General features: G+C 39.6%; 112 protein-coding genes and 2 pseudogenes (1 of these 114 running past the window's edge). 36 read left to right on the plus strand and 78 right to left on the minus strand.

The features are described from left to right. Nucleotides 1-266 precede the first annotated feature (266 nt). Nucleotides 267-1,442, plus strand: coding sequence for an MFS transporter (locus MED217_RS14040; protein ID WP_009781201.1), 1,176 nt, complete (start codon nucleotides 267-269; stop codon nucleotides 1,440-1,442). Here the strand turns inward: MED217_RS14040 and MED217_RS14045 are convergent. The 7 genes from MED217_RS14045 to menA form a co-directional block, all read right to left on the minus strand. Then, nucleotides 1,439-2,758: a M24 family metallopeptidase gene (locus MED217_RS14045; protein ID WP_009781202.1), complete on the minus strand. Its 1,320-nt coding sequence runs from the start codon at nucleotides 2,756-2,758 to the stop codon at nucleotides 1,439-1,441. The two genes, MED217_RS14040 and MED217_RS14045, sit on opposite strands and share 4 nt — an antisense overlap. A 77-nt stretch (nucleotides 2,759-2,835) precedes the next feature. Then, nucleotides 2,836-3,297, minus strand: coding sequence for a hypothetical protein (locus MED217_RS18610; RefSeq protein ID WP_009781203.1), 462 nt, complete (start codon nucleotides 3,295-3,297; stop codon nucleotides 2,836-2,838). Nucleotides 3,298-3,378: 81 nt separating this feature from the next. After that, a complete protein-coding gene (locus MED217_RS14055) occupies nucleotides 3,379-4,455 on the minus strand; it encodes an AMP-binding protein (RefSeq protein WP_009781204.1) in 1,077 nt (358 codons plus the stop codon). 10 nt (nucleotides 4,456-4,465) lie between these two features. Next, entirely contained in the window at nucleotides 4,466-5,449 is a 984-nt protein-coding gene (locus MED217_RS14060; RefSeq protein WP_040532892.1) for a CPBP family intramembrane glutamic endopeptidase, read from the minus strand. Nucleotides 5,450-5,452: 3 nt separating this feature from the next. Further along, entirely contained in the window at nucleotides 5,453-6,487 is a 1,035-nt protein-coding gene (locus tag MED217_RS14065; protein ID WP_040532895.1) for an o-succinylbenzoate synthase, read from the minus strand. Nucleotides 6,488-6,498: 11 nt separating this feature from the next. After that, entirely contained in the window at nucleotides 6,499-7,179 is a 681-nt protein-coding gene (locus MED217_RS14070; protein WP_009781207.1) for a metal-dependent hydrolase, read from the minus strand. Between the two features lie 83 nt (nucleotides 7,180-7,262). Continuing rightward, nucleotides 7,263-8,165 (minus strand): 1,4-dihydroxy-2-naphthoate octaprenyltransferase, encoded by a 903-nt coding sequence (gene menA, locus MED217_RS14075; RefSeq protein WP_009781208.1) that lies wholly within the window; start codon nucleotides 8,163-8,165, stop codon nucleotides 7,263-7,265. 207 nt (nucleotides 8,166-8,372) lie between these two features. On the opposite strand from menA, the gene MED217_RS14080 reads away from it, so the two are divergent. From MED217_RS14080 to MED217_RS14090, 3 genes are all read left to right on the plus strand, one after another. Continuing rightward, nucleotides 8,373-10,121, plus strand: coding sequence for a glycoside hydrolase family 13 protein (locus MED217_RS14080; protein WP_009781209.1), 1,749 nt, complete (start codon nucleotides 8,373-8,375; stop codon nucleotides 10,119-10,121). Nucleotides 10,122-10,211: 90 nt separating this feature from the next. Beyond that, on the plus strand, nucleotides 10,212-10,748 hold the full coding sequence (locus tag MED217_RS14085) for a DUF421 domain-containing protein (protein ID WP_009781210.1): 537 nt from the start codon (nucleotides 10,212-10,214) through the stop codon (nucleotides 10,746-10,748). Nucleotides 10,749-10,955: 207 nt separating this feature from the next. Continuing rightward, the gene (locus MED217_RS14090) at nucleotides 10,956-12,179 is read left to right on the plus strand and encodes a DUF4998 domain-containing protein (protein ID WP_009781211.1); all 1,224 of its coding nucleotides are present in this window, start codon (nucleotides 10,956-10,958) and stop codon (nucleotides 12,177-12,179) included. An 84-nt stretch (nucleotides 12,180-12,263) separates the two neighbouring features. On the opposite strand, the gene MED217_RS14095 is transcribed toward MED217_RS14090, so the two are convergent. Genes MED217_RS14095 through MED217_RS14105 form a run of 4 tightly spaced genes read right to left on the minus strand, consistent with a single transcriptional unit; the run spans nucleotide 12,264 to nucleotide 14,441 of the window. After that, nucleotides 12,264-12,962, minus strand: a complete 699-nt coding sequence (locus tag MED217_RS14095; protein WP_009781212.1) for an aldo/keto reductase — start codon at nucleotides 12,960-12,962, stop codon at nucleotides 12,264-12,266. Next, a complete protein-coding gene (locus MED217_RS19265) occupies nucleotides 12,947-13,213 on the minus strand; it encodes an aldo/keto reductase (protein WP_009781213.1) in 267 nt (88 codons plus the stop codon). The genes MED217_RS14095 and MED217_RS19265 overlap by 16 nt, the downstream gene beginning before the upstream one ends. 18 nt (nucleotides 13,214-13,231) lie before the next feature. Beyond that, the gene (locus MED217_RS14100; protein WP_009781214.1) at nucleotides 13,232-14,026 is read right to left on the minus strand and encodes an SDR family NAD(P)-dependent oxidoreductase; all 795 of its coding nucleotides are present in this window, start codon (nucleotides 14,024-14,026) and stop codon (nucleotides 13,232-13,234) included. A 22-nt stretch (nucleotides 14,027-14,048) separates the two neighbouring features. Then, a complete protein-coding gene (locus MED217_RS14105) occupies nucleotides 14,049-14,441 on the minus strand; it encodes a DoxX family membrane protein (RefSeq protein WP_040532897.1) in 393 nt (130 codons plus the stop codon). Nucleotides 14,442-14,594: 153 nt separating this feature from the next. On the opposite strand from MED217_RS14105, the gene MED217_RS14110 reads away from it, so the two are divergent. After that, the gene (locus MED217_RS14110; RefSeq protein WP_009781216.1) at nucleotides 14,595-15,452 is read left to right on the plus strand and encodes an AraC family transcriptional regulator; all 858 of its coding nucleotides are present in this window, start codon (nucleotides 14,595-14,597) and stop codon (nucleotides 15,450-15,452) included. A gap of 245 nt (nucleotides 15,453-15,697) precedes the next feature. Then, nucleotides 15,698-16,288, plus strand: coding sequence for a hypothetical protein (locus MED217_RS14115; RefSeq protein WP_009781217.1), 591 nt, complete (start codon nucleotides 15,698-15,700; stop codon nucleotides 16,286-16,288). A 48-nt stretch (nucleotides 16,289-16,336) separates the two neighbouring features. On the opposite strand, the gene MED217_RS14120 is transcribed toward MED217_RS14115, so the two are convergent. The 7 genes from MED217_RS14120 to MED217_RS14150 all read right to left on the minus strand — a co-directional run bounded on the left by MED217_RS14120 (nucleotide 16,337) and on the right by MED217_RS14150 (nucleotide 24,443). Then, a complete protein-coding gene (locus tag MED217_RS14120; RefSeq protein ID WP_040532898.1) occupies nucleotides 16,337-17,272 on the minus strand; it encodes an NAD(P)H-dependent flavin oxidoreductase in 936 nt (311 codons plus the stop codon). 6 nt (nucleotides 17,273-17,278) lie between these two features. Continuing rightward, complete coding sequence (gene mnmA / locus MED217_RS14125) at nucleotides 17,279-18,478, minus strand: tRNA 2-thiouridine(34) synthase MnmA (RefSeq protein ID WP_009781219.1); 1,200 nt, start codon at nucleotides 18,476-18,478, stop codon at nucleotides 17,279-17,281. A 128-nt stretch (nucleotides 18,479-18,606) separates the two neighbouring features. Continuing rightward, nucleotides 18,607-20,472 carry a membrane protein insertase YidC gene (gene yidC / locus MED217_RS14130; RefSeq protein WP_009781220.1) on the minus strand — a complete coding sequence of 622 codons (1,866 nt, stop codon included), beginning with the start codon at nucleotides 20,470-20,472 and terminating at the stop codon, nucleotides 18,607-18,609. 97 nt (nucleotides 20,473-20,569) lie between these two features. Further along, complete coding sequence (locus MED217_RS14135) at nucleotides 20,570-22,210, minus strand: CTP synthase (protein WP_009781221.1); 1,641 nt, start codon at nucleotides 22,208-22,210, stop codon at nucleotides 20,570-20,572. 108 nt (nucleotides 22,211-22,318) lie between these two features. Continuing rightward, the gene (locus tag MED217_RS14140; RefSeq protein ID WP_009781222.1) at nucleotides 22,319-22,561 is read right to left on the minus strand and encodes a DUF3820 family protein; all 243 of its coding nucleotides are present in this window, start codon (nucleotides 22,559-22,561) and stop codon (nucleotides 22,319-22,321) included. Nucleotides 22,562-22,563: 2 nt separating this feature from the next. Then, nucleotides 22,564-23,130 carry a pentapeptide repeat-containing protein gene (locus MED217_RS14145; RefSeq protein WP_009781223.1) on the minus strand — a complete coding sequence of 189 codons (567 nt, stop codon included), beginning with the start codon at nucleotides 23,128-23,130 and terminating at the stop codon, nucleotides 22,564-22,566. 2 nt (nucleotides 23,131-23,132) lie between these two features. After that, complete coding sequence (locus tag MED217_RS14150) at nucleotides 23,133-24,443, minus strand: MATE family efflux transporter (protein ID WP_050759361.1); 1,311 nt, start codon at nucleotides 24,441-24,443, stop codon at nucleotides 23,133-23,135. 206 nt (nucleotides 24,444-24,649) lie between these two features. On the opposite strand from MED217_RS14150, the gene MED217_RS14155 reads away from it, so the two are divergent. Further along, entirely contained in the window at nucleotides 24,650-25,207 is a 558-nt protein-coding gene (locus MED217_RS14155; protein WP_009781225.1) for a hypothetical protein, read from the plus strand. 15 nt (nucleotides 25,208-25,222) lie between these two features. On the opposite strand, the gene MED217_RS14160 is transcribed toward MED217_RS14155, so the two are convergent. The 11 genes from MED217_RS14160 to MED217_RS14210 form a co-directional block, all read right to left on the minus strand. Beyond that, nucleotides 25,223-25,618, minus strand: a complete 396-nt coding sequence (locus tag MED217_RS14160; RefSeq protein ID WP_009781226.1) for a hypothetical protein — start codon at nucleotides 25,616-25,618, stop codon at nucleotides 25,223-25,225. Nucleotides 25,619-25,764: 146 nt separating this feature from the next. After that, a complete protein-coding gene (locus MED217_RS14165; RefSeq protein ID WP_009781227.1) occupies nucleotides 25,765-27,300 on the minus strand; it encodes a GH3 family acyl-acid amido synthetase in 1,536 nt (511 codons plus the stop codon). A gap of 85 nt (nucleotides 27,301-27,385) precedes the next feature. Further along, entirely contained in the window at nucleotides 27,386-28,777 is a 1,392-nt protein-coding gene (locus MED217_RS14170; RefSeq protein ID WP_009781228.1) for a M20/M25/M40 family metallo-hydrolase, read from the minus strand. A 164-nt stretch (nucleotides 28,778-28,941) separates the two neighbouring features. Beyond that, nucleotides 28,942-29,808, minus strand: coding sequence for a PPK2 family polyphosphate kinase (locus MED217_RS14175; RefSeq protein ID WP_009781229.1), 867 nt, complete (start codon nucleotides 29,806-29,808; stop codon nucleotides 28,942-28,944). A 21-nt stretch (nucleotides 29,809-29,829) separates the two neighbouring features. Continuing rightward, the gene (locus MED217_RS14180; RefSeq protein ID WP_009781230.1) at nucleotides 29,830-30,993 is read right to left on the minus strand and encodes a sigma-54-dependent transcriptional regulator; all 1,164 of its coding nucleotides are present in this window, start codon (nucleotides 30,991-30,993) and stop codon (nucleotides 29,830-29,832) included. A 2-nt stretch (nucleotides 30,994-30,995) separates the two neighbouring features. After that, complete coding sequence (locus MED217_RS14185; RefSeq protein ID WP_009781231.1) at nucleotides 30,996-31,883, minus strand: hypothetical protein; 888 nt, start codon at nucleotides 31,881-31,883, stop codon at nucleotides 30,996-30,998. A gap of 11 nt (nucleotides 31,884-31,894) precedes the next feature. Continuing rightward, nucleotides 31,895-32,812 (minus strand): mechanosensitive ion channel family protein, encoded by a 918-nt coding sequence (locus MED217_RS14190; RefSeq protein ID WP_009781232.1) that lies wholly within the window; start codon nucleotides 32,810-32,812, stop codon nucleotides 31,895-31,897. A gap of 1 nt (nucleotide 32,813) precedes the next feature. Beyond that, nucleotides 32,814-34,103, minus strand: a complete 1,290-nt coding sequence (locus MED217_RS14195; protein ID WP_009781233.1) for an ABC transporter permease — start codon at nucleotides 34,101-34,103, stop codon at nucleotides 32,814-32,816. Beyond that, nucleotides 34,103-35,059 (minus strand): ABC transporter ATP-binding protein, encoded by a 957-nt coding sequence (locus MED217_RS14200; RefSeq protein ID WP_009781234.1) that lies wholly within the window; start codon nucleotides 35,057-35,059, stop codon nucleotides 34,103-34,105. Before MED217_RS14200 ends, MED217_RS14195 begins: the two co-directional genes overlap by 1 nt. A gap of 331 nt (nucleotides 35,060-35,390) precedes the next feature. Next, a complete protein-coding gene (dnaJ, locus tag MED217_RS14205) occupies nucleotides 35,391-36,515 on the minus strand; it encodes a molecular chaperone DnaJ (protein ID WP_009781235.1) in 1,125 nt (374 codons plus the stop codon). A gap of 37 nt (nucleotides 36,516-36,552) precedes the next feature. Continuing rightward, entirely contained in the window at nucleotides 36,553-37,128 is a 576-nt protein-coding gene (locus tag MED217_RS14210; protein WP_009781236.1) for a nucleotide exchange factor GrpE, read from the minus strand. A gap of 154 nt (nucleotides 37,129-37,282) precedes the next feature. Between MED217_RS14210 and MED217_RS14215 the strand changes: the two genes are divergently transcribed. Next, nucleotides 37,283-37,957 (plus strand): YceI family protein, encoded by a 675-nt coding sequence (locus MED217_RS14215; protein ID WP_009781237.1) that lies wholly within the window; start codon nucleotides 37,283-37,285, stop codon nucleotides 37,955-37,957. Between the two features lie 191 nt (nucleotides 37,958-38,148). On the opposite strand, the gene MED217_RS14220 is transcribed toward MED217_RS14215, so the two are convergent. Then, nucleotides 38,149-39,054, minus strand: coding sequence for a TIGR01777 family oxidoreductase (locus tag MED217_RS14220; protein WP_009781239.1), 906 nt, complete (start codon nucleotides 39,052-39,054; stop codon nucleotides 38,149-38,151). Nucleotides 39,055-39,202: 148 nt separating this feature from the next. Here MED217_RS14220 and lnt point away from each other — a divergent pair, with 148 nt between their 5' ends. Continuing rightward, entirely contained in the window at nucleotides 39,203-40,804 is a 1,602-nt protein-coding gene (gene lnt / locus MED217_RS14225) for an apolipoprotein N-acyltransferase (RefSeq protein ID WP_009781240.1), read from the plus strand. Between the two features lies 1 nt (nucleotide 40,805). Here the strand turns inward: lnt and MED217_RS14230 are convergent, their stop codons facing one another. The 22 genes from MED217_RS14230 to MED217_RS14335 form a co-directional block, all read right to left on the minus strand. Continuing rightward, nucleotides 40,806-42,194 (minus strand): sugar transferase, encoded by a 1,389-nt coding sequence (locus tag MED217_RS14230; RefSeq protein ID WP_009781241.1) that lies wholly within the window; start codon nucleotides 42,192-42,194, stop codon nucleotides 40,806-40,808. A gap of 36 nt (nucleotides 42,195-42,230) precedes the next feature. Further along, nucleotides 42,231-43,244, minus strand: coding sequence for a glycosyltransferase family 4 protein (locus MED217_RS14235; protein ID WP_009781242.1), 1,014 nt, complete (start codon nucleotides 43,242-43,244; stop codon nucleotides 42,231-42,233). Continuing rightward, on the minus strand, nucleotides 43,201-44,571 hold the full coding sequence (locus MED217_RS14240) for an O-antigen ligase family protein (RefSeq protein WP_009781243.1): 1,371 nt from the start codon (nucleotides 44,569-44,571) through the stop codon (nucleotides 43,201-43,203). The genes MED217_RS14235 and MED217_RS14240 overlap by 44 nt, the downstream gene beginning before the upstream one ends. Next, nucleotides 44,555-45,625, minus strand: coding sequence for a glycosyltransferase (locus tag MED217_RS14245; protein WP_009781244.1), 1,071 nt, complete (start codon nucleotides 45,623-45,625; stop codon nucleotides 44,555-44,557). The genes MED217_RS14240 and MED217_RS14245 overlap by 17 nt, the downstream gene beginning before the upstream one ends. A 3-nt stretch (nucleotides 45,626-45,628) precedes the next feature. Beyond that, the gene (locus MED217_RS14250; protein ID WP_009781245.1) at nucleotides 45,629-46,741 is read right to left on the minus strand and encodes a glycosyltransferase family 4 protein; all 1,113 of its coding nucleotides are present in this window, start codon (nucleotides 46,739-46,741) and stop codon (nucleotides 45,629-45,631) included. Beyond that, nucleotides 46,738-47,733 (minus strand): glycosyltransferase family 2 protein, encoded by a 996-nt coding sequence (locus MED217_RS14255; RefSeq protein WP_009781246.1) that lies wholly within the window; start codon nucleotides 47,731-47,733, stop codon nucleotides 46,738-46,740. Before MED217_RS14255 ends, MED217_RS14250 begins: the two co-directional genes overlap by 4 nt. A gap of 11 nt (nucleotides 47,734-47,744) precedes the next feature. Further along, nucleotides 47,745-49,253, minus strand: a complete 1,509-nt coding sequence (locus tag MED217_RS14260; protein WP_009781247.1) for a glycosyltransferase family 2 protein — start codon at nucleotides 49,251-49,253, stop codon at nucleotides 47,745-47,747. Further along, complete coding sequence (locus tag MED217_RS14265) at nucleotides 49,250-50,389, minus strand: glycosyltransferase family 4 protein (protein ID WP_009781248.1); 1,140 nt, start codon at nucleotides 50,387-50,389, stop codon at nucleotides 49,250-49,252. Before MED217_RS14265 ends, MED217_RS14260 begins: the two co-directional genes overlap by 4 nt. Beyond that, nucleotides 50,389-51,480 carry a glycosyltransferase family 4 protein gene (locus MED217_RS14270; protein WP_009781249.1) on the minus strand — a complete coding sequence of 364 codons (1,092 nt, stop codon included), beginning with the start codon at nucleotides 51,478-51,480 and terminating at the stop codon, nucleotides 50,389-50,391. Before MED217_RS14270 ends, MED217_RS14265 begins: the two co-directional genes overlap by 1 nt. Then, complete coding sequence (locus MED217_RS14275) at nucleotides 51,477-52,883, minus strand: hypothetical protein (RefSeq protein WP_009781250.1); 1,407 nt, start codon at nucleotides 52,881-52,883, stop codon at nucleotides 51,477-51,479. Before MED217_RS14275 ends, MED217_RS14270 begins: the two co-directional genes overlap by 4 nt. Nucleotides 52,884-52,934: 51 nt before the next feature. After that, complete coding sequence (neuC, locus tag MED217_RS14280; RefSeq protein ID WP_009781251.1) at nucleotides 52,935-54,059, minus strand: UDP-N-acetylglucosamine 2-epimerase; 1,125 nt, start codon at nucleotides 54,057-54,059, stop codon at nucleotides 52,935-52,937. Beyond that, nucleotides 54,056-55,096, minus strand: coding sequence for an N-acetylneuraminate synthase (gene neuB, locus MED217_RS14285; RefSeq protein WP_009781252.1), 1,041 nt, complete (start codon nucleotides 55,094-55,096; stop codon nucleotides 54,056-54,058). The genes neuC and neuB overlap by 4 nt, the downstream gene beginning before the upstream one ends. A gap of 16 nt (nucleotides 55,097-55,112) precedes the next feature. After that, entirely contained in the window at nucleotides 55,113-55,775 is a 663-nt protein-coding gene (locus MED217_RS14290) for an acylneuraminate cytidylyltransferase family protein (protein ID WP_009781253.1), read from the minus strand. A gap of 7 nt (nucleotides 55,776-55,782) precedes the next feature. Next, complete coding sequence (locus MED217_RS18615) at nucleotides 55,783-56,757, minus strand: glycosyltransferase family 2 protein (protein ID WP_009781254.1); 975 nt, start codon at nucleotides 56,755-56,757, stop codon at nucleotides 55,783-55,785. Continuing rightward, a complete protein-coding gene (locus MED217_RS14300; RefSeq protein WP_009781255.1) occupies nucleotides 56,754-57,992 on the minus strand; it encodes a glycosyltransferase family protein in 1,239 nt (412 codons plus the stop codon). Before MED217_RS14300 ends, MED217_RS18615 begins: the two co-directional genes overlap by 4 nt. 3 nt (nucleotides 57,993-57,995) lie before the next feature. Next, complete coding sequence (locus MED217_RS14305; protein WP_009781256.1) at nucleotides 57,996-58,991, minus strand: glycosyltransferase; 996 nt, start codon at nucleotides 58,989-58,991, stop codon at nucleotides 57,996-57,998. Between the two features lie 138 nt (nucleotides 58,992-59,129). Continuing rightward, a complete protein-coding gene (locus MED217_RS14310) occupies nucleotides 59,130-60,047 on the minus strand; it encodes a glycosyltransferase family 2 protein (protein ID WP_195891566.1) in 918 nt (305 codons plus the stop codon). 16 nt (nucleotides 60,048-60,063) lie between these two features. Next, nucleotides 60,064-61,059, minus strand: a complete 996-nt coding sequence (locus tag MED217_RS18620; protein WP_009781258.1) for a glycosyltransferase family 2 protein — start codon at nucleotides 61,057-61,059, stop codon at nucleotides 60,064-60,066. Nucleotides 61,060-61,092: 33 nt separating this feature from the next. Then, on the minus strand, nucleotides 61,093-62,217 hold the full coding sequence (locus MED217_RS14320) for a glycosyltransferase WbsX family protein (protein ID WP_040533660.1): 1,125 nt from the start codon (nucleotides 62,215-62,217) through the stop codon (nucleotides 61,093-61,095). Continuing rightward, nucleotides 62,210-63,052 carry a glycosyltransferase family A protein gene (locus tag MED217_RS14325; RefSeq protein WP_050759333.1) on the minus strand — a complete coding sequence of 281 codons (843 nt, stop codon included), beginning with the start codon at nucleotides 63,050-63,052 and terminating at the stop codon, nucleotides 62,210-62,212. The genes MED217_RS14320 and MED217_RS14325 overlap by 8 nt, the downstream gene beginning before the upstream one ends. Nucleotides 63,053-63,054: 2 nt before the next feature. Further along, entirely contained in the window at nucleotides 63,055-64,020 is a 966-nt protein-coding gene (locus tag MED217_RS18625; RefSeq protein WP_009781261.1) for a glycosyltransferase family 2 protein, read from the minus strand. A gap of 40 nt (nucleotides 64,021-64,060) precedes the next feature. Further along, nucleotides 64,061-64,273: a hypothetical protein gene (locus MED217_RS14335; RefSeq protein ID WP_009781262.1), complete on the minus strand. Its 213-nt coding sequence runs from the start codon at nucleotides 64,271-64,273 to the stop codon at nucleotides 64,061-64,063. 202 nt (nucleotides 64,274-64,475) lie between these two features. Between MED217_RS14335 and MED217_RS14340 the strand changes: the two genes are divergently transcribed. Then, on the plus strand, nucleotides 64,476-65,222 hold the full coding sequence (locus MED217_RS14340; RefSeq protein ID WP_009781263.1) for a hypothetical protein: 747 nt from the start codon (nucleotides 64,476-64,478) through the stop codon (nucleotides 65,220-65,222). A gap of 43 nt (nucleotides 65,223-65,265) precedes the next feature. Here the strand turns inward: MED217_RS14340 and MED217_RS14345 are convergent, their stop codons facing one another. The 7 genes and pseudogenes from MED217_RS14345 to MED217_RS14375 form a co-directional block, all read right to left on the minus strand. Next, nucleotides 65,266-66,009 (minus strand): O-methyltransferase, encoded by a 744-nt coding sequence (locus MED217_RS14345; RefSeq protein WP_083778030.1) that lies wholly within the window; start codon nucleotides 66,007-66,009, stop codon nucleotides 65,266-65,268. Next, the gene (locus tag MED217_RS14350; RefSeq protein ID WP_009781265.1) at nucleotides 65,999-67,279 is read right to left on the minus strand and encodes an ABC transporter ATP-binding protein; all 1,281 of its coding nucleotides are present in this window, start codon (nucleotides 67,277-67,279) and stop codon (nucleotides 65,999-66,001) included. Before MED217_RS14350 ends, MED217_RS14345 begins: the two co-directional genes overlap by 11 nt. A 102-nt stretch (nucleotides 67,280-67,381) precedes the next feature. Next, nucleotides 67,382-67,633, minus strand: a pseudogene (locus tag MED217_RS14355) (four helix bundle protein); the annotation flags it as partial. A 244-nt stretch (nucleotides 67,634-67,877) separates the two neighbouring features. Continuing rightward, nucleotides 67,878-68,741 (minus strand): ABC transporter permease, encoded by an 864-nt coding sequence (locus MED217_RS18940; RefSeq protein ID WP_009781268.1) that lies wholly within the window; start codon nucleotides 68,739-68,741, stop codon nucleotides 67,878-67,880. A gap of 3 nt (nucleotides 68,742-68,744) precedes the next feature. Next, entirely contained in the window at nucleotides 68,745-71,228 is a 2,484-nt protein-coding gene (locus MED217_RS14365) for an exopolysaccharide transport family protein (protein WP_009781269.1), read from the minus strand. After that, nucleotides 71,229-72,119, minus strand: a complete 891-nt coding sequence (locus tag MED217_RS14370) for a polysaccharide biosynthesis/export family protein (protein ID WP_009781270.1) — start codon at nucleotides 72,117-72,119, stop codon at nucleotides 71,229-71,231. 124 nt (nucleotides 72,120-72,243) lie between these two features. Further along, nucleotides 72,244-74,445 (minus strand): RecQ family ATP-dependent DNA helicase, encoded by a 2,202-nt coding sequence (locus MED217_RS14375; RefSeq protein ID WP_009781271.1) that lies wholly within the window; start codon nucleotides 74,443-74,445, stop codon nucleotides 72,244-72,246. Between the two features lie 84 nt (nucleotides 74,446-74,529). Between MED217_RS14375 and MED217_RS14380 the strand changes: the two genes are divergently transcribed. From MED217_RS14380 to lptB, 4 genes are read left to right on the plus strand one after another with little or no spacing between them, the layout of a single operon-like run. Then, the gene (locus MED217_RS14380; protein ID WP_009781272.1) at nucleotides 74,530-75,498 is read left to right on the plus strand and encodes a KpsF/GutQ family sugar-phosphate isomerase; all 969 of its coding nucleotides are present in this window, start codon (nucleotides 74,530-74,532) and stop codon (nucleotides 75,496-75,498) included. Then, complete coding sequence (tatC, locus tag MED217_RS14385; protein WP_009781273.1) at nucleotides 75,498-76,346, plus strand: twin-arginine translocase subunit TatC; 849 nt, start codon at nucleotides 75,498-75,500, stop codon at nucleotides 76,344-76,346. Before MED217_RS14380 ends, tatC begins: the two co-directional genes overlap by 1 nt. 11 nt (nucleotides 76,347-76,357) lie before the next feature. Next, entirely contained in the window at nucleotides 76,358-76,723 is a 366-nt protein-coding gene (locus MED217_RS14390; RefSeq protein ID WP_009781274.1) for a carboxymuconolactone decarboxylase family protein, read from the plus strand. Between the two features lie 54 nt (nucleotides 76,724-76,777). Further along, the gene (lptB, locus tag MED217_RS14395; RefSeq protein ID WP_009781275.1) at nucleotides 76,778-77,518 is read left to right on the plus strand and encodes an LPS export ABC transporter ATP-binding protein; all 741 of its coding nucleotides are present in this window, start codon (nucleotides 76,778-76,780) and stop codon (nucleotides 77,516-77,518) included. 12 nt (nucleotides 77,519-77,530) lie between these two features. Here lptB and MED217_RS18630 read toward each other — a convergent pair whose 3' ends face one another. The 5 genes from MED217_RS18630 to MED217_RS14420 all read right to left on the minus strand — a co-directional run bounded on the left by MED217_RS18630 (nucleotide 77,531) and on the right by MED217_RS14420 (nucleotide 82,243). Beyond that, complete coding sequence (locus MED217_RS18630) at nucleotides 77,531-78,712, minus strand: S41 family peptidase (protein WP_230199277.1); 1,182 nt, start codon at nucleotides 78,710-78,712, stop codon at nucleotides 77,531-77,533. A 161-nt stretch (nucleotides 78,713-78,873) separates the two neighbouring features. Then, the gene (locus MED217_RS14405) at nucleotides 78,874-79,665 is read right to left on the minus strand and encodes a LytTR family DNA-binding domain-containing protein (protein WP_009781277.1); all 792 of its coding nucleotides are present in this window, start codon (nucleotides 79,663-79,665) and stop codon (nucleotides 78,874-78,876) included. A 5-nt stretch (nucleotides 79,666-79,670) separates the two neighbouring features. After that, nucleotides 79,671-80,294 (minus strand): NUDIX hydrolase N-terminal domain-containing protein, encoded by a 624-nt coding sequence (locus MED217_RS14410; RefSeq protein ID WP_009781278.1) that lies wholly within the window; start codon nucleotides 80,292-80,294, stop codon nucleotides 79,671-79,673. A 2-nt stretch (nucleotides 80,295-80,296) separates the two neighbouring features. Further along, on the minus strand, nucleotides 80,297-81,442 hold the full coding sequence (locus MED217_RS14415; protein WP_009781279.1) for a DinB family protein: 1,146 nt from the start codon (nucleotides 81,440-81,442) through the stop codon (nucleotides 80,297-80,299). A gap of 66 nt (nucleotides 81,443-81,508) precedes the next feature. Then, the gene (locus MED217_RS14420) at nucleotides 81,509-82,243 is read right to left on the minus strand and encodes a CDP-alcohol phosphatidyltransferase family protein (RefSeq protein WP_009781280.1); all 735 of its coding nucleotides are present in this window, start codon (nucleotides 82,241-82,243) and stop codon (nucleotides 81,509-81,511) included. Between the two features lie 291 nt (nucleotides 82,244-82,534). Here MED217_RS14420 and MED217_RS14425 point away from each other — a divergent pair, with 291 nt between their 5' ends. Continuing rightward, nucleotides 82,535-83,581, plus strand: a complete 1,047-nt coding sequence (locus MED217_RS14425; RefSeq protein ID WP_009781281.1) for a putative type IX sorting system protein PorV2 — start codon at nucleotides 82,535-82,537, stop codon at nucleotides 83,579-83,581. A 7-nt stretch (nucleotides 83,582-83,588) separates the two neighbouring features. Here the strand turns inward: MED217_RS14425 and mnmD are convergent, their stop codons facing one another. Continuing rightward, complete coding sequence (mnmD, locus tag MED217_RS14430; RefSeq protein ID WP_009781282.1) at nucleotides 83,589-84,272, minus strand: tRNA (5-methylaminomethyl-2-thiouridine)(34)-methyltransferase MnmC2; 684 nt, start codon at nucleotides 84,270-84,272, stop codon at nucleotides 83,589-83,591. Between the two features lies 1 nt (nucleotide 84,273). Beyond that, complete coding sequence (locus MED217_RS14435) at nucleotides 84,274-84,786, minus strand: DUF4920 domain-containing protein (RefSeq protein WP_009781283.1); 513 nt, start codon at nucleotides 84,784-84,786, stop codon at nucleotides 84,274-84,276. A gap of 104 nt (nucleotides 84,787-84,890) precedes the next feature. Between MED217_RS14435 and MED217_RS14440 the strand changes: the two genes are divergently transcribed. The 3 genes and pseudogenes from MED217_RS14440 to MED217_RS19270 form a co-directional block, all read left to right on the plus strand. Continuing rightward, nucleotides 84,891-85,961 carry a branched-chain amino acid aminotransferase gene (locus tag MED217_RS14440; protein ID WP_009781284.1) on the plus strand — a complete coding sequence of 357 codons (1,071 nt, stop codon included), beginning with the start codon at nucleotides 84,891-84,893 and terminating at the stop codon, nucleotides 85,959-85,961. A 152-nt stretch (nucleotides 85,962-86,113) separates the two neighbouring features. After that, the gene (locus MED217_RS14445; protein ID WP_009781285.1) at nucleotides 86,114-87,046 is read left to right on the plus strand and encodes a peptidylprolyl isomerase; all 933 of its coding nucleotides are present in this window, start codon (nucleotides 86,114-86,116) and stop codon (nucleotides 87,044-87,046) included. A 153-nt stretch (nucleotides 87,047-87,199) separates the two neighbouring features. After that, a pseudogene (locus tag MED217_RS19270) lies at nucleotides 87,200-87,280 on the plus strand (30S ribosomal protein THX); the annotation flags it as partial. 117 nt (nucleotides 87,281-87,397) lie between these two features. Here the strand turns inward: MED217_RS19270 and yaaA are convergent. The 6 genes from yaaA to MED217_RS14480 form a co-directional block, all read right to left on the minus strand. Beyond that, nucleotides 87,398-88,162 carry a peroxide stress protein YaaA gene (gene yaaA / locus MED217_RS14455; protein ID WP_009781287.1) on the minus strand — a complete coding sequence of 255 codons (765 nt, stop codon included), beginning with the start codon at nucleotides 88,160-88,162 and terminating at the stop codon, nucleotides 87,398-87,400. A 162-nt stretch (nucleotides 88,163-88,324) separates the two neighbouring features. Continuing rightward, nucleotides 88,325-88,609, minus strand: coding sequence for a hypothetical protein (locus MED217_RS14460; protein WP_009781288.1), 285 nt, complete (start codon nucleotides 88,607-88,609; stop codon nucleotides 88,325-88,327). Nucleotides 88,610-88,672: 63 nt separating this feature from the next. Further along, entirely contained in the window at nucleotides 88,673-89,368 is a 696-nt protein-coding gene (locus MED217_RS14465) for an ABC transporter ATP-binding protein (protein WP_009781289.1), read from the minus strand. Between the two features lie 59 nt (nucleotides 89,369-89,427). Further along, complete coding sequence (locus MED217_RS14470) at nucleotides 89,428-90,198, minus strand: O-methyltransferase (protein ID WP_009781290.1); 771 nt, start codon at nucleotides 90,196-90,198, stop codon at nucleotides 89,428-89,430. A 34-nt stretch (nucleotides 90,199-90,232) separates the two neighbouring features. Then, complete coding sequence (locus MED217_RS14475) at nucleotides 90,233-92,107, minus strand: ABC-F family ATP-binding cassette domain-containing protein (protein WP_040533676.1); 1,875 nt, start codon at nucleotides 92,105-92,107, stop codon at nucleotides 90,233-90,235. Between the two features lie 51 nt (nucleotides 92,108-92,158). Then, on the minus strand, nucleotides 92,159-92,545 hold the full coding sequence (locus MED217_RS14480; protein ID WP_009781292.1) for a pyrophosphohydrolase domain-containing protein: 387 nt from the start codon (nucleotides 92,543-92,545) through the stop codon (nucleotides 92,159-92,161). Nucleotides 92,546-92,593: 48 nt separating this feature from the next. Here MED217_RS14480 and MED217_RS14485 point away from each other — a divergent pair, with 48 nt between their 5' ends. The 3 genes from MED217_RS14485 (at nucleotide 92,594) to MED217_RS14495 (ending at nucleotide 95,435) form a co-directional block, all read left to right on the plus strand. Continuing rightward, on the plus strand, nucleotides 92,594-92,782 hold the full coding sequence (locus MED217_RS14485) for a hypothetical protein (protein WP_009781293.1): 189 nt from the start codon (nucleotides 92,594-92,596) through the stop codon (nucleotides 92,780-92,782). A gap of 83 nt (nucleotides 92,783-92,865) precedes the next feature. After that, the gene (locus MED217_RS14490; protein ID WP_009781294.1) at nucleotides 92,866-93,921 is read left to right on the plus strand and encodes an SRPBCC family protein; all 1,056 of its coding nucleotides are present in this window, start codon (nucleotides 92,866-92,868) and stop codon (nucleotides 93,919-93,921) included. A gap of 305 nt (nucleotides 93,922-94,226) precedes the next feature. Then, on the plus strand, nucleotides 94,227-95,435 hold the full coding sequence (locus MED217_RS14495) for an MDR family MFS transporter (protein WP_009781295.1): 1,209 nt from the start codon (nucleotides 94,227-94,229) through the stop codon (nucleotides 95,433-95,435). Here MED217_RS14495 and MED217_RS14500 read toward each other — a convergent pair. Beyond that, on the minus strand, nucleotides 95,425-96,825 hold the full coding sequence (locus MED217_RS14500) for a hypothetical protein (protein WP_009781296.1): 1,401 nt from the start codon (nucleotides 96,823-96,825) through the stop codon (nucleotides 95,425-95,427). The genes MED217_RS14495 and MED217_RS14500 overlap by 11 nt on opposite strands. Before the next feature lie 104 nt (nucleotides 96,826-96,929). After that, the gene (locus tag MED217_RS14505) at nucleotides 96,930-97,127 is read right to left on the minus strand and encodes a DUF1328 domain-containing protein (RefSeq protein ID WP_009781297.1); all 198 of its coding nucleotides are present in this window, start codon (nucleotides 97,125-97,127) and stop codon (nucleotides 96,930-96,932) included. Between the two features lie 235 nt (nucleotides 97,128-97,362). Between MED217_RS14505 and lipA the strand changes: the two genes are divergently transcribed. From lipA to MED217_RS14520, 3 genes are all read left to right on the plus strand, one after another. Continuing rightward, entirely contained in the window at nucleotides 97,363-98,235 is an 873-nt protein-coding gene (gene lipA / locus MED217_RS14510; protein WP_009781298.1) for a lipoyl synthase, read from the plus strand. Between the two features lie 11 nt (nucleotides 98,236-98,246). After that, nucleotides 98,247-99,242, plus strand: coding sequence for a type I glyceraldehyde-3-phosphate dehydrogenase (gene gap / locus MED217_RS14515; RefSeq protein WP_009781299.1), 996 nt, complete (start codon nucleotides 98,247-98,249; stop codon nucleotides 99,240-99,242). A gap of 66 nt (nucleotides 99,243-99,308) precedes the next feature. After that, entirely contained in the window at nucleotides 99,309-101,519 is a 2,211-nt protein-coding gene (locus MED217_RS14520) for a hybrid sensor histidine kinase/response regulator (protein ID WP_009781300.1), read from the plus strand. Nucleotides 101,520-101,522: 3 nt separating this feature from the next. Here the strand turns inward: MED217_RS14520 and lpxK are convergent, their stop codons facing one another. Continuing rightward, on the minus strand, nucleotides 101,523-102,527 hold the full coding sequence (gene lpxK / locus MED217_RS14525; protein ID WP_040532907.1) for a tetraacyldisaccharide 4'-kinase: 1,005 nt from the start codon (nucleotides 102,525-102,527) through the stop codon (nucleotides 101,523-101,525). A gap of 130 nt (nucleotides 102,528-102,657) precedes the next feature. Between lpxK and MED217_RS14530 the strand changes: the two genes are divergently transcribed. The 12 genes from MED217_RS14530 (at nucleotide 102,658) to MED217_RS14575 (ending at nucleotide 112,155) form a co-directional block, all read left to right on the plus strand. Then, the gene (locus MED217_RS14530; protein ID WP_009781302.1) at nucleotides 102,658-103,752 is read left to right on the plus strand and encodes a Nif3-like dinuclear metal center hexameric protein; all 1,095 of its coding nucleotides are present in this window, start codon (nucleotides 102,658-102,660) and stop codon (nucleotides 103,750-103,752) included. A 1-nt stretch (nucleotide 103,753) separates the two neighbouring features. After that, nucleotides 103,754-104,533: a zinc ribbon domain-containing protein gene (locus MED217_RS14535; RefSeq protein WP_009781303.1), complete on the plus strand. Its 780-nt coding sequence runs from the start codon at nucleotides 103,754-103,756 to the stop codon at nucleotides 104,531-104,533. 326 nt (nucleotides 104,534-104,859) lie between these two features. After that, complete coding sequence (msrA, locus tag MED217_RS14540; RefSeq protein WP_009781304.1) at nucleotides 104,860-105,441, plus strand: peptide-methionine (S)-S-oxide reductase MsrA; 582 nt, start codon at nucleotides 104,860-104,862, stop codon at nucleotides 105,439-105,441. After that, nucleotides 105,438-105,872: a DUF4174 domain-containing protein gene (locus MED217_RS18635; protein ID WP_009781305.1), complete on the plus strand. Its 435-nt coding sequence runs from the start codon at nucleotides 105,438-105,440 to the stop codon at nucleotides 105,870-105,872. Before msrA ends, MED217_RS18635 begins: the two co-directional genes overlap by 4 nt. Nucleotides 105,873-106,009: 137 nt before the next feature. After that, nucleotides 106,010-107,122, plus strand: coding sequence for an alkene reductase (locus tag MED217_RS14550; protein WP_009781306.1), 1,113 nt, complete (start codon nucleotides 106,010-106,012; stop codon nucleotides 107,120-107,122). Nucleotides 107,123-107,214: 92 nt separating this feature from the next. Further along, nucleotides 107,215-107,862 carry a flavin reductase family protein gene (locus MED217_RS14555; RefSeq protein ID WP_009781307.1) on the plus strand — a complete coding sequence of 216 codons (648 nt, stop codon included), beginning with the start codon at nucleotides 107,215-107,217 and terminating at the stop codon, nucleotides 107,860-107,862. Next, the gene (locus MED217_RS18845; protein ID WP_009781308.1) at nucleotides 107,852-107,992 is read left to right on the plus strand and encodes a DUF2256 domain-containing protein; all 141 of its coding nucleotides are present in this window, start codon (nucleotides 107,852-107,854) and stop codon (nucleotides 107,990-107,992) included. Before MED217_RS14555 ends, MED217_RS18845 begins: the two co-directional genes overlap by 11 nt. Beyond that, nucleotides 107,989-109,287, plus strand: a complete 1,299-nt coding sequence (locus MED217_RS14560; protein ID WP_009781309.1) for a DASH family cryptochrome — start codon at nucleotides 107,989-107,991, stop codon at nucleotides 109,285-109,287. The genes MED217_RS18845 and MED217_RS14560 overlap by 4 nt, the downstream gene beginning before the upstream one ends. A gap of 6 nt (nucleotides 109,288-109,293) precedes the next feature. Then, nucleotides 109,294-110,832, plus strand: a complete 1,539-nt coding sequence (locus MED217_RS14565; RefSeq protein ID WP_009781310.1) for a cryptochrome/photolyase family protein — start codon at nucleotides 109,294-109,296, stop codon at nucleotides 110,830-110,832. Between the two features lie 84 nt (nucleotides 110,833-110,916). Then, nucleotides 110,917-111,075, plus strand: a complete 159-nt coding sequence (locus MED217_RS19050) for a lmo0937 family membrane protein (RefSeq protein WP_040532911.1) — start codon at nucleotides 110,917-110,919, stop codon at nucleotides 111,073-111,075. 34 nt (nucleotides 111,076-111,109) lie between these two features. Beyond that, on the plus strand, nucleotides 111,110-111,250 hold the full coding sequence (locus MED217_RS19145; RefSeq protein WP_009781312.1) for a hypothetical protein: 141 nt from the start codon (nucleotides 111,110-111,112) through the stop codon (nucleotides 111,248-111,250). 146 nt (nucleotides 111,251-111,396) lie between these two features. Next, entirely contained in the window at nucleotides 111,397-112,155 is a 759-nt protein-coding gene (locus tag MED217_RS14575; RefSeq protein WP_009781313.1) for an SDR family oxidoreductase, read from the plus strand. Between the two features lie 3 nt (nucleotides 112,156-112,158). Here MED217_RS14575 and MED217_RS14580 read toward each other — a convergent pair whose 3' ends face one another. From MED217_RS14580 to MED217_RS14590, 3 genes are all read right to left on the minus strand, one after another. After that, nucleotides 112,159-113,991 (minus strand): ABC transporter ATP-binding protein, encoded by a 1,833-nt coding sequence (locus MED217_RS14580; RefSeq protein ID WP_009781314.1) that lies wholly within the window; start codon nucleotides 113,989-113,991, stop codon nucleotides 112,159-112,161. A 48-nt stretch (nucleotides 113,992-114,039) separates the two neighbouring features. Beyond that, nucleotides 114,040-114,777 (minus strand): type IX secretion system protein PorG, encoded by a 738-nt coding sequence (gene porG, locus MED217_RS14585; protein ID WP_009781315.1) that lies wholly within the window; start codon nucleotides 114,775-114,777, stop codon nucleotides 114,040-114,042. Between the two features lie 145 nt (nucleotides 114,778-114,922). After that, nucleotides 114,923-115,343 carry the 3' portion of a multidrug effflux MFS transporter gene (locus tag MED217_RS14590; protein ID WP_009781316.1) on the minus strand. It continues 794 nt past the right edge of the window, so the window shows 421 of its 1,215 coding nt (coding positions 795-1,215); its start codon lies beyond the right edge, outside the window — the gene reads right to left on this strand; it ends in the stop codon at nucleotides 114,923-114,925.

Raw genomic sequence — 115,343 nt, forward strand, 5'->3', positions numbered from 1 at the left:
CAAGTAAACTACCTCAGGGCGGGCTCAAGAGGCATTGCTTGGAAACGAATTTTCAATTTCGAGACAAGCCTCGGAGCATTAAACCCTTTGGCGGCGCCAATAAAACAGGTTTACTATAGATAACACCTATAGTAAACCTGTTTTATTTTTACAGTTATACTCGACTAAATCGGTTAAGTCTAAACAGTATTAGCCCAAATAACTATCCTATATTTGCAAAATTGTGACCTGTTGAAATATTTGTCAGGTAAAAAAATACATTTTTTATGTTTAAAAAGAGTCTGATTGCTCTTGCAATAGGTGGTTTTGGTATTGGTATGACCGAGTTTGTGATGATGGGAATCTTGCCGGATGTGGCCAAAGATCTGAATGTAACTATTCCTCAAGCGGGACACTTTATCTCTGCCTATGCCTTAGGTGTTGTTATTGGCGCTCCAATCCTTGTGGCAATTGCCGGTAATTATTCGCCAAAAAAGATTCTTTTATCCTTGATGATCGGGTTTACAGTCTTCAACTCGCTATCGGTTTTTGCTTCGAGTTACGGTTTAATGCTTATTTCTAGATTGCTTTCCGGCTTACCTCATGGTGCGTTTTTTGGCGTAGGTGCTGTAGTTGCAAGCAGACTTGTTGCCAAAGAAAAAGCGGCCAGTGCCGTAGCTATGATGTTTAGTGGTCTAACGGTGGCTAATATTATTGGTATTCCTTTAGGCACCTATGTAGGTCATAATATTTCGTGGCGCTACACCTTTATGATCGTAGTTTTCATAGGCTTACTCACCGTAATTGCCATTCGCTTTTGGCTTCCGAAGATTGAAAAATCAGAACCTATTCCTATTAAACAGGCTTTAAAGATTTTTAAACGTACCGAACTCTGGCTAATTCTGGCCATTACAGCCATCGGAACCGGAGGCTTTTTTGCGTGGTACAGCTATATTACTCCTTTGCTTACCGAAGTTAGTGGTTTTGATAACGATATGGTCATTTTCATTCTTATGCTTGCCGGACTAGGAATGACCTGCGGAAATATTTTAGGAGGAAAACTTGCCGATAGTTTTTCACCTATAAAAGCTACTGCGATCTTGTTAAGCGCGATGACGCTTTGTCTAATCACAATCTCTTTAATTGCTCCTATTCAATGGGCAATGTTACTAATGGTATTTGTCACAGGGGCTTTTGCTTTTTCAACAGCGCCTTCCATTCAAATGTTAATGATCAAATCGGCCAAAGAATCAGAAATGCTCGCTTCTTCGGTAAATCAAGCGGCTTTTAATATCGCCAATGCTGTAGGCGCCTTTTTAGGGGGCCTACCTATCGCAGCGGGATATGGTTACACTTCGCCAGAACTTGTAGGAGCCTGTCTCGCTTTTGGAGGGATTTTATTATCGATTAGCGTTATGGCCTTACGTAAGAAAAGAGCAAAGCAAGCGGCTGCTCAAGCCTAGTCAATAAGGATCAGTTCTTCCTGACGTTTATTGATGTACTTGAAACCCTTTGGTCCCCAAAAACCATCCTCTTCAAGCATAATGCGAATATCTTTCCCCCATTGCGGGATGTTTACGGTCGTGTTTAATTCTATCGCATAAGCGGTATGCTCATAAAGTGGATAGTCGCCCGGACCGGGAACGCCTTCTTGTGCATCCCACATTCCAATTGTAGGTCCCGCAGAATGCCCGTACAACCCAAGTGGATGTGTATATATTGACGGCTGCAAACCAGCTGATTTAGCTTCAGCAAGGGATTTTAATAAAATCTCATTACCGGTTTTTCCGGTAGCAAAGTTTGAAGTAAAAATATCCTGAACTTGATTTCCTTTTTTGAAGGCTTCCTCTAGAAAATCTGGTGCTTTCGTTTCTCCTTCTTTTAAAACATAAGCGTGCTCCTGGCAATCTGTATTCAGTCGTAAATAAGAAATACCAAAATCACAATGCAGCAAATCGCCGGGCTGAATAACCTGTCCTTCGCTATGATTTGTAAAAGCTGTGATATGACTTTCAAGCGGTTCATTAGAACGCTGAATATCTACTGTAGGGTGAAACCACGTATCCAGTCCCATCTCGGTAACCTTTTGTCTAAAAAACCAAACCACATCTTCGGTCGTAGTTTTACCAGGTGTTATGACTTTTGAACTGAAGGCTTCCTGTATAATATCATGCGTAATGCCCACCAACTCTTCAAAAAGTTGCATCTCAAGTGCGCTGCGTGTTTCAATCCAACCTACCGCAAGAGCTTCAGCTGAAACTACCTTGTTTTTATAAGTTTCAGGAAGGGCTTTCATAAACAACTCATAATCTGTTTTGGAAATTCCGTCTGCAATTCCGTAGTTATCAGAATAATTCAATGCAATTTTCTCCGGATCGCGCTCCTCTATGAGTTGCATCAAGGCTTCCCATTGATCAGGTTGTTTTTCTTTATCCCAAGCCGAAGTGATATTCTCACCTATATTGTAGCGGGCCACCGCTAGTTTTTCTAATTTGAATCGATCTTCATCCCAGTAAAACACAAGCATGGTACGTCTTCTTGCATTGAGCCAAGTCGCCGGTAACATGGTACGCACAACAGGATCTTCATTATACTCCCGCGTGATAAGCACCCACATATCAATGCCGGTACGCGACATCACATCGGGCAAAACACGTTTAAAACGCTCTTCAAGTATTTTATCTACCAAAGCCGCACGATCGCGTTCGGGTAAAATTTGAGCGTAAGTAGTAAAAGAAAGAAAGATGGAGAAAACAGTTAGGTAAAGAAATCTATGCATTAGGAGAATTTAAAAGTCGTACCTAAATTACATATTAGGCTCCAATAAAAAAAGGTGCTTAAAGCACCTTTTCTATATTAATTATCTCGTTTCTTTTTTCGCTTTCGCACTGCGGAACTGGAAAAATCCATCGCGATGAGTTTTTCTACTTCTTCTTCGGTCATTATAGATTTCAGATTGGTTTTAAACTCGTTTTGCATACGCTCAAAATCTTTACGCATAGTTTCCTGATCTTTGGTTTGATCTTTTTGCAATGCCATTATATTATTAAAATAATCTTCCAAATAGGTGCGCAGCACTTCGGTTTGAAAAGGGTCAAGTTCAAACTCGGCAACATAATCTGGTAAACGCTCTTCGGCAATTTCTGCAGCTGTAGGAGGTTCTTCGGTAGGGCCTTGAGGTGTTTGACTGGCTCCCATACTGCTCATTCGGCTGCGACCGTAACCGCCATAACCCCCGTAGCCTCTACCATACCCGTACTGAGCATAGATTGACTGCATTGAAAATAAAGTGATTGCGATAATAAAAATATAGCGCATAATATAAATTTTTGCTAAAGATACTAAGTTAAACCTAATTCTAAGAATTCTGTACGGCTTCTAAATTAGCATAAATTGTGCCTAAATTTCTTCGGCTGCAGTAAGGGACTTTAAGGTAGCGCCACGCTTTACTTTTCCGTTATGCGTGCGTACAAACTTAGGTGTACAAAAGATACGTTTTGGAGTTTCATACTTTCCTAAAACCTCAAAATTGAGACGGGAAGCGTCAAAACTATCACATTCTATAACAAGAATTAGGCGTTCTCCTAAAGCATCATCTTGCTCTGCACCAATGATAAACGGAACATCTATTTGATGCGCCAGTTTTTTCTCGATAGATTCTGGATACAATTTGATGCCGCCGCTGTTTACGACATTATCAATACGACCTAACCATTGGAATTTCTTATACGAAATCAAATCCACCAAATCGTTTGTAACTATAGGATCTGTCGCAACTTTTGGCGCTTTGATGACCAGACAACCACGCTCATCTTTACTCACGGTGACTTTGCTAAGCGTTTTAAATGGAGGTTCTGTTTCTCTATTCTTTTTTGAATTTACACGACGTACTGCGATATGGGTTACGGTTTCAGTCATTCCGTAGGTCTCGTAAATTTTGGTCGGGCAATCCTGAACCAGCTCTTTTAAAGTTTGGGAAAATGGCCCACCACCTACAATGAGTTTAGCCAGCAAATGCATTCTTGCAATACTATTATCAAGCTGAAAAGGCGTCATTGCAGAAAAATCATAACGCTTCAACACCTGATCTAACGGATTGGATTTAGGCGGAACAACATCGAGTTTCCAACCTAAAATTACGGCGCGTACAAGCATCAATTTTCCGGCGATAAAACGGGTAGGCAAGCAATGTAGAGCTGTAGTTCCTGCTTCTAACTTAAAGCGCTTTCCTGTAGCTTTAGCGCTATTGATCATATGTTTTTTAAGAAGCTTAATACTTTTAGGCGCTCCTGTAGAACCGGAAGTATTGACTAAAACATAATCTTTATCATTGAGCCAGTCTAGGATAAATTCGCCAAGTTCTTGCTCATAAAGTTCTCCTGTTTTCTGAATCTCCTGAGCAAAATCTCTAAGCCCGGAAGCCTTATAGGAAGTTCCGTTAAGTTGAAATTCTGGGTGTACAGGATATTTAGACATCACTTTAAATTTAATCAGGCACTAAATTATCGTCAAGCTGTAATTCTTTTGGCTTGTCAACCGGACCAAAGAGTTTTTCCTTCCAGCCGGTCCATTTATACTTATAAGCCAAAATCCCTAAAAAGATAGGATAAATTATAAAAACGGGCAATACGTCTACAATTCCGGCAGTAGGATCTGAGATATCTTTAAAAATAGAATAAGTTTGAAATGCGGTCCAATCAGCGGTAACTAATAAGGCTGAAATTAAATTGTTTGCTGCGTGAAAGCCTAGAGCAAGCTCCATTCCTTCATCCATCAAGGTCATAATTCCCAGAAGTAAACCGGTACCAAAATAGAATACCATTACAATGTCACCCATAGCACCGATTTCCGGATTAAAATAATGTAATCCTCCAAAAATAAAGGAAGTCATCACCAAGGGAAACCATCTGTTTTTTGCCAAAATACCAAAACCCTGCATCAGGTATCCTCGAAACACAAATTCTTCCACACTGGTTTGAATGGGCACAAAAAGAATGGCAACCACACACAAAATTAAAAACGGAATCAAATTGAAGGTAACTTCAAATTCTTCCGGAGCCATAAAATAGGAGAGCAATGTAGTTCCTATGGTGTAAATGGTAATCATTATAAAAGCAAACCAAACGCGTCCCCAATCAAATTTCTTTCGAGTGGTAATGATGTCTTTCATCTTCTGTTGATGTAAATATTTTACAGCAAGAAAAACTCCGCCAAGAGCAAAAACAAAAGACAATAGCATAAGGAACAAAGTCAAGTTTTTATCCAATACCCCCATCAACGTAGCTTGATCGAGGCTGCCCATTGCGTCTCCTAATTCTTCAGGATTGCCGTCATTATCCATCCATAGTTTTCCCAGAATGGCAAGTGTAAGTGGTATTTGACCAATTACTGATGCGATAATAATAAGAACCGAGCCCACCAGATACCTCCAAAACTCGTGCAACGCTTTATACGCCTGTGCTATAAACATAAATTAAAATTGAAAACTCCAGCGATTCTCCGGTACGTACCACAATTCACCGTGTTTAATTTCTAAAGGGGAAGATACATTATTTGTATATAACGCGCCAGTACCCAATCCTTGCGGAATTGTGGTTTGTTTTGAATAGGTGTACTGCGCAATGGCATTGAGGCCAATATTACTTTCTAATGCTGAAGTAATCCACCATCCTATGCCCTGCTCTTCTGCAAGTTGAATCCAGGTATCGCATCCGCGGAAGCCACCAACTAAACTGGGTTTCAAAATAATGTATTGTGGCTTTATTTTTTGCAGTAATTCTTTTTTCTTGGCATAACCAAAAACACCGATTAACTCTTCATCCAGCGCAATAGGCAAAGGTGTTTTTGCACACAACTGCGCCATCTCATTTTCCTGATGTTGTTTGATAGGCTGCTCGATAGAATGCAAATCTAATACTGCAAGACGTTCTAATTTCTGTAACGCTTCGTCTGGAGCAAAAGCACCATTGGCATCAACGCGGAGTGTTATTTCCTCTTCTGGAAAACGGTCTCGTATTCCTTGAAGCAATTCAATTTCAGCATCAAAATCTATCGCACCGATTTTCATCTTTATACAATCAAATCCGGCGGTAAGTTTGTCGCTTATTTGCTCCTGCATAAAATCGGGTTCTCCCATCCAGATGAGTCCGTTAATGGCTATTCCTTCTTTTCCCTGAGTAAATGCTGAAGGAAAAAGTTCAAAAGGATTTTGAGCACGAAAAGACCTAAACGCCATTTCTACCCCAAACTGAATGCTCGGGAAATCGGTAAGCCGCTCATAAAGGGTTTCTTCTCCAAGATGAATGTTATCGCAAACCCATTTTAGCGTTTCTTCATAGTCAGGACGGTCGTCAATACTGAGTCCGCGTAGGATTCCACATTCTCCAAAACCAACCTTACCCAGTTCTTCAATTTTGATAAACCAGGTCTCCTTTACATTCATAACGCCCCGCGAAGTCCCGCTGGGGCGTTTAAAATTTAAAACGAATTTTTTATAAGATGCTGTCAAAAATGGTGTGTTTAGAGTTCGTACGAACTACCAATTTCTAAAAGTGTAAGTTGCTTTTCAACTGCATCGAAGGCTTTGATCGCACCTTCGTGATCAATCTCAATGTAGCCAAAGGTATCATAGTGACACCCGATGATATTTTTACATTCGACAAAATCACTTGCTAGAACAGCGTCTTTGATTCCCATAGTAAAGTTGTCACCTATAGGCAAAATCGCAAGGTCAAGATCAAACTCCATCGGGATGAGCTTCATGTCCATTGTAAGGGCGGTATCCCCTGCCATATAAATAGTTTTTCCGTCGATACTGAAAATAAATCCGCCCGGCTGACCACCATAACTTCCGTCGGGAAATGAACTCGTATGAATCGCATTTACATACTTTACTTTTCCGAAAGGAAATGACCAACTCCCGCCGTGATTCATAGGATGCGTTTCGATCCCTTTTTCACCGTAATGATTTGCGATCTCAAAATTGCTCACTATAACAGCATCAGCTTGTTTGGCAATAGCTTCAGCATCTAAGGTATGATCTTGATGCGCATGTGTCAAAAAGATATAATCTGGATTTAAGGTTGAAATGTCAACTTTGTCTTTGGCTAGTTCGTTTCCGGTAATAAACGGATCTGTAAGAATCGTTGCTTTTTCAGTTTCAAAGGCAAAACAATTTTGTCCGTAGTAGGTAATTTTCATAATTGTGAATTTTTGCAACTAAATTTCGTCAAGCAGAAGCACATCAAAAAATCCTTTACTATAAGTTTTCGTTAAAAAAAGATTTAAAACAGAAAACCCAACGTAAACAAGACCGAAAAGAAGAAAGTAGCCAATGCCACTTTTTTGAGTTCAGGATCAAGCAAGGCAGGGTTTTCATTTTTTGAAACATGGATCAAATGCTTCCCTAACGGAATAAAAACCACAAATGCGATTGCAGACCACAAGAATGTGTTTGTGAGATAAAAGAAGAGTAAACTCGCTAAAAAAGCACCCAGGATCAAAGAATAATGATAATACTTGACCTTAGTTGCTCCTAAAAATACGGCGAGCGTATTTTTATTTGCTCGTGTATCGCTAAGACGATCTCTCATATTATTAAGATTGAGCACCGCAATACTTAAAAACCCAATCGTTAATGCGGGTAGAAAAACCGTCCAATCCAGATGTAGCGCGTAGAGGTAATAGCTTCCCACAACTGCGACCAGACCAAAAAATATAAAAACAAACAAATCGCCTAGACCACGATAGCCATAAGCGCCTTTGCCTACGGTATATTTTATTGCAGCCAAAATCGCTAAAACTCCTAAAACAAAGAACAGTGTAGACTCTAAGAAGCGCTCCCAACCAAAGGCCGTGTAAATAAGCGCAATACTTATTAAAAGAGTGAGAGTCGCGGTAAAAATCATTCCGTTTTTTAATTGCTTGGCCGTTAAAAGACCGCTTTGCATCGCCCGCGCCGGACCTATGCGCTCGTGATTATCAGTTCCTTTTACTCCATCGCCATAATCATTTGCAAAATTAGAAAGTACTTGAAACCCTAAAGTCGCCAGCAAAGCCAGAATACAAATATCCCACCTAAAAACTCCCGCGTGGTAAGCAAGCGCGCTACCTACAATTATTCCTGAAACCGAAAGCGGCAGTGTACGCAAGCGGGCTGCTGAAATCCATACTTGAACTGGTGTCATAGTTACATATTTACAACAAAAATAAACTTATAAAAGCGTTTAGGAAACAAACCAATATAATTTACGAGCTGCATAAAAAAAGAAACGAAAGCGTTGTAGTGATCTTTTAAATCGCTATTTTAACCATAAGATTGGGTCATACCCTATTCAAGAACAAATACTTAGAAAAGACCAAATTCTACCTATCACCATATTAACACCAGAACAATGAAAAAAATTTTACTTCTGAGTTTAATCAGTCTGACACTCTACAGCTGTGCCGAAAAGAAAAAAGAGCCAATCCCTACCCGTGAAGAAGAACAGTCTATTGATAAAAAATGGTGGAAAGAAGCCATAGTTTATCAAATCTACCCTAGAAGTTTTCAGGATACAGATGGTGACGGTGTAGGAGATCTACAAGGTATCATCAACCGGCTAGACTATGTAAAAGATCTTGGAGTTACTGCCGTATGGCTCAACCCGATTTACAGTTCGCCCAACGATGATAATGGCTACGATGTGAGCGATTATAGAAATATTATGAGTGATTTTGGCACTATGCAAGATTTTGACACGATGCTTTCTGAGATGCACGCAAGAGATATTAAACTTGTGATGGACATTGTGGTAAATCACAGCAGCGATGAGCACCCGTGGTTTAAAGAAAGTCGTAGTTCAAGAGACAATCCCTATCGTGATTATTACCACTGGTGGCCCGCAGAAAAAGGAGCCCCCCCTTATCGCTATAGCCTTTTTGATGCTGAAGGAAATGCCTGGAAATATGATGAGAAAACCGATGCATATTACCTGCATTATTTCTCTCAAAAACAGCCCGATCTAAACTGGGAGAATCCTAAAGTGCGCCAAGAAGTTTATGATATTATGACCTTTTGGGCTGAGAAAGGCGTTGACGGCTTTAGACTTGATGCATTTCAATTTGCAGCAAAAGACACTACATTTCCTGAGTTTCCCGAGGGTTTTGAGAAAAACTTCATTCAGTATTATGCGATGCAAGATGGCTTGCACGAGTATCTAAAAGAAATGAATGAGCAGGTTCTTAGTAAATATGATGTGATGAGTGTTGCCGAAGGCGCAGGAAGAACGCTGGAAGAGGCGCACGAACTCGTAGATGCTGATCGTAAGGAGATCAATATGGCATACGCCTTTGACGGGGTTGACATTCCTAAAGTAGACGGTTACAAACTTTCAACTTTCAAAGAAACCTTTTCAAAATGGGATAGTGCTTTTGCCGATAAAGGCTGGATCTCTATTTTCTTATCCAATCACGACCAAGCCCGTATGGTGAGCAGGTATGCTAATGATAGTCTGCCCTATCGCGCTCCGTCTGCAAAAATGCTCAACACATTTATCTTGACTATGCGTGGAACACCTTATTGCTATTTTGGAGACGAACTAGGAATGACCAACAACCCAAAACTTCAAAACATTGAAGACTATCAGGATATCGCTGCAATAAACGGATACAAAAAGGCAAAAAGTCAAGATGAAGATATGGAAGCATTTATGCGGAATTTACGCTTTGGCTCCCGTGACCACGGCAGAACACCGATGCAATGGGACGCTTCAGAAAATGCAGGTTTTACCACTGGAAATCCGTGGTTACCGTTAAATCCTAATTATGCTGAAATCAATACTCAGGCTGAAGAAGCCGATGAGAATTCGGTATTAAATCATTTTAAAAAACTGACTGCTTTGAGAAAAAATGCAGACGCTTTGATTTATGGAGATTACGAACTCTTGATTCCAGAGCATCCGCAAGTGTATGCGTACACACGTAGTTTAGGCGACGAGCAGTTTCTAATCGTACTCAACTTTAGCCAAGAGCAAACTTCAGTAGAATTAGAAGGTCTCAGCAGCTTTTCAGAACTAAAAATCAACAATTATTCTAATCTGAAAAAGACTGCCAAAACACTAAGCCTTGCCCCCTATCAAGCGGTGATTTTGGCAAAGTCTTAGCTACACTTTAGTGATTATTTAATAGGTAACAAGACTTTTAAAAAGGTTTGTATATGTAACTTCAAAATCAACCTAACCAAAATACAACCTATGGAAACCTCTTACTTTTTTAAAAATCTAAATATGGTCCCCGAAGTCTTTTTGGGGACTCTTTTTATTTTTCTGCTTGTGGTTATTCTTACCCGCATTTTTGGGTTGAAGAGTTTTAGTAAAATGACCGGTTTTGACTTTGTCATCACAGTGGCCATTGGTAATATTATTGGGATGAGCATCAATTCTAGTAAACCGGCAATTCTTCTGGGCGCCTTCATACTACTTGCGCTTTTTTCCTTAAACTATGCAGTAACCCTATTGCGCTTCAAGTCTAAAAAAGCCGAAGATCTAATAGACAACGATCCTCTATTATTAATGGAAAACGGTGAGGTTCTAGAAGAGAACATGAAAGCCAGTAAAGTCACCCAAGCTGAACTGCAATCTAAATTACGAGAAGCAAATGTGATCAGACTCAATCAGGTAAAAGCGGTTATCTTAGAAACCACAGGAGAAATAAGTGTCCTTCACACCAATGACGCTAATATTACCATTGAAGACTATATTCTAGGTGATGTGGCGAGAAGTCGCTCCTAATCCTTCTAAAACTCAATTATACAGTAAAGGACCGGTCAAACACTCAGTTAAACGTTTTAGCAATCCACTGAAAATCAAACCGCTTCAAGCAGGATAGCACAGGGTAGCTTTTAAAAAATCCTTCCCTAATTTTACAAATATTTAAGATTTTACATGTTTTGCGATATCGATTTCGCTAATTTAAGTTCATTTTAATAATTGTAACATATGAAGTTATCATTACGTTTTAACACTTTGCTGGTTTTCAGTTTCTTTCTAATTACTGCTTTGGGTATACTCTCGTGTGATTCAGATGACACCTTACCGGTAAGACCTGAAGAAACCAGCGTAGCTCAACTGCAGGCATTTTCAGCTAAATCTGGTAAGAACAGAGTACTCATTGAGGGTACCATTCCCGCAAACTCTAATATCACCGAAGTCACCATTTATTGGAATGACAAAGCAGATGCTAAAAGCATTTCTGTAAGCTCTAGCAGTGAAGAGCAACATATCGCTACCTTTATCGAAGACTTAGAAGAAGGCTTTTATACATTTGAAGCGCAAACGATTGATGCCTCAGGCAACGGATCGGTAATTCTAACCGGAGGATCTGAGGTTTACGGCGATCCTTACATAAGCACGCTATTTAACAGACCTGTAGACACCAATTATTTAAGCCGAAATGAACTAGAAATCGTTTATGGAGGAATGGATCTTACCACAGGTGTGATTGGTACCGAAATCATGTATGAGAATACAGACGGTGAGATGGAAACTGTTTATCTACCTATTGAAAATGATCAAGTACGTATAGAAAATTTCAAGAGAAATGCTTCTTACAGCTATCGCAGCCTATTTATTCCTTCTCCTGTATCAATAGATACGTTTTATACAGACTATACCAGTTTTAAACCAGAGCCGCCGTTCCCAACCCTAGTTAATGCAGCAGTACCTTTCCTTGCTTCTTCGGTGCAAGGTAGATGGGGAATTCTACAAGACTGGACTACTACAGAACCTGTACGCGTGCACGCCGGAGGTCACGGTGGATGGGATGAGTGGAATAATAATATTTTCAATATTGAATCAGGATGGGGAGCTCCCGCCATTACCAACGGAAAAATCTATCAAACGGTAGAGGCTAAACCCGGTGAATATGCGTTAGAAGTTTCGGTACGTGACAGTAACCATAGCGAGAGTGACGAAGGAGGATCGTACTTTGTAGTTGCCAAAGGTATGACCTTACCAGATGTAGCCGATGTGACCACGGCTTCAGAAGTTTTGGTTTATGAACGCATTCACACAACCGCCGTAAGCAACCCAGAAACCTATAGACTCGAATTTTCTGTTGATGAAATTTCTGACATAACCATTGGACAAATCACTACACAATGGGGACAAACCCCTGGGCGTTTCTGTAACATTTTCTCTTTTGAAATTGTTGCCAATGAATAATTTATTTATTTGAACTAGCCTTCAAATAGAAAGGGGAACTTTTAATAAAAGTTCCCCTTTCTATTTTTTAACAAGTCATAAAACTTACTTACTCGCCTGATCTAACGCATCAAGATCTTCTTTATCTAAGGTTAATTTGGGCGCTTCAAAAATGGTTTTTAATTGCTTCTCACTCGTTGCGCTTGCAATAGGAGCACCTATATGCGGCTGCGCCATCAACCAAGCCAAAGAAACTGTAGCTTGTGACGTATTATGTTTATTAGAGACTTGATCTAATGCTTTCAACACCGCTAAACCTTTTTGATCTAAATATTTTTTCACACTGTCTCCACGTACACTTTTATTAAGGTCTTCCTCAGAGCGGTATTTCCCGGTCAAAAATCCTGAAGCCAATGACCAATATGGGAAAACCGTGAGCTCATAGTTTTCGGCTAAAGCTGCATAGTTGCTCTCGTAGCCTTCACGTTCAACTAAATTGTAATGCGGTTGTAAGGCTTGATATTTGGGTAAATTATACTTTTCTGAAGCTGCGAAAGAGGCTTCTAAACGTTCTGGTGAAATGTTTGATGCAGCAATATAACGGACTTTTCCTGCTTTTATAATTTCATTATAGGCTTCAAGCGTCTCTTCTACAGGAGTTTTTTCATCATCAAAATGCGTATAATACAAGTCAATATAATCGGTTTGTAAGTGCTTAAGTGATTTATCAACCGCTTCCAGAATGTGTTTTTTACTCGTATCAACAGGATGTTTTCCGGTTTCTCCACCTACTTTAGTCGCCATGATGATTTGATCTCTCTATTTCCGCGAGATTTCATCCATTTTCCTAAAATGGTTTCAGATTGACCACCTTCTTTTCCGTCAACCCAGTACGAGTACATATCTGCGGTATCAATAAAATTGAAGCCGTGATCTACAAAGGAATCAAGAATTTCAAAGGATTCTTTTTCATCTAAGGTCCAACCAAAAACATTTCCACCTAAATTAATAGGTGCCACGTTTAAGTCAGTTGTACCAATTTGTATCTTTTTCATTATCCAGTTATTTTAGCATTATACAATATAGTTTGCCACACCACCATCTACTCGTAATGCTGCTCCGTTTGTTGCTGCCGAAAGCGGACTCGCAACATATACGACCATATTGGCAACTTCCTCAGTTTCTGCAAATCTTTGAATTAAAGAAGTTGGTCTGCGCTCTTCAAAAAACGCTTCAACAACTTTTTCTACCGAAGTATTTTGTTCTTTGGCAGTTTCTTTTAGGTCGTTGGCATTAGCTCTACTCATTGTTGGTCCCGGCAATACGCTGTTTACGGTGACATTGGTTCCCTTACTCAGTCTTGCCAGACCTCTTGAGATCGCAAGCTGTGCGGTTTTACTAAAGCCATAATGCACCATTTCAGTAGGAATATTAAGCGCAGATTCACTCGAGATGAAAATGATGCGTCCTTCATCCTTTTTAAGCATTTTAGGAAAGTAATGTCTGGCTAGACGTACGCCGCTCATCACATTTACTTCAAACATTTCAAACCACTGCTCATCAGTGATATTCTCAAAATCTACTTGATTAAAAATTCCAACGTTATTCACGAGAATATCAACTTCCGGAATTTCTTCAAGCAGATGATCTATGTGCTCCTTCTTAGCAAAGTCGGCAACGATTCCTGTAATCTCCTCGTTGCCTGTCTCCTTCTTCAATTGTTTAATGACCTCTGCGATGTCATCTGCTTTTCTTCCATTTATGATAACGTGTGCGCCTTCTTGCGCAAGTCCTTTTGCAATGGCTTTTCCTATACCGGCTGTTGAACCGGTTACCAATGCAGATTTTCCTTTTAACTTTAAATCCATAGCTTTTGTTAGTTGTTAGTTGTTAGTTGCTTTTGCTAAATAGTCCTTGATTGTATTCTGAAAACAAAAAGAGTATCGCCAGATATAGACCATAAAACAGTTGAATACCAATAGCCGACCAATTCTCTTGAAATGAGCATCCAAAAATGAGAACACAAATGAGTAAAATACCCACAGCAGCCGTCTCTTTTGCTTTAAAACCAATGATTAGCGCGATTCCTAATAGTAATTCTACAAAAGGAAGTATAAGGGCAAAAGGCTTAACGAGTTCAACCGGCAAATAAGTTTCGGCAAAAGAGTTTGTCATGCCCTGAGCAAAAGCGCTTAGTTTAGGAATACGTATAAACCCGTGTCCCAAAAAACTAAAGCCAATGGGTAATCGGGCTAAGGTATATGCTGCGTGTTTATTTTTCATAGCCTTTAAGTGATCCAAGCATATTCAATTTTGAAACAATCGATAGATTATCTAAATATTTAAACAAAAGTTTTTCTTTTTCTACTACGAAATAACAACAGATTAACACACAAGCCCTTGTAAAAACATATCATTAAACTGTAATTTTACATCATGAAACGTTATACTCAGTTTAACAGATTAATCGTTGACGACTTTACCACCGATGTTTGGGAGCATCCATTGCATAACCACAATCATTACGAAGTCATCTTTATCAGGTCGGGCTCTGGTATTCATCATTTAAATAATAGTTTGGTACCCTATCACGCGGGACACTTGTATTTATTAGGCCCTGAAGACGAACACGAATTCATCATTGAGGAGCCTACAAACTTTGTATACTTCAAGTTTACCAAACTCTACTTCGATACGTTTGACGGTGAAAATCCTGCTGTATGGAATCAACATATTGATAAATTGCTCAGTAAAAAATGGAGTCGAAAGCGCAATCTGCTGAAAAACAAAGAAGACATAAACATCGTTGATGATCTCTTTAAACTTATTGTAACTGAATATGAACGAAATGCATTATTGAGCAAAAAATTGGTCAACCATCATTTCAAAGCGATTTTACTAGTACTGAACAGAAACGGCCCCAATTGCGATAAAAAACAAAAACGAAGAGCAGATTCTGACATCACTGAGGCCCTGCTAGAATACATCGAACTCAATATTTACGATCCAAAAAGTGTATCGCAAAAAGAGATCGCTCGGTATTTTCACTATTCTCCAAATTATATCGGTATCCTCTTCAAGAAAAATATTGGCACTTCACTTAAAAAATACATACAAGATTATCGTTATAATCTTTTAAAACAACGACTCAAACACGGTCATCAGAGTACCAAACAACTCAGTCTTGATTTTGGGTTTACAGACGAAAGTCACTTGCACAAATTTGTAAAAACACAGTCAGGAAAAAGTCTTATAAGCTTAAAAAAAGAACTCGTTCCTGAAATGATTTTGTAAAAATTCCCGTAGCTCACCTGAAAAGTAAAGTGCTTTGCTTCAGTTTTAACAGCTCATACTAAAAACGTCGACAATAGATTTCAAAAAAACTAATTATCAAGTATTTAAAATTATAAATTATGTGAATTTTTAGATTTTCAGATTAACATTGCTTAACAGAACCGCTGTTTTTTTAATATTTCTTAAGCAGCGACGTGTAGTTTATAGCCCTAGCTTAGTACTAAACATTTAAAAAATCTAAAAAGATGAAACGTTTATTTATATATACCAGCACAGCACTTTTATCACTAGCATTATTTGCTTGTAATACTAACACGGCTAAGAAAGATTTGGCACAAAATGAAGTCGTAGAGCAACAACTGGAAAAACCCGAGCCACCCAAGGTTGTAGTTCCCGAAGGTTATGATTTATACAAAAGCCCGAACCTTATGAACGGGTGGAAACTAAATTTTCTGCATCCGGAGCACGCATCAGTTGAAGGCAAAGGAAATCAATTGACAATTCGATATACGGGTGAAGACAATTCATTTTACGGTGGACTAACCGACGGATTTATTGTTTCTATGACGATGAGTACTGATGAAGCTTTGGAGCAAAGGATTGAAAATAATACTCCTGAGAAAATGGGTGATTATGAAGTATATTCTTACCGTGCATTGAACAGTATAGGTTCCGCACAAGTAGATCACTATTTAATTCAATTGACTGAAGCCGGAGACTCTCAACCGGTTTATGCCGATTTCTCAATGGCCGTAAAAGGTAATTCTGAAAAGGAGTATAATGCTTTAATTAAAGCCATCTTTGAGTCGATGTCTTGGACAAAGACAACGGTTTAAATACCTATAACTAACTAATTAAAAAGGCGCCGATGGCGCCTTTCTTATTTATAACTGCGGAAGTTTTATCGCTTTAAATTCGGTAATGATTTCGGCGACTACTTCTGCTGCGGGTTTAATTTCGTGAATGAGTCCGGCGATTTGACCTATTTCTAGTTCGCCCTCTTCAAGATCGCCCTCAAACATTCCCTTTTTTGCTCTTCCACGTCCTAATAGCGCGCTCAATTCTTCTTTGGTCGGCGTGCTTTCATAAAGACGCTTTACGTCTGTGTAGAACTTATTCTTCAGTAATCTTACGGGAGCAAGCTCTTTTAAAGTAAGTTCGGTAGCGCCTTCTTTAGCCTCTACTACCAAATCTTTAAAAGCTTGATGACTGCTTGCTTCAGGTGTAGCGACAAATCTGCTACCTATTTGTACACCATCCGCTCCCAAAATCATCGCAGCAAACATTCCCTTTCCTGTTGCAATACCACCTGCGGCAATTAAAGGAATTTCTAGCTGCTCTTTCACCATGGGAATCAACGTAAAAGTCGTCGTCTCCTCGCGACCATTATGGCCTCCTGCTTCAAAACCTTCAGCGACCACAGCATCAACGCTTGCATCCTGGGCTTTCAACGCAAACTTTACACTGCTTACTACGTGCACGACTTTTATACCGTGATCTTTCAAATGCGTCGTCCAGGTTTTAGGATTTCCGGCGCTGGTAAATACAATTTGAACTCCTTCTTCGATAATGATTTGCATCAGTTTATCGATATCCGGATACAGCAATGGTACATTTACGCCAAAAGGCTTTGTAGTTGCTGCTTTACATTTTTGAATATGTTCACGCAGTACTTCGGGATACATAGAACCCGCACCTATAAGTCCCAGACCGCCGGCATTACTCACTGCACTGGCAAGTTTCCAACCGCTGTTCCACACCATTCCGGCTTGAATGAGTGGATATTCAATATCAAAAAGTGCTGTGATTCTATTCAAAATAAAAGTTTATGAGATTACGCCACTACCTAAGCATTCGTCGCCATCATACCAAGCTACAAATTGTCCTTCACTAATCGCAGATTGTGGATTTTCAAAAGAAACAAAAAGCCCATCTTCCACTTTATGCAACCAGGCTTTTTCAAGCGGCTGTCGGTAACGAATGCGTGCTTTAGTTTCTACAACTTCTCCTTCCTGAAGTTTTAGATCTTCTCTGATATAATGTACCTCATCCTCTTGCACAAACAACGCGCTGCGCAACAATCCCGGATGGTTTTTCCCTTGACCGGTATAGATCACATTTTCTTCAACGTCTGTATCTATCACAAAAAGCGGTTCTGGCGTACCCCCTACGGCAAGACCTTTGCGCTGCCCTTTTGTAAAATAATGCGCCCCTTGATGCTTGCCTACAACCTTACCTTCGGCAATGCTGTACTTTGGTTTTTTAGCTAATACAGCAACATCAGTCACGGCGACATCAGAATCATTAGCTTCTTGAAAATCGTTAATTTTTTCCTGAGCGCGTTCCGCAGGAATTTCTACAATCACGCCCTCTTTCGGCTTTAATTTTTGCTGAAGAAAATCAGGTAAGCGTACTTTCCCGATAAAGCATAAACCTTGAGAATCTTTCTTTTCTGCAGTCACCAAATCTTGTGCTTTTGCTATTTTACGCACTTCGCTTTTCTGCAAATGCCCAATAGGAAATAAGGTTTTGGCAAGCTGTTCTTGAGATAACTGACATAAGAAATACGACTGATCTTTATTAGCATCCGCTCCGGCTAGCAATTGATATACAGGCTTCCCATCAATTTCGGTCTCACCTCGCTGACAATAATGTCCTGTAGCCACATAATCTGCTCCGAGATCGAGCGCAATTTTCATAAAAACATCAAACTTGATCTCACGGTTGCACAACACATCAGGATTAGGTGTGCGTCCCATCTCATATTCCCAAAACATATAATCTACAATACGCTCTTTATATTGCTCGCTCAAATCTACCGTTTGAAAGGGAATCCCAAGTTTTTCTGCAACGAGCATGGCATCATTACTATCATCGAGCCAGGGGCATTCATCTGAAATGGTCACCGAATCATCGTGCCAGTTTTTCATAAACAAACCAATCACATTATAACCGGCCTCCTTCAACAAATATGCTGAGACGCTACTATCTACACCACCACTAAGGCCTACTACTACGGTTTTCATACAGTTCAATTTGAATGCTAAGTCGAATACTTTTGTGCAAAATTACGAAAACAAAGAGCGTATTTCTAAAAAACGAAAAGCTTCAGTAAGGTACTGAAGCTTTTCAATTTGTGGTGGGACAAAAAAGATTATTTATTGCGCTGCTGTTTTTCAGCTTGCTCCATCATTTCAGAAAACTTCTGAGAGAATTTGCTCTTCTTTTTTGGCTTTGCCTTAGCTGTAGCGATCTTCGCGTGAATTTTATCTTCATCTAAAATAAAATTCTTGATCACTAGCATAATTCCGATGGTAATCAGGTTTGAAATAAAGTAATACAAACTCAATCCACTCGCATAGTTGTTGAAGAAAAACAACATCATAATTGGTGATAAATACATCAGGAATTTCATATTCGGCATTCCCGGCTGCTGTGTTTGCTGCATACTTTGACCCGTTGTCATCGTCATATAAATAAAGATTGCAATAGATGCCAAAATCGGGAATAAACTCACGTGATCTCCGTAAAACGGAATATGGAACGGCAAGTCTGCAATTTTATCATAGCTCGATAAATCGTCTGCCCAAAGGAAGCTCTTATGTCTTAATGCAAATGCCGAAGGGAAAAAGGTAAACAAGGCATAGAACACAGGAATCTGAAGCAATCCGGGAATACAACCACTCAAGGGGCTGGCACCGGCTTTACTATAAAGCTTCATCGTTTCCTGCTGCTTCTTCATCGGGTTATCTGCATACTTCTCGTTGATCTCATTGATCTCCGGTCTTAAAACCTTCATCTTTCCTTGAGATAAGTACTGCTTGTACTGCACCGGAGAAAGCAATAATTTGATCGAGATCGTCAATAAAATAATGGCAATTCCTGCAGGGAAATAAGCGATCAAGAAATTAAAGAACGGGATGATCAAGTATTTGTTGATCACACCAAAAATCCCCCAACCTAACGGCATCGCTTCGTCAATATCTCGATCGTAGTTGTTTAAGATCTGATAATCGGTTGGACCATAATAGAAGTCCATCGCATAGTTAAGCTCGCCATTTACCGGCTTCAGCGTCATATTGGCTGCATACTGCTTGGTATATACGGTATCAACTTCTTCATCTTCAACCAAATTTTTAGAAGAAAAACGCACCTCATCAAAAGGTTGATCGGTTAATAATATAGAGCTGAAGAAATGCTGTCTAAAGTTAAACCAGTCTACATCGGTCTCGATCGCATCATCATCACCGGTCTGGTCTAATTTGTCGTGGTCTCCTTCTTCATATTCATAAGTTAAACGCGTATAACGGTTTTCATAAGTAATACTTTTTGCGTGACGATAACCCTTCAGTTGCCAATCTAAATTGATAGGCTGCGAAGTATTAACTACATTTTGTAATCCTACTGTTTTGATGCCGAAGCCCATCATATAGTCATCTGGCGTCAGCGTATAGCGGTATTCTAAATATTCTGAATCTGAAACTTTAAGTTTCATAGACAGCACTTGATTTTCTCCTTCTTTTGAAAGTGAAGGTTCAAAGTACAAGTTCTCACTGTTCAAGGTGCGATTATCTGTAGTGCTGAAGGTAAGATTGAATCGGCTGTTTCCATCTTTAATTAGGTAAACAGGAACAGAATCATAACTCTTGAAATTCTTCAAACGTGCTTCAGTAATAAAACCACCTTTGTTGCTCACTTTAAGCGCAAGCACATCGTTTTCCAGCTCGGTAACATCATCTGTCGCTGAAGGTAAAGTCGCTGAGTACGCAAAACTTCCTAAAGTAGCTTTGTAGCGCTCTAATGCCAAAGAGTCATTTTGCGGCGTGGTGCTTTCAACTACAGCATCGGTTTGCGATGCTTTTTCTGCAGCTGCTTCCTGAGCTTCAACCTGCTCTTCTTGTGCTTTTTGCGCAGCAAGTTCTTCTTCAGTTGGCTGGTTTTGCCAAAGCATAAATAATAAAATAGCTCCTATTAAAAGGAACCCAATCATTGACTGTTTGTCAAATTTCTTTTCTTCCATAATCATCGAGGCTCACGCCTTATTGTATTCGTATGTAATTTAGTTTACGGGAAACCCGGCTAAGTTAAGTGGCTAGAAGCAATAACAATCCCACAGATTAGTTTTGTGCCACATTGTCGGAACTTTTTGATTGACTGTATTTTACTGCAGCCTGAACATACGCCACAAAAAGCGGATGTGGGTTCGCCACAGTACTCTTATATTCAGGATGGTATTGAACGCCTACAAACCAAGGATGATCTTCCATCTCAATGATCTCTACCAATCCGGTTTTTGGGTTTGTACCTGTGATTTTAAGTCCGGCCTTTTCTAGTGTCTCTCTGTATTTATCGTTAAACTCATAACGATGACGGTGACGCTCTGTGATCAGTTCACTTTTATAAACATCAGCAACAATACTATCTGCCGCCAATTTACAGTCCCAAGTTCCTAAACGCATCGTTCCGCCCATATGCTTCAGGTCTTTTTGATCTTCCATCAACGAAATTACAGGAGCCGAAGTATCTTTTTGCATTTCGGTAGAATTGGCATCTTTCAATCCTGCAACGTTGCGTGAGAATTCAATAACTGCCATTTGCATTCCTAGACAAATTCCTAAAAACGGAATTTTATGTTCGCGGGCATACTGCACGGCTTTGATCTTTCCTTCAATACCGCGCTCACCAAAACCTGGAGCTACGAGTAGACCGTCTAATTTTGAGATCTTATTCTGAATCACATCCTGCGAAATAAATTCAGAATGTATAGGCACTACGCGTACTTTAACCTCGTTTTCTGCACCGGCGTGAATAAAGGCTTCTAAGATCGATTTATAAGAATCCTGAAGCTCAACGTATTTACCAATAAGACCAATCGTCACTTCGGCCTTTGGGTTTTTATGTCTGCGTAAGAATTCGTTCCAACGCGTAAGTTCTGGCTCACTGTCTTGAGATAGCCCCAACTTTTGAAGCGTGATCGCATCAAGACCTTCTTCCAACATCAAGTTAGGTACGTCATAAATCGTTGACGCATCAATAGACTGAATCACCGCTTCTTTACGCACGTTACAAAACAGCGCCAACTTCTCACGAAGATCATCGCTCAATTCGTGCTCGGTACGACAAACCAAAATATCAGCTTTGATTCCGCTTTCCATCAAGGTTTTCACCGAGTGCTGCGTTGGCTTAGTTTTCAATTCACCCGCAGCCGACAGATAAGGAACAAGGGTTAAATGAATGACCAAAGCATTCTCATCACCCAATTCCCATTTCAACTGACGTACCGATTCGATATACGGTAAAGACTCAATATCACCAACAGTCCCGCCAATTTCAGTGATCACAATATCATAATCTCCGGTATTCCCCAGATGCTTGATACGTTCTTTAATCTCATTGGTAATATGCGGCACCACCTGAACGGTTTTACCCAAAAACTCACCGCGGCGTTCTTTCTCTATAACGCTTTGATAAATGCGACCGGTGGTCACGTTATTTGCCTGAGAAGTATTTACATTTAAAAAGCGCTCGTAATGCCCTAAATCTAAGTCGGTTTCTGCACCATCATCGGTTACATAGCATTCTCCGTGCTCATAAGGGTTAAGTGTTCCCGGGTCAACATTAATGTATGGGTCTAGCTTTTGAATAGTCACACTATAGCCTCTTGCCTGAAGTAATTTAGCCAATGAAGCTGCGATTATACCTTTACCTAATGAAGAAGAAACCCCGCCCGTGACGAAGATGTACTTTGTATCTGCCATCTGTATCCTGATTATTTTTTAAGCTCTTTTTAACATGAAGAGCGCGTCTACGGGATGCAAAGATAGCGATTTATTGACGAACCTTTTAAGTGGTTTTTAGGATAATTTTTAAGGTTTTCTTTTAGGCTGAGGCGCTGGGTATTGCCGTTTGATTTTAAAAATAAGCTCTTCTAACCCATTGATTTTGATCTCGTGCATTTGCTGCATCATAAAACCCAGTTTTCCCTCAGGAAAGCCTTTTTGCTTAAACCACCCAAAATAGTACTCCGGGATTTCTACCAAATAACGGTCTTTGTATTTGCCAAAAGGCATTTTGTAATAGGCAAGTTCGATAAGGCTTTCCGGGTTCAAGATCAAACAATTTTAATGTGATAACTACGGAGTAATCCGGCTAAACCTCCTTTGTTGAAGATCGCTCCGCGTATTTTATTTTCATCAGGATTGAGCTCATAATGTACCGCCGAAGAAAAATCGGTTTGTTCCAGATTGGTTTGGTCAAAAGTGGCTCCTGCAAGATTGCATTCGTCTAGAAAGACGCCTGAAAGATTAGCTTCAGTAAAATCGGCTTCTTTTAATTGACATTGACTGAATTGAGACGAACTCAAATCAACTTGATAAAAACTGCTAAAATCAAGCGTACATTGCGAACAATATACCTGAAACAGAAAGCTGTTACAAGCTTCAAAGGCAATACCTAGCATTTTGCACGCTGAAAATTCACACTCTTGAAAGGCCGTCTGTACCAATTTGGCTCCACTCAAATCGCAATTTTCAAACGTACAATTGGTAAACGTAAGCTTTGAAAGATTGGCTTTCGCAAAAACACAACTCCTGAATACACAATCTTCAAAATCTGCAACGAATGGGTTTTCAGCAAAATTGTGATTTTCAAAAATTTGGTCTGTGAGGAGTTCGTTCATAATTAGCCTGCTGTAGTTTTTCCTTCGGAAACCTGATGAATCAGTTTTCGGCTTAAATAATTAAAACGAATATACAACAACACCGCCGAAGCACTAAGCCCCGCAAGCAAACCATACCAAATTCCCTGACTTGCCATTTGATCTTCCTGACCAAAATACCAAGCCACCGGAAACCCAACCAGCCAATACGCGATAAAACAAATAAACGTGGGAATATTTACATCTTGCAATCCCCGCAATGCCCCCAGAATAACCACCTGCAAACCATCACTCAATTGAAAAAGTGCCGCCACAATAAGCAACTGCGCAGCAAGTAGGATCACTTCAACATTATCAATATAAAATGTGGGGAGGATATCTTTGAGAAGTATAAACCCAACGGCAAAAACCGCTTCGATCAAAAACACCTGTAAAAACAGCGAGAATGCAATGCGACGCATATTCTCAAAATCGGCTTTTCCTTTTTGATTGCCCACTCTAATGGTTGCGGTAACCCCAAGTCCCACTGCGATCATAAACGTCATCGCCGCAAGATTGAGCGCGATCTGATTTGCAGCCTGGGCGTTGGTTCCTAAAATTCCAGATAAGAAAATGCAAGAAGTAAAAAGCGACACTTCAAACAACATTTGCATTGCCGTTGGAAAGCCCAGATCAAAAAGCTTTTTAAAAATAGGAAGCTGAAACGCTTTGCGACGCGTCCACACAAAATACGGTTGAAACTTCTTTTTTCGGCTTAAAATATAATACAGCATCCACAGCATAAAGAAACGCGAGATCAAGGTTCCATAGGCGGCACCAACAAGCTCCAGACGCGGGAAGATCCAAAAGCCGTAAATAAGAATAAAATTGAAAAACACGTTAACCACATTTGAAACCAAAGTAGCATACATCGCATATCTTGTGTTTGACAAGCCGTCTGCAAATTGTTTAAATGCCTGAAACACCATCAACGGGATCAATGAAAATGCTACAATATCCATATACGGGATAGCGAGTTCAACCACCTCAACAGGCTGATCGAGATAGTATAAGATAGGTTTGGCCAGCAGTAATAAGACAAAAAGTAAAATACCATTTAAAGCACACATCACGATCCCGTGGTGAAAATAATTGCGCCCGGTTTGTGTATCATTTGCACCATCGGCTTCAGCAACTAAAGGCGTGATCGCAAAAGAAAAACCAATTCCCAAGCTTAGTGCAATAAAGATAAGACTGTTACCCAAAGAGACTGCGGCGAGTTGTGCAGCTCCCAAACGCCCTACCATAAGATTATCGGCTAAAGCAACAAGAATATGGCCCAACTGCCCCAACATCACCGGGTAAGCAATCTTTAAATTTTGTCGAAATTCTTTAGTATAATTTGATAGCACAACGGTATTTTTTTGCGGACTGCAAAAGTAAGATTTAAGTTCAACAACAAGTTTACTTGAGACGAACCTTATTTTAAATTTAACCTGAGCTGCATTTTAAAAACTAATTAACAGCTGAAGGCTTGCGCTATGCGTAATTTTACCAAGCTATGCACAACGATCACGAACTCAAAAACAAAGAAATACCTGAACGCATTTCGCACGAAATAAAAATAGCGCTCTCGTATTACCCTGAACTTGCAGAAACGCCTATTGCTTTTCGATTTAAGAAAGACATAAAGAAGTCTACCATGCAGGCGCAACCTGCTTTCAAATCCTTGCTAAAACCAAGAAAGAAAAGGTCGTATGTGATTTTCATCAGTAAAAAAATAAAGATCGAATCTGAGTCTTTTAAGATCACTGATATTCCTTCAGATGTTTTGATTGGATGGATAGGCCACGAGTTGGGACATATTATGGATTATCGCGATCGCAGCAGTTTAGATTTAATTTGGTTTGGTATTAAATATTTGTATTTCCCTAAATTCATCAGGGAAGCAGAGCGTGCGGCAGACACATTCGCTGTCTCGCACGGTATGGGAAAATACATTTTGGTTACCAAAGACTTCATCCTCAATCACGCGCATATTTCAGCAAAGTATAAAGCGCGTATCAAAAAACTTTATTTGTCCCCGGAAGAGATTATGATACTGATTAACAAGGAGTAATTTCTAATTAGAAATTCAATTAATTTCTTCAAAGAAAATCTCATTGTTATTTATAAACTGAATGTTAAAGGTGTTTAATCTCGTTACAGTATAAATCGTATCACTCATTCTATTATATGAATGATGACTACTTATTTTATAGTTTTGCTTGACTAAATCATACTTTATTTTATCGTATTCATTTTGTCTATCAATTTTAATAGTAAAGTATGTATAAGAGTCGTTAAATCCCCTATCTGCTTTTTTTGATATTATAACTCCCGAACTAGGATATTTTAATTTAAATGAATTTTCAAAAGTTCCTATTAATTCGGAATCAGAAGGATATACAATCCTATAAGAAAGATAGAAAGATGAAATAATTGAAATTGCAAATAGTGTTGCTGAAGATTTCAGCAATATATTTTTCACATTCCAATTCCTGAAAAAGCGCTTACTCAGTAAATTTAAAATAGGTTTTAATAAAAGGACTACTATAAATGAACATAAGAGTATTATGGTAAAAGAGAAAACAAATACGAAATATTCCATTCCAATTTAAATTCTAGCAACTAGCTTTAATTAGTTAATTGCTTCTGCACAAATTCCTCCCACTCGGCAAACTTTTCTTCGTTCATCACTTTTTCCATTTTTACTTGTCCGCCTTTTTTCTTGTTGGCACCACTCCATTCATAAAAAATCTCGGGGTTCACCGTATTTACAAACACACCTTTTAGCGCTTTACTGCGTGCGACACCATAATTCTTATTGGCTTCCTGCAAACTTTTATCTAAAGCATCTGCCAGTTCTTCATTAGAAACTGAAGTTTCGGTCCCTAAATACCAATAGTGGTAAAACTCATCATCTTCGGGATTACGTTTTGCCGCAATAGTAAATTCCGGGATTTTAATATCGAATTGTTCTTCGAGTTCCTGTACCGCAGCTTCCATTTTATTAACCGAAAGTTGCGACCCCACCGTGTTCAAAAAGAATTTAGTTCTTCCCGTGATCTTGATCTCTGCGCGCTCTTTGTTGGTAAAAGCAATCGTGTCCCCGATCAAGTAACGCCACGCTCCCGAAACGGTAGAAATGATCAAAATATAATCGGTTTCTTCTTCTACATCTGCCAGACTTATTACCGGCGCATCTTGTACCAGAGAACCATCCTGGTTGATATAATCCGGGTTCATAGGCACAAACTCAAAGTAAATACCGTTATCAGTGACCAATTTCATCGCGTCTGTTCCTGGTCTTGCCTGAAATGCGATAAACCCTTCTGAAGCGAGATAAGTATCAATCACCGTAATGGGTTTCCCAAGAAGTGCATTAAAACTCTTTTCATACGGCTGAAACGCTACACCTCCTGAAGTATATACCTGAAGGTTAGGCCAGATCTCATGAATATTATTCAAGTTGTGATACTCGATAACTTTTTCTAACATCAACTCGATCCAGCTTGGAATTCCGCTTAGGGCACCTATATCCCACTCTTCGGCTTTCTCTGCAATGTGTTGTACACGCTCATCCCAATCTTCAATCTTGGCAATATCTTCTCCCGGCTTGTAATAGCCTCTAAACCAAAACGGGATATTACTTGCGCTAATTCCGCTTATTTCTCCTTCCTCGTGGCCATTTCGCTTTGCGAGATCTGTAGAACTACCCAACATCATGATTTCCTTTTCAAAAAAGTCAGGTTCTAGATCAAAGTGGGCCAAAGCCCCCACTTGCTTGATCCCAGCCATACGAATGGCATCAACCATTTCATCGGTCACCGGAATGCGCTTGCTGCTTTTTCCTGTGGTCCCGCTACTCAAAGCGAAATAATGCGGAGTTCCCGGCCAAGTGACATCAGTCTCCCCTTCGTGCAATTTTGACCACCAGGCTTCATTGATACTGTTGTAATCAAAATACGGAAGCTTTTCTGCAAACAAGGTTGCCGGATTTTCTGATTCTAAAATCGCATTAAAATCATAGTGCTTTCCAAACTGGGTGTCTTTGGCTTTTTCTAATAAAGATTTTAAGACCTCTTCCTGTTCTTCAAGCGGATTGGATTCTGGAATTACTTTATCTGAAATATCGATAATCCCTTTTATGATGGAGCCTAATATTGCCATGATTTAGTTGTTAGTTTGGTTTGCTATAAAATTAAAAGACCTCGTGAAAACGAGGTCTTTACTTAGTAGAAGTTTAACAACAATCTTAGTCTTTAAGCGGCTTCTCATTAGTTATTGGAGGAATCACGCCGTACGTATCAAAAAGATAAACCAAGCTGGTCATTGTCGCCGCGCCCAGCTCTAATTCTCTTTTATTTACCGCGTCAAACGTATCATTAGAAGCGTGGTGATGATCAAAATAACGCTGCGAATCAGGACGTAGTCCTGCAAGAACAGTTCCTTCTTCTTTTAACGGACCAACATCTGCCCCGCTACCTCCTAATTCAAAAAAGTGAATCAAGTACGGCTTAAACAACGGAATCCAGCTTTGTACCTGCTCAAAATTGGCCTTATCAGCGTCAAAAGAAAATCCGCGAGGTGTGAAGCCACCGGCGTCGCTTTCTAAACCAAAAACGTGTTTCTCTCCTTCTTGCTTCGCCACTTTTGCATATTCTGTACCGCCGCGCAGGCCGTTTTCTTCATTCATAAAAAGTACAACACGTATGCTGTGCTTCGGTTTATAATTTGCAGCTTTCATCAAGCGCAACACTTCCATACTTTGTACCACACCGGCACCGTCATCGTGGCTTCCGTCTCCCAGATCCCACGAATCTAAGTGACCACCTACAACCATAAATTCGTTAGGTTTTTCGCTTCCGGTAATTTCACCAATCACATTAAACGAAGGCACATCTTCTTCATAATTCTTGCAATTCATTTTAAGATAGAATTGCGTGCTCTTGTCTTTTTTAAGCATTTTGCTCAACAGCGCTGCTCCATTAGTGCTTATGGCAGCTGCTGGAATACGCTTGTCGTTAGGCAAGTCTCCGTAAGACATCGAACCGGTGTGTGGAAGATCGTCCATTCTTAAATTCATCGAACGCACAATAACACCCACAGCACCATATTTTGCAGCTTCCATAGCACCTGCATAACGCTGATCTACACAACCGCCATAAGCAGAAAACGTCTGGATCAAATCGGCCTGCATTGGGCGATTATAAAAAACGATTTTACCTTTCAATTGGTCTTCGCCATATTTTGCTAGATCATCAAGACCTTGCACTTCAACAACCTCTGCAGTAACCCCAGAAGGCGCCGTAGCAATAGAACCACCCAAAGCACAAACAGGAACGTCTATGCTTCCGTCAGGACCTTCAATATGTGCTTTTTCCGGTGCGCCTCGCTCCCATTTGGGAACCATTACCGGTTGTAGCCACACTTTATCAAGTCCGATTGATTCAAGTTCTTTTTTTGCCCATTGCACTGCTTTTTCTGCGCCGGTGCTTCCGCTAAGACGCGGACCTATATCATTTGATAGTTCGTCAAGCCACTGATAGCTGTTCCCGTTCAATAAGGACAAATCGTAAAAATTACGCAGTTGTAAGGAGTCTTTAGTTGTTTGAGCAGAAACCAAATTGAATCCTGCAAACAACATGACGAAGAGGAAAATTCTTTTCAAAATTAGTTGTGTTTTAGATGAGTCCTAAAAATAATATTCTCTTGCGGTATTTACGCCATTAAACAGAAAAATCGCCACTTCCGTGCCGATTTTTGATAGTTTCATTAAATGTAATGCTGAAATTATAAAGTTCTCAACTATTATTCTGATTCCAACTGTTTGCGATACGCATCAATATTACTTTTAGTCTTCTCATCGAGTTCCGGCTCTTTAATGTCTTTGTAAGACGAAAGCTTTTCTAGAAGAATATTAGCTAAAATCAACCGCGCGGTAGGTTTATCGTCTGCCGGAACGATATACCAAGGTGCGTGAAATTTTGAAGTTTTATTAATCGCATCTTCGTAACACTGCTGATACTCATCCCACAAGGCGCGCTCTTTAAGATCGCCTGCGGAAAACTTCCAGTTTTTATTCGGTTTATTTAATCTTCTAAGCAAACGATTCTTTTGCTCTTCTTTAGAGAGATGTAGAAAAAATTTGAAGATGATCGTTCCGTTATCGGCGATGTGCTTTTCAAAATTATTGATCTGCTCAAAACGATTTTCCCAAAAGGCTTCATCAATATCTGAAACTTCATTGATCCCAGGAATGTTTTCATTCAGTATATATTCAGGATGCACGCGCGTCACCAAAACATTCTCGTAATGCGTTCTATTAAAAACACCCACTTTACCTCTAGCCGGCAATGCGATGTAATGACGCCACAAATAATCGTGCCCCAATTCTAAAGACGTTGGCGTTTTAAAACTGTGCACCACCACACCCCGAGCATTAAAGTTTTTAAAAACCTCGCGAATCAGACTATCCTTTCCGGCAGTGTCCATACCTTGAATGCAGATAAGCGCAGCATATTTCCCATGCGCGTACATCGCATTTTGAATATCGGCAATCTTTTTACTTACCTCATCCAACTCTTGCTCGAGTTCTTTGGTCTTCCCAAAATCCTCGTGGGTTTTACGTTCTGAAAGTTTTACGGGTCCCGTAATTTGATAGTCTGAAGCTTTCATAAGCCTAAATTTTTATGCTGATTATTTACTAGCGAAGAGTTTCACATCTTCTTCAGAAACTTCGCTACCACCCAAAATAATTAGACGCTCTACGACATTGCGCAGTTCGCGTATGTTTCCCGTCCAATCGTATTCTTGTAGCTTTTCGACCGCTTTATCTGTAAAGTTCTTGACCGCTGTACCTTGTTCGCCGGCAACCTTATTGGCAAAATGAGTTACCAAAAGCGGAATATCATCTCTGCGGTCATTAAGAGCCGGTACCGCAATTAGAATAACTGCAAGACGATGGTACAAGTCCTCTCTAAACTTACCGTCTGCAATTTCCTTTTTCAGGTCTTTATTGGTTGCTGCAAGCACGCGCACGTCCACTTTAATATCTTTATCGCTACCTACGCGAGACACTCTGCTTTCTTGCAAAGCACGTAAGACCTTAGCTTGCGCCGAAAGACTCATATCGCCAATTTCGTCTAAGAAGATCGTTCCGCCATTTGCGGCTTCAAACTTCCCGGCACGGTCTTTATTTGCTGAAGTAAAGGCTCCTTTTACGTGGCCAAAAAGTTCGCTCTCGATCAACTCAGAAGGGATCGCTGCACAGTTCACTTCAACCATTGGTCCTTTTGCACGATCACTTTTTTCGTGCAGCCAATGCGCAACAAGTTCTTTACCGGTACCGTTGGGACCGGTGATCAAAACACGCGCTTCGGTTGGCGCTACTTTTTCAATAATATCTTTGATCTTGGTGATGGGATCGCTCTCCCCGATCATCTCGTACTGCTTGCTTACTTTTTTCTTAAGTCGCGTATTTTCTACAACCAAGTTCTTTCGGTCTAAAGCATTACGCACGGTGTTAAGCAGTCTGTTTAAATCGGGTGGTTTTGAAATGTAATCAAATGCTCCTAATCGCATTGTATTTACGGCTGTATCAAGATCTCCGTGACCAGAAATCATAACCATCGGGATTTCGGGCTTTACTTTTTTGGTCGCCTCAAGTACTTCAACACCATCCATTTTAGGCATTTTGATGTCGCAAAGCACAAGATCATAATCGTTGTCTTTGATCTTTTCCATTCCGGCGAGACCGTCTTCAGCCTCCTCAACCTGATACGCCTTATTTTCTTCGGTTAAAATTTTGACGAGCACGCGACGAATTGCCGCCTCATCCTCTATGATTAAAATCTTTGACATACTTAAAATTTAAATTTCACACCCGTTCTAAAATAAAACGTGTTGTCACTATTTATCGTGTAAATATCATCCCGGTTATTATTCCGCAATCTAAAATCATTGCTTACAGAATGCGTTGCGTAGGCATAATATAGTAAATGATCTGTAAAAAAATGTTCGTAACCCAGACCCGCCAGAATAATGGTCATCGAAATATTTTCAGCCGTGCGCCCATCGATAACCATATTGTTCTGAATGTTTGCAAAAATGTTATCTAAGGTTGCAAAAGCCTGCAGTGCATCTTTATGTGAGTCATTCAAATAATGACGCACATTGGTTTTGGGCACACCCAAGGTGTATGTCCAATTGGGATGAAATTCTCTATAGTAATTTACTAGCGGAAGCGGAAAATTACGCCCCGGAGTTGTAGAATAATCCAAACCAAAAATCCAGCGATACGGTTTTGTCGGAGAATTTTTCTTTCTATCATTTATCGCGTAGACAGAAGCCGTATAAATCCAATCATCAGGAACTAAAGTGCCCGCGATATTGGAGTTGATTCGGGCGCCGGCTTTTACACCAAAAACCCAATTTTCTTTAAACCGCCACACATATCCGGCATAAGCCGAAATACGATGTAGCGTGCTCACATCGTGAATATTGAAACCATCTGGAACCGCATCTTTGATATCAATATTGATGTTTCGATATTGAAAACCGGCTACCAGCATATTATTGAGCTCTTTATCTAACGGAATAGGAACTTGCAAAAGTGCTCTGAATCGTCCTACCGAATTGTTAGAATTACTAAACGGAATGTGCATATATTCTACCCTGGCGATATCTGTGGTTTGCGATCGCATCGTAAACATCACAAAAAGCAATACAGGTACCAGAATATATTTTGACATAAAAGGTTTTCTTATTTATTTTCGGTTGGAAAAAAGTGTACATCCCGCTGTGGAAAGGGAATGGTAATATTATTCTTTCTAAACTCTTCGTCAATTCTAAAACGAATTTCACTCTTGATCCGCGGATCTGAAAAGCTGTCATTGATGAAGAAATAAACGCCAAAATTCAACGAAGAATCTCCAAAATCTTCAAAGAGCACTGTAGGCTTCGGGGTCTTGAGCACACCATTTTGTTTATTGGCGCAGTCTAACAAAATCTTACGAACGAGCTGTGTATCGCTTCCATAGGCGACACCTACTTTCACGGTTTCCCGAGTGGTTTTATGATTCTGAGTGTAATTGTAAACAATCTCATTGATAAAGTGATGATTAGGTATTATGATGACTTTATCATCTCGGGTAAGCGCACGTGTGGTACGCAGTTTAATTTCAAAAACACGACCTACTTTACCGTCGATCTCGATCACATCTCCTACCGAAAGTGATTTATCGACCATAATGAAAATTCCGCCAATGATATCTGTAAATAAATCCTGTAACGCGAGACCTAAACCAACAAATAAAGCAGCTGAAGCAGTAAGTAATACGGTGACGTCAATTCCCGAAGCGCTTAAAGTAATCACCACGACAATGACATAAACGATGTACCTGATGAACTTGAAAATGCTTTTGAACTTGAGTTCATTTTCAAGATCCATATTACGCGTGATAAAACTTCGTATCAGGCGCAAAGCAGCGGTAGCCACAATAAATGCTAGAATCACGAGTAGTAAATGACCAACCGTAAAATCTATCGGCGTATTTCCCGTTTTAAAGTGAATACCCAGATTAAGAAAATCCTGAATGGTTCCCCATACATTTTCTTCGATGACGTCCTTTACTTTTTCGGCGCCTTCTTTTACTGTTTCTTTTACATCCTCCTGAATCATGCTAGTACTTCATCCACTTTAAAATTTCCTTATAGGTAGGCTTTTTACCATACATAAGAATTCCCACTCGATATATTTTTGAACCGAACCAAACCGTAAAAAGGAAGGTTGCGATCAAAATACTCACAGAGAGTGCCAACTGCCACCACGGCACTCCAAAAGGAATGCGCATCAACATCACGATAGGTGAGGTCAACGGGATCATAGAAAATATGGTCGCGATAGAACCGTCTGGATTTTCGATCACAGCAAAGAAGCCAACGTAAATCGCTAGCATCAACGGCATTATAATAGGCAACATAAATTGTTGCGTGTCGGTCTCACTATCAACCGCAGCTCCAATGGCCGCATAGATCGAACTGTATAAAAAGTAGCCCCCAATAAAGTAGATCAGGAAGAAACACGCCAGCTTTAGAAGTGGCAGATTAAGTACATCCAGAAGAATCAATTCGATTTTGTCTAAATCTGTTGTGGCCATATTGCCCACCGCGGCATTGGGCGCACCGCCCTCTAAGCCCAGATACAGACTTAAAAAGGTAAGTAAACCACCGCCAATCAGCAGCCAGATCATAAACTGCGTAATTCCTGCAAGCGTGGTACCCATAATTTTACCCATCATTAATTTGAAAGGTTTTACCGAAGAAATGATCACCTCGATAATACGATTGGTCTTTTCTTCAATCACAGAGCGCATCACCATATTGCCGTAAATGATGATAAACATCATCAAAAGATAACCGGCACCACCTCCAAAACCGGCTTTAATCCAGTTTGAAATTTTTGAAGTACGCTCTCCGGCAAAATCTTCAATAGTTATACTTATTTGGGTTTCTGAAGCATCTATCAGATCAAGATCAACCCCGCGGTCTAGTAATTTCTCATTGGTCAGTTTGGTTTCAATTTGCTCTTCAATCCCTTCAATTGTAGAAATTCCCGGCGCTTCATTGCCGTAAAAGCGAACGCCAGAGGTATTTTTCTTAACGTTTTCAGGAATATATAGTAAACCGAAGTATTTATTTTCTTCCACCAAATCTTTTGCGGTTTCCAACCCTTGCGGAGAAAGATCGAGATAATCTATGTTGGCAGTGCTTTCAAATTCCTTATAAAAATATCCACTCTCATCAACCACCACAATGGTTTGCTTTCCGGCTTGATTAAGTTGCGTGAGATACGTGATTAACATAATCATCCCGACCACGATCAACGGACTCAGAAAAGTCATGATAATAAACGAGCGATTGCTTACGCGGGCTTTATATTCTCTCTTGATTATTAATGCTAAAGACCCCATTAATTTGCGTTTATAGTTTGAATGAAAATATCATTTGCTGTGGGCACTACCTCCACAAAATGGTTGATCGTCCCTTTGTTTGCAAGGAAGCCTAAAAGATCATTAGGGCTTAAGCCATCTGGAATTTTTACTTGAAGTTTGAGATCGTTCTCGTTGATCGTTTTAAACTGTGCCGCATTAAGCTGCCAATCATCGCTTGCGCTCTCGAGTACATTTTTCTTAAGTGTTTCAAGACTTTGAACACTATCATCTCCTGTTTGAATCCCAACCTCAAAGGTATTTGTGCGGTATGCTCTTTTAATATCTGAAAGACGACCGTCAAGCACCTTATTACTCTTATGCATCAATGCAATATGATCGCACATCTGCTCCACAGATTCCATACGATGCGTAGAAAATAATATTGTCGCACCGTCATCTCTTAATTTCAGGATTTCATCTTTGATCAACGTGGCATTGATAGGGTCAAAACCACTGAAGGGCTCGTCGAAAATAAGCAATTTCGGTTTGTGCAAAACCGTAACAATAAACTGCACCTTTTGCGCTTGACCTTTTGAAAGCTCCTGAATTTTTTTATTCCACCAGTCCATCATCCCAAGACGGTTAAACCAGTAGGCACTACGTTCTTTAGCTTCAGCTTTAGTCAGTCCTTTAAGACGGGCCAAATAAATAACCTGCTCTCCCACCTTCATCGACTTATACAAGCCACGCTCTTCGGGCATATAACCTATATTGATGATATGCTTTTGATCTAGCGCTTCGCCATCTAGATACACCTTACCGGTATCTGGCATTGTGATTTGGTTAATAATACGAATGAGCGTCGTTTTACCCGCGCCATTAGGTCCTAAAAGTCCAAAAACACTTCCTTTAGGAACTTGGATAGAAAGATCGTTCAGAGCGGTATATTTCCCGTATTTTTTATGAATATGGTCAGCGACTAAAAGGTCTGTCATAGAAGTTTGTAGTAAACTACCTCGGGGCAAGCCCATAAGGCATTCGTTGCGAACAAATTTTAATTTTGTATCATCCTGATAGCTATCGGGATGGGGCATTACACCCTTTGGCTATGCCAATAAAAGCTAAAGATATTGAAAACCATAGACCTCAAAGGCCAGTTAAGAATTATTTAGTATCAAAAACCGGTATACCAAGGCCCTAAAACAAAAACCCACCCTTAATGTGAATCAAGGATGGGAAAAAAATTGCTATGAAAAAGAAAAATATCACTAACTAGTGATTAGTGATATTCAAATATACACTTTTTTCTTAATAACATCTTAAAATTTAAGAAAACATGTCTTTTACCTTTTCAAAGAAGGATTTGTCCTCCTGTTGTGGCTGCGGTGAGAAGTGCTCATCGTCTAACATATTTTCAAAAAATTCACGTTGTTCTTTCTTAAGGTTTTTTGGTGTCCACACATTTACGTGTACCAGTAAATCTCCTTTACCATAACCGTTAATTGAAGGAATACCTTTTCCACGTAAGCGTAATATTTTTCCGCTTTGCGCGCCTTCTTCGATCTTGATGCGCACTTTTCCGGTAACGGTATCAATCTCTTTGCTGGTACCCAATACAGCTTCTGGGATACTGATGTACAAGTCATAATGCAGGTTATCACCCTCACGGCTTAAGGTCTCGTGTTCTGCTTCTTCAATAACCACAAGAAGATCTCCCGCGATTCCGTTGTTTCCTGGAGCTTCATTACCTTTTCCGGTAACTTTCAATTGCATCCCATCTACTACTCCGGCAGGAATTTTAATAGAAACCGTTTCTTCTTCGGTCTTCATTCCTTGCGCGTCAGCATCGCTTGGTTTAGAATCTATCATCTGACCGCTACCACCACAGGCTGTACACGGCGAAGCGGTTTGCATTCTACCTAAAATAGTATTGGTAACTCGTGTTACCTGCCCGGTTCCGTTACACGTAGAACAGGTTTTGTAAGTAGTTCCGCTAGCTTGCTTTTTACGCTTAACTTTGATTTTCTTTTCGGCACCGTTGGCAATTTCCTCAAGGGTTAGCTTCACGCGAATGCGCAGGTTGCTGCCCTTAGTTCTGCGTTGACCACCAAAGCCACCGCCAAAACCACCAAAGCCGCCGCCGCCGCCAAAAGCACTTCCGAAAATATCACCAAACTGACTGAAGATATCGTCCATATTCATACCTCCGCCACCGCCGAAGCCACCGCCTTCAAAGGCTTGATGACCATATTGGTCGTAGCGCGCACGCTTGTTCTCATCTCCTAAGACTTCGTAGGCCTCTGCTGCTTTTTTAAACATATCTTCTGCCTCAGAATCTCCCGGATTTTTATCTGGGTGATACTTGATGGCTTTCTTACGATACGCTTTTTTAATCTCTGCAGCAGTCGCATTCTTGCTTATGCCTAGTATGTCGTAATAATCTTCTTTCATCCCTATCTCTTCTTCAATCTTTAAAATTCATCTACAATTACTGGCCTACAACCACTTTAGGATAACGTATGATACGCTCCCCAAGCTCGTAGCCTTTCTCTACCACATCAACGATCTTTCCTTTAAGATCTTCCTGCGGTGCAGGAATTTGAGTGATCGCCTCGTGTACATCTGCATCAAATGCATCACCAGCTTGTACCTCCATTTGCTTAAGACCTTTTGTCTTAAGGGTTTCTCTCAACTTATTACTTATAAGCTCAACACCCTTAACAAGATTCTTGTCTTTTGCTTTTTCAATCTCAACCATCGCGCGATCAAAATCGTCTAAAACAGGTAACATCGCCTGCATCACTTCTTGACCGGCAGTTTTAAACAGTTCAACACGTTCTTTACTTGTGCGACGCTTATAGTTTTCAAACTCAGCAAAAAGACGCAAGAATTTATCTTTTTCCTTCTCTAAATCGGCTTGATATTTTGCCAACTCATCTTCGTTGGTCTCGGCAGCTTCAGCACTAGAAGCATTGTCTTCAGCTTCATGTTCAGCGCTTTGCACATCTTGTGCTTTATGTTCTTCGTTCTCGTGAAGTGTTTCTTCTTTATTTTCTGAACTCATTGTTTTTCTAATTTGCTTTGCAAACGGCAAAAGTACTGCCAATTCTACAAAAATGTCAAAATGTCACCGATATATTTTATAGTTTATTTAAGAGGTAAAACCAATTCTTCTGTTAATTTTGAGCTCTCAATTAACACTAAAAAAGGTAAATAGAATGAAAACTAAATTTTTAACGCTTTTTACTATGGCTGCGATGGTTACAGCTTTAGTATCTTGTAAAGACGAAAAGAAAAACGAAACTGAAGCTGCTGAAGCTGAAGCTGCTGTTGAGGCAACTGCAGAAGCAACCAAATATATGGTTGACAAAGAAGCTTCTGAAATAAAATGGTTAGGTGAAAAACCAACCGGAACACACGATGGTATTGTAGGTCTTGAATCTGGAGTTGTACGTGTTGAAGGTGATCAAATAAGCGGAAGCTTTCTTATCGATATGACTTCTATCACGGTTCAAGATTTAGAAGGAGATCAAAAAGCAAGTCTTGAAGATCACTTAAAAGGAACTGTTGAAGGTAAAGAAGGTGACTTCTTTAATGTTCAAAAATATCCAACAGCTGCATTTGAAATCACAGGAATCACTGAAGGTGAAGACGGAAAGAAAATGATGGCAGGTAACTTGACTTTAAAAGAAACTAAAAAGAACATTGAATTTCCTGTAACTTATGAAGTTTCTGGTAACACAATGACTTTAAAGTCTGAGCCATTCACTATCGATCGTACAGATTGGGATGTAAACTACGGTTCTAAATCTGTTTTTGATAACCTTGGTGACAAATTCATCAACGATGATATCGAATTAGAAATTTCTATTGTTGCTAATCAGCAAATGTAATTTGCAACAATATCATATTTAAAAACCGGCTTGAAGCCGGTTTTTTTATGCGCTTTATTGGCACCGCTAAAGGTTTTAATACTCCAAGACTTGCCTCGAAATTGAAAATTCGTTTCCGTGCAATGCCTCATGAGCCTGCCTTTGTCGGCAGACAGGCTTGACCTGAGGTAGTTTACTTTCTGCAAAGCGTATTAAGCAAGTAAATCCTTCAATGCTTGATTGAGTTGCGTGTATTTAAAAGAATAGCCTTGATGTTCTATTTTTTGGGAACTTACTTTCTGGCTTTCTAAAACCACTGCGGCCATTTCGCCTAAAATCAATTTGAGCATAAAGGCAGGAACTTTAGGGAAAATAAGAGGCTTGTTTAAGATCAAAGCCGCTTCTTTTGTCAAGGTTTCGTTAGTAACCGGCGCAGGCGCAACCGCATTATAAACTCCATTATTTTTGTTTAAAATCACTTCTTTAAAAATCCCGGCAAGATCTTCGAGATGAATCCAGGATTGCCATTGTTGCCCATCGCCTAACGGACTCCCTACATAATATTTTATAGGCTGAATCAACTTTTCTAAAGCTCCGCCATTTTTTGCCAGAACTACACCAACACGCACTTTGGCAACTTCAAGTCCTAAGGTCTCAAATTGATCTGCTGCTTTTTCCCAGGCTTCAACGACCGCACCTAAAAATCCCGGATTGTACTTTTCAAAAGACTCCGTATATAGTTGTGTTTTAGACGAAGCATATGCCCCAATAGCACTCGCTGAAACAAACTGCTCTACCTCGTGATCTGTTTCTTTTAAAGCACGCAAAAGGAGGTTTGCAGTCTCCGTTCTACTTTCTAAGATTGTTTTTTTATAGGCTTCGGTCCAACGCTCGGCAATACTTGCCCCGGCTAAATGTACGATGGTACTAACGCCATCTAGGCAAGCCTTATCAATTTCGCCTTTGGCCGTATTCCAAAGAAATCCTTTATAATTAGATTTGGTTTCAATTTTATTCGGGCTTGTAGTCAAGTAGTACACCTCGTGACCGGCTCCGTGCAATTGCCTCGTAAGCTCTTGCCCTACCAAACCGGTAGCACCTGTAATAAGAATTCGCATTTTTGGTTTTTGTCCTAAGTTAGCCACAATTCAAAAAGTGCAGGACGCCTTTTAAATAGGTTTAACACAATGGCGTATATATTTTCAGCTCTGCTTTTACGTTATAAATTGAGGTTACTGTAACTTGCTTCAGTCTTAGAAACTGTTTATGAAAAACTTTTTATTGGCACTTGCTACTGGATTATTACTAGCTTTAGCCTGGCCGACTTATGGATTTCCGTTGCTTTTGTTTTTTGGGTTTGTTCCTCTGCTGTTAGCTACACACAATCTCAACACTAAAGCAGCAAAAAGCCCAAAACTCAAAATTTTTGGGCTCGCTTACGTCGCTTTTTTCACCTTCAATATCATCACCACGTGGTGGCTTTATAATTCTACTCCTTTCGGGATGTGGTTTGCCGTGCTGGCAAATGCATTGCTTATGACTTTTGTATGGATGCTTTATGTGCGCATAAGCAAACGCTTTTCTAACCGTCTAAGCCTTGTCTTTCTCGTAGCCCTGTGGATGCTGTATGAATTTATGCATCTCAACTGGGAATTTGCCTGGCCTTGGCTCAACTTAGGCAATGCTTTTGCAACCTACACGGGCTGGATTCAATGGTATGAATACACCGGGACTTTTGGCGGAACACTTTGGGTTTGGGTATTGAATGCACTACTTTTTCAAGCACTTTTAGCCTTTAAGGAAACTAAAAAAATAAAGCAGCTAAGCATCCAAATAGCTATTGCCTTCGGAATCATTTTAATTCCTATTGGAATCAGTCAGCTTATTTTAGCGAATTACATCGAAACTGAAAACCCCGTTGAAATTGTACTGCTTCAACCCAACATTGACCCGTACACCGAAAAATACAATACGACAAACGAGCGCATTGCAGATCTACTTTTTGAGGAAGCTTTCAAGACGCTTACCCCTTCAACAGATTATCTTATCGCTCCCGAAACCGTACTTGCTGAAGGTGCCGGGGTTGATCTTCGTAATTTTGAATTTAGTACGGAAAAGGAAAAAGCAACGAGTTTTTTAAGTAACTATCCCAACCTAAATTATCTCGCAGGAATACAATTTTACCGCGTGTACAACGACAAAGCCGCTACCTTACCTACCTCAAATTACGTAGGCAAAGATCGCATAGGGAATCCTATTTGGGCAGACTTTTTCAATTCGGCTTTTCTTTTAAACGCTTCTGACAGCACGCAGATTTATCATAAAAGTAAACTCGTAGTTGGCGTTGAAAACTTTCCGTATCAAAGTATTTTAAAACCTGTATTGGGTGATGTGATGCTTGATCTGGGCGGCACGGTTTCTATGAAAACAACGCAAGAAAATCGTGTTGCTTTTACCGGAACTGATGGTACAAAAGTAGGTCCCGTGATTTGTTATGAATCTGTTTACGGTGACTTTGTTACCGGTTATGTTCAAGAAGGTGCCCAGTTTCTCGCGATCATCACCAATGATGCGTGGTGGGGCAACACCCAGGGACACAAACAGCACCTTAATTATGCACGATTACGAGCCATTGAAACCCGTCGCAGTATTGCACGCAGTGCAAACACGGGAATTTCGGCTTTTATCGATCAAAAAGGAGCAATTACAAAAGAATTGGGCTACGGTTTACGCGGAAGTTTAAAAGGCACGATCAATACTAATGACCGCCTTACATTTTACGTACGTTATGGGGATTATCTTGCTAAACTTGCCTTTATACCGGCAAGTATCTTGCTTCTACTTTCCTTTTTCAAAAAAGCAAAATAGCTTATTGCCCGCGATAGTATACTACCGTACTGATGGTTTTCAGCAAGATATTTAGATCAAGAAAGAGATTGCGGTGTTTGATATAGAATAGGTCGTACTGCAATTTTTCGAGCGTATCATCTACAGATTCGGCATACCGGCCGCGCACTTGTGCCCAACCTGTAAGTCCCGGCTTCACCGCGTGTCTGATCTCGTAAAACGGTATTTTTTCTGAAAGTTCTTTTACAAAAACGGGACGTTCTGGCCGGGGACCAATAAGACTCATTTCGCCTTTTAAAATATTGATACATTGCGGAATTTCATCAATACGTAAATTGCGTAGAATTTTACCAAAAGGAGTGATACGCCTGTCGGTTTTACTCGCATACTGCGCACCTCCTGCTTCGGCATCAACGATCATCGTACGCAATTTGATGATATTAAACGGCTTCCCATTAAGTCCAACACGCTCTTGGGTGTAAAAAAGCGGACCGCGATTTGCGATTAAATTCCCGAGAAAGACAAGCGGAAAAATAAAAAGACTCAAAAAGACTACACATAATGCAAAAATCGCATTAAACAACCTGCTGATAAAAAGATAGAATCGGTTTTTATTGCTTCGGCTAAATGGGAAATATTTATAAAAATCACGCTCTACGTGCTGCACCGGAACCCGATGTGTAATTTCTTCATAAACCTGAGTGTACTCCCGTATAGGAAAACCACGCTCCAACAACACAAGCAACTTATTATACAGATCAACCCCAACCCCTTTCGCCGAACTTGCCACGACAATTTCAGAAACTGTATAGCGCTTGATGGCTTTGATCAAATTATGTACTTCGATGGCTTTAAGTCGTTTATCAAAATCTTCGGGATGCACCTCATCGGTATTTACAAAACCGATCACGCGATAATTAGGGTCGGCTCTGTGTAAATTGGCCGCGATAAGGTTGATATCAAAGCTATTTCCCACTACTAAAATACGTTTATTAAAACGTGGGGCTGACACCAGTTTGATATAGGCATATCTCCAAAAGAGTATCCCTGCCACCATTGAACCAAAAAACATAAGTATTTGCAATCGGTTGTCTGGTAAAACCGGTGTGACAAATGGCGTTAGTATAAAAAACAAAACCGTTGTAGAAACGGTAAGTAGAACATTCTTGAGTGTCGTTTGAAAAGATGCAGCTTTTTGTAAATCATACAGCTCAAAAATCGCTGCAAAAACCGTGTAGTAAAGCCATAATACTAAAATCCATCCCCACCTGCTATACCTGATCTTCAAATAATCAAAATGAAATAAACTGTAGACAAGAATAAGCATCAAGGTAATCGAAGCCAAATCGAAGACGCGTAATAAAATTTTACGCTCAGAAATTTCAAAATGAATTTTGGGTATCCAAGACATGAAGGGGGCTGTTTGGTGCCTCAAATATAACCTATTTTAAGACAATAACTTATGCCACTGTAATTTTACCTGTTTCCAGGCAAAACCTACAGCTGTTGCTCTTCCTGATTCAGAAAGACAATAAGCTAATTTTGGATCACGCAATAAATGATTTATAGAATGAATAAATGCCTGCGCATCTCCGTCAGGAACAAGAAGTCCGTTCTCCTGATGACGGATTAAATAAGGAATCCCACCTACTTCAGTAGAAATGACCGGTAGTCCTAGCACCATAGCTTCAATAAGACTTACCGGTGTATTGTCGTAATGTGTCGTATTGATAAAGATATCATATTCCGCAGCCATAGAACACCAAGCTTCACGGGATAATTTTCCCGGAAACTGCACCTGAACACCAAGTTTTTCAGCGTGTTCTTTACACTTTTTTAGCGATCCATCCTTATCAGGACCTATCATACACAGCTGGGCTTCAGGATACTGTTGCTTTAGTTTATGAACTAATTCTACCGCCAAAATGGGATTATAGATCTCTGCAAAGGAACGCACCCATAGCAATTTGGGCTTAAGATTAGACCGCTGCTTAAATTCATATAAACTTAAATCAATAGCATTGGGAATTAATTTGACATTCTGATAAGCCTTTTCTTGAAAACTTCGTTTGAGATATAAAGAGGGTGCTACATTAGTATAGGACTTCCCAAATATACGTCTGGATGCTTTCGGGCTTTTTTCTAAGCGTTGCGGAAGATTTCCACCGTGAAGAATAGGAATATACTTTAAGCTGAATAATTTACAAAGACGAGCCGCGAGATAGGCATACCAAAAGCTTTGCGTACTATAGGTGTCGATCAAAACATAATCAGCCCAATGACGACTTTTGAACACCTCAACCAGCATATCAAAAAGCCTAAGAAATTTAGAACTTTTGCTACTTGCATAACGTAACGAAAACCTCTCTTGCTCCAGCCTCAACCCCAAAGTATCGACACCTGTTGGGGTATAGCCTTTATGGGCTAATTTGTTGCCGAGATAAAGTATTTTTTTTCTCATTAATTACGTTTAAAAGCGCCAGCGCGTAAATAAATGCCGGAGCCGCGACCCGCATAGAGGAATGATTTATGGTCAAAAACCAAAATCCATAAAAAGAATAGAACAAATAATTGTTTCTATTTCCTATTCTAAAAAACAATGGGGTTAATACTAAAATAAAAAGAGCAAGTAACCCAAACACGCCATGTTCTGACAACAGCCTACTGATCTCATTGTGAGAAGCAGCCAGTATATCGAGTTTTTCTTCGCGGTATTCTTTAGTCTTCCCTACACCGATCCCTAGTATTGGGTTGTTGACAAAAAACGTGAGTTCTGAAGTAATAAGTTCTTCTCTTCCTGTAGACAGATCTTCTTTAATGCGTCCTGCTGCATCCTTGTTGGCATAACGCAAATCGATAAGCCCCATCGTGCGGACGGAGGAGATCAACCAAGTGATGGCGATTGCGCCTCCGATGATCACTAAGTAAAATGAAATAGCATTTCGCTTTCTCCCGGAAACCCCTTGAAAATACATCACGATAAAAGCGATACTTATAAGCGCAGCCGTTAACACACCGCCTCGAGAAAAAGTGATAATTCCACGATAGGCCAAAAACATAAGCAATCCAAGATTGATAAAAAAGATGAGCTTATTGCGGCTGTTGACAAAGAGTTGAACGACTAAGGCAAACATTCCAATACCTAGGGCGGTGGACACTTGGTTAGGACCATACCCCCCGGAAAGTGCAAAATTAGATTGCGTTCCGTTAAGTACGTCCCGGGTATCGGGTGTAAAGAATAATAAATAGATCGAAAGTGCGATCACGGGCATTAAAAGACACCAAACCACATTATGCAACTGTTTACGGGTAATTCTACGGTCATAGCAATACAGCGCGGAAATCCCCAAACAAAATGGACCACTTAAATTGAAAATAACAGCCTTCCGCACATTCGTATCAAAATTCAGGGTTTCGGCAGCATAGATAACCCCCGGAATAAGCAAGATTAAATAGAGCCAGTAGGGTGCTGATTTCCGCGAAGTTCCACTAAAAAACAAGCCGATAAGAATGAAACAGATCACAGAATACTTCCCCGCTTCCCAAGGAATAATACTCCCACCGGTCATTCTAAAAAACACCTCACCTGCAGTCATATAAGCTGCCGCAAGTAAAGCCTGATTATTTTTATTTTTTGTCTGAAATGTCCATATCACAAAAAAAACGATAGACCCTAGAAAATAGAACAAACCTAAAAACCGAAATAAATAGATTGCAAAGCCTATAGCAGCATGAAGCCCTATAAGTTGCAAATACCGCTTATTATAGTTTTTAAATAATTTGATCATATATACCAATTACCTTCTTTACGATCTCCTGTGCGCCGTAGTGCTCTAGAACGCGTTTCTGAAAATGTATTGCATTGATTTCCGCTTCGTTTTTAGTATCCCTTAAACTCAGCAGCGCCGAAGTTAAAATTTCCGTATCATTCGCAGGAACACAAGATCCAAAACCGGCGAGCACTTCCTTGCACTGCCCCACATCTGTTGCTACTATGAGAAGTCCGGCTTGCCCATACTCTAACAATGCTAGAGGTAAGCCTTCTGAAGCTGAAGCGAGTACCCCGATATCGAAATGCGGTAAAATCGCCGACATTTTTAAATAAACCCCGTGATAGAAAACCGACTTTTTAACGGGGAATTGTGCGATGCGTGCTAAAAGCGAAGTTGCGTAGGAAGTGTTTGGTGCCTCTCCAAATAAATGCAAGGTATACTCAGAATCTGTTTCAAGTAACTTTTCAAAAGCATCTAAGAGCAAATGATGATTTTTTTGCCCTCGCAAATTAGCAACACAAACAATTCGCTTCCCTTTAATTCCTGCAAACTTCTTGGAGCTTTCTAAAGGAAATGCCTCTGCAATGAAATTACGCACATAGAAAGCATTACTAACTTTTAATGTACGTTGTGCCCAAAGTTTTAAATTCTCATTTACCGCAAAAACAGCATCAAAAGTTTTACTGCTCCATTTTAAAAATCCAACAGCTCGGTTTTCTAAATACTCACTATTCCCGTAATGATCGTGCCAAATCAATTTAAGTCCCGGGGTGATCATTTTAACTAAAGAAGCTATAAAATAACTGCTTCCGTGGGCTTGAAGGATTTGAATTTTATGCTCTCTTATAAAACGTCTCAACCGAAGCAGTGCAGCTATATCTACAGTTTTTGTTCGCTTTAAAAATAAATACGGCACCTCATCACACAACAATTCCTTTAGCGCACCCTCCTTTCGTGTAACCCCTAAAGCTGAAAACTCTATACAGTCATACAAGGCATTGGCATAATTGACCGCCACGCGTTCGGCACCACCGGTATCTAGACTGTCTATGAGTTGTAAAATACGCACGGTTTACAGGAGCTTTTTAAGTTCAGCTTCAAACAAATCTAAAGTATACGTACGTGACCATATGGAAGCTTTTTGTGCCATGTATCTCAGTCGGGCTTTATCCTTTAAAAGTGCTTCTAATTTGGTTATATCAGATTCAAGCTCAGCGTTGACCAAAACACCGCGATCACCATGGTCCAACATCCACGGCACGCAAGAAATTGAAGTAGCTATAGGAATAACACCCCACCACATGGCTTCTGCAATGGCTTTTGGCCAGCCTTCGCTTTTAGAAGGAAGTATTAAAAAATGACTTTTCGTGTAGGCTTCACCTAGCACAGAAGCGGATTGATTTCCGTGAAGAAAAGCACTTTTTTCTAGATGCTGCTCCGTGATAAAATCGAGAAGCATTTCCTTTAAGGGTCCGTCACCATAAAAATGAAGTTCTGCCGGAAAACCTTTGGAGATGAGTTCGTTTACTAGCTCTAAAGCATACAACGGTCGCTTACCCGGAACCAAAGATCCTACAAAGAGAAAACGCAAAGGCAAATCATATTTACGCTGAGGAAGCGCTTTCTTATCGGCTTCGGTATAGGTCGCGGTAAAAAAGGACTTAATATTTTTGCTTTGATGAGGCCAATCTCCGTAAACCAAAACCTGCATATTTTTGGTCAAAAAACGGTTGCTTAATATCCATTTTTGCAGATTATAACTCCAGGGCTGCTTCGCCTTAGGATCCCAGTTTCCCGCATACTTTGCCGTCTTTGTCTTCTTTGGAAAAAATAGCTGAACAAGTGCACCGAGCAAACCCATATTTCCGGGACAACGCAGATGAATGTGATCTGCACCCGACATTGCCCAATAAATTTTCTTAATTATTACCGGCAGCACCAAAAGTGCTCGCCCTACCTGAGCAATACCGGTAATGTCAAACGAAGGGACTTTGATCAATCGTAAACTTTTAGCTTTATAAGCTAAGTCTATACTTCCAGGATTTTTTGAGCTGAACGTACCTACTACATCAACTTCATCTACGTCTTTGAACCACAAATTCATTTCACGAACATATGGGCCATAGGAATAAAAATCTCCATCCTTTTCAAAATGCTCAATATGTGTAATTACTGCAAATTTCATTGAGGCTTTGGCTTATTAAAAAGCAAACTCCACCATCCCGCGACCCTACCAGCAGCTTCATTAAATGCTCCTTTTTTATCTACAGCTGTAAGCACATTTGTAACTCTAATGAGAGTAAGTAATAATGCAGTCGCATTCCATTTAAAGCGTGCTTTTAAATTCGGATTTGGATATTTAACCCGCCACACATACCAACCATTTCGAATCACCATTTTCCCGTATTTATAGAGATCAGGCCTTCCTGAAGGATCGTGATAATGTGACAATTGTGCCCTGGTGTTGATCCACAAAGAACCCAACTTCGAAGCTCTCAAGCTAAAATCGGCATCTTCATACAAGCCATAACCTTCAAAATAGCTGGAAAAACTAAGTTTCTCAAACAAGGATTTCCTATAAGCTGCCACACCTCCCATTAGTTGCTCTACTGGGTATGTTTTTCCGGAAGGGGGTAAAAAACTAATAGATCGTCCATGTCCAAAATTAGGCATAAATCCGGGAGCAGCATCAGGCTGTAATCCAAATAACGCACGCAATTGAAACCGACTACCTTCTTTCCGTTGATACCCATCAAAACCAAACCAACTTGCTCGTGGCTCATTTTGATCGGATTCCCAAGCTACTTCATTGATAATATAACCTCCCACCCCAACAGCATTAGGTTTTTCATGAAAAGTATGAAGAATTTGCTCAAAATAATCAGGCTCAAGGACCACATCATCATCCAAGAAACACACAATTTCAGACTTGGGATTAAGCTTCTCTATCCCAAAATTCCGCTGAAGGGTAAGTCCACGATCCTGCTTTTCAACCTTAAAATACTTTAGATTTTTAATAACCTCCTTTATAAGCACATTTTCAGTTTGGTTATCTATCGAACCATCGATCACTAAGATTTCATCGGGATAAAGCCTCTGCTTTTGAACCGATTTTAACAAGGTTACTAATGCTTGTGAGCGCTGATAGGTGCATATAATTAAGGAAAAAATGGGCATAAACTAAAAGGCTATTTATAACGTTCTCCAAGTGCGATCAAGCGTTGTGCATACCATTTCGAAAGTCTATACTGCTTCAACTTCTTTGGAACATTAAGCAACCGCTTCAGTACTAAATAGGATTTACCATTAACCAAATTCAATATAAAATGCTTGTATTTATATTCTTTCTGCTGACTTGGAGTAAAATGCTTTAAGGTATAATAGAGTATTGTTGGACTTGGCACAGGTTTTAACATTCCTACAGGTGCATTCAACTCCCAAGGTTTTGAAGTTGGTTTTTCTTGCCCCCAAAATCTATATCCACCCGCTGGTGGCTTTAAGTGCAAATTAACCGAAAACGGATTATACATTACTACAGCTCCTTCTTTTAATAGACGCAGGCCAAAATCGCTATCCTCTCCGTACCCACCATCATAGTTAACATCATTCCCGATCAGCTTTTTGACCCATTGCATTCTTACACAACTATTAGCATTACTAAATTGATGCGCTACTCCGGCTTTTTGCAAACTTGTTGGAGACCGTTTTAAAAAAGCATCCAAATCAGTCAAATCATTTGTATAATGCGCAGCCCTAATATCTCTTCCATTACAAGCATCTGCCTGATAGGTTTCTAAAAAACGAATATGATTTTCAACAAAATCCGGAGGTATTCTAATATCATCATCTCCAAAAATGATATAATCCCCTTTACAATATTCTAAAGCCTCATTACGAGCACGACAACTCCCGGTAGATTCTTGCCAAATTAATTGGAATTCATACGGTAAGTCTAGATTATAAAGGGCTACATTTCTGAATTCTTCTGGAGTTGCATCTATTACAATGACTTTTATAGGTAAAATACTTTGCGCTGCATAATCCTTTAAAAGCTGTACAGTATATTCCTGTCGAAACATAGTAGGGATTACCACAGAAACTTTGGGAGCCTCTATAGTGACTAAAGTTTTTAAAGGCAATGTTACTAAGTTCGATGTAGCTGATTGATGGGTAGCGGATTCAATAAAATAATACAGCTCAGAAAACCACTTAGAAAGAGGCTGCCTGAGCATCATATAAATACTATGCCCAGTTTTGAAATGTTTACGATAAAATGCATACCTGTCTTCAGTCTCAATGTTTGCGCTATTTGCACTTAATGCGTATAAGCCTTTGACGTAAATGGGAACTCCCCCAAGTTCTCTTAAAAGCGTGTAGCCAAGATCAATCCCTTGCATTATTTCGCTATTATACCGTGCATCAAAGCCATTAAGCAACTTCCAAACGTTCTCTCGAATTACAAAACAGCTTGCATTTACGCGCCAATTTATACAACTCGTAGTATTTTCAAAATCATTGATAAACCACCAGAATGTAGCTGTTTGATAAACGATTTCCGGGAAACAATTTTTAAAACCTTGATCATAACTGGAATGCCAAAGATCCCCTGGTCCCTTAGCCAACTGATCTAGCATATTTAAATCAGGAGCACCCGTGTATAACAAGATTTCTCCTGTATCAGTTATATAGCGATTCATTCGTTGATAACAGTTTTATAAAATGCTACATTTTGTTCTACCACAACCTCAGTCGCAAAATTCAGTTTCAGATGTGCTCGTGCTTTCTTACCCATTTTTAAACGAAGTTTGGAATTTTCTAACAGTTCCTGAATGCTATTGGCAAACTGTTGATGTTCTTTTGGATTTACCGTATACCCGGTTTCACCATCGATCATCACCTCGTTTGCCCAACCAATATCAGAAGTTACAAGTGCCTTTTCCATCGCCATGGCTTCAATCCAGGTCATGGGTAAGGCTTCAGCAAAACTAGGTAGCACAACCACACTAGCTCGTGCAAGTTCATGTTCAATTTCAGCATAGGGCAATACTCCCACAAACTGCACTTGACTATGATATTCCGCCTGAAGCTGTTCTAAAAAAAGAGTTTTAGTAGAACGGTTCACTAGTACATCGATTGTATCTTTTCCTGCTAAAATGAGTTTGACCGCTTTAGTCTTTTGAAAAAGCAAATTGCAAATTTTTGCCAATTCCAACACTCCTTTCTTACGAATCAAGGTTCCAAAATATAGGATTCGATGAGCTTCAGCCTCAACTTTTGAAGGCTTAAAGAGTTCTGTGTCGATTGAATTAGGAATTACTTGTATTTCCTTTTTCAGTCCAAAAATTTCTTTGGTCAGTTTTGCGGTAAAAGCACTTACTGCAAGAATATGATCGGCATTTTTAAGTGCTAGTTGTTCAAACCAGCGATTCTTAGTTTTTTGTGTGCGTTGCTCCAAATGACAAAAATAGGCATCGGTCCCATGAAGTCGAATAACCAACGGACATTTAAAACGCATCAAAGCCGTAATTCCGGTCCAATCCGGTGCTTCGAGAACATTTATTCCCTCTAGAAGAATAAATTTATTAATATAACGCTGTAAAAATTTACGATGCAAATACCAGCCTGCAAGTTTATACTTCCGCTTAGCGATGCTGTGAATTTTGATTCCCTGATCTTCAAATTCCCTATCTTCCGCCTGACTGTACACAAAAACCGTAACGCGTTCCCCGGCCTGAATCAAACTTGCTGCCAGATTTTTAATACTGCTTCCTAAACCGGCAGACCCCTTAAGATCTTTATGAGGGTACTCGGGTGTTAAAAAAGCAATGTGCATCAGTCCAGTAAATTAATATGTTCTGCAACCATACGGTCTAGTGAATATTCCTTTTCAATTAAAGCCGAAGTATCTTCAGTTATTTTTCGACCTCCATTTACTACTTCTTCAATAATAGTTGCAAGAGCCCGTTTATTCTTTGGTTGAAATAAAAACCCATTCACATCCTCTTTAATAATCTCAGGATTGCCGCCAACTGTTGTAGTAATAACAGGAACATTTGCTGATAAACTCTCTAGGATGGAGAGACTGAAGCATTCCATATACGTTGGTTGAATGAGGTACTCATAATCGGCCAGAAGTTGTGGAATCCCTGAAGAACTTCCTTTAAAGCTTAGTAACCTATCGACCTCATTGTCTCTAGCCTGTTGCTTTAAACCTTCTTCCAGCGGGCCTTCCCCATAAATGCTGATGTGTAGACGTTTTTTTATAGCTTCTGACAAATAACCCAAAGCATCAATCAAATCCTGTATACCTTTAGACTCCCTAAGATGAGAAACCACAACAAACTGAACTTTACGTTCTGGATTCAGATCTTGATTTTCTCTCTTTTTAAATACAGAAGTATCAATCCCGTTATAGATCACCCCGGTCTTTTTAGCCACTACCGGCCCCAGATCTTCTACAATATTCCGGGCAGTATAGCTACTCACTCCTATAAACCGGTCTATAGCCTTATGATGTAAGTAGCCCTTGAGACGGTTCTTCAACCGTTTTTTAATAGGGAAACCATTTAAAGGACGTGGATTGTGATCTACTGCTATAATGGTTTCAATGCTTCCGGCAACTTTTGCTTTCTTATAAAAAGGGCTGCATAGTTCGGTAAAATGCGTAACCAGTGCGGTATAGGTTTTTTCATTTTCCTGAAGGTAGTTGAGAAAAAAGGCTTCCACACTTGAATTTCCTTCCGCAGAAAAAAGGGCAACACCCTCGTAAAATGTTTTATCCACCACATCCGGGAAAAACCAATCTACCTCATAGGCCTTAGCTTTCGCTGCTTTATCATAAGTCACAAAAAAACGGTCCATCCCGCCGATGCGATCGGCTCGAAGAACATAATTACAAACTACCGCTAATCTTTTGGTGCTCATAAAGTATTTTTTAAAGCTTGTACACAAGCTTGAGTGGTTTCGTCAAGAGGTTTTCCCACCTGCATATCGATAAGCTTCCTGCGATTTTCCAGATCCAGATTGGAATTACGCAGGTATGCGTTTACAGCAGCATACAATTCTTCTGCATTTTTTGCGATTTTAACCGCACCACTTTTAACCACATTGTCATAATGCTCATACTGTAAAAAGCGCTGATCATTATAAAGTCCGTTCTCCACGTTACCAAAAACGGTGTTGACCACAGGTTTATCAAACAACATAAAATCAAGGCTCATCGTTGAAAGCATATTGACGTTTAAGTCGCAATAGTTTAAAATTGCTTTAAGCATAGACAAATCGGCAACTGTTGGTACCCGCTGAGACCAGGGCTCGGGATGCCCTTCACGGGTAAGCTCCCATTTAGGATGATTCCATTTGATCTCGGGGTATTTTGTTTTGGTTTCTGCGAATCGCTGCTCGTCTTCAGCCGGTGAAGTTCGTACCAAAAGCTGGCACAAATCGATTGCTCCTGAACGAATCCCCTCTACCAAAGTAGCAATTACCAAAGGATCATTTGCTCCAATAGAAGCATCAGCACAACTGTAACAGATGATTTTTTCTTTAGAATTTAAATCTAAAGTCTTGTAAAACTTCCTTTCGGAAAGGTCAAATTGGGGTAACACATAAGGTTCAAACTGAGGTGTACCTACAACTGAAATAGCTTTTGCTCTGGTGTATGGGTAGAACCGAAGCAATTCGTGTTTCATCAAATCGCTCCAGACCAGAAAGTAATCAAAAGTCGCAGCCATCCTCCCTTTTGAAGCCAGATTATCCCAACTAAAAATAAACGAGGCGGTAGGAATCTGTAACTTTTTCGCCCAAAAAACTAGAGTAGCAATAAAGGGTGGTCGCTGATGCGTAAAAAACAACAGATCTGGCTTATGATCCCTTAAAATTTCACCATATTTAGCTACAGTTGCGTCTTTTGCAAAGCTCTGCTCCTGAAGCGTTTCATACTTGAGTATATTCTTTTCACTATAAAATACTGAACTAACGGTATAAACCAGGCGAACCAAAAGCCCGTGCGGGCTCCAGCTTTTTGCCTTATTCATCTCATAATTATCTGCAATACCCGGATTGGATTTATGTTTCTGCAGGTGTGCTACTTCTTTCAGTTTACGCCAAAACCAGTTCTTTTTAGTTTCAGTAAAAACAGGAAGTTCAACGATCGTAAAAACAGTTTTATCAAGCTCAGGAAATGCTGAAGAAGGAAGCCCTGAAAATATAATTACTTTTTTAAAAGAACGGGCTGCTTCAGTCATGAAAGTGCTCAGCACAAAGTTGCGAAAACCAACCCCATCTGTAATGACAATTCCTAAGGCCTTTTGAGATTCTAAATTCAAGATTTTAGATTCAAAGTTAGAAGTTTAAAATGCATATTTCATTTTTCAAAATTAAAGATCTCGAAACTGCTTTTGATGGTCTATTTTCCAAAAGGCTTCGGTTCTTAAGGCTTCCAGAAATCCAGAAGCTGCTGTTTTAGTACTTTTTGTCCCTTTTGGATTGACCTTTAGCGCTTTCGCGGAAGCGATACCTTTTAAAATAGCTGCTTTAGCATTATCCACGTGAATGATACTGTCAGTCTGCAAGTCGCGATTTTCTTGACGTCTGCCTACATTTACTGTGGGAATACCCAGATAGGGAGCCTCGTGAATACCGGCACTGCTGTTTCCTATTAAGAACGCCGCGTTTTTGAGCAAGGTAATAAAATACTCAAACCTCAAGGACGGAAAAAGCCGGAATCGCTGATGCTTTTCAAATTTACGATAGGCCTCCAAAATAGCCGAAGAACCTAGGTCGCTATTGGGGTAAATCACCACATAGTTTTGATTATCTTCCAATAGCGCCTGTACAAAATCATCTGCGTGCTTGGCAGTTTCCTGATGAGCTGTGGTTACGGAATGAAATAAAACTACCGCATAGCTTTCAAACGGAATGTTGTAATAAGTTTTTACAGTTTTGAGATTGGGTAAAGTTTCACTGAACAACACATCTAAATCAGCCGAACCGATGTTAAAAATACTGCTTTCGAGTTCGCCCATTTGTACCAAACGCTTAGCTGCCGTCCCATGAGAGACGAAATGAATATGACTCAATTTACTCACCGAATGCCTAATGAGTTCGTCAACCGTTCCTGAAAGTTCGCCACCTTCAATGTGACCAACTAGAATATTATTCAATGAACCCACGATTGCACCGGCCAAGGCTTCGACCCGGTCGCCATGAACGATTATTAAATCTGGCTGAAATGCTTTCACATAGGCCGAAAAACCTTCAATAGTTCTAGCCAGAGTGAGGTCCATAGTGGCTTCAGAGGTATAATTCGAGTAGCGCTCAATATTTTGAAAACCTGCTTTTTCAATTTCAATAACAGTGAGCCCATATTGCTCGAGCAGATGCATTCCGGTTGCAAAAATTCCATATTCAAAGTCAGTTGAATCGTGAATTGCCTGAATAAGCGATTTCAGTTTCCCAAAATCTGCCCGAGTGCCGGTAAGAAAAGCTATTTTTTTAATCACAGCACGTCACTTGCTTTCAACTGTTCATCTTCTGCAATAGTTCTTGCTGCCTTTTTCCCTAAAATATCTTCAAACTGCTCAGCTAAAATTTCCCCGGTTCCGGGACGCTTCACCCAAATATTTTTTTCGGTAAAGACCTCACCCTCCTTTATGGGGACTATGGTACAAACGGTTGCAAATGCAAAATCTATGGTTACCTGTTCTTCCCTAGCCGGGGCTTTTTCGCCACCGCGCATGAGCCAGATTTCTTTACTTGACTGAATGAGTTCAGCGCAGGCTTCTTCATCCATACTGCAGACAATGTCCGGACCTGTACGCTGCATATGATCGGTAAAATGCCGCTCTAAAATAGAAGCTCCTAAAGCTACTGCGCCCAAACAGGCATTATTGTTCAAGGTATGATCTGATAAGCCGAAAGGCACATCCGGAAAAGCATGATGCAGTTGAGTCATCGCGCCCAACCGCACTAAATGAGTAGGTGTTGGATATAAGTTAGTCGTATGCAGCAATGCGAAAGGTGTACCGGCGTCCTTAAAAATCTGTACAGCCTTAGAAACACTTTCAAGTGTATTCATCCCGGTACTAAGAATAACCGGTTTACCAAAACCTGCGATATGCTTAAGCAAGGGATAATTATTGCATTCTCCGGAACCGATTTTATAAGCCGAAACATTCATGGTGTTTAGACGATTTGCTGCTGCACGCGAAAAAGGAGTTGAGATAAATAGCATCCCTTTTTTCTCTACATAGTTTTTCAGAGCAACTTCATCCGCTTCATCAAGCGCACAACGCTTCATAATCTCATAAATAGAAATAGCTGCATTTCCCGGAATCACTTTCTTCGCTGCACCACTCATTTCATCTTCTACAATATGCGTCTGATGTTTAACCACTTCCGCTCCTGCGCGGTGGGCTGCATCCACCATTTCCTTAGCCACTTCTAGAGATCCTTCATGGTTAATACCAATCTCAGCGATGACAAGCGGTGGGTAATCTGGTCCTATTTTTCGGTTTTCGATCTGTATGTATGGGTTCAAAAGTCTGTGTTTAGTCTTAATTAGTATAATGCTTCAAATACAACTCAGCCTTTTTAAAATCAGCTTCTGTATCAATATCGATCTCGGCAAAAGGATGATCCACAATCAAAGGGTAGTTTTTTGCTCCAAGAAGCTTTCCTTGCTTTAATAGTTCCGTTTTAAAAATATAAAGCAAACCATTTTCATAAAACAAAGGCTCGAGATCCTGACTGCGCTGCCCCATTTGATAATTATATGGGATAAACTGATGATTAGAAATGGTTCCCAATTTATGTTCGCTTCGGGAAACGGTCATCAGACTGTCGCAACCCTCTTGCTCAAAAACCGAAACAGCCTCATTAAGAAGACCTTCTGGTCTCAACGGATTTGTAGGCTGCAATAAAATAACCGCATCGTATTTTTTTTGTAATTGATCTACCGCGTGTTGCAAAGCGGTTACAACAGGTTCTTCATTACCTGCTAAGGCATCCGGTCTTTTAATAACTTCAACACCTACTTCTTTTGCATATTCAAGAACACGTGCATCATTAGAAGTGACTACCATATTACTAAAACCATTATCTTGAGCGTATGCTAAACTATGCCCCACCAACGGTTTATCTCCTAATTGCCGCATATTTTTTCCGGGAAGGCGTTGCGAACCGGCACGGGCGGGGATTAGGACAAGGTAATTCTTCATTTGGAATCTAATAAACATTTATTTTTTTGAGCAACTTGTCCCAAGGAAGAAAATTTATATTAAATAATTTATTACACTTAATCATTCTCCTTAAAATATGAGAGGCTATTACTCCTCTTCGAGTGGCTTTTAAATTATCCATAAGCCCTCTATAAATAACTTCAATATTGCTGCTATGATTATTAGCTATTGCCTTGTATAATAAATTGATCAATAAACGATAAGAACTGTTTGCTACAGTAGTATTTGAATATGCTATAGATCGCTTAAAATTTTCTAAAACAGTGAAGGCTTCAGACTCCTTAAAATCAGCATTATACCCCTGATTTAACGAGGTTTTTGATGAAGGATGTGATCTGTATAAAAACAATTCCGCTTCTATAATACAGTATGATTCAAAACTTAAGTCAACAAAAAATCTTGTAAAGAATTCAAACTCCTGACTTTTTTTTAAGGTACTATTAAAAAGCGTTTTACTGGTTAAGAAGCTTTTCTTAAAAGCAACAGAAGCTGTAGTAAGTTTTAACTTCCACAAAAAATAATCTGTATATAATTCTTGTGTCTGGAATATCTGCATCGACTTTTTATTTTCTAACAGTTCGTTTGTGAAAAAGCCAGAACTTATCACAAGTTTTACACCCTTCTTAAAAGCTTGTATTTTAGTTTCAATAAATTCAGGAAGCATATAATCATCCGCATCAAACCAGTTAACAATACTTCCGGAGGTTTGATCAAAACCAAAATTTCGGCAACTATTCGCTCCTTTAGGTAAGCCATTTGGCCGTTGAAAAATTTTAAACCGGTTATCCTGTAAAGCAAAAAGCTCTGCAATACTTACACTTGAATCCGTAGAGCCATCGTCGACAACTATACACTCCCAGTTAAAATAACTTTGCTTTTGTACACTGGTCAATGCTTCTTTCAAATACTTTTCACCATTGTATACCGGAATAACTATAGAAAATTTAGCATCTGAAATCATTTGGATATGAGTTCAATTAAAGTTGCTCTTAAATACGCAGGTGAAAAATAATTATGAAGTTTTACATCTAAATTAAAAACTGTATGATTTTTCCATTGATCATACAACTCTTTAAGTCTAAATGCTATAAGCTTAACATCATTAGCTTCAGCAACAAATGGATAATTTTCACCTAAAAGCTGACGCACTTCACTATGTTTTGGCCCCAGATGTAATACCGGACGATTAGCTTGAACAAGGTTCGGAAATTTAGCCGGTAAAAACGGACTCACTTCAGCTGCTGCTTCCAAAACGATATTCACGGCACTATGCTGCTCCAACAAACGCACCTGTTCATAATCCATAGATCCGGAATAGCGATAAATAGTTTCTGTTCCACTACAAACTTTAGACAGTTCTGGTTCATGATAAGCTCCCGGACCTATTAATAAGAGTTTGGCTTGCGCTTCAGCTTCGGGGTGCTGCGCTAAAAACAGATTCCAGGCCTGTATTAATGGAAACGGATTCCGTTGTTTTAATAAGTTTCCTGCATGCAATACATTAAAATGAACAGGATTAAAAAACTCAGGCAAAACCTTTTCTACAAAAACAGCTTCACTGGCTTGGTGCGGTAGTACGATCCCTTTGGTTTTAAAATTAGCTTCAAAAGTTCCCATCCAGTCTTGCAGACACTGGGAAGGATAGCCCAGCCATTTTGCCTTTTGAGCTACCCTTTTAAAAAAGGCTTCCTTCTGTACGCTTCCGGGTTGTTGCCAATCATAGGGTTTTGGGTACCAGTGAAAAGGATAAGGATCGTGTATATAGGCCAACCATTTAGCCTGCCATTCAGGCAATTTTAACAAAGCAGCATGCGTACGGTAACTCGCCCCTTTACTCAATGTGAGTACCAAATCATAATCCTTTATATGTAATGGCTTTAAAGCCGCCACCATACTATTGACATCATTAAAGAAGGTAAAAGAAAATCCAAACCTGTTCTCTAAAGACTTAGAAAAATTCCTTTGGGTAATGCGTTGCAAAACCCGCTGTCCCCGACTTAGCCAGTAATTTAAATCTGTTTTTCGTTCTTGAATTAAGATCGGTTTAACTCCAGCTAAGTGTATCTCCTTATAGGTATAATGATAGACGGTGATTTCAAAGCCGGCTGTTAACAAAGATTTTATAAAGGCATAATTGGCTTTCCCGGCACTACTACCTGCTATATCTAGGGTTTCTGCTAAAACTAAAATTCTCAAATTTTAGTTTTTATAGGCTTTTGGCACATAAAACTTAAAAAGCTCTTTTATGAGTTTTTTCCTAAGTTGAAACTGTAATCTATTTTTAGACCTAGGGTATTTCATATTTACATCTAGTTTCAAAATAAGGCTTTCTGATTTGTAGGATAAATGATTTAACTTATCATACATCCAAGCTTCGGGGGAATTGCCCATATGAAAAGCCTTGTACTTATTAAGGGACAATCTGAAAAAACCAAAAACATCAATTGGTAAATCAACATAATTTTCTTCAGAGTGGTTCCCTACTTTGATATAAGAAGGTTCAAATGGGACTGTATTAAATAATATGTCCCTGCGCAAAGTAAGAACTTGATGATCGCTTCCAACTACAGCTTTAACGTTTCCGACATTTAATATGGGCCAAAGTGCATTTTGATTTATTTCCTTCTGCCAATTTATACTTTCCAAAAACATATTATAGTTTTCAAAATTTTCGGGAATTGGTTTAAACTCTAGCTTATATTTTCTTTTAAGAATTGCCTCTTGGACAGAAAAGGTCGCATATGTTAATGATCTACGACTAGGGTAAGGCGCAACAGAACCAGTCTTGGGAATTGTATTGAAAACCTTAATAGTTTCTTGAACCCAATCTATGTCAAATAATATGTCACAATCTGTAAGTGTTATTAATGGCTCTCTTGACATTCTGGCTGCACCTATTTGAGCATCAATTTTACCAATATTATCTGCTAATAAAATTAAGCTTTCTATCTTTCCGGCTTTATGCAATTCAATCTGATAGTTCTTCACTTCTTCACAAGAACTATTATCCACAAGTGTAATTGCTGATGTTTTCGGGAGTGTTTTTATTAAAGACTCGATCGATAATTTAAAAACTTCAAACATTTTTGCATAATAACCTCTAAACTCAGGAATGTACACAACCATGATTACCCTATGGTTATAGGTGCACGCTACCAGAGCATCCTTTTTTTGGGGATTTAAACCATCACGCATCGTTTTTCATTTTGAAATTGGTTCAATTAAAAAACCTAACTACTATTTAGAGATCACAAAAAAGAATAATTAGCTTTCCAAGCACTGCTACCTTTCACAGCCAATATTTCGGAAAGAATTAAATGTTTGACAATACTGCTAGATTATATTTTTAACTACCAGCCTTTTCTTAAATCTCATTAAAATGAGTACTACTGGACTCAAATAATACACTAAAGCCGTTTTTGATGTCGTGTAATAATCAATCGATGAGTGTTTGTCTAAATATTTATACAGAGACTTACTTTCCAACAAAACAGCCATCCAAGCAAAATACTTAAAAAGCCGTGAAGTCATTAGTTTTTTCTTATTGAGTATATCTATTATGCTTTTCGCTGCCTTAATGTGTGATTGAACTCTTAAAGGTTTACCTCTATAAAACTCACCCGTATTGGACTGAGCATGTTTTCGCCCATAATAGAGTGTTTTATCTATTGAAATACCATTATTCCCTTCGGTAAGTATATTAGTATAACACTCCCACTCTTCAGCATACAGGAGTTCTTCATTAAAACGGATATCTTTGAAACACTCTTTTCGCCATAATACAGAACAAGAATTAAATGGTAATTCTTGTGTAATTAACTTTGAATAGTCTTTTAAGCCTTGAATAGAAAAGCTTTCTAACTTCTGAGAAGTGTCAAAAACCTTATCAAACTTCCCTTCGAAAACTTCCCGTCTATACCTACAAAACATTAAATCTGGGCGGGAGTGTATTTGATCTATTGCTATTTGCAAGTTTAGCGGATGAACAATATCATCATCATCAAAAAAGATAATAAATTCTCCTTTAGAAAGATCTATCCCCATATTTCTGCAACCCGGAAGTCCCTTTTTATAGTTATCATCTCTTTGAATATAACGTATTCTGGGATCTTGTAAATAGGGTATTAAAATTTGCAAAGTATTATCCTCGCTTCCGTCATCTACTATTAATAATTCCCAACTTTTATAAACTTGATTAAGTATACTTTGTATAGTTTCCTCAATGAAATGGGCTCTGTTGTAGGTTGCCATTATAATAGAAACCATTCTATTTAAGATTTCCTTTTAAACATTTATATAAAATGTTTAGGGTTGTTCTATTACTGAAATTTGTATCAAATAAAATTTCTGGAGTTTGAAATATAATTCTAAAAAGAATCCGAACATTTTGTAATTCTTTTTTAGAAAGTATTACTTCTCTAATTCTCTTAATTAAAAAATATTGCGTCAGTTTGAAATCTTGATTACTTCTCCTACAATATGTACTAAAGTTTTTTAAAACTGATTTTTTATTTTCCCAATAAAAAAAAACTGATTTACTATCAGCTATTGTTAGATAGACTAAAAAAACTCCAATATTGTTAGGCCAGTTATGTAATCTTGTTAAACTTGAGAACATTTGCGAAAGATTTTTATCATATTCGGATAAATAATCTTTATTGTTTTGAATAGCACTACTAAGACTTCTTTTATGAATTCTATATTTATATAAGCTATGATTAACGTGTCCCATCCTAAATCTTGCAGAAGCTCTTAACCAAAAATCATAATCTTCGAGTAAAAAGAAAGATTCATTATAGGGCTCTAAATAACTATAGCATTTACGTGTATAAAGAAATGAGCAGCCGATAACATTTCCAAATAGAAGGTTTTCAACGGGCCCAGTTTTCATATACCTTACATCGTATCCGTCTTGATTTATTATGTTATAATCGGAAAAAACTATATCTAGCCCCTCCTTATTTATTTCAGTCAGCAAAACCTCCAAACAATTGGATTTTAAAACATTATCATGAGAGGTCCATGTGATATAGTTACCTGTTGCCATTTTATGACCTAGATTTAAAGAAGCTGGCAACTGAAGATTTCTAGTATTATTTATAACTTTAATTCTATTATCTTCTTTAGAATTTGCCTCTAAAATTTCTTGAGTTTTATCTGAAGAAAAATCATTTACACAAATCAACTCAAAATTTTGATGTGACTGCATAATTACACTGTCAAGAGCTTCCTGTAAGTAACTCTCGCCATTATATATAGGCATTATTATACTAATTAAATCTGTTTTTTTTATAACTTAACCTTTTAAAGACAACTTTAATTCCTTTACCACTTTTAGCATAGAAATACCAAACTCTTGATCAGGTTCAAGATAGTTACCTTCTGCCCATTCGTTCCATGATTTAATAATTATTATTTGCGGGTTTTCTGGTTTGCTTTTTAAAACCTCTATTGTATGTTTTAAATGTTCTTTCCAAGCGTTTGGTGTGGCATTCTTAAATATAAGAGATTTCTTTCCTGATCTTGGAGAGTTATCCCAATTTGGAAAAACGCAGGGAATATATTTTTTATGAGGTATATTTTGAGACAATAATCTTGCCCCTTTTTTGTAATCAAATATTAAGGGGCGTTTCCTCTCGCCTATTTTATTAGTATGTCCAATGAGGCTTTTATACTTCATTTCAATTTTATTTAAAAATGAGCCATTTTTAAACCAAGTATCTTGGTTATATCTCATCCTTCTAAATATATCAATACCTACTTGGCCAAAAATAAGTTCATTAGATTTAATTATTTCTAAATCGTTAACAATTGTAGCGATAAAATGAACTCCATTGAATCCTTCTTGAATAGCCCAGAAATTAAAAAGCTCTAAAAAATACTTAAAATTTGGAATATCTTCTATCCGGTAGATATGAAACATTGGTTTATTTTCAACCTTTATATAGCGCTCATCCCTAAAAAAGGGCAATAAATAATCAAAATACCGTCTATAATCTGCTTCATCTCCATACTCCTGTTTCACGATTGTATCTGGACTATCAACCCCATGCCATATTCCTTTCCAGGTCTCATTTGCCCAACAAAAACAAAAAGGAATTTTAACCTTTTTGTTTTCTAACATTTGTTCCGCCGGACGTTCAAGTAAATATTTATTTCCTCCAAACCAATATTGATAATAGATAAAACCATCTACACCGTTATCCAATGCTAGCTCTGATTGTTCCTCTTGAATTTCAGGGAGCCTTAAATCATAAAAACCCAAATCCGCAGGTAATTTGGGTTGTTTATGTCCTCGAAATAATGGTTTTGCCTTTGTCACGTTAGTCCATTCAGTGAAACCTTTCCCCCACCATTTATCGTTTTCTGGAATTGGATGGTATTGAGGCAGATAGTACGCTAGAAAATGTATTTTACTCACTTTTATGTAATTTGTCATACTTAGAAAATAGAGCTAGGTGCAAAAATTTTCTAAAAAATAGATCCAAAACAAATCTCTTGCTGCTAAATAATCTAAATTGTCTATCTTCTAAATTGAATATAGTTTCTTCTAGTTTTTTAAACGAACCGTAATGCCTAACAAAAAAATCTGCGTGTTTTATGCTTAAATAATTTAAAGAGTACTCCATATGCTTTTTTGTCATTGCATTCAACATGGAGTTTTCCTTTTTTCTATAATAAAACAAGACCTCTTTAATTTGAAAAACTCTTCCCCCTCCCTTAAGTAAGCCTATCCAAAAATCCCAATCTTCCCAGCCGTAGATAAGATTGTCGTCATACCCTCCAACTTCAACCCAGTCCTCCTTTTTAAATACTGCTGTACAGGGAATAATATTATTTCTACTTAATTGTTTTTGAGAGTACGATGGTAATTTCCAAACACCTTGAATATTACCAAAAAATTCAGTTAAAGTATAAACCAACTTTATATCTGGATTATTCGAGAGAACCTCAAATGATTTGGATATAAAATTTTTATCAATTCGATCATCCGCATCTAAGGGTAGTATGTATTTTCCTGTCGCTAAAGCAATACCGATGTTACGCGCAGTACTTAGCCCCTTATTTTCTTGATTAATGAGAACAAAACGATTATCATTAGCTATTTCCTCCTCAATTACTATTTTAGAGTAATCAGTGCTCCCGTCATTGATAACTATACACTCCCAATCCGTGTAAGACTGATTTTTAACAGACTTTATGCAATCACTTATAAATTCTCCTTGATTATAACAGGGTATTATTATACTTATCACTTTTATATAAGTATCTTTAAAGGTTTCAGATAAATAGATTTTTTTGTAATTGTTCCTAAAAACCACTTTACAGACGCTAATAGCTTTGACTGTAACGGATTATTAACGTATATTAAACTTCTTATTACATATGAATAAGTTTTCATCCGAGTCCCAAGATCCTGAGAACCAACAGATTTTAAAAAATATTGATAAAGTATTGTAAATAGATAGCGTTTAGTTTCCTGACTTATTAGGTGATTGTAGTTCTTTAGTACCAAAAACCTCACAATTACATTTGATAAAAATTTGTGATGGTTGTCCACAATACTATTTGACATGTTCTTTTCATGTTCACGAATCATAACTCCAATTCTATCAGAAGTTTTATATGACTCTCCTAATGCTAGGATTCGAATATGATAATCATAATCTTGGGATTGATATAACTTTTCATTGAAATAAATTTTATTCTTTATTAAAAATTTTTTTTTCCAAAGTGGTGCTCCTGTTAACCAGAAGATTTTAAATTGTATATAATCATTAAGTGGATTTTGAGACACTAACTTTTGACATCTTAATCCTTTAGTTCTGTTTTCTTTCAAACTATACATTTCTGATTGGCAAATCATAAAATTGAACAATCCCTTTTCTAGTTCTTTTACACCTTCATGTAATTTATGACTTAACATCAAATCATCATCATCAAACCAATTCACATACTCTCCTTCACTCAATTCGAATCCATAATTCCTACACGCATTAGCCCCCTTAGGTCGATTGTTGGGTCGATGATGATATTGAAATCTAGAATCCTTCTCTACATAAGCTGCAAGAACATCATCAGTTGTATCCGTGCTTCCATCATCCACTACAATACATTCCCAGTTGGTATAAGTTTGCGCTAATACAGAATCAAGGGTCTCCCCGATCAGATTTGCCCGGTTATAGGTTGGGATGATTATAGAAACTAAGGGATGTTCTTGCATAACTTAAAACTTCTAAAATCATTTTTTTAGAGATACATTGTTAGTCTTCTCCATAGTACTTGACAACGCCGTAGCTCATCCGTAGCAAAGGCGCAGATAAAGCGTAGGTAAAGCGTGCTAGACCTCCATTAAAAAAACACCTGATTCCGGCAGAATCGGCAATAACGGCAAAATCGGCAGGAATGACCACTCCCAATTGCCTTAACCTAAAAAGCAGCTTAATTTCGGCGTTATAAGTTTGCTTTAGCTGCATATTCCTAAGAAGTCACCAACAGGTTAGACCTGCTGTACTTAAGAAACAAGAATTAAACTACCTCAGGGCAAGCCTGTCTGCCGACAAAGGCAGGCCCATGAGGCATTGCTTGGAAACGAATTTTCAATTTCGAGGCAAGCCTCTGACTATTAAACCCTTTGGCGGTGCCAATAAACGCATTTAATTTAACACACATATCAGTATGGCTGTACTCAAAGGCTTAATTAAAATTGAAGGTACGCTCGACGACTTAACCTTCTACAAAGGAAAAAACGGCTACTTCATTCGCACCAAAGGCGGTATCAGTAAAGAGCGTATTCAAAACGACCCGGCATTTATACGTACTCGGGAAAACGCCAAAGAATTTGGCTTAGCAGCAACCGCAGGTAAAATACTTCGGCGCGCGCTCTACGTACTATTTTGTAATTCTAAAGACAACACCTTGCCTTCAAGACTTATGAGCACAATGATGCTGATCAAAAATCAGGACACAATCTCTTCAAGAGGTTTACGGAATCCTGCGGTGGGCCTGACCACTCCCGAAGGCAAAGCACTCTTACAAAATTTTGATTGTAATGAAAATGCAATTCTGGCGCAAGTGCTTCGTGCCGACTATACCGTGAACACAACCACCGGTGAGATCAGTATTCTCGACTTTATTCCCGGCACCCAGTTGGTTGCTCCCCCGGGAGCTACCCATGTCACCTTGCAATCGGCCTTCTTAAATTTAGATTTCACAACCGAAGTCATGGATTTACAACTGAGCGATCCGGTGAATCTACCCATCAACCTGACATCAGATAACGTGACACTTGCTCCGGCTGCGGTTACAGGGGCCGGCATCACGATGATGCTGCTACAACTCTCCTTTTTTCAGGAAATGAACGGAGTACAATACCACCTCAACAATGGGGCGTTCAATACTTTGAACATCGTACGTGTAGTCTAAACTATGCGTTAAGAAAGCCGGTTAAACACTTAATCGGCTTTTTTTATTGAAAAGCATATGGACTAGCATCAAATTTAGATGCAGAAGCCATAACCCCATACCGCTTATATAAACTAACGTTTAAATTACTCTTGGCTTGCCAGGTTTGTATAATTTCACGCTCCATAGGTCTGCCGGTATCATCAAGAAACCATACCGTGTCTGTATGACTATGATCTTTCAAAAAAGGATAAGCACTGTATCGCGCATAAGGCGTACTTCCTCCAAAGGGTCCATCGACCAAAACAAAATCAAAAATAGCAGCTCCTATCTCATTGCTTAGCACCTTGGTGTCATACCACGTTTGTTGCTCCTTATATAAAAGCTCCTTTGAAACGCGAACTATCGGGCAATGTACTAGGCTAACATAAGTATCAAGGCCCAACACTTCAAGTTGTTTTTCTATAGCTGCTTTCCAATCTAAGTCAGACTCTACAGAATAAAATGTAGCATCCACACCTTGATTTTTAAGAATTTGAGCGATATAGATGGTACTTGCTCCACTGCCAAACTCAATAATAGTGGTAGCTTTTTGAATTTGGATGATATTCAAACAATGCAATAAGGCTTTTGGTGTCATAGACCATCCGGTCTCAGGTATAAAATGAGACTTTGGCAAAATAGCACTCAATTTATTGGACGCATAAACTTGCTCTTGTGCGTATCGATTTTTTTCTTGAGCAGCTAAAGTCTTCCTCTGATTGACTCTAAGTTCATTAACAATACGCTTTATTTTTTTAAACATCATAAGACACCTTATAGTCGACTAAAATCTTACTCTGACTGGAAGCTACCTCTTTATAACCTTTGTAGAAAAACCCTTCAGCCACTTCAAATTGAAAAGCATTTTTAGCCCAGTCTGTAACTTCTCCTTTATAAGTCAAATGCGTAGTCACCCAATAAGAACCGGAATTAAGCGGTAATTTATCAAGACTAAAAACGATTGTATTTGAAGTAGTTGAACTTCCGTCTTCACCTTGCATTTTGGTACTAAACCATAGCAACCTGTTACCGGTAATATCATCTATGCGAAAGTCAAGCCTCACATCTTTTATTTGATAAGCAATAGCACTTTCTAGGTGAAAGCAAATATCTAAAGGCTTTCCGGTCGTTGGTTTCTGATACTGACCGCCATTTAAAAAGCGAACAGAATTTATTTTTACCATACCGGTTCCGCTTCGTTCATAATCACTTATTGAGATGCGGTCTGATGTATTCCTTTGGACTCCCAAACTCAAATAATGTCCAACAGTATCATCCACACTTCCATCAAAAATAGAAGTTCCATGCTCCAGTAAAAGTCCGCGTGTACACAGATTGCGAACACTTTCCATATTATGACTAACAAACAATACAGTTCTCCCTTCTCCCTGAGATATATCCTGCATCTTTCCAATAGCTTTCTTTTGAAATTCAGCATCTCCCACCGCAAGCACCTCATCCACAACAAGGATCTCAGGTTCCAAATGCGCAGCCACCGCAAAGGCCAGACGTACGGTCATCCCACTGCTATAGCGCTTGGTGGGCGTATCGATATAACGTTCACACCCGGAGAAAGCAATGATCTCATCGAGCTTTCGGGTGATCTCCGCTTTTTGCATCCCAAGTATGGCCCCATTTAAATAGATATTTTCACGCCCGGTCAATTCATGATGAAAACCCGTACCTACTTCAAGTAAAGAGGCAATCCGGCCCCGGCTTTTAATAACTCCGGTACTTGGTGCAGTAACACGGGAAAGAATTTTAAGTAAAGTAGATTTTCCTGCTCCATTTTTCCCTATAATTCCTAAAACCTCCCCTTGTTTAACCTCAAAGTTGATGTCTTGCAATGCCCATACATAGTCCTCGGTCGATTGCTGACTGCGATCATTTACCGCACCTACTTTCAAAAAAGGATCTTCCTTACCTAGTAAACGTGCCCAATTCCGCTTAAGATCATCCCGCAACGTACCCGTCCCTACCGTTCCCAGTCGGTATTGTTTAGAAATATTTTCGGCTTTGAGGATAATATCTGACATATTTTATATTGGGAATTAGGCTGTAGCTAATAGGTTATAGTCGATAGTCAGTTGGTAATATTAAAAGCTAAGAGCTATCGCCTATTACCTAACAGCTAAAAGCTATCCTTCTTTTAAAAACCGTTGCAGCCCAGCAATCATTTTCAATAACTCCGCTAGCTGCTGGCGATTGTCCAAATCCTTTGACTTTTTAATATAACCCTGCCTAAAAGCAATTGTGGAACACACCACACATTCTTTCGCCGAATTCTTAGCAATATTTAAAAACCTGTTGAATTGCGCATTACTATCGCCTTTACCTTCCGCAATGTTCAACGATATGGAACAGGCTGCTCTGATAAATTGAGAGCTGAGTCCGTAAAGCTCCTACTTCGGAAATGATTCTGTTTGTTTATATACTTCATCAATAAAATCCAGCGCTTTCTGATAAACGCTCAATCCCTCAAAATCAAAACTAACCTCCTTCATAATGCACTCCTTATTTTAAAAAAACCTACGGACTAAGACCTAAAAGCTATAGACTATAAGCTACCGACTAACCACTATCTCCTTCAAGCTACCAACTACCAGCTATCGACTAAAACCTATCGACTTTCAGTTATATCGTATCAATAAAATTCCTCCCGGTTCGGTTAAAAACGATCAAGCCAATAAAAAATACCGCTAGGCTAAGCACCCCGCAATATCCCAAAAGTCCCCAATCAAAAAGCCCTTCTTGAAGACTCATAGACCGAAAGGCCTCAATAAGGATCGCAATAGGATTCAGTTCGATCAACCAGGCATATGCACTTAAACTGTTACTATTTTTCACTTCAGCAATAGGATACATCACCGCAGAGACATACATCAACAAGGTCGTCGCAAACCCGATCAGGATTCTAAAATCCCGGTACTTCGTGGTCAACGAACTGATCAACATCCCTAAACCTAAGCCTAAAACGGCCAGGATTCCCAACACCACCGGAAACAACCACAGCGTAACATCAGGTTGTAATGCGTAGCCCTTCAACACAAAATACACATAAAAACAAGCAAAGATGAGCAACTGTATACTCAACTTAAACAAGGCAGAAATCGCCTGAGACAGTGGGGTGATGATCCGTGGAAAATATACTTTAGAGAACAAACCCGCATTACTAGCAAAAGTATTGGAGGTTGTATTTAAACACTGTGAAAAATAGCTCCACATAGTGATCCCTGCCAAATTAAAAAGAAAAGGTGGTGCCCCTCCGGTTTGAATACTTGCGATATTGTTAAATACCAACGTAAAGATCACTCCGGTAAACAACGGCTGAATTAAGTACCATAACGGCCCTAAGATCGTCTGCTTATAGGCGGAAACAATATCCCGCCGCACAAAGAGCAACAACAGATCTTTGTATCGCCAGATCTCTTTAAAATCAATAGCAAGCAACGATTGCTTCGCATTGATCTCATACAACCAATCCTCCTCTTCTGCCATTACTTAATGCTCCAATTGTTCATTGATCCAGCGAGCTGCTCGTTTCATTTTGCGCTTGACACGACTAGCTATACCTCCGGACTTCTTTTGGCGATAGGCTTCGCCGTATTTTCCATAGCCATAGCCGTATTCATACCCATAACCATAACCGTATCCCAACTTGCTTTTGGCACTGAAATAGTTCAACACAAAACTGATGTTAGTGATCTCCTTTTTCTTGTACTTATCATTGATCAACCGCAACATACCTTTTTTCGTATAATGCTGTCGAATTACATATAAAGTAGCATCCACATAGGTGTCAAGCTCTAAAGCATCAGACACCAATCCTACAGGTGGTGTATCTAAAATGATATAGTCGTATTCTTTCTTGAGCGCTTCCATCAGCACATCCATTTGACTACTCATCAATAACTCAGACGGGTTTGGCGGAACAGCCCCTGCGAGTATCACATCTAGATGTGGAATTTTAGTTGGCTGAATGATTTCTTCTAAAGTGCTATCACCAATAAGATAATTCACAACCCCGTTGACATTGGGCAAATCAAAATCCCCGAAGATCTTTGGCTTTCTAAGATCTAAACCAACCAATACGGTTTTACGCTGACTTAAGGCAAATACACTGGCAAGATTGATACTGCAAAAGGTCTTTCCTTCTCCACTTACTGAAGAAGTAACACGCACCGTTTTTGCGCCTTCAAGCTGTTGCTTTCTATAGATAAATTGAAGACTCGATCGCAAGCCTCTAAAGGCCTCAGCTATTGCCGAACGCGGATCTTCAATAACCACCAGATTGTTTTTTGAAGCGCTCTTGCCTATCGCACCCAGCACCGGAATGCTTGATAAGCGTTTGATCTCGTTAGGGTTTCCAATTTTAGTATCAAAGAAAAACACTAAAAATACGATGATCAAAGGTACCACCGTACCACCTACGATCGCCATTACATAGCTCACCTCTGTATTAGGACCAATAGCCCCTCCCCCCGTATCTTTAGCCTCATCAATGATGACGATATCCGAGACATTGGCTGCTTTTACAATCCCGGCTTGGCTGCGTTTATCTAAAAACACCCCATAAGCTCCTTCGGTTAGGTTATAGCGCCGTTGTATACCAAACAACTGCTGCTGTTCTTGCGGCAGCTTACGCATTTGCCCTTCAGTTGCTGCAATTTCATTACGCACTTCCTGCAATTGTCCGCGCAAGATTTGCTGACTCGAAGCCATGTTTTCAAAAAGCACAGCTTTAATTGCATCAATACGACGGTCTAAGTCTCTAAAAGCCGGATTATTGGGTTTTGCGGTGTAGGCCAAACGCCGACGTTCTTCGGCTAATTCGATAATACTGGAAACGCTACTCGTCACGCTTCCTTCCCCGATTCCGGTTATGGAAGGCGCCGGAATATCGGTACCATAATCTTCTCGCGTACGCAAATAGGTTTCTAAGTCTCGATAATACTGCAAGCGTTGCTCCAGATTCTGCTTTTGCGCATCCAACTCAGTGATCTTCGCGATCAGGCTTTCTTCACTACTTCCTATACCGATGCTGCTGTTTTCATCTCTGAATTTATCCAGCTCTTCCTGCACATTCTTCATCTCTACCGATTTTACAGCAAGGCTGCTATCGATAAACTGAATGGTTTTGGTCGCAAATAAATTCTTACGCTCCAGCTGGGTTTCGGCCAAAATCCGTACGGACGCATTTAGATAATCTACCAAACGTGCTTTGTTATTTCCGGTTAAGCTTAAGGTAAGAATACTGGATCCTGATGGCGTTTGACTAATGCCTATATCACGGTAACGACTTACAACACCATTAAAACTATTGAAGCGAATTATATACTCCTTCCCCAGTTCCGGCGGTAATCCGGAAGGGTTCAATTTAAAATTGAGATAAGGAAGATCTACAGGGTCTCCAAGCGCAAAAGATCCCGAAATGGGTGCAGCAGGCAAAGGTAAGTTGAGTACTTCTTTTGTGTCATAATTTTGAGCAGAACCCGAGCCCCCGTTAAAATCGATCGATAACTCATATTCGGTAGCACTTGTAAAAACAACTTTTACTTGTTTCCCTAAAAGCTGAGGCCGTGCGGTATTAACATCTACAACAAAAGGTGTTGCCCCGTAAATATCTTCCAAATGATATTCCCCCTGCTGTAAATAGTCTACATAATACTGCAATTGCTCAACCACCGTCTCATTATGACTTCTGGAACGTAGCAAAATGATGGCTGTTTGAACCTTATCTGTGGTTCCTCCCCAGTTGAAGGTCAAACTGGTATTTGAAGTAAAAAAGGGATTCTGATCATCTTTTACCGTGATCATATTACTCATACGATACACCGTTTGACGGCGTACATTCTTGTAATGTGCGATATAATAGGCAATACCTATACACACCACAAAAAGCGGCCACCACGCAAGGATCTTCAGCAGAAAACCTCTGAAGTCAAAGAAGTTTTGTAAATCTTTTATTTCAAATTCATCTTCCATCTAAAGGCGTGCAAATAAAAGAATGGTTGTGGTTGCTAGAGTTAATATAGAAGCAATAGTGGTTAAAGACTGTAACCCGGTGGTTCCTACTCCAAAGGATTTTTGTGGTAACGGGTTAACCAAGATCACGTCATTGGGCTGAATAAAATAATACGGCGAATTGAGTGCATCGATCTTGGTCATATCGATATGATGAATCTTCTTCCCTCCCGGATATTGACGAATGATCAACACATCGGTTCGATCACCATATTCTGAAATATCACCGCTATTTACAATGGCATCTAATAAAGACAGCTGCTCTACCAATTCTACTTTCACTCCGGGACTTCCCACTTCTCCTCCAATGGTATATTTGATCCCCGCTAACTTAACGGTTACGAATATATTGGCTTCTTCGGTAAAGTAATCGTCTAGGAGTTTTTTCTCTATAATTTCGCGAATCTCTTCGGTTGTATATCCTAAAACCTGAACTTCTCCCAGCGTTGGCAAGCGAATTGCCCCGTGGCGATCTACAGCAAAACCGTCATAATAATAACCTTCTCCTAAATTACCTCCTTCTTCAGAGGCCGCCTGCGGATTGAAAAGAGCTACCAATTCTTGATCTAATGCTTTAACACGAATGCTTAAAACATCATTAACTTGAACTCGATAAGGTTGTTGCTGAAGGTTAACCTGAATAATGCTGTCTTGCGCAGCTTGAGTCTCTTGAAGGTAGGTTAACTTTTTGGTTGGAATGCACGACCCGAGTGTCGCGAAGAGCGCCAAAAAAAATAATTTGACGATGAAAGGAAAGATCTTTTGCCCGTAAATACGTGACTTTAAGGCAAAGCTCCGCTGACTTAAGTCCCATTTTTTAGGGAAAAGCAACGAATCTGTAAGTATATTCATACAAGTCGGGATTGCATCTCCGACAAATATAACTTTTAACATTTAATTATGAAACTGTAGTACAGAGTAACTTTGTTAAAAGTTGTCAACAAATGAATAGAATAGAATAACTGAGTAAGTGCTTTTAATTCGCGACTTCACTAATAAATTTGATACGATACAGACGCAGTTCATCTTCATCGTAATCGCCGTCAAATTCATCAAGAGCAGCTTCGATCTTATCGGTTTCAGCTTCAAGGAAGTATTCGTGAAGCTCCTCCTGCTGATCTTCATCCAGAATGTCTTCGATCCAGTAATTGATATTGAGCTTGGTTCCGCTATAGACAATAGCTTCCATCTCTTTAACAAATTCAGGCATTTCTAACCCTTTAGCTGATGCTATATCATCAAGCGGAAGTTTACGATCAACGTTTTGAATGATGTATAATTTTAGTCCGCTATTAGATCCAGTAGATTTTACTACTAGATCATCAGGTTTGAGAATATCATGTTCTTCAACATAAGCAGCGATCAATTCTACAAACTCGCGCCCGTATTTTTTAGCCTTACCTTCACCAACACCAAATACATTGGCCATTTCTGCGATCGAGGTTGGATATTTAATCGCCATATCCTCTAAAGAAGGATCTTGAAATACAATATACGGCGGCACTCCTTTGCGTTTCCCAACTTTCTTGCGTAAATCCTTCAGCATCGCGACCAGTTTAGGATCGGTTCCTCCACCAGCTTTAGCACCGCTGGCAACAGCGACCGAATCAGCGCTTTCATCATAAGCGTGATCTTCGGTCATCATAAAAGATTCAGGATTTTTAATAAAGTCTTTACCTTTTGGAGTAAGCTTGATCACACCATAAGTCTCGATATCTTTACGCAAATAACCCGCCACTAAAACCTGACGCAACAAGGCTTTCCAATACGACGACTCTTTATCTTTTCCGCAGCCAAAATAAGAATCGGCATCCGTTTTATGTGAAGAGATGATGGCATTTGATTTACCTACCAAGGTAAAAACCAACTCTTTGCCTTTGTAAATCGCTCCGGTTTTGTCTACCACCTCTAAGAGCTTGACCACATCATCTTGAGCCTCGTGCTTTTTCTTAGGATTACGCACATTATCATCCAGATCACCACCTTCGCCGGTCTCATTATCAAATTCTTCCCCAAAATAATGCAGTATGAATTTTCTTCGCGACATCGACGTTTCGGCATAAGCCACCACTTCTTGAAGCAAAGCATGACCGATTTCCTGCTCAGCTACAGGCTTACCGCTCATGAACTTCTCGAGTTTCTCGATGTCTTTATAGCTGTAATATGCCAAACAATGTCCTTCGCCACCGTCTCTTCCGGCACGGCCGGTTTCCTGATAATAACTTTCTATACTTTTGGGGATATCGTGATGAATCACAAAACGCACATCAGGCTTATCGATTCCCATCCCAAAAGCGATGGTTGCCACCACCACGTCTACATCTTCCATCAAGAACATATCTTGATGTTTGACGCGACTCTTTGCGTCGAGCCCTGCGTGATAGGGCACAGCAGAAATTCCGTTTACTTGTAAAACTTGCGCGAGCTCTTCTACGCGTTTTCGACTAAGGCAATAAATGATTCCGCTTTTGCCTTGATTTTGTTTTACAAAGCGAATGATATCTGCATCAACATTTTTGGTTTTTGGTCGTATTTCGTAGTATAAATTCGGTCTATTGAAAGAAGCTTTAAACGCATTTGCGCCAGACATCCCGAGGTTCTTCATAATATCTTCCTGCACCTTAGGCGTTGCAGTAGCAGTAACCGCGATGATAGGAATATCATCACCTATACGCTTGATGATCTGTCTTAGATTTCGATATTCTGGTCTAAAATCGTGTCCCCATTCGCTGATACAATGCGCCTCATCGATCGCTACAAAACTTATTTTTTGCGACCTTAAAAACTCAACATTCTCTTCTTTAGTAAGAGATTCAGGAGCAACGTATAGCAGTTTGGTAATTCCGTTAGCGATATCTTCCTTCACCTGTTTGATCTCCCCTTTGTTCAAAGACGAATTCAGCACGTGTGCTATACCATTTTCTTTTGAAATGCCTCTTAGCGCATCGACCTGATTTTTCATCAATGCAATTAAAGGGCTCACAACAATTGCTGTTCCTTCTTTAATTAGAGCAGGTAATTGATAACATAGTGATTTTCCGCCTCCGGTGGGCATAATCACAAAAGTATGTTTCCCTTCAATAATGCTTTTTATAACATCTTCCTGTAAGCCCTTAAACTGGCTGAAACCAAAATATTTTTTAAGGGACGCGTGTAAGTCTATTTCTTCTGAACTCATTAAAGCTTATTCAAATTTGCATACATTTGTATTCTAAATATAGTAATTTCTACAGCACTAACAAACGGCTTAATCTTATATCTTTTGAACACCTACGAGCAGATTCTAGACAGCGCCAAGCGAACCATCGCGATGGAACTCGAAGCTGTCGCTAATCTCCACACCCTTATTGACCAAGACTTTGCTAAAGCTGTTTCTTGTATTTACAACGCCAAAGGCCGGGTAATTATTTCGGGCGTTGGTAAAAGTGCAATTATAGCGCAAAAAATAGTAGCGACCTTAAACTCTACAGGAACACCTGCGGTTTTTATGCACGCGGCTGATGCTATACACGGAGATTTGGGCACTATTCAGAAAGAGGATGTAGTGATCTGTCTTTCAAACAGCGGAAACACTGCCGAAATAAAAGTGTTGATTCCCCTGATCAAAAATCAAGAGAATACGGTGATCGCAATGACTTCAAATAAAGATTCGTTTCTTGCTAAAAATGCAGATGGGCTTATTTTGGCTTACGCCGAAAAAGAAGCATGCCCGCATAATTTAGCACCCACCACCAGCACCACGGTGCAGTTGGTTATGGGCGATGCGCTGGCCTTAGCACTTTTAGACCTTCGCGGATTCTCAAAAGAAGATTTTGCCAAGTATCATCCCGGCGGTGCTTTAGGAAAGAAAATGTATTTACGCGTTAGTGACCTTACTGCACTAAACGACAAACCAGAAGTAGCACCCGACACTCCCATAAAAGCGGTAATTATCGAAATTTCACAAAAAAGACTGGGAGTGACTGCCGTAACCAAAGACGATAAAATCGTAGGCATTATCACAGACGGTGATATACGACGCATGCTTGAAAAGAATGAAGTGCTCACAGGCCTTACCGCAGAAAGTATTATGAGCAAAAACCCCAAGCAAATTACTACAGATGCAATGGCCACCGAAGCCCTTGATATTCTAGAAACAAACAGTATTACACAACTCTTGGCTGTAGATCACGATAATAATTATGCAGGTGTGGTACATTTGCACGATTTAATTAAAGAAGGAATTCTATAATGGCGAAAAACACGCAAGCAAATCCGGACGAAATGTCCTTTTTAGATCATCTTGAAGAACTGAGATGGCACCTTATACGAGCAACTTTGGCTATTGTCATTGTAGGTACGGTTGCTTTTATTTTTAAGGACTTTATTTTTGACTCGATCATATTTGCTCCGGCTAATCCAGATTTTATTTCATACGAGTTACTGTGTAAAGTAGCACAAATGGTAGGCTCAGACAAAGGCTGTGTTAATGAGATGGACTTTACCATTCAGAACCGTACGATGGGCGGGCAGTTCAATGCTGCAATTTGGACCTCGATTATTGTAGGTATCGTAGTAGCATTCCCCTATGTGATCTATGAATTCTGGAAGTTTATTTCTCCCGGACTTTATGAAAAGGAACGTAAAAACTCGAGAGGCTTTATCATGATCTCATCGCTGCTGTTTTTTATGGGAGTGCTTTTTGGCTACTACATCATTGCGCCGCTTTCAATCAATTTCTTAGCCGGCTTCACTGTAGGTGATATGGTTAAAAACGAATTTGACATTGGCTCCTACATCGGCTTAGTACGTGCCAGCGCACTAGCCGCAGGACTTATTTTTGAATTGCCAATCATCATTTATTTCTTTACCAAAATAGGTTTAGTCACTCCGCAATTCCTTAAAAAGTATCGCAAATACGCCTTGATCATCGTGCTTGTCGTTTCGGCAGTAATCACTCCGCCAGACATTTCAACTCAGGTCATTGTTTCAATACCTATCTTGATTTTATATGAAGTAAGTATTTTTATTTCAGCATTTGTAACACGACAAGAAGCACGCGAACTGAAACGCGCTCAAAAACGCAACAAACAACAATAAAACCCCTATATATGTCAGAAAAGACCTTAAATCAAGTTGAAGAATTTAATGCATACCGTTCAGAAATGAACGAGAAAATTCTAGGTGATAAAAACAAGATCATCAACCGCATTTTTAATTTAGACACCAACGCGTTTGCTCCCGGAGCTCTAGACGTAAAAACCAAAGAACTCTTAGGTCTTGTTGCCTCTACCGTTTTGCGCTGTGACGATTGTGTGCGCTACCATTTAGAAAGCTGCCACAAAGAAGGGGTTACCAAAGCTCAAATTATGGAAACGCTTAGCATCGGCACATTAATTGGTGGTACGATCGTGATCCCACATTTGCGTCGTGCGTATGAATACTGGGAGGTTCTTGAAGAAAACGCTTCAAAATAATACTTGAGTCTTAAAAGCTGCGTTGTGTAAACGTGGTATTTTAAATTAAAACACATGAAACTACGAGCAGAAAATTTAATGAAGTCTTACAAAGGCCGAAAAGTGGTAAAAAGCATTTCGGTTGAAGTTGAGCAAGGCGAAATCGTAGGACTTTTAGGTCCCAATGGTGCAGGAAAAACCACTTCATTTTATATGATCGTAGGACTTGTTAAGCCTAACGGCGGAACGATCTACCTCGACAATAAAGACATTACTAAATACCCGATGTACAAACGCGCACAAAACGGTATTGGGTATTTGGCTCAGGAGGCTTCGGTTTTTAGAAAGCTGAGCATTGAAGAGAATATCTTGAGCGTTCTGCAAATGACCAAATTGAGCAAGAAAGAACAACTTGCCAAAATGGAAGAACTCATCGATGAATTCAGCTTGGGGCACATTCGCAAAAACCGCGGAGATTTACTTTCTGGTGGTGAACGCCGCCGTACCGAAATCGCGCGCGCGCTCGCAACCAATCCCAATTTTATTTTGCTTGACGAACCTTTTGCCGGAGTTGACCCGGTAGCGGTTGAAGACATCCAACGCATTGTCGCGCAACTGAAACAAAAGAATATCGGAATCTTAATTACCGACCATAACGTTCAGGAAACGCTTGCCATTACAGATCACACCTATCTTATGTTTGAAGGAAGCATCCTAAAACACGGTGTTCCTGAAGAGTTGGCTGCAGATGAAATGGTGCGAAAAGTGTATTTAGGTCAAAACTTTGAACTGCGTAAAAAGAAATTGTTTCAATAAAAAAACCTGTTTTTATTTTTTGATATAGGCTCGGGTTTGCTCGATCCAATCTGCCGAATATTCTAAAAACACATCTGGCGTTACTCCAATTCCTTCATAAGGCAAATACTTTTTATGTGCTTTTGAAGAAAGACTCAATTTAAAATAACCACTGGGTAATTTATGCGATTTACCCTCAAGCTCGTAGGTCAATATTCCTTTAGAATAATCTCCTAACACCATCACATTGTCTAAAGCGCGCATTTTTAACGCAAACTGTTCTGCATTGCTTGCCGTATTTTGATTGATCAAAATATAGAGATGATGCCTTTTAGCATAGCGCCTGAGTATTTTGTACAACAGTTTAGAATTACGATCTCCTCCTCCATAATTATTTCTTAGATCAACGATAAGATGATCACCCAGCTGTTTGTTTTTTAAAGTCTCGTAGAATGCTTCGGCCTTTGAAAGCGTAGGATTAAAACCGCTAAAACTCCCCACTTTGATATAAGAAACTTCGCTGTCCAAACCTTCAAACTGATAGTTTTCTTCAGTATTTTTTGGGAGCCAAAAGTCTTTTTGATCAACATGCTTTTTCAAGCTCAGACTGAAAAATGTCCCGTTGTTCAGTCCAGTTCTGATCATCATCGGGGTTTTGGTCTGATAATTCCCCATTACCGCAATGAACTTCCCCTGAGACTGCGGCAGTAAGATTCCTAACTGTTCTCCTGCGCTCCATAAAGGCAATTGAGATTCTAGAATGCGCATCTCATACCCCTCTTCACCTTTACGTTTTACAACGCCTACTTTTAATTTAGAACCTGCCGAATAGACTCCTTCAACCGCGCTTTCTGGAACTGTTTTAAGCCTTTGCTGAAGCTCTGAAACAGCATCAAAATGCGGATACATAGCATAAAAATCAGTTTCTTGATAAGCTGTAATTTTCTCGGCTTCCGTTAATTCTTCAGCAACTTCTTGCTGTATTCCATATAAACTGTTGTGGCCGTCATTTAAAAGACTAACCGCTTTGGCCAGTAAAACATAGCAATCAAAAATCGAAGTTGTGCTTTCAGCTTTTGCTAAAAGAACTTCCGCAGCCTTATCAAACCCGGAAGTGTTCTTGCCGTAATCGATCTTATAAGCAGGACTTTGTTTTAAAACATTTACCAAAAACTCCAGATCCTTTGAACAATCACAAGCAGCTTCCTGCGCCATTAAAGAGCAGGTTGAAAGCATAATTAAACAAAGAAAATAGAGCGAAATCTTAATTTTAAGAGCAGTCTTCATCGGTTCGATTTTTAAAAGTTTGATGAGACAAATCTAAAAAGCGACTTTAAGCCAAGCCTCTATTCATGGGTGTTTGGGATGAAACACCGCTAGTTTGTGGTGAAATCAAGTACGTCTTTAACCTTAGGGAGATAGGTTTTTGAAACCGAACATTGCAAATCGTGAATCATCGTGATCTTGAACTTGCCATTTTCAGAATTTATATACTTATAATGATCGGGGTTGATCAAATACGAACGATGCACCCGAAGCAATTGTGGTAAATCTGAAGCAACAGCGCTTAGTGTATTTCGTATGAGATGTTTTTTAACGCGATTGTCTTCGGTATAACTAACCTCAACATAATTATCTGCACTGCTTATCATAATGAGTTGGTTCCACGCCAATCTAAACCCCTCATAATTGCCCGATCCGGAAATAGTGATTTTTTGTTCTTCTTCCCTTTTCTCCAGATAACGACCAAGACCATACCTCCCCGCCTCAACAATAGGCAAAACCACCAAAAGCGCCGGGATGTAAATAGATTTAATAAAATACAATAAGGAATATGGGTTGGGCTCATAAGGAACTACAACAAATAAATATACCAGACGCACCATTACGAGCCCCAAAAGAGAAAAGGCAAACAGCATCAAAAACTCAGAACTTAACTTCCAAACTCTGGCATTATAAACATAAAGCCAAGACTGCAAAGGCAAAAGCAAGAGATAACCGAAAGAGGCCACAAGGCTATAAACCGGTAAATAAAGTAACTTCTCATCAAAATAAAGCTCTTTGATATCAAGAGGCTCTGTAAAGAACAAAAAGACAAAAACCCATAGAAATAAGCCTACAGCGATAAATAGATGATGTCTTAAGGAAGGATCAAATGGAAATCGCATAACCACTAATCTGAAAACACAGCTTCATTCCCTTTTGCGATCGCTACAAGTTTGCTCAATTGCTCCTCAAGAATACGATCTTCTGACAACTCAGGCAACGCATCGAGCGCAAACCAATTCACTTCACCAATATCAAAATTGGGCGCAAAATCACCTGCTGTAATTTCGCATAAATAGCATAATTTATACACGTAATGCGGTTGCAGCGGGTGCGCATAATTTCGTTTATCGAGCACTGCCAGCAAGCGTTTTACTTCTGCTTTAAAACCGGTTTCCTCTTCGATTTCTTTCAATACGTTTTCTGTAGGCGTGAGTCCTACATCTGCCCAACCTCCCGGAAGCGTCCATTTACCGTCAACGGTTTCTTTAACTAATAAAACTTCTCCTTCAGCATTTAAAATCAGTCCGCGTACATCTACTTTAGCCGTGGGATAATCTGTTTCCGGTAGAAAAAAACCAGTGAGCTGTTCTACCGGCAAATCGCTCAAAATACTCATCATTTCTAAAGCCAATGCACGCAACTCTTCGTAACGTTCGGCATCATAATTCTCTTTGTTATAAACAAGGCCCGCTTCTGCTAAGGATTTTATTTGCTTTACTTGATTGAGTAGGTTTTCTGAAATGCTCATAATTAATTTTTAAGCTGCGCTGCCGGAAGAATTTCTTCTTCTTTTTCTTCTGGCTTAATACGTTTCTGAAGCAACAAGATTTGACCTAAATGACTCGATTGATGTTCCATTACGTGAAACCATCCATAAAAATTGGTCATTCCTGCACCGGGAATCTCCTCTTGCAACCACGCATCATCACGCTTAGCAAGCTCTTTTTTAGTCTCGGCTCTAACGTCATTATACAAATCTAAATAATATTGAGCTGTTTTCCCTTTGATCTGCTCGCGTCCTAGATCTCCCAAATCTAGTGCAGCTCCCCATTTGGCTTCCTCTTCTTCATTAAAAAATCGCCCTTCAAAGGTCAGGACCTGATATAATTTTTCGGCTGCAGCAAGATGATAAATAAGTGCGCCAATACTGTTAGCCTTATCATCCATTAAATAATCTAATTCATAAACCGAATGCCCGCTCACTGCTCCTTCAACACGTTCCTTCATCGCATCAAGCATACTTACGAGCACTCCCATTTGAGGAGTAAAACCTTCCTCGGCAATAATTTCCATTGGTCTTGCAGGTGTTGCTCCCACTCCCTTTATCAAAAGTGCCTGAGTTCCTGAGGCAGCATCTTCTGTAACATCAACACTATATTCTTTGACCTTTACCTGTTGACCTTCAGCAATACCGCTGCTCCAGTTTTGCAAGGGGTGTGCTGAAGTACTTTTTTCAAAAGAGGCATTGGCAATAGGCGCCTCAACCAGTTGCCCAGTCTCATCTTCTAAAAACAATTTGAAATCGTCAAAGTAGAAGGCACCGTTTTGCATACACAAACCGCCAATATTCAAGGTTTTTGCCTGCGCATCAAAAGTACCGTTAATACTATATTCTTGATACGAAGATGAAGTGGCGGGACGATCCATCATATTGTCAAAAAAACCGGTTTCTTTGTTTTTATTATCCACGCGCACCCACAGCCCGGCAACACCGTTGGGGTCCTCTGAAATCACTTTTATTTTTCCGGTAAGTTTGAATTTTACAGTATGTTCTGTTTTCACTTCAATAGACTGAGCAAAGGAGGTCCAGCCTCTTGAAATGGTTTTTTGAGCATTTACAGAAAAGCAAAGTGCAAAAATGAAGAGAACAGTAAGTTTAAAGGATTGTGCTTGCATTGGTTCAGTTTTTTTGATTCTTTTAAAAGACACGCATTATACCCGAACGTTGCAAGAGGCAAGTCATCAAGCTCTTGAGATCAATGAAAGCAATACATAAAGCACAATGATCACAGGTATAGCCGCAAAAGTCAACCAAAACAAAAGAATGATCGCCAAAAGTAAAAAGCCATATCTGATCTTATTTTCTGCTAGGCCCCAACTTTTAAATTTTAAGGCAAAGAGCGGAATTTCTGCATTGAGCATATAACAGCTTAGTGCAGTAAGCGCCAGTAAAAACCAGGTGTTTGTAATCAGGGTTTCGGCGATCGCGTAATCCTGAAACTGTACAATAAGCGGAAGACTTAAAATTAGAAGTGCATTCGCCGGAGTGGGCAATCCTATAAATGATGTAGTTTGGCGGGTATCAATATTAAACTTAGCCAGCCTGAATGCCGAAGCCAATGTGATCGCAAAACCTAAAAATGGAAGCAGCGAGACACTGTCCCAGGACATTCCGGCTTCTACCCAGCGCTCTCCGGTGTTCCAGTTCTCTAATTTATGCAGCATCTGAAACATCACCATCCCCGGCACTACCCCACTGGTAACTACATCTGCCAGAGAATCTAACTGCAACCCGAGTTCGCCTTCCACCTTAAACATACGCGCAAAAAAACCATCAAAAAAATCAAAGAAAACACCGGCAACTACGGCATATGCTGCATAATCTAAATGCCCGGTAGCTGCAAAAAACACACCCAACATTCCACAGAATAAATTGGCCATTGTAAATGCATTGGGAATATAACTCTTGATGTTCATAGGTTTGTTATTAGCGTAATCTCACAATTCTTTTCGCTGCTAAAAATAGCGAAAAACTACGGTCAAAAAGAAGACTTATGAAACTCCTAACGTTTTCAAGCGAAGCTTTCAGCTTAAACAACCTCAGATAAGACTGTGAGACATTTATAAGTAACGTATTGTCAATTTTGATGTAAATAAAGGAGCATTAAACCCTTTAGCTTCGCCAAAAATAAAATTTAAATTCTCAGCAGATTTGACCACCTTTACACCAAAACGGCGTTTGGCTTGAAAAGCACTCTACTCTCTTTTATGCTCCTATGCACAGCTCTTTCTTTGAAAGCGCAAGCCGTACGCTCGTATTCTAATGAATTTTTGAACATTGGGGTAGATGCCGCCTCTCTAGCGATGGCTAATGCCGTTACTGCCAGCACTTCTGATGTGAACAGTGGGTATTGGAATCCCGCCGGATTGGTAAATCTCGAGGACAATCAACTCGCGCTGATGCACGCCAGTTATTTTGCCAATATTGCCCTTTACGATTATGCCGGCTTTGCAAAACCCTTAGACGACCGTACAGCCCTGGGTGTTTCTTTGATTCGCTTTGGTGTGGACGACATTCTCAACACGACCCAACTTATTGACGCAGACGGGAACATCGACTACAACCGGATCAGTTTATTTTCTACCGCAGATTATGCACTGACTGTCTCTTTTGCCCGCGAGATGCCGGTACAGGGTCTTAACATTGGAGCAAATGCAAAAGTGATACGGCGTATTATAGGAGATTTTGCATCGAGCTGGGGTTTTGGGATTGACTTAGGCGTGCAGTACAGCGTGGGGGAATGGCATTTTGGAGCTATGGCGCGTGACATTACCACATCGGTAAATACATGGGCTATAGATGAAGAACAATTTGCTACGATTAGCGATGCGGTTGAAGGTCAAAATCAGGAATTACCAGAAACACTGGAAGTTACCATCCCAAAATTACAATTGGGCGTCGCACGTAATTGGCTTATTAATTACGATTATTCGATTAAAGCTGAAGTTGATTTGATGATGCGCTTTACACAAACCAATGATATTCTCTCAAGCGCTGCTGTAAGTGCTACGCCGGCGGCAGGAATAGAATTTGGTTATACCGGTCTTGTTTTCATTAGAGCCGGTGTTGGCAACTTTCAAGAAATCACCCAGCTCGACGGAAGCAACCGTATAGGTTTTCAACCTAACATTGGCGTAGGTTTTCAATACAAAGGGATTCATATTGATTATGCACTAACCGATATTGGAGATCAAAGCGCTGCGATCTATTCTAATATTTTCTCTTTGAAATTAGACTGGGAATTGTTCCGCTAGGGAAGGCTTATGCTCCAACTTTCACCGCCCGAAGCATTTCGCGTTTTCCCGGAGGTCCCGGCAAGCGCTCTACTTTGAAGCCCACAGCTTGCATCGCACGACGCACACTTCCTTTAGCTGCATACGTTACAAGTACTCCGCGTGCCTTTAAAGCATGGTACATTTTTTCAAAAATAGGCTCCTCCCAAAGTTCGGGTTGCACGCGCGCACCAAAAGCATCAAAATAGATCAAGTCGTGTTGATCTTGATCTTCTAGTGTTTCAAAGGTTTGCTTACGCTTTTTAAGCTGAAAAGCTTCCGTAATTATTTCGGTTTGCTCCCAAGGTAATTGGTGCATCTTTTCAAAAACTGCTTCAAATGCCTGCGCATCTGCAGCTTCCAGATAATTAAGCTGCGCTAGTTCTTCAGAAGAAACAGGATAGGCTTCGACTCCTTCATATAAAAGGTTTACCGAAGATTTTTCTGCATGCATCAAGGTTAGCAGCGCATTTAAACCGGTACCAAAACCTATTTCTAAAATATGAAGGCTGTTTTGATCAGGGTTTTCATTCATCCAGAAATCCAATCCCATTTTTAAGAATACGTGCCTCGCTTCTTGTACAGCCCCGTGCATCGAGTGGTACTGCTCGTTCCAGTCTGTAATTTGAATGGTCGTAGAGCCGTCACCGGTGGTTACGATTTTACGTTTCAACCTACTCTGCGATTTTAACTCCGCTCGCAGTAAAGCCTAAGGTCTTTTTAGGCATCGTGATCGCAGCGATTTCTTCTTCAGATTTACCACCGTCTTTAGCATAATGTTGCTGCTCTTCTACCGATGTCTCGCTGATAAAAGCCTCACCGTGAACAACCACTTTTTTGTCTTTTATGTCCTTAGGTACAAAAAAACCATAATCTTTAAACTTGATCATCACCGGGTCTGCCGCCCCAACATCAACTTGCATCCAGCACCCTTTTGCCTGACACACTTCTTGAACTGGGCCTTCAAAGGTTACATTGATGGTGTCCCCCACTTTAAGGTTGCTATAAATATCACCTAATTCAAAAGCTGTGAGCGTCGCTTCGTTCTTGAATTCTTCTCCAAAAACCCCTGGTTCTTCGCTGGTAAGCTCTTCTGAAACTGTCGCTACATCTTCTTGATTTGAAGCGCCTTCCTTACAAGCGATTAAACCAATACCTAAAAATGCTAATACTAAATACTTTTTCATCGTGTATAATTTATTTAAAAATAGGGGAGCCTGTAAATTTAATGAAATCTTGCACACACGGACTTTGAGAAAATGATAAATTTGCAAGATAAAATTCAATAATAATGACAGATACATTAAAAGTAACCAAGATCGCCGAGACTAAAATCAATCAGGTTGATTTTAGTAATCTCGCTTTTGGTACCGTCTTTACAGACCATATGTTTGTTTGTGAGTACAAAAACGGAAAATGGCAAACGCCGGAAATTCTTCCTTATGGTCCACTGCAAATGGATCCTTCAGCAAAGGTTTTTCATTATGGTCAAGCCGTCTTTGAGGGTATGAAAGCTTACAAAGATGACAATGGCGACATTTTTATGTTTCGCCCTGAAGAGAACTTCAACCGTATCAACAAATCGGGAGAGCGCCTAGCGATGCCTGCTTTTGACAAAGAGTATTTCTTTGACGGTCTTAATACACTTTTAAATCTAGATAAAGATTGGATTAAATCTGGAGAAGGCAATTCGCTTTACATTCGTCCTTTTGTAATCGCTACTGAAAATGGTGTTTCGGCATCGCCTTCTAGCGAGTATAAATTTGTGATCATTTGTGCACCGGCTCAAGCTTATTACAGCGGTCAGGTAAAAGTATTATTTGCAGATCACTATAGCCGCTCTGCAGACGGCGGTGTAGGTTATGCAAAAGCTGCCGGTAACTATGCAGCACAGTTTTATCCTACTGAATTAGCAAAAGAAAAAGGCTATAATCAAGTAGTATGGACAGATGCTAACACGCACGAATACCTAGAAGAAGCAGGTACCATGAACGTTTTCTTCAGAGTGAACGACACGCTTATTACGGCACCTACCAGCGATCGCATTCTTGATGGGATCACCCGTAAAAGTTTGATCGAATTGGCAAAAAGCCAAGGCATCAATGTTGAAGTGCGTCCGGTAAAAGTTGCAGAAATTGTTGAGGCTGCAGAAAATGGCTCACTTAAAGAGATGTTTGGTGCAGGTACCGCAGCAGTGATCTCTCCTATCTCGGGCTTCACACACAAAGAGAAAGCTTTTGATCTTCCTCTAGTTGAAGATGCTTACGCCACTAAACTGAAAAAACAATTGACCGAATTACAAGCGAATCGCGCTGAAGATCCTTTTGGATGGCGTTATGAAGTACCTGCGATTGAAGTATAATAAGTTTTTGATTTCGCTTTTGCGAAAATGACACTAAAAAGCTCCTTACTAACTACAGTAAGGAGCTTTTTTATAGCCGCTAAGAAATTGATTAGGGTTTTGTGTTTGCCCAGTTTAGACGTATTTTTGCACCTCATTTTTAAATTGATACGATGCAAGACGGAATATATGCCAAGTTTCACACGCCAAAAGGCGAAATTCTAGTGAAATTAGAACATGAAAAAACACCGGGAACGGTAGGAAACTTTGTCGCTTTAGCCGAAGGAAACCTTGAAAATTCAGCTAAAAAACAAGGAAACCCGTATTACGACGGACTGAAATTTCACCGTGTAATTCCAGATTTTATGATTCAAGGTGGGTGTCCTCAAGGAACCGGAACCGGGAACCCAGGTTACCAGTTTGACGATGAGTTTGACTCAAGCTTAAAGCACGATGCTCCCGGTAAGCTTTCTATGGCAAATGCAGGCCCGGGAACAAACGGAAGCCAGTTTTTTATCACGCATACCGCTACTCCTTGGTTAGATGGGAAGCACACCGTTTTTGGTAGCGTTGTAGAAGGTCAAGATGTGGTAGATGCAATCGCTCAGGACGATACTATGGATAAAGTAGAAATCATTCGCCAAGGTGCAGATGCCGAAAACTTTAATGCTGTTGAGGCTTTTAGAACTTTTGAAGGAGCACGTGAAAAACGTATCGCTGAAGAACGCGCAAAAAAAGCTGAAGCACTTAATAAATTGAGCGAAGGCTTTAAAGAAACTGAAAGCGGTCTGCGTTACCAGATCATCCAAAAAGGTGATGGTAAAAAGGCTGAAAAAGGTAAAATGGTTTCTGTACACTACAAAGGTCAGTTGGCTGACGGTACGGTATTTGACTCTTCGTATAAAAGAAATCAGCCTCTAGACTTTCAAGTGGGTGTAGGTCAGGTAATTTCTGGCTGGGATGAAGGTATTGGCTTACTTCAGGTAGGTGACAAAGCACGTTTTGTGATTCCTTCAGATTTAGGATATGGTAGTCGCGGTGCCGGTGGTGTGATTCCACCAGATGCGATTTTGGTTTTTGACGTAGAATTGATGGACGTTAAATAAGCATTTTCCACATAAAAATACAGAAGGCTATCTTTAATCAGATAGCCTTTTTTAATTGCTGAAATTGAAATTTAAGCTACTGAAAATATGCGGTTTGGTCTTCCGGTTCTGATTTCTTATATTAAGTAGAACAACTAAAAAATCAAATAAGAAATGGGAAAAGGAGATCAAAAAACAAAACGAGGAAAAATACATCGCGGAACTTACGGTAAACTAAGACCGCGGAAGAAAAAAAGCAGTGCGACAACTGCAGATGTCCCCACAAAACAAACGGCTACCAAAACAAAAGAGGCCGACAAAGCGACCTCTGATAAAAGTTTAGCAGATAAAAAGCCGTAAAAAACAGACCAACTATCTAACGAATACCAATTCGTTTTTGTCTAAATCGGAGTATTGCTCACTGAAGCCGTACCCGTCGTAATCAAAGCCCTTGAGTTGATCTATGGTTTGCACATCCTTATCTATAATGTAGCGTACCATAGAACCCCGGGCTTTTTTTGCATAAAAGGAGATGATCTTGAGTTTTCCGTTTTTGTAATCCTTGAATACAGGAGTAATTACAGGAACTTTCAATTTTTCAGGCTTTACCGATTTGAAATATTCATTACTCGCAAGATTTAAAAACAGTTCGTCTTCTTTCAATTCAGCATTCAAAGCTTCAGTAATTTTATCGTCCCAAAATTGGTACAAGTCCTCATTATGACCTGATTTCAATTTGGTTCCCATCTCCAGGCGATAGGCTTGCATGAGATCAAAAGGTTTTAAAACTCCATAAAGACCAGAAAGGATACGCAGTGTATCTTCTAATTTATCTAGCTTTTCAGTCGGTATCGTATACGCATCAAGCCACGTATACACGTCACCGGCAAAGGCATACACCGCAGGACGCGCATTTTCTTTAGTAAAAGGTGTCGAGAATTCTTTGTAGCGCTGGTAGTTAAGATCTGCAAGCTTATCGCTGATACCCATCAAATCTGAAATTTCAGCTTTGGTCTTGCGCTCTAGTTTTTTATTTAACGTTTCGGCTTCCTCTAAAAACTGAGGCTGCGAGCTTCTAGTAGTTGGCAATTTTGATTCAAAATCCAGCGATTTAGCCGGAGAAACAACTGCTTTCATATCGTTTAATTTTTATCAAAAATACGCATTCGCGAAAACGTTCTAAGTCTGTTTTGATAAGTTTTAGCAATTATACCATAAACGTGATTTTTCAAAAATAAACTGAAGAACAAGTCGACTAGAAGCTTAAAGCATTAACCTAACAAAGGTTTTTAGTGAAATCTAATGGAAAAAGTAATAGCATAAAGCGACTGCTATAATAATGGAAACAATAAGCATATACCAATCCCTACGTAATAATTTTTGCGCTTTTTTTCTAACTTCAGATTTTACCTTGGCAGTGGTGTCTGGATCTAACTCTTTAAAATTTGCCCGTTTATCTTTGTCAGGATTTTTTAAAGTATTACGAAATAATTTTTCTTCCCGGCGTTTCAGTTTTTTACGTCGAAGCTCATTAAATCTTTGATTATGTGCACTAAACCTTCCATTTGTTCCATCAACAGCCATAATTAAACATCAAAAATTCAAGCATATTCCTTTTTTACTATAAATAAGCCGCAGAATGGTAATCTATACCTCAACAGTCCTTCGCACATCACTCTCGATCAGTCCGTCTCGTAAACGAATTACACGATGCGCATGCTCTGCAATATCTTCTTCGTGCGTAACTAAGATCACGGTATTTCCGGCAGCGTGAATCGCATCAAAAAGGCTCATAATTTCTACGGAAGTTTTAGAGTCTAAGTTTCCGGTAGGCTCATCGGCAAGAATGATTGAAGGCTTATTGACCAAAGCGCGACCTACAGCAACCCGCTGCCGCTGCCCTCCTGAGAGTTGGTTAGGTTTATGATCCATACGATCTGCAAGACCTACATCTTGCAGCACTTCTTCAGCACGTTTGTGGCGCTCCGGTTTTGAATATCCCGCGTACACCATGGGCAAAGCAACATTATCTAAAGCAGTCGTTCTAGGCAGTAAATTAAACGTCTGAAAAACAAAGCCGATCTCCTTATTACGCACCTCAGCGAGCTCATCATCGGTCATCGCGCTCACATCCCGATTATTTAAAATATACGTCCCGGAAGTCGGTGTGTCAAGGCACCCCAAAAGGTTCATCAAGGTAGATTTTCCGGAACCGGAAGGCCCCATAATCGCAACGTACTCACCTTTATCAATTTGTAAATCGATGCCTTTTAAAACGTGAACGATTTCATTTCCCAATGGAAAATCACGACGAATATCTGTAATATCAATTAAGCTGCTCATAGGATGATTACTCTATATTTTGAATATAAGTAGATAAATCGAGAAAGGAGTTACAAATTTTAAACCCTAATTTTAAAATGCTCCTCAACCTGCTCGGTTCTAAAGAACACAAAACCCAGCCAAAAGCAATCTACAGTAACGCTCACCCGAGGATGTTGCTTGATCAACTCCCAGGCTTCCGTCATTTCTGGCGACCAATAGATGTCATCAAAGATCCATACACTGTCGTTATGTACAGTAGGCAATAATTGCTCAAAGTAGTTTAAGGTTGCTTCCTTACTGTGGTTTCCGTCGAAATAAATAAGATCAAACTTTTCTGAAATCACCTGAGGAAGCGTTTGCTTAAAATCACCTACAATAACCTCAACATTTGAAAGTTCTGCGCTTTTTAAATGCTTCTGAGCCACGACAGCGGTTTGCGGGCAACCTTCTAGCGAAGTCATTTTTGCTGTTTCAGGCAAAGCCAAAGAAACTGAAGCTAAACCTACAGAGGTACCTAATTCTAAAATAGCCTTTGGTTTAAAATAGGACACTACACGATAAAGCAGTTTCATTCTGGAAAAACGCGCTCCGGCGTGTTTGGCTATATCTTTAACCGCGCGTCTATTGCTTTTAAAAACACGCGATCCCGCACCAAAGTCAGTTACTTCAATAACCTCATTCGACTGAAGAAGATCCTCTCGATACGCTTTAAGTTGGTTTTTAGCTTCTTTCGAAGTTTTTCGGTAAAGACATTTAGTGACAAAGGTGTACACAAAAGGAGAATGCACCCCGTGCTGATTGGTTGCTTTCCGCAGAAATTGTGAATAAGCTTTAATGATGTACCACATTCTCAGGTTTCGGTTTTCAAAATTCTAATTTAGCCTAACCTTCCATCTTGGCGCTTAGATCAAACCAACGCTCGGTAAATTCGTCTATTTTATCTTGAATCTGCTGCAACTCCACAGAAGCTTGATTGATCTCATCTCCTGACAAATCAGGATTTAGAAATTCGGCTTCCTTCTTTTCCTTTTCCTTTTCAAGCTTGGCGATATCGCGTTCCAGTCGGTTGTATTCCTTTTGCTCGTTATAAGAAAGTGCACTTCCGGCTGTTTTCCAATTGTCTTTATTGGTTTCCTTTTCCACTTTAGGCTGCGGATCTTCCTCCTGTATAACTGCCGGACCAGCATCATAAGCTCTAAAATCAGAGTAATTCCCCGGAAAATCTTCAACCACACCTTGTCCTCTAAATACAAAAAGATGGTCAACGATCTTATCCATAAAATAACGATCGTGCGAAACCACGATCAAACATCCCGGATAATCCAGCAAGAAACTCTCAAGCACATTGAGCGTCACAATATCCAGATCGTTAGTAGGTTCATCCAGAATTAAAAAGTTAGGATTCTGAATAAGCACCGTACATAAATATAAACGCTTACGCTCGCCTCCACTCAATTTTTCAACGAAGTCATATTGCTTTTTTCGGTCAAAAAGAAAACGCTCTAAAAGCTGACCTGCAGAAATCTGGCGCCCCTTTTTCAGCGGAATATAATCACCGAATTCTTTGATAACATCAATCACCTTTTGACCGTGCTTGATCTCAATTCCCTTTTGTGTATAATAGCCAAATTGAATAGTCTCCCCGATCACGATCTTTCCGCCATCGGGTGGCATTTTTCCTGTAAGGATATTGAGAAATGTAGATTTCCCGGTTCCATTTTTACCGATGATCCCAATACGATCTGCCCGCTGAAAATTATAGTCAAACTTATCGAGGATCACGCGGTCTTTAAACGACTTAGAAACTTTGTGTAGCTCTACGATCTTACTTCCCAAACGCTCCATATTCAGCTCGAGTTGTACCTCGTGATCGTTACGGCGTTTGTGTGCGCGTTCTTTTATTTCGGCAAAGTCATCGATACGCGATTTAGACTTTGTAGTACGCGCCTTGGGCTGGCGACGCATCCACTCCAATTCCTTTTTAAAAAGCTGTTTTGCTTTCCCGGTCTCTACCTCTTCGTTGGTAATTCGCGCATCGCGCTTCTCTAGGTAATAGGCATAATTTCCTTTGTAACTATACAACTTACCTTCATCCAACTCGATGATCTCGTTACACACGCGCTCTAGAAAGTAGCGGTCGTGCGTTACCATAAAGAGGGTGAAATTCTCTTTGGTAAAAAACTGCTCTAACCATTCGATCATCTCAAGATCTAAGTGGTTTGTGGGCTCATCAAGAATCAGTAAATCGGGTTTGCTGAGCAGCATATTGGCGAGTGCCAAACGCTTTTTTTGTCCACCGCTTAACTTTTCAACTTTACGGTCAAGATCATCCAGTTTAAGCTGAAATAATATCTGTTTATATTGGGTTTCAAAATCCCAAGCCTGATGGGCTTCCATCTGATCAAAAGCTTTCTGATACGCTTCAGTATCTTCCATATTTTGAAGGGCGTGCTCATAGGCCGAAATCACGTTTAAGATCTCATTATCGCTATCAAAAATAGTTTGCTCTACAGTGAGGTTAGGATCAAGATCGGGTTCCTGCGGAAGGAAAGAAATCTTGATACCTTTGCGATATACCACCTGCCCACTGTCTGGATTTTCGGCTCCTGCCAAAATATCAAGCATCGACGTTTTACCGGTACCGTTTTTGGCAACTAAGCCAATTTTTTGTCCTTCGTTAATACCAAAAGACAAATCTTTAAACAATACCCGCTCGCCAAACGCTTTAGCGATAGACTCTACCGAAACATAATTGATTGCGCTCATAGGCTGCGAATTTAGCCTTAATAAGTGGAGAAAAAAACTAGATTAGTTATTCAGGATCTTTTTAATGTTTGGCTTAAAATAATCTGGCCCTTTCAGCACTTTGCCGTCCTCGCGGTACACCGGTTTCCCATCGGCTCCTAACTTACTCATATTACTGCGCTGAATTTCGTCAAAAACTTCTTCGATCTTATGCTGCATCCCGTGTTCTAAAATGGTTCCGCATAAGATGTAGAGCATATCGCCCAACGCATCGGCAACTTCTGCAAGGTCATTATTGTTGGCTGCTTCTAGATATTCTTCATTCTCTTCTTTCATCAAATTGAAACGCAACAAATTTTTAGCCTCGCCTAAGTCGGCCTTTGGAGCTTCTTCAATTCCTAATCCAAAAGTGCTATGAAATTTATGTACCGCAGCTAATCGTTTTTTCATCGTAATATTCTGTTTTAAAGACTTAATTTTGACTAAAAATACATTAAAATGTTTAGTACGGGACAGTTGGTTTTTGCAGGGCTTTTCTTCATCGCCTTCGTTTTTTTCATTTGGATGAGTTATCGCAAAGACCGAAAACTTCACAAAAAAGAGTACAAAGGATCCTTATGGATTTTGGTAGGTTTTATCGCATTTGTTGCGATTCTGTTTTTAATAAAAATCACCTTAAATAAATAATTGATTTTTATAGCTGCAAGTTTCCTGAGAATCGCTTAGAATATGGAGTAAATTGTTAAATTAGCAGTTAAACCTCTTCCTCCATGAAAATTTTAAAATACCTGTTTTTTCTTCTGCTTATCGTCTTTATTGCCGGAGCTATTTATTTTGCCACTAAAGATGGTAGTTATGAGATCGAAGAAACACAGGTCATTGAAGCACCTTTAAGTCTGGTTTTCAAAAAAGTAAACGACTATAAAACTTGGGAAGAATGGGGACCTTGGAAACAAGAAGACCCTACAATGGTTTTTAACTATCCTGAAAACACCAGTGGTGAAGGTGCCAGCTATTCTTGGAATGGAAAAGAGGTTGACGGCTCGATGCGCACGACCTCTGTTATAGAGAACCAGCGTATAGAACAAGACATAACTTTTATCACTCCCGGGGGCGAGCGCACAGCTAACGTATATTGGCAATTTGAAAAGGTCGAAAATGGCACTAAGGTAACTTGGGGGATGCGTGGGGAACACACCTTGATGGACAAAGCTTATTTCACTATCGGCGGTTATGATTTTGATGGAGAAATGCATAAAATGTACAAAAAGGGACTTTCAGCGCTGGACGAAAACGTGCGTGCCGCAATGAAAGTGTACAATATTGATGTAAATGGCATCACGCAATACAGCGGCGGCTTTTATATGTATGCTACCACTTCGACAACATTGAGCAATGTGAGCAAGGAAGTGCAGGAGATGATTCCTTCGGTAAAGCGTTTTATGGAAGGCAACAACATTACCATTTTAGGAAAACCACTTACTATTTATAACTCAAAAGACGAGATAAATAATACAGCCATAATTTCTAGCGGAATCCCAACAACTTCTCGTATTGTGGTTCCTGAAGACAGCAATATTCTTTGTGGCTTCTTACCGGCATATACGGTTATCAAAACCAAACTCACCGGAGATTTGAGCAATCTTGATGAAGCGTGGCAGCAAACCTATGAGTATATGGCTGAAAACGAATACGCCCTTGCGCCAGATAGTAATCCTTTTGAATTTTATGTTGTAGGACCTGACGATACCGAAAACCCAGCAGAATGGGTCACTGAATTATATTTACCCGTAGCTGCTCAGGAATTGACAACCGAAAGTCTCTAAATCAAAAAAAGTTAAAAAACACAGACTACGCTTTAAAAAGTTTTAGTAGTTTTAAAACAACTTTAGAATTCATGAAAACTCTATTTACATCATATCGTTATGTGAAGGTACAGGTTACCTTGCCAGACGCGTTGTGTAGATAGTTTATTATTTTATATCACAACATTAAAAGTCTGGCCTTTCGGTCAGACTTTTTTTATTGGCGCCATCAAAGGGTTTAATACTCCGAGTTGCCTAAAAATTGAAAATTCGTTTCCAACCAATGACTCATATACTTGCCCTAAGGCAGTTTACTTAATAACACTGTGAAAAAACTATTTACCTCTTACTTAGACACGTTCAAAGGCCTATCAAAAGAAATTTGGTGGCTGGCTCTTATTACTTTGGTCAACCGTGCCGGAGCAATGGTCATTCCTTTTCTGTCGCTTTATTTGCGCGATGATCTGGGATTTAGTTTGAGCAGCGTAGGATGGGTCATGACGTGCTTTGGTTTTGGCTCCTTATTCGGTTCGTGGCTTGGTGGCATTTTATCAGATAAACTAGGCTATTATAAGACGATACTTTTAAGTTTAATAGCAACAGGAATTGGTTTTTTAGGGCTTCAATTCATTACCAGTTTTTGGGCTGTATGCTTGGGCTTTTTTGCATTGATCACCGTTGCAGATATGTCTCGACCTGCCTTTTTTGTAGCTTTAAGTGCTTATAGTAAACCTGAAAATAAAACGCGCTCCTTAACCCTTATACGCCTTGCGATTAATTTAGGCTTTTCTGCCGGACCGGCTTTGGGCGGAATTATTATCGCCAGTATTGGTTATTACGGACTCTTTCTAGCAGACGGAATTACCTGTATTCTTGCAGGGTTTCTTTTAATTCAAACCTTAAACCCGAAAAAGGCCAAAGAAGTTGATCAAGAACAACTTGTGGAAAATCCGCTGGCACCTCACAAAGATGGCTTGTATGTAATCTTCCTGATTGCACTTGCTTTATTTGGTGTTGTCTTTGTTCAATATTTTTCAACCGTGCCTGTCTATTATAAAGAAGTACGCTTGCTCACCGAGTCTCAAATAGGTCTTCTGCTAGGCATGAACGGCCTGATGATTTTTGTGTTTGAAATGCCACTCATTGCATACATGGAGCGACGCGGCTGGAATTTGATTGGCAATGTTATTGGAGGTTTATTGCTTACCGGCTTAAGTTTTCTTTTCTTTTATATTGAAGGCTGGCCCGGCGTTCTCGTTTTAGGTATGGCTACCGCTACATTAGGTGAAATGGTTGCATTCCCTTTTGGAAATGCTTTTGCGCTTCGTCGTGCCAAATTGGGGAGGCAAGGCGCATACATGGGACTGTACAGCATGTCTTTTTCACTAGCGCATATATTTGGCCACAACAGCGGAATGCAATTGGTAAATTCGTTAGGTTACAATCTAACCTGGGCAATCATGGGCCTTATAACCTTACTCGCTTTAGCGCTATTGTTTTATGTAAAGCGTCGCGCGAATACTCTTAAAATTTAGATTTACCCAGGTAGCTTTCAATAAGTTGATTATAAACAGGCTTTATTTTTACAAACTCCGTATCCGGAATGTCGTAGAGTTTATCATAGTCTGTGTAGCCTTGTTTCAGCAATTCTTCGAGGTAGAAAAAAGCAGTATTTTCATCCTCATCTTGAGCCGCAAGACTAATAATATCTAAATAAGCATAGTAATCGTCAGGATCTAGAATAGTTTTAAGAACATTAGCAAAAATGCGTTGGTCGTAAAGCGCTACTCTATTGAGCGCCAAAAAATCTTTTACCGTATAATCGATGTAGCCTAACATGCGCCGCGCCACTTTTTGCTCGATGGGCTTTGCCGGATTTTGTGCAGCTGTTTTAAATTGTAGAATTCGGTCATCCCAATAGCCAAGATTTTTAAAATTACCCAGCGCAAGGTCTTCTTCTAAAAAATAGCTGATATCATCAAGGAGTAATCCTTCCTGAACCTCATCTTTTCTACTTAGGCGCTTCGCCTGTTTATAGGCATCAGACCTGCGCAAAGAACGTTGAACTTCACGTATAGGATCAAGATCTACTTCACCCCGATAATCGCCTTTAAGATCTCTCACAAGATCATAAGCCACTACCAATTGACCGTCGTTGATTAAACCCTGTACCGTATTGAGATCTACTGATGCCTGACGTTGCCAAACGGAATCCTCGACCTTTAAATTATAATGCTCTACATTAAGGTGATCGAGTCGTTTAACTAAAGTTCCTAAAAAAGCTGCAGACGGCCATTCACTCGTATCATCATAGGTATACAACTCGTTGTTCTTGCCGTAAGCTTTCAGCATATAGAAATAATCTTCCATGGGATAAAAGTTAGGTGAGGCTTTACCTATAACACCTATCGCCAGATTGCGCTGCGCTTGATTAGCAAAGCGATTTGCAAAATACATATCATCAATAAGGAGCAAATTAGCCGAACTCTTAAATAAATAGGATAACGCACTCGCCGTTTTAGCTCCGCCTTTAAGTCCACTAAAATAAACTCGGTATTTATCTACAGCTATTTTTCTAAAAACATCACGCACAATGAGAAGGGCATTATCTGCATTGGCATCAAGGCTGTCAATTGTTGAGGACATCGGATGATTATTAGAAACAATGACAAAATCCTCTCCCTGCAGCCCCGAAGCAAACAGACGAGCTGCCTTAGTACCTTCCCCTTCAGGATCAAATACAAAAAGTGCTTTGGCCAGCTTCTCAGGATCGTAATTTTGAGGAAGATAAATGGAGTACGAAATATCAAGAGAGTCATTGGTTACAGTAGTTTCGGTAACTGCGCCTCGAAGTAAAGTTTGTTCTTGAGCATTTGCAAAGTGTATCGCAAACAAGCAAAGGGTGATTAGTAAGCTATTTCGCATAAAAGTTTTTAAAAAGTGTATCAATAACTGTGCTACAATTTAGGCATAAAAAAAACTGCTAAGTAAAAAAGCAGTTTTAAATATATGGGTGAAAGGGTCGTAAATTATGATTTTACCTGTTGCGCAACGCGCTTAGGACTCTTTTTAAATAAAAACTTAGCAAAAAGTGAAACCACAAATAAATCTGCTGAAATTAAAAACAGAATTCGTGCAGCTTCGGTAGCCCAAAGATCAAAACCTCCAAAACCATATATTCCCGTTATAACTGCAATAATCAAAAAAGGAAGTGTAAATCGTTTCATAATAGAGTGTTTTTGTGTTTAATACTGATGTAAAAGTAGCCTGATAATCAAGGTGTTTATCACAAGGATTTCCTAATTACCTAAATTTTAACGCAAGTGCTAAGGCCTTGTTAACAGCTTAATTTTCAATAAACACTGTTAGCTTAAGACTACAAACGAGACTATTGAGACATCATTAATAACAAACTGTTATTTAAAACACAGTTTGTATCTTTGTATCCCTAAAAAAATTGTAATGAATACTGAAACCATAGCTGCACCTGTACATAAACCAAAACCAAAATGGTTGCGCGTTAAATTGCCTACCGGCAAGAAGTACACCGAACTCAGAAGCCTTGTAGACAAGTACGATTTACATACTATTTGTACTTCAGGAAGCTGTCCTAATATGGGAGAATGCTGGAGCGAAGGCACCGCTACCTTTATGATATTGGGTAATGTATGCACACGCTCTTGTGGTTTTTGTGGAGTAAAAACAGGGAGACCAGACACACTTGATTGGGAAGAGCCAGAAAAAGTAGCGCGATCTATAAAGTTGATGAAAATCAAGCATGCGGTGATAACTTCGGTAGATCGTGATGATTTGAAGGATATGGGATCAATTATGTGGGCTGAAACGGTAAAAGCCATTAGACGTATGAATCCTGACACCACTTTAGAAACTCTTATCCCTGACTTTCAAGGAAACGAGCGTAACATCGACCGGATTGTAGAAGTCTCACCAGAAGTGGTTTCTCATAATATGGAAACGGTAAAACGCTTAACGCGTGAAGTGCGTATACAAGCACAATACGAGCGTAGTCTTGGTGTGCTTAAATATTTGAAAGAACAAGGTATTAGACGCACCAAGTCTGGTATTATGCTAGGGCTAGGAGAAACTGAAGAAGAAGTCGTACAAACGCTTAGAGATCTTAGAGCGGCAGATGTAGATGTTGTAACCATAGGTCAATACCTTCAGCCTTCAAAAAAGCATCTTTCTGTAAAGCAATTCATCACTCCAGATCAATTCAAAAAATACGAGACGATCGGTTTAGAAATGGGCTTCCGCCATGTAGAAAGTAGCGCGCTCGTTCGTTCTTCATACAAAGCACAAAAGCACATCAACTAGAGGTATTTTTTATGGCTAAAATCAAAATCGGAATAAACGGTTTTGGACGCATAGGAAGAAGACTCTTTCGCCTTCTACATAAGCATCCCACTATTGAAGTTGTCGCTATAAATGATAAAGCAGAAGGAGCAACTTTAGCACATTTGCTTAAATACGACAGTATTCACGGTATATTCAATGCCGAGGTTACTCACACTGAGAAAGGTTTAAAAGTTGATGATTCTCTTATTGCTTTATATCAAGAAAGTAGTCCGGGAGCAATCCCCTGGCATCGTCACAAATTGGACCTTGTCATAGAAGCAACGGGAAAGTTTAAAACTTATAATCTTTTAAAACCGCATCTAGATGCAGGCGCGCCAAAAGTTATTTTAAGCGTTCCTCCGACAGATGACAGTATCAAAACAATTGTCTTAGGCGTTAACGATTTTCAAATTGATGGCACCGAGCGTATTCTTTCTAACGCGAGTTGCACGACCAATAATGCGGCACCTATGATAAAAGTCGTTAATGACCTCTGTGGAATAAAGCAGGCATATATAACCACCGTGCATTCCTACACCACAGACCAAAGTTTACACGACCAACCACATCCTGATTTGCGACGGGCTCGCGCTGCAGGACAGTCTATCGTGCCCACCACTACCGGAGCTGCCAAGGCTTTAACAAAAATATTCCCAGATCTAAGTGAAGTCATAGGAGGTTGTGGCATACGGGTCCCCGTACCTAATGGCTCCCTAACCGATCTTACCTTAAATGTTTCTCGCGACACAACTATAGAAGAGATCAATGAAGCCTTTCAAAAAGCAGCCGCCGGTTCTTTAAAAAATATCCTTCAGTATACCGAAGTCCCTCTGGTTTCTATTGATATTGTAGGCAATCCTCATTCTTGTATAGTTGACTCCCAAATGACTTCTGTTATTGGCAACTTGGTGAAACTCATTGGCTGGTATGATAACGAAACCGGATATTCCTCACGCTTGATCGACTTAATCCTCAAAATCTCATAAATTATTTAGAGATTTCTACTGATATTTCAACAAAGTGTCTATATTAGTATCTTAATGTGTCTAAAAATGTTGATCGACAGAAAGCTACTTGTCGTCTTATTACTTCTCCTTTCGTTTGTGGGATTTGGTCAAAAACCAAGTCGGGCTGAAAATGCACAAAACATTCAGATCGATTCGCTTCTCTTAAAAGGGGTTATAGCAATGGATCGTGCAAATTTTGACGAGGCAATTGCAAACATTAAAAAGGCTGAAGCACTTTCTCTAGAATCCAAGAACAGTAGTAATGAAGCGATCAGCAATCAATTGTTGACAAAAATCTACTACGAGTTAGGTCAATACGAACTTGCTGGACCTTACATCCTCAATGCTATTAAGCTGCATCAGGAATTGCAAGAGCTCAATAATTTAGGACAAGATTACATTATATACAGCCAAATCTTAATCAAGACAGGCAACAGTGAAAAAGCCTTACCTTTTCTTGAAAATGCTGAAATCATCTATCAAAATCAGCGTGATGAAAATTCCAGAGTTCAATTAGCGACCACCTATCTCTACGAAGGAAACATCTATCAAGAACTCAAACAAGATGAAGAAGCCCTAACACGATTCCAGGAAGCAGAAGCGCTTCTTAAGAAAACTCAGTCAAAAAATAATTATTTATTGTGTCGTGTTTACCTGCAGGAAGGAAAAACCAATTTGCAACTGGGTCAACTAGATCCTGCCCTAGAGTACGCTACCAGCGCACACGAGATCAGTCTTAATAACAACTATCCGCAGCTTGAAGTTGATGCGCTTAATCTTTTAAGTAAGGTACATTCTGAGCGCAAGGAATATGAAGAAGCGTTTTCGTTCTTGTCCTTATACAATCAAAAAAGGCTCACCTATTTTGGCGATGCCAACAATAATGTGAGAAATACCGCCATTCGCAATGCATTACTCGCCAATATAAACGCAGACGATTATGACCCGGGCAAACGCGTGCAAGCCAATAAGATAACAACGGTTTTAATCATTGCCTTATTTACCATCTTATGTCTATTGGCTCTATCGCTTTATAAAAACAACAACCTTCGCGCAAAAGCAAACGAATTATTACAGGCTAAAAATGCCGAATTGATGATCGCAAAAGAGAACGCAGAAAAGGCTTCTGTTGTAAAAGCACAATTTCTCTCGACCATTACACACGAATTGCGAACACCGATGTATGCAGTTACCGGTCTTACGCACCTTTTATTGAGCGAAAACCCAACCGAAGAACAAAAGAAGCACTTAGACTCCTTAAAATTTTCGGGAGAATATTTACTGTCTCTCATCAATAACATTCTGGATCTCAACAAGCTTGAAGCCGATAAAGTTGAAGTAGAACAAGCAACTTTCAACCTGCGCAAGCGCGTAGATGATGTACTTTTTGCTCTAGAGCGCTCTGCTCAGGAAAAAGGCAACAAGCTTACACTGGAATATGATGAGGAAATACCCGATCAAATTATAGGAGACCCACTTATGATCTCGCAAATTTTGATCAACCTTATTGGTAACGGAAACAAGTTTACGCGTGACGGTGATATTTTTATTAGGATCAAACAACTTAGCCGCAACGATACACAAACGTATTTGCATTTTGAAGTTGAAGATACCGGTGAAGGAATCAGTAAGAAAAAACAAAAAGATATTTTCCAGAATTTCACGCAGGGCTCTGTACAGATCAACAGAAAATTTGGTGGAACCGGTCTTGGCCTCTCTATTGTAAAACGACTGCTTTCCCTTCAAAAGAGTAAAATCGAACTGGAAAGTACCTTAGGTAAAGGATCTAAATTTTTCTTCGATATCAAATATGGCCTTGCCAAAAGTAAAGCAAACGAACCTGAAGAACGCGTGTACAATATAGATTATGAAGCCTTAAAAGGCAGAAAGTTATTGGTTGTTGAAGACAACAAGATCAACCAAATGATCACCAGAAAAATTCTTGAGAAAAACGAAATGGAATGCGAAGTAGCTGATAATGGCGAAATCGCGATCGAGAAAGTTCGTTTTGAACCTTTTGACCTTGTCTTGATGGATATTCATATGCCGGGAATAAGCGGTATTGAAGCCACTCAAAAGATCAGAGAATTCAATAAAGACTTACCTATACTCGCATTAACCGCGGTTACTATTGATGAAAATATAGATGATTTTTATCTGGCCGGCTTTAACGACATCATCCCAAAACCCTATAAGGTTGAAGAGTTTTTCTTTAAAATCCACAATGCCTTAAAACGTAAAAATGTAATTCTGTAGGCATTAGCTTTCTACGAACTCTAGTATCGATTCATTGAAAACTTCAGCATCTTTTAAAAACTGAAAGGCTATCGGTAAATAGTATAAGTGTGCTTTTTTAAGCTTTCCTTTTAAACGCATGTAATCCTTTTCGGTAGTAATGATGCATTCTTTTTTATCTAATGCTGCCAATTCCCTTTCAGAAAAGTTATGGTGATCACCATAAGCAATATGGTCATAATGCAATCCTTTCGCTGTCAAATATGCTAAAAAAGGTTCAGGCTTCGCAATACCGGTAACCACACTTATTTTTTGATCTGTCAATTGTAACCAATCAATCTTCTGTGTGTCATCGTACAATTCCCCATAAGCTATGGTGCTAAAGAACACTTTAGCTTCAGCATATGCACTTATTTTCTCAGCGATTCTTTTTTGCGCTTCCAAACTCAAATCAGCAGGACACTTGGTCACAATGATCGCATGAGCCCTTTCGGCACCTGATCTTGATTCCCTAAGGTTTCCGGCAGGAAGTACCAGATCTTCATAAAAAAGATCATTAAACGCCGTGAGCATAATTAAAAAGCCAGGCTTCACTTTTCTATGCTGAAAAACATCATCTAAAATAACAACTTCTGGCTCTGGTTTTTTGAGACGTAATTTATCAATACCTGCTACACGACGCTCACAAACCGCAACGTGTACCTCAGGAAATTTCATTGCAAACTGAAGCGGCTCATCTCCCACCTCAACCGCTTTAGAATCTGAAGTTACATCACGGTATCCACTAGTCGTTCTGCCATAACCTCTGCTCAACGTAGCAAGGGTGTGTTTGTTCCTGAGTAAATTCAAAACATACTCGGTCATAGGAGTTTTTCCCGTACCGCCTACAGATAAATTCCCAATTCCTATTACAGGGAAATCATACGAGCGTGATTCAAAAATCTGCTTATCAAAAAGATAATTGCGCACACGAGTTACTCCATCATAAGGGACAGCAAAAGGCCAAAGTATTTTTCGCAATGTTCTCACAGCCCGAAGGTATTACTTTTCTTTAATAACGGTACCTTAATAAAAACTCGAAGTAGACTTTTATTTAATTTCCATAGTCATCCACACCTGCAATTTTTATCTTTAACGCTTTCTGAAAGACACAAAATCCATGACTATAAAAGAGGTTACTCAGGCGATTGAAGAATTTGCACCACTGGCATACGCCGAAGATTTTGACAATGTAGGACTACTACTAGGCGATCAAAACACCAAGCTTACCGGAGTGCTCGTCACACTCGATACACTGGAAAAAACCGTAGATGAGGCCATCTCAAAAAATTGCAATCTTATTGTGAGTTTTCATCCTATAATCTTTGGCGGACTTAAAAAAATAACCGGTAAAAATTATGTGGAACGTGTGGTACTCAAAGCCATTAAAAACGAAATTGCCATTTATGCCATTCATACCGCGCTAGACAATATGCCACACGGTGTAAGCAAAGGCATGTGTGATGCTTTAGGTCTTAAAAACCGCAGTGTATTAATTCCTAAATCTGGAGTCATCAAAAAACTCACCACGTATGTTCCTAAAAACGAAGTGATCTCGGTTCGCGAGGCCCTCTTTGCCGCCGGCGCAGGCAACATAGGCAATTATGAGCAATGCAGTTTCAGTACAAAAGGCAAAGGTACTTTTAAAGGAAATGAGCAAAGCAATCCTACGGTAGGCAAAGCCGGAGAATTACAAATAGAAAAAGAAGTTCAACTGAATGTAACCTTTGAAGCGCGGCTGCAATCAAGCATCCTCAAAACATTGTTTAACGCGCATTCTTATGAGGAAGTAGCCTACGAGATCACTACCTTAGACAACACCAATCAAAACATTGGTATGGGAATGCTTGGCGAACTAGAAACACCACAAGATGAACGTAGCTTTTTAGAAAATGTAAAAAAAGTCTTTGATGCACAAGGCATTCGCCATTCGGCTTTAAGAGACAAACCTGTACAAAAAGTAGCCGTTTTAGGTGGAAGCGGAAGCTTTGCCATAGGAGCCGCAATGGCTTCGGGAGCAGATGCATTGATCACTGCAGATTTGAAATATCATCAGTTTTATCAAGCTGAAGGTCAACTTATTTTAGCAGATATAGGACATTATGAGAGTGAGCAATTCACAAAAAATATTCTGACTGACTATCTTACGAAAAAATTTACTAATTTTGCAGTCGTTTTATCAGACGAAAACACCAATCCTATTAAGTATTTATAATATGGCAAAAAAGACCGAAGCAACTGTTGAAGAAAAACTCAGAGCATTATATGATCTGCAGTTGATACACGCTCGCGTTGACACCATTCGCAATGTGCGTGGTGAGCTTCCTTTAGAAGTAGAAGACCTTGAAGATGAAGTTGCAGGATTAAATACCCGACTTGACAAATTAGGTGGTGAGTTAAGCTTGATCGATGATCAGATTAAAGCGAAAAAAATCCTTATTGAAGACGCTAAAGCAGCTATCAAGAAATATTCTGAGCAGCAAAAAAATGTGCGTAACAATAGAGAGTACAACTCACTTAGCAAAGAGATTGAATTTCAAGAATTAGAAATTCAACTTGCTGAAAAGAATATTAGAGAATTTCGTGCTCAAATCGAGCAGAAAAACGAAGTGATCAACACTACAAAAGAACGTCTTGAGGAGCGCCAAAAGCACCTTAAACACAAGAAAGACGAGCTTGATGAAATCTTAGCAGAAACTGAAAAAGAGGAGCAAGCGCTTCTTGAAAAAGGAGAAGCTTATGAGGAGCAAATCGATGAGCGTCTGGTAAAAGCTTACAAGCGTATTCGCTCTAATGTGCGTAATGGTCTTGCAGTAGTAGCAATCGAGCGTGGAGCTTCAGGAGGATCCTTCTTTACGATACCACCGCAGGTACAAGTAGAGATCGCCGGTCGCAAAAAAATCATTACCGATGAGCACAGTGGTCGTATTCTTGTTGACGAAGAACTAGCTAAAGAAGAAGCAGAAAAAATGGAAGCAATTTTCGCAAAATTGTAATCTTTTTCTAAGATATATTTGAAAAGCTCCGTTTTTACGGGGCTTTTTTTTATTGCTCCCATCAAAAGGGTATAATACCTGAAGACAGGGCTCCAGATACAAAGTTGTTATCAACAAATGCCTTCTAAGCCCGCTACTGTCAGCCGGAAAGACTCGTTTCAATATAGCTTACAGACCAGTTTAACAGCCTCTTAGGAGAGTCGCGTGGTTCTTCTCCTTAACTTTAAAAGAAAAACCACGCTATGCGATTCATTACCGGGCTATTATTGCTATTACTTTTCTTCTCGAATTGTAAAAATTCTGAGCCCTCTGACTATGAGCAAAAAATGGCGCAACTTGATCCTGTACAAACGAAACCCATAGATGGTTACCAACGCGCCTACTTTGCCAGCGGTTGTTTCTGGTGTGTAGAAGCTATTTTTGAAAGTATAAAAGGAGTCCAAGAAGCTGTAAGCGGTTACAGCGGTGGGTTTAAAGAAAATCCTACATACAAGCAAGTGAGTTATGGTAAAACCCAACACGCAGAAGCTGTTGAGGTGTTTTACAATCCAGAAATGGTAAGCTTCCGCAATTTAGTTCTTGCTTTTTTTGGTTCGCACGATCCTACCAGCCTCAACCGGCAAGGCCCTGACAAGGGCAAACAATACCGCTCTATTGTATTCTACCAAAATGAAAAAGAAAAGAAAATCATTGACAGTATCATAAAAGAACTTGATGAAACCGTTTATGACGGAGCTATTGTAACCCAGGTTTTACCCTTTCAAAAATTCTGGGAAGCCGAAGCCTACCATCAGGATTATGAGCGCAAGAATCCGAATGACCCTTACATTAGAGGCGTTTCTCTCCCACGACTTAATCGTTTCAAAAAGCAATTCCCTGAACTTTTAAAAGACAATGAACATCTATGAAAAGAATAGCCAACCTCGCTCTGATTCTATTTTCAATTTCAGCTTCGGCACAAGAAGATTTCGCAAAATATAAATGGCGTAATCGTATCGTTGTCCTCTCAACTCAAGATCTTACTTCAGAAAAATTCATTTCGCAATGGGAGCGCGTTAAAAGTTCGCCTAAAAAACTCGACGACCGAAACATTCTCTTATTTGCACTCGCAAAAGGACGCATCTATGATAAAGATCTCAAAGCACTTTCAGGATTTCACGTAAGCCCACTTAGAAAACGCTATGACATTCCTACCAATTTTGAAGGCTTTACCCTAATCGGAAAAGATGGTGGCGTCAAGATGCAGAAAAATGTTCCATTTGATGTTGTTGCCATTTTTGAAACCATAGACAACATGCCTATGCGCCAGAGAGAAATGCGTGAAAATCTAGATGATTGATTCACTAGTCGCGCTTTCAATTCCTATTTTATAAAACGTTTAACAAGCTTATTTGTTAGGCTTTACGAATCTTTAGGACAAAAATCTAGTATATAGCACGATTGACTTATCAATCGCTAAATTGAAAAAGAAAAATTATGAAAACTGATCAACCTTTATTACAATCATTTAAACTTGGAGCAACAACACTGAAGAATCGTGTGGTTATGGCTCCTATGACACGTAGTCGTGCAGACAATCCCGGCAATGTTCCTACAGAGATGCACGTCGAATATTATACCCAAAGAGCCAGTGCCGGATTGATCATTACTGAAGGATCACAAGTGTCTGAGCAAGCTGTAGGCTACATTCACACTCCCGGAATTCATACCGCTGAGCAAGTTGCAGGATGGAAAAAAGTTGTAGATGCAGTACATTCCGAAGGCGGTAAAATATTCATCCAGTTGTGGCACGTGGGCCGAATGTCACATCCTGATTTTCACAACGGAGAAAAACCATTGGCACCAAGTGCAGTAAACCCAAATGCAAAAGCATACACTCCAGAAGGCTTTAAAGAAACTGAAGAGCCCAGAGCAATGACGCTGGAGGAAATCAAACAAACTCAGGAAGATTTTGTAAACGCTGCAAAAAATGCTATAGAAGCAGGCTTTGACGGGGTCGAAATACACAGCTCTAATGGCTATTTATTTCATCAATTTTTTAATAAGAACGCAAATGTACGAACTGATGACTATGGCGGAAGCATAGAAAACAGAGTTCGTTTTTTCTTTGAAACTCTAGACAAGGTAAAAGAAGTACTTCCTGAAAATAAAATTGGAGTGCGCTTAAATCCATCGCTAAATGGAGTATTTGGAATCGAAGCTACCGAAGAAACCATCCCAACGTTTGATCATATCGTAGAACGTTTGAACAACTACGATTTAGCCTATTTACACTTATCTGAACCCTTTACAGATGTTAGCGATATTGACTATCTAGAAACTGAGATCGCAAAGCATTATCGTCCTAAATATCACGGTAACCTGATGATCAATGCAAACTTTGATCAAGAAAGCGGAAATAAAGTAATAGAAGAAGGAAATGCAGACTTGGTCGCTTTTGGAAAATTATTTATCTCGAATCCAGATCTGGTAGAACGTTTTGCAATGAATGCTCCTATGGCAGACTGGGATGAAGATACGTTCTACACCCAGGGAGAAAAAGGATATACCGATTATCCCACGTATAAAGCAGAACAGCAGGAAGCATAGACTTTTAAAATTTTGTTATTTTGTTTAATGTTAACAGCATTAAGATTAAACAAATCATATTTTTAGGGTGAGTTAATTCTTACCCTTTTTTTATGAGACATTATACAGCAGAGCAAATAGCAGAATTGCCTTCAAAATACCGTGCGCACTTTATAAACAGTTGTACGGGATTCAAGTCTGCTAATCTTTTAGGGAGTATTTCAGAAGACGGAATCACGAATGTTGCCATCTTTAGTTCGGTTACCCATTTGGGCAGCAACCCGCCCCTACTTGGCTTTATTTTACGCCCAACTACTGTAGATCGCAACACCTATGAAAATCTCAAAAAGACAGGAGTTTTTACGGTAAACCACGTAAATCAAAATTTCATAAAAGAAGCGCATAAAACTTCAGCAAAATATGATGGTACAGTTTCAGAGTTTGACAAAACCTTATTAAACGAAGAATACCTCGATGACTTTAAAGCGCCTTATGTGCAACAGAGCAGAATCAAATTAGGATGCACTTTTGAGAATGAATATTTTATCAAAGAAAATGATTGTCATTTTATAATTGGCAGAATCCAGCATATTTATGTAGATCGTGAAATTCAGGCAGAAGATGGCTGGCTCAATCTAGAACGTGCTCAAACGGTTTGTATCGACGGGCTAGACGGGTATGCACTTCCTCAAATCCTGAACCGTTTTACCTACGCACAACCTGACCAACCTGTAAATTCAATTAAGGACCTTGGCTCATAAAAAAGCAAACCTTCCGGAAAAAATTTGTGCCGTTTGTAAAAAGCCATTCACATGGCGCAAAAAGTGGGAGAAGAATTGGGATGATGTTAAATACTGCAGTGAACGCTGCAGAAGAACTAAAAACGTATGAATAATCTGGTTTGGTTTAGAAATGATTTACGCGTAAAAGACAACACGAGCCTATTCAAGGCTAGTAAAAATGCCAATCTACTTGCAGCTGTTTACTGTTTTGACCCCAGACAATTTCAAGAAGATCAATTCGGTTTTAAAAAGACCGAACGTTTTCGCGCACAATTTTTAATTGAAACGGTTACCGAGTTACGAGAACATCTCGCCGAGTTGAATATCCCCATATTTGTTTACAACGAGCAACCGGAAGACATTCTTCCGCAGTTGATAGAACGCTTACAAATAGATCAGCTCTTCTTTCAAGAAGAATGGACCTCTGAAGAACAGGAAGTCACTAGAAAGGTGAAAGAATCGTGTTCCGCATCGGTTAAATTTACCGAAAGTTATGATCAATTTCTCATTCATCCTGAAGACCTTCCATATAAATCCATTGAAGCAATTCCTAACGTATTTACGCAATGGCGCAAAAAATGCGAGAAAAACTTAAATATCAGAAAGGAAGTTTCGATTACTGAATTTCCGCAAACGAACTTTGAAGAAAATTCAACTTCGATTCCTACACTTCAGGATTTAAATCTAGAAAGTTTTACGCCAGATCATAGATCCGCATTTCCTTTTAAAGGTGGAGAACAACAAGCATTAAACCGAATTGAAGACTATTTCTGGCAGACCAGAAAACTCGCGGTTTATAAGAAAACACGTAACGGACTTACCGGAAAAAACTACAGCTCAAAACTTTCGGCCTGGCTGGCAAACGGAGGCATTTCAGCACGTACCATTTACTGGAAAATAAAAGCTTTTGAACAAGAGGAAACCAAAAATGAAAGTACTTATTGGCTCTTTTTTGAATTGATGTGGCGCGATTTCTTCAAATACATTTCCTTAAAATACGGTGATCAAATTTTTAAGATCGGTGGAATTCTGGAGAAAGACTACGATTGGAAAACCAACAAAGCCGCAAAAAAAGAATGGATCAATGGCCAGACAAAATATGATTTTGTAAATGCCAATATGAAAGAAATTGCTGCTACCGGCTGGATGAGCAACCGGGGCCGCCAGAATGTTGCGAGTTACTGGGCAAAAGAATTACAACAGGATTGGCGTATAGGCGCAGCCTATTTTGAGAGTATGTTGATCGATTATGATGTGCACAGCAATTACGGCAATTGGATGTACAACAGCGGCGTTGGCAATGATCCTCGAGATAGAAAATTCAATATTAAAAGTCAGGCAGAGCGCTATGATGGTGATGGGAAATTCCGCAGACTTTGGCTTCAGGAGTCGCTTTTTGATTAAAAAAATATGGCAAAAACACTACGATTACTTTTAGGAGATCAATTAAATCATAAGCACTCTTGGTTTGACCAGACCGATGAAGAGGTGCTTTATTTTATGGCAGAGATGCGGCAGGAAACCGACTATGTTACGCATCATATTCAAAAAGTGGTTGCCTTTTTTAGCGCAATGCGCAATTTTAGCCAGTGGCTTCAGGAACGCGGACACAGCGTGATCTATTATCAATTAGATCATCCTGACAACGAGCAAGATCTTACCCAAAACTTAGAAAAGCTTTTTAAAGCGCATCACATCGAACGCTTTGAATACCAACTTCCTGACGAATATCGACTCGACCAGCAACTCAAAGAATTCAGCGATTCCCTTGAGCTTGATTCTGATGCAGTAGACACAGAACACTTCCTCACTTCACGCACCGATCTGGAAACTTTTTTTAAAGGAAAGAAAACCTATACGATGGAATATTTCTACCGCGACATGCGCAAGAAATACGACATTATGATGGCAAATGCTAAAGATCCTGAAGGCGGAAAATGGAATTTTGATCAAAGCAATCGTAAGAAATGGAAAGGAGCGCCTGAAATTCCGCATGAGCGTGGTTTTAGAAAAGATGTTTCGGCACTATGTAAGATGATAGAAGAAGCCGGCGTCAAGACGATGGGGAGTATTGATGAGCAACAATTCAACTGGCCTACGAGTCGTGAAGACGGTTTAAGCGTGCTCAATTATTTCTGCTCCAACCTACTGAAACATTTTGGAGATTATCAAGATGCGATGGATCCTGATCAAATTTATCTTTTTCATAGCCGACTCAGCTTTGCGATGAATAGCAAACTCTTGCATCCACTTGAGGTGATAGAAAAAGTGATCGATCACTGGAGAGCAAACAAAGATGACATAGACATCAGCCAGGTTGAAGGTTTTGTACGACAGATTTTAGGTTGGCGTGAATATATGCGCGGAATTTACTGGATGAAAATGCCCGGTTACCGTCGCAGCAACAAACTAGACAATCAAAATGAGCTTCCTGATTTTTATTGGACGGCAGAAACAAAAATGAATTGCATGCACCATGCCATCAAGCAAAGCTTAGACCACGCATATGCACATCACATTCAGCGCCTGATGATCACAGGAAATTATGCGCTGCTCACCCAAACACACCCCGATGAAGTTGACGCTTGGTATCTGGGCATTTATATTGATGCCCTCGAGTGGGTAGAAATCACAAATACTCGGGGTATGAGTCAGTTTGCTGATGGCGGCATCGTCGCGACAAAACCCTATGTTTCCAGCGGAAGCTACATCAATAAAATGAGCAATTATTGCAGTTCATGTAAATACAGTGTAAGTAAAAAAACAGGTGATGACGCCTGCCCTTTTAATAGTTTATACTGGAATTTTCTTTTTGAAAAACGAGAACATTTCAAGAACAACCAACGCATGAACATGATGATGAGCATGCTCGACAAAAAAGATCCGGACGAATTAGAACAACTTGTTAAACGGGCGCAGGAAATCATAAAGAATCCACAAAAATTCTAGAACTGCCGTTAATTCACTGTTAACCAAAGACTCACTTCTGCAACAATCAATTAATTTCATATCACTAACCAATAAAAATTAGTTATGAGAGACATAATTTGGCTTATTGTAGTGATTTTAATTATAGGATGGCTTGTAGGCTATTTTGGCTTCGCCGAATCGGTAGGTAGTTTAATACATATTCTACTGGTACTCGCTGTAATTGCGATTCTTTACAAACTAGCAACAGGCAGACGCTTGTAAAACAACCAAAATTCTAACCTTTAAATTTTTAATTATGAAACGTATTTTTTTATTTCTATTTCTAGCCGGAGTTATGGGCACAACACTACAAAGTTGTCGTGAAGAATCTACCGGAGATAAAATTGAAGATGCAGCAGATGACATTGGTGACGCTGCAGAAGATGCTGTAGATTAAATCTATCGCATTTATAAGTTGAAAGCCGTACTAACTAGTACGGCTTTTTTTATGCATAAATCGAAGAGCGATTTAAAATTTATGCTCCATCCCTGCAGATAGCCTTAAATCTCTTTGTAGTTTTGCCGGCAAATTGAGATTAACCTATGTGGAATTTAGAAGGAAAAACAGCATTAATAACCGGAGGAACTAAAGGGATTGGCAGAGCTACCGTTCTTGCATTTGCACAACTTGGTGCTAAAGTCATCTTTACCGCACGCGATGGTGAAGCCGTTACCGCATTTCAGCAAGAATTGGGAGAACAAGGCTTTATCGCTTCGGGTATGCAAGCCGATGTAACTTCTGAAGATGATCAAGATCAATTAACAGATTTTGTTTTTCAGCGTAGCGGTTCTCTTGATATTTTAGTCAATAATGCAGGAATGAATATTCGCAAAGAAGCCATTCTTTTTGAACCTGAAGAATATCAGCAAATTATAGACACCAATCTTTTGGCTCCCTTTGAATTGACTCGAAAGTTTTTTGCACTTCTTAAACGCTCAGGAAAAGCTTCAGTCATTAATGTAGCTTCGGTTGCAGCTTCTCAGGATATTAAAAGCGGTGCACCTTATGCGATGGCCAAAGCCGGTCTTTTACAACAAACCCGAAGCCTTGCTTCAGAATGGGCCGATAAAAATATTCGTGTGAACGCCGTTTCTCCATGGTATACAGAAACTCCGTTAGTTAAACCGGTAATGGATCAAAAAGAGCGTTACGATAAAATTATTGAGCGCACTCCACTGAAGCGTTTTGCACAGCCTGAAGAAATGGCAAATACGATTGCCTTTCTTGCGATGGACCAATCTTCATACATCACTGGTCAAAATCTGGTGGTTGATGGCGGACTTAGCGCAAACGGACTTTAAACATCATTTATAGCCTTGGGCTTGTAGCTCAAACAGTTCGGCATAGAGTTTTGGGGTTTTCATCAGTTCGTCGTGCGTTCCTAACTCCAGGATTTTTCCATGTTTAAGAACCAGAATACGATCTGCCATACGCACTGTACTGAAACGATGGGATATGATTATGCTGGTTTTTCCTTTAGTCAGATCAATAAACCGTTCAAAAACCTCGTACTCTGCTTTAGCATCTAAAGCCGCAGTTGGTTCGTCTAGAATCATCACTTTAGCATCTGTCATATAAGCACGTGCCAAAGCTACTTTTTGCCATTGTCCGCCTGAAAGTTCCTGCCCTTTTTTAAAGCGTTTACCTAATTGGGTTTCTACACCTTCTTCAAGCGCATCGATCACTTCACTCGCCAAACTCAATTCTGCGGCCTGCCCAATGCGATGATTATCTGTAACTGCATCAATGGCCCCTACGGCTATATTTTCGCGCAGCGTAAACTCATACCTGAAAAAATCCTGAAAAATCACACCAAACATCTTCTGATAGTGTGCCTTATCGTATCGATTGATATTTACGCCATCCAGCAAGATCTCTCCTTGTGTAGGTTCATAAAAACGAAGCATCAACTTGATCAATGTGGTTTTACCCGCTCCATTCTCTCCTACAAAAGCCATTTTCTCTCCCGCTTTCAATTTGAAACTTACCCCTTTTAAAACCTCGTATTCACTTTCAGGATAACCAAAATGCACATTTACCAATTCAAAACCTTGGGTGATCGCTTGTGGTAACTCTAGAAATGATTTTTGAGCATCAGGAATTTCCAAATCGATAAAATCAAAGTAATCTTTAAGATATAACGCACGTTGAGTGATCTGGGTAAAATTGGTAAAAAAGGATTGCAAGCTGTTGCGCAAGCGATTAAAGGAGGCTGATAAAAAGGTCAATTCTCCTACGGTTATCTGCCCATCCAAAACACTTTTGATGATCACCAGATATGCAGCATAATAGCACACCACTCCCAGAATATTAAAAACGGCACTGTAAGCACTGCGCTTGATCGTAAGTTTCTTATTTATTTGATAATATTCCTCGCTGAGTTTTTTAAATCTACTTGCAATAAAATCGGTCAACCCAAAGAGTTTAATCTCTTTAGCTGTTTTATCATTAGCCCCAATATATCTCAGATAATCAAGCTCTCGCCGCTCGGCAGTCCAGCTGCGTGATAACGAATATTGCTGCCCGCTAAAACGAATTTCATTAATAAATAACGGAATGATACTAAGTGCCAGTAAGACGATCAACATCGGCTGAAAATAGACCAGCCCGGCGATAAGTGTACTTATAGAAATAAGGCTTTGTAACTGACTGAGTGATGTACTCATAAGTCCTACCCTGCCCTGAGTTTGCTGGCGTGCACGTTCAAGCTTATCGTAAAATTCAGAATCTTCAAGCTGCGCCATGTCGATCTTACTGGTTTTACGTATCATTTTTTCTGAAGAAATGATATTGTATTTATCACCCAGCAAACCATCTGAAATCGCGATTCCTCGATTGATGATGTCGGCAATAATGATGATGACAAATTCCAGCAGCACATAGTTCCAAAGCTGCTCATAATTTGCAGGTGATGCGTTAATTTGGGTAATGATCTCATCAATGATCAATTTTCCTACCCATAGAATCACCACCGGTGAGAATGCATTGATTATACGCCCCAGAAGATTAAGACCAAAGAGCAATTTACTTACCCGACTGATCTCTTTAAAAAATCGCGGAATGTAGCGCAGTGCCTGAAAGGAAGCACGCACGTTTGTTTTTTTGGTATCGGTAATGCTATCTAGTCTTCTCGCCATAGGACAAAGATAAAACGAAGTACGTATTACCGAAGAAAACAGTGGTGATTAAAGCGTGCAGTAGCAAGCATTACGTCCACCTTTGCCAATGCGGTACGTCAAGGTCAAACCTATATACGTGTACCAATCATTATTTATGAAGTTAGGCAGTTGATTTGGCTCCAATTGTTCCTCATCCGGATGGCTTCCATCTAAATTATCACTGAAATTGTATCGTGGAGCCAACTCTATACCGAGCATAAATTGGCTTCCAATGAAGGTTTTAAGCCCGGCACCAAAAGGAATAATCATACGGGTACGCGTGCCATATTTTACCGCTTGTACATCTTCAAACCCTGCAGACAACGGGTAATACAATTCGTCGCCGTAAATCGCGCCTATTCCGCCATAGACATAAAAATCAATTGGATTGTATGAGGATTTAAAAAATGAAAATGGCACATACTCTAATGCTGCGGTGAGTTCCAGATGGCTGTTATCAAAAGAATAGTAAAGCGAGTTATTTCTTCCGGTTCCTCGGTATCCGTCGTCTGCATCCCGATCATCATCGTACAAAGTCATGTAGGTTACACTTGCTCTGGCGCTTAAATTTTCATTAAAATTCATCTTGCCAATAATGCCTAAAAAAGCGCGGTTGGGTGCCACAAAGTTCTTTTTACCAATTTCGCCATAATAATTCACACCTCCGAGATACAAGCCAATGTCATAGCTTTTATCTTGGGCAAAAGTGGTAATTGATGTAATACACAGCGCAATACTAAGAGGAAGTAGGGATTTTAATCTCATAATAGGCTTTTAAAATGTTAGTAAGAACTCCTCATCGCGAGGACTTCATCTTAAAAAATCGCCTAAAATACTAATTATTAATTAGTTACAATAAAACCATTTGAATTATAGCTAATAAACCCAAAAATCGGGATAAAAGACACTACTATGTGGTCTGAAATTTATAAGCCTTACGTTTATTAAGGTAGAATAAAACAAGGATCAAGCTACAGACCGCACTACCAAATAAGATAAAAAGTAGCGGCTTTACACTTTCGGTAACGAGCTCTGCGACCAAAATACTGGCAACCGAGCCAAAGATCATCCCAATACTTCCTATAAGTGCAGAAGCACTTCCTGCTTGCTTGGTAAAAGGATCAAGAGATAATGCGGTAACATTAGGGTTTTGAAAACCTATTAAAAACAACATTGTAAATAGAAATGGATATACGATCCAGAAATTGATTTCGACGAAACTAATCCCTAGTCCGAGCGCTGTTAAAATAGTAAGCGCTACACAGGTGGTTACTGTAATTTGCAACAGCGAAAAACGCTTCAGCGCCAAGCGATTGATTTGACTTCCCAGA

The sequence above is a fragment of the Leeuwenhoekiella blandensis MED217 genome (assembly GCF_000152985.1).
Lineage (GTDB): Bacteria > Bacteroidota > Bacteroidia > Flavobacteriales > Flavobacteriaceae > Leeuwenhoekiella > Leeuwenhoekiella blandensis.

What these genes read in the sequence shown, in the direction of transcription:
- MED217_RS14040 (WP_009781201.1), top strand. Translation starts at nt 267, where the DNA reads ATGTTTAAAAAGAGTCTGATTGCTCTTGCAATAGGTGGTTTTGGTATT.
- MED217_RS14045 (WP_009781202.1), bottom strand. Translation starts at nt 2,758, where the DNA reads ATGCATAGATTTCTTTACCTAACTGTTTTCTCCATCTTTCTTTCTTTT.
- MED217_RS18610 (WP_009781203.1), bottom strand. Translation starts at nt 3,297, where the DNA reads ATGCGCTATATTTTTATTATCGCAATCACTTTATTTTCAATGCAGTCA.
- MED217_RS14055 (WP_009781204.1), bottom strand. Translation starts at nt 4,455, where the DNA reads ATGTCTAAATATCCTGTACACCCAGAATTTCAACTTAACGGAACTTCC.
- MED217_RS14060 (WP_040532892.1), bottom strand. Translation starts at nt 5,449, where the DNA reads ATGTTTATAGCACAGGCGTATAAAGCGTTGCACGAGTTTTGGAGGTAT.
- MED217_RS14070 (WP_009781207.1), bottom strand. Translation starts at nt 7,179, where the DNA reads ATGAAAATTACCTACTACGGACAAAATTGTTTTGCCTTTGAAACTGAA.
- menA (WP_009781208.1), bottom strand. Translation starts at nt 8,165, where the DNA reads ATGACACCAGTTCAAGTATGGATTTCAGCAGCCCGCTTGCGTACACTG.
- MED217_RS14080 (WP_009781209.1), top strand. Translation starts at nt 8,373, where the DNA reads ATGAAAAAAATTTTACTTCTGAGTTTAATCAGTCTGACACTCTACAGC.
- MED217_RS14085 (WP_009781210.1), top strand. Translation starts at nt 10,212, where the DNA reads ATGGAAACCTCTTACTTTTTTAAAAATCTAAATATGGTCCCCGAAGTC.
- MED217_RS14090 (WP_009781211.1), top strand. Translation starts at nt 10,956, where the DNA reads ATGAAGTTATCATTACGTTTTAACACTTTGCTGGTTTTCAGTTTCTTT.
- MED217_RS14095 (WP_009781212.1), bottom strand. Translation starts at nt 12,962, where the DNA reads ATGGCGACTAAAGTAGGTGGAGAAACCGGAAAACATCCTGTTGATACG.
- MED217_RS19265 (WP_009781213.1), bottom strand. Translation starts at nt 13,213, where the DNA reads ATGAAAAAGATACAAATTGGTACAACTGACTTAAACGTGGCACCTATT.
- MED217_RS14100 (WP_009781214.1), bottom strand. Translation starts at nt 14,026, where the DNA reads ATGGATTTAAAGTTAAAAGGAAAATCTGCATTGGTAACCGGTTCAACA.
- MED217_RS14105 (WP_040532897.1), bottom strand. Translation starts at nt 14,441, where the DNA reads ATGAAAAATAAACACGCAGCATATACCTTAGCCCGATTACCCATTGGC.
- MED217_RS14110 (WP_009781216.1), top strand. Translation starts at nt 14,595, where the DNA reads ATGAAACGTTATACTCAGTTTAACAGATTAATCGTTGACGACTTTACC.
- MED217_RS14115 (WP_009781217.1), top strand. Translation starts at nt 15,698, where the DNA reads ATGAAACGTTTATTTATATATACCAGCACAGCACTTTTATCACTAGCA.
- mnmA (WP_009781219.1), bottom strand. Translation starts at nt 18,478, where the DNA reads ATGAAAACCGTAGTAGTAGGCCTTAGTGGTGGTGTAGATAGTAGCGTC.
- yidC (WP_009781220.1), bottom strand. Translation starts at nt 20,472, where the DNA reads ATGGAAGAAAAGAAATTTGACAAACAGTCAATGATTGGGTTCCTTTTA.
- MED217_RS14135 (WP_009781221.1), bottom strand. Translation starts at nt 22,210, where the DNA reads ATGGCAGATACAAAGTACATCTTCGTCACGGGCGGGGTTTCTTCTTCA.
- MED217_RS14145 (WP_009781223.1), bottom strand. Translation starts at nt 23,130, where the DNA reads ATGAACGAACTCCTCACAGACCAAATTTTTGAAAATCACAATTTTGCT.
- MED217_RS14150 (WP_050759361.1), bottom strand. Translation starts at nt 24,443, where the DNA reads ATGTTGGGGCAGTTGGGCCATATTCTTGTTGCTTTAGCCGATAATCTT.
- MED217_RS14155 (WP_009781225.1), top strand. Translation starts at nt 24,650, where the DNA reads ATGCACAACGATCACGAACTCAAAAACAAAGAAATACCTGAACGCATT.
- MED217_RS14165 (WP_009781227.1), bottom strand. Translation starts at nt 27,300, where the DNA reads ATGGCAATATTAGGCTCCATCATAAAAGGGATTATCGATATTTCAGAT.
- MED217_RS14170 (WP_009781228.1), bottom strand. Translation starts at nt 28,777, where the DNA reads ATGTTGTTTGCAGGATTCAATTTGGTTTCTGCTCAAACAACTAAAGAC.
- MED217_RS14175 (WP_009781229.1), bottom strand. Translation starts at nt 29,808, where the DNA reads ATGAAAGCTTCAGACTATCAAATTACGGGACCCGTAAAACTTTCAGAA.
- MED217_RS14180 (WP_009781230.1), bottom strand. Translation starts at nt 30,993, where the DNA reads ATGTCAAAGATTTTAATCATAGAGGATGAGGCGGCAATTCGTCGCGTG.
- MED217_RS14185 (WP_009781231.1), bottom strand. Translation starts at nt 31,883, where the DNA reads ATGTCAAAATATATTCTGGTACCTGTATTGCTTTTTGTGATGTTTACG.
- MED217_RS14190 (WP_009781232.1), bottom strand. Translation starts at nt 32,812, where the DNA reads ATGATTCAGGAGGATGTAAAAGAAACAGTAAAAGAAGGCGCCGAAAAA.
- MED217_RS14195 (WP_009781233.1), bottom strand. Translation starts at nt 34,103, where the DNA reads ATGGGGTCTTTAGCATTAATAATCAAGAGAGAATATAAAGCCCGCGTA.
- MED217_RS14200 (WP_009781234.1), bottom strand. Translation starts at nt 35,059, where the DNA reads ATGACAGACCTTTTAGTCGCTGACCATATTCATAAAAAATACGGGAAA.
- dnaJ (WP_009781235.1), bottom strand. Translation starts at nt 36,515, where the DNA reads ATGAAAGAAGATTATTACGACATACTAGGCATAAGCAAGAATGCGACT.
- MED217_RS14210 (WP_009781236.1), bottom strand. Translation starts at nt 37,128, where the DNA reads ATGAGTTCAGAAAATAAAGAAGAAACACTTCACGAGAACGAAGAACAT.
- MED217_RS14215 (WP_009781237.1), top strand. Translation starts at nt 37,283, where the DNA reads ATGAAAACTAAATTTTTAACGCTTTTTACTATGGCTGCGATGGTTACA.
- MED217_RS14220 (WP_009781239.1), bottom strand. Translation starts at nt 39,054, where the DNA reads ATGCGAATTCTTATTACAGGTGCTACCGGTTTGGTAGGGCAAGAGCTT.
- lnt (WP_009781240.1), top strand. Translation starts at nt 39,203, where the DNA reads ATGAAAAACTTTTTATTGGCACTTGCTACTGGATTATTACTAGCTTTA.
- MED217_RS14230 (WP_009781241.1), bottom strand. Translation starts at nt 42,194, where the DNA reads ATGTCTTGGATACCCAAAATTCATTTTGAAATTTCTGAGCGTAAAATT.
- MED217_RS14235 (WP_009781242.1), bottom strand. Translation starts at nt 43,244, where the DNA reads ATGAGAAAAAAAATACTTTATCTCGGCAACAAATTAGCCCATAAAGGC.
- MED217_RS14240 (WP_009781243.1), bottom strand. Translation starts at nt 44,571, where the DNA reads ATGATCAAATTATTTAAAAACTATAATAAGCGGTATTTGCAACTTATA.
- MED217_RS14250 (WP_009781245.1), bottom strand. Translation starts at nt 46,741, where the DNA reads ATGAAATTTGCAGTAATTACACATATTGAGCATTTTGAAAAGGATGGA.
- MED217_RS14255 (WP_009781246.1), bottom strand. Translation starts at nt 47,733, where the DNA reads ATGCCCATTTTTTCCTTAATTATATGCACCTATCAGCGCTCACAAGCA.
- MED217_RS14260 (WP_009781247.1), bottom strand. Translation starts at nt 49,253, where the DNA reads ATGAATCGCTATATAACTGATACAGGAGAAATCTTGTTATACACGGGT.
- MED217_RS14265 (WP_009781248.1), bottom strand. Translation starts at nt 50,389, where the DNA reads ATGCACATTGCTTTTTTAACACCCGAGTACCCTCATAAAGATCTTAAG.
- MED217_RS14270 (WP_009781249.1), bottom strand. Translation starts at nt 51,480, where the DNA reads ATGAGCACCAAAAGATTAGCGGTAGTTTGTAATTATGTTCTTCGAGCC.
- MED217_RS14290 (WP_009781253.1), bottom strand. Translation starts at nt 55,775, where the DNA reads ATGAAGAATTACCTTGTCCTAATCCCCGCCCGTGCCGGTTCGCAACGC.
- MED217_RS18615 (WP_009781254.1), bottom strand. Translation starts at nt 56,757, where the DNA reads ATGATTTCAGATGCTAAATTTTCTATAGTTATTCCGGTATACAATGGT.
- MED217_RS14305 (WP_009781256.1), bottom strand. Translation starts at nt 58,991, where the DNA reads ATGCGTGATGGTTTAAATCCCCAAAAAAAGGATGCTCTGGTAGCGTGC.
- MED217_RS14310 (WP_195891566.1), bottom strand. Translation starts at nt 60,047, where the DNA reads ATGGCAACCTACAACAGAGCCCATTTCATTGAGGAAACTATACAAAGT.
- MED217_RS18620 (WP_009781258.1), bottom strand. Translation starts at nt 61,059, where the DNA reads ATGCCTATATATAATGGCGAGAGTTACTTACAGGAAGCTCTTGACAGT.
- MED217_RS18625 (WP_009781261.1), bottom strand. Translation starts at nt 64,020, where the DNA reads ATGCAAGAACATCCCTTAGTTTCTATAATCATCCCAACCTATAACCGG.
- MED217_RS14335 (WP_009781262.1), bottom strand. Translation starts at nt 64,273, where the DNA reads ATGCAGCTAAAGCAAACTTATAACGCCGAAATTAAGCTGCTTTTTAGG.
- MED217_RS14340 (WP_009781263.1), top strand. Translation starts at nt 64,476, where the DNA reads ATGGCTGTACTCAAAGGCTTAATTAAAATTGAAGGTACGCTCGACGAC.
- MED217_RS14345 (WP_083778030.1), bottom strand. Translation starts at nt 66,009, where the DNA reads ATGATGTTTAAAAAAATAAAGCGTATTGTTAATGAACTTAGAGTCAAT.
- MED217_RS14350 (WP_009781265.1), bottom strand. Translation starts at nt 67,279, where the DNA reads ATGTCAGATATTATCCTCAAAGCCGAAAATATTTCTAAACAATACCGA.
- MED217_RS18940 (WP_009781268.1), bottom strand. Translation starts at nt 68,741, where the DNA reads ATGGCAGAAGAGGAGGATTGGTTGTATGAGATCAATGCGAAGCAATCG.
- MED217_RS14365 (WP_009781269.1), bottom strand. Translation starts at nt 71,228, where the DNA reads ATGGAAGATGAATTTGAAATAAAAGATTTACAAAACTTCTTTGACTTC.
- MED217_RS14370 (WP_009781270.1), bottom strand. Translation starts at nt 72,119, where the DNA reads ATGAATATACTTACAGATTCGTTGCTTTTCCCTAAAAAATGGGACTTA.
- MED217_RS14375 (WP_009781271.1), bottom strand. Translation starts at nt 74,445, where the DNA reads ATGAGTTCAGAAGAAATAGACTTACACGCGTCCCTTAAAAAATATTTT.
- tatC (WP_009781273.1), top strand. Translation starts at nt 75,498, where the DNA reads ATGGCGAAAAACACGCAAGCAAATCCGGACGAAATGTCCTTTTTAGAT.
- MED217_RS14390 (WP_009781274.1), top strand. Translation starts at nt 76,358, where the DNA reads ATGTCAGAAAAGACCTTAAATCAAGTTGAAGAATTTAATGCATACCGT.
- lptB (WP_009781275.1), top strand. Translation starts at nt 76,778, where the DNA reads ATGAAACTACGAGCAGAAAATTTAATGAAGTCTTACAAAGGCCGAAAA.
- MED217_RS18630 (WP_230199277.1), bottom strand. Translation starts at nt 78,712, where the DNA reads ATGGCGCAGGAAGCTGCTTGTGATTGTTCAAAGGATCTGGAGTTTTTG.
- MED217_RS14405 (WP_009781277.1), bottom strand. Translation starts at nt 79,665, where the DNA reads ATGCGATTTCCATTTGATCCTTCCTTAAGACATCATCTATTTATCGCT.
- MED217_RS14410 (WP_009781278.1), bottom strand. Translation starts at nt 80,294, where the DNA reads ATGAGCATTTCAGAAAACCTACTCAATCAAGTAAAGCAAATAAAATCC.
- MED217_RS14415 (WP_009781279.1), bottom strand. Translation starts at nt 81,442, where the DNA reads ATGCAAGCACAATCCTTTAAACTTACTGTTCTCTTCATTTTTGCACTT.
- MED217_RS14420 (WP_009781280.1), bottom strand. Translation starts at nt 82,243, where the DNA reads ATGAACATCAAGAGTTATATTCCCAATGCATTTACAATGGCCAATTTA.
- MED217_RS14425 (WP_009781281.1), top strand. Translation starts at nt 82,535, where the DNA reads ATGCTCCTATGCACAGCTCTTTCTTTGAAAGCGCAAGCCGTACGCTCG.
- MED217_RS14435 (WP_009781283.1), bottom strand. Translation starts at nt 84,786, where the DNA reads ATGAAAAAGTATTTAGTATTAGCATTTTTAGGTATTGGTTTAATCGCT.
- MED217_RS14440 (WP_009781284.1), top strand. Translation starts at nt 84,891, where the DNA reads ATGACAGATACATTAAAAGTAACCAAGATCGCCGAGACTAAAATCAAT.
- MED217_RS14445 (WP_009781285.1), top strand. Translation starts at nt 86,114, where the DNA reads ATGCAAGACGGAATATATGCCAAGTTTCACACGCCAAAAGGCGAAATT.
- yaaA (WP_009781287.1), bottom strand. Translation starts at nt 88,162, where the DNA reads ATGAAAGCAGTTGTTTCTCCGGCTAAATCGCTGGATTTTGAATCAAAA.
- MED217_RS14460 (WP_009781288.1), bottom strand. Translation starts at nt 88,609, where the DNA reads ATGGCTGTTGATGGAACAAATGGAAGGTTTAGTGCACATAATCAAAGA.
- MED217_RS14465 (WP_009781289.1), bottom strand. Translation starts at nt 89,368, where the DNA reads ATGAGCAGCTTAATTGATATTACAGATATTCGTCGTGATTTTCCATTG.
- MED217_RS14470 (WP_009781290.1), bottom strand. Translation starts at nt 90,198, where the DNA reads ATGTGGTACATCATTAAAGCTTATTCACAATTTCTGCGGAAAGCAACC.
- MED217_RS14480 (WP_009781292.1), bottom strand. Translation starts at nt 92,545, where the DNA reads ATGAAAAAACGATTAGCTGCGGTACATAAATTTCATAGCACTTTTGGA.
- MED217_RS14485 (WP_009781293.1), top strand. Translation starts at nt 92,594, where the DNA reads ATGTTTAGTACGGGACAGTTGGTTTTTGCAGGGCTTTTCTTCATCGCC.
- MED217_RS14490 (WP_009781294.1), top strand. Translation starts at nt 92,866, where the DNA reads ATGAAAATTTTAAAATACCTGTTTTTTCTTCTGCTTATCGTCTTTATT.
- MED217_RS14500 (WP_009781296.1), bottom strand. Translation starts at nt 96,825, where the DNA reads ATGCGAAATAGCTTACTAATCACCCTTTGCTTGTTTGCGATACACTTT.
- MED217_RS14505 (WP_009781297.1), bottom strand. Translation starts at nt 97,127, where the DNA reads ATGAAACGATTTACACTTCCTTTTTTGATTATTGCAGTTATAACGGGA.
- lipA (WP_009781298.1), top strand. Translation starts at nt 97,363, where the DNA reads ATGAATACTGAAACCATAGCTGCACCTGTACATAAACCAAAACCAAAA.
- gap (WP_009781299.1), top strand. Translation starts at nt 98,247, where the DNA reads ATGGCTAAAATCAAAATCGGAATAAACGGTTTTGGACGCATAGGAAGA.
- MED217_RS14520 (WP_009781300.1), top strand. Translation starts at nt 99,309, where the DNA reads ATGTTGATCGACAGAAAGCTACTTGTCGTCTTATTACTTCTCCTTTCG.
- MED217_RS14530 (WP_009781302.1), top strand. Translation starts at nt 102,658, where the DNA reads ATGACTATAAAAGAGGTTACTCAGGCGATTGAAGAATTTGCACCACTG.
- MED217_RS14535 (WP_009781303.1), top strand. Translation starts at nt 103,754, where the DNA reads ATGGCAAAAAAGACCGAAGCAACTGTTGAAGAAAAACTCAGAGCATTA.
- msrA (WP_009781304.1), top strand. Translation starts at nt 104,860, where the DNA reads ATGGCGCAACTTGATCCTGTACAAACGAAACCCATAGATGGTTACCAA.
- MED217_RS18635 (WP_009781305.1), top strand. Translation starts at nt 105,438, where the DNA reads ATGAAAAGAATAGCCAACCTCGCTCTGATTCTATTTTCAATTTCAGCT.
- MED217_RS14550 (WP_009781306.1), top strand. Translation starts at nt 106,010, where the DNA reads ATGAAAACTGATCAACCTTTATTACAATCATTTAAACTTGGAGCAACA.
- MED217_RS14555 (WP_009781307.1), top strand. Translation starts at nt 107,215, where the DNA reads ATGAGACATTATACAGCAGAGCAAATAGCAGAATTGCCTTCAAAATAC.
- MED217_RS14560 (WP_009781309.1), top strand. Translation starts at nt 107,989, where the DNA reads ATGAATAATCTGGTTTGGTTTAGAAATGATTTACGCGTAAAAGACAAC.
- MED217_RS14565 (WP_009781310.1), top strand. Translation starts at nt 109,294, where the DNA reads ATGGCAAAAACACTACGATTACTTTTAGGAGATCAATTAAATCATAAG.
- MED217_RS19050 (WP_040532911.1), top strand. Translation starts at nt 110,917, where the DNA reads ATGAGAGACATAATTTGGCTTATTGTAGTGATTTTAATTATAGGATGG.
- MED217_RS19145 (WP_009781312.1), top strand. Translation starts at nt 111,110, where the DNA reads ATGAAACGTATTTTTTTATTTCTATTTCTAGCCGGAGTTATGGGCACA.
- MED217_RS14575 (WP_009781313.1), top strand. Translation starts at nt 111,397, where the DNA reads ATGTGGAATTTAGAAGGAAAAACAGCATTAATAACCGGAGGAACTAAA.
- MED217_RS14580 (WP_009781314.1), bottom strand. Translation starts at nt 113,991, where the DNA reads ATGGCGAGAAGACTAGATAGCATTACCGATACCAAAAAAACAAACGTG.
- porG (WP_009781315.1), bottom strand. Translation starts at nt 114,777, where the DNA reads ATGAGATTAAAATCCCTACTTCCTCTTAGTATTGCGCTGTGTATTACA.